This window comes from Paenibacillus aestuarii (assembly GCF_027789125.1).
GTDB classification, from domain to species: Bacteria; Bacillota; Bacilli; order Paenibacillales; family NBRC-103111; genus Paenibacillus_E; species Paenibacillus_E aestuarii.
In genome coordinates, this window is the sequence record NZ_JAQFVF010000033.1 from 115,343 (window position 1) to 230,685 (window position 115,343).

109 protein-coding genes, 4 tRNA genes and 2 other annotated features (2 of these 115 running past the window's edge) are annotated in these 115,343 nt (G+C 46.8%); of the genes, 86 read left to right on the forward strand and 27 right to left on the reverse strand.

All coding sequences use genetic code 11. The features are described 5' to 3' along the window. On the reverse strand, nt 1-263 hold the start of the coding sequence (locus O9139_RS15665) for a thymidine kinase (RefSeq protein WP_270880404.1). It extends 319 nt beyond the left edge of the window; 263 of the gene's 582 nt are visible here — the first part of the coding sequence; the start codon lies at nt 261-263; its stop codon lies off the left edge, out of view. A gap of 32 nt (nt 264-295) precedes the next feature. Further along, nucleotides 296-1,273, reverse strand: a complete 978-nt coding sequence (locus tag O9139_RS15670; protein ID WP_270880405.1) for an HD domain-containing protein — start codon at nt 1,271-1,273, stop codon at nt 296-298. A gap of 628 nt (nt 1,274-1,901) precedes the next feature. On the opposite strand from O9139_RS15670, the gene gltB reads away from it, so the two are divergent. The 3 genes from gltB to O9139_RS15685 all read left to right on the forward strand — a co-directional run bounded on the left by gltB (nt 1,902) and on the right by O9139_RS15685 (nt 8,675). Further along, the gene (gene gltB / locus O9139_RS15675; protein WP_270880406.1) at nt 1,902-6,494 is read left to right on the forward strand and encodes a glutamate synthase large subunit; all 4,593 of its coding nucleotides are present in this window, start codon (nt 1,902-1,904) and stop codon (nt 6,492-6,494) included. A 21-nt stretch (nt 6,495-6,515) separates the two neighbouring features. Further along, the gene (locus tag O9139_RS15680; RefSeq protein WP_270880407.1) at nt 6,516-8,000 is read left to right on the forward strand and encodes a glutamate synthase subunit beta; all 1,485 of its coding nucleotides are present in this window, start codon (nt 6,516-6,518) and stop codon (nt 7,998-8,000) included. A 279-nt stretch (nt 8,001-8,279) separates the two neighbouring features. Then, nucleotides 8,280-8,675 (forward strand): hypothetical protein, encoded by a 396-nt coding sequence (locus O9139_RS15685; protein ID WP_270880408.1) that lies wholly within the window; start codon nt 8,280-8,282, stop codon nt 8,673-8,675. Nucleotides 8,676-8,740: 65 nt separating this feature from the next. On the opposite strand, the gene O9139_RS15690 is transcribed toward O9139_RS15685, so the two are convergent. Together O9139_RS15690 and O9139_RS15695 are read right to left on the reverse strand one after the other, a co-directional pair. After that, nucleotides 8,741-9,445: a response regulator transcription factor gene (locus O9139_RS15690; RefSeq protein ID WP_270880409.1), complete on the reverse strand. Its 705-nt coding sequence runs from the start codon at nt 9,443-9,445 to the stop codon at nt 8,741-8,743. 70 nt (nt 9,446-9,515) lie between these two features. After that, nucleotides 9,516-10,718 carry a sensor histidine kinase gene (locus tag O9139_RS15695; RefSeq protein WP_270880410.1) on the reverse strand — a complete coding sequence of 401 codons (1,203 nt, stop codon included), beginning with the start codon at nt 10,716-10,718 and terminating at the stop codon, nt 9,516-9,518. Nucleotides 10,719-10,913: 195 nt separating this feature from the next. Here O9139_RS15695 and O9139_RS15700 point away from each other — a divergent pair, with 195 nt between their 5' ends. Together O9139_RS15700 and O9139_RS15705 are read left to right on the forward strand one after the other, a co-directional pair. Further along, a complete protein-coding gene (locus tag O9139_RS15700; RefSeq protein WP_270880594.1) occupies nt 10,914-11,831 on the forward strand; it encodes an ABC transporter ATP-binding protein in 918 nt (305 codons plus the stop codon). Further along, complete coding sequence (locus tag O9139_RS15705) at nt 11,815-12,759, forward strand: ABC transporter permease (protein ID WP_270880411.1); 945 nt, start codon at nt 11,815-11,817, stop codon at nt 12,757-12,759. Before O9139_RS15700 ends, O9139_RS15705 begins: the two co-directional genes overlap by 17 nt. A gap of 90 nt (nt 12,760-12,849) precedes the next feature. Here the strand turns inward: O9139_RS15705 and O9139_RS15710 are convergent, their stop codons facing one another. The 3 genes from O9139_RS15710 to O9139_RS15720 all read right to left on the reverse strand — a co-directional run bounded on the left by O9139_RS15710 (nt 12,850) and on the right by O9139_RS15720 (nt 15,174). Beyond that, nucleotides 12,850-13,590, reverse strand: a complete 741-nt coding sequence (locus O9139_RS15710) for an HAD family hydrolase (protein ID WP_270880412.1) — start codon at nt 13,588-13,590, stop codon at nt 12,850-12,852. 97 nt (nt 13,591-13,687) lie between these two features. Next, nucleotides 13,688-14,155, reverse strand: coding sequence for a bactofilin family protein (locus O9139_RS15715; protein WP_270880413.1), 468 nt, complete (start codon nt 14,153-14,155; stop codon nt 13,688-13,690). A gap of 2 nt (nt 14,156-14,157) precedes the next feature. Further along, nucleotides 14,158-15,174, reverse strand: coding sequence for a M23 family metallopeptidase (locus O9139_RS15720; protein ID WP_270880414.1), 1,017 nt, complete (start codon nt 15,172-15,174; stop codon nt 14,158-14,160). A gap of 202 nt (nt 15,175-15,376) precedes the next feature. Here O9139_RS15720 and O9139_RS15725 point away from each other — a divergent pair, with 202 nt between their 5' ends. Beyond that, complete coding sequence (locus tag O9139_RS15725) at nt 15,377-16,468, forward strand: ParM/StbA family protein (RefSeq protein WP_270880415.1); 1,092 nt, start codon at nt 15,377-15,379, stop codon at nt 16,466-16,468. Between the two features lie 48 nt (nt 16,469-16,516). Here the strand turns inward: O9139_RS15725 and O9139_RS15730 are convergent, their stop codons facing one another. From O9139_RS15730 to O9139_RS15745, 4 genes are all read right to left on the reverse strand, one after another. Then, nucleotides 16,517-17,899: a GerAB/ArcD/ProY family transporter gene (locus tag O9139_RS15730; protein WP_270880416.1), complete on the reverse strand. Its 1,383-nt coding sequence runs from the start codon at nt 17,897-17,899 to the stop codon at nt 16,517-16,519. Nucleotides 17,900-17,928: 29 nt separating this feature from the next. Next, nucleotides 17,929-18,093, reverse strand: coding sequence for a hypothetical protein (locus O9139_RS15735; RefSeq protein ID WP_270880417.1), 165 nt, complete (start codon nt 18,091-18,093; stop codon nt 17,929-17,931). Between the two features lie 68 nt (nt 18,094-18,161). Further along, a complete protein-coding gene (locus O9139_RS15740) occupies nt 18,162-19,334 on the reverse strand; it encodes a Ger(x)C family spore germination protein (protein ID WP_270880418.1) in 1,173 nt (390 codons plus the stop codon). Continuing rightward, the gene (locus tag O9139_RS15745; protein ID WP_270880595.1) at nt 19,321-20,937 is read right to left on the reverse strand and encodes a spore germination protein; all 1,617 of its coding nucleotides are present in this window, start codon (nt 20,935-20,937) and stop codon (nt 19,321-19,323) included. The genes O9139_RS15740 and O9139_RS15745 overlap by 14 nt, the downstream gene beginning before the upstream one ends. Nucleotides 20,938-21,213: 276 nt before the next feature. Between O9139_RS15745 and cls the strand changes: the two genes are divergently transcribed. Then, entirely contained in the window at nt 21,214-22,650 is a 1,437-nt protein-coding gene (gene cls / locus O9139_RS15750) for a cardiolipin synthase (RefSeq protein ID WP_270880419.1), read from the forward strand. An 8-nt stretch (nt 22,651-22,658) separates the two neighbouring features. On the opposite strand, the gene ligD is transcribed toward cls, so the two are convergent. After that, nucleotides 22,659-23,540 carry a non-homologous end-joining DNA ligase gene (ligD, locus tag O9139_RS15755; RefSeq protein ID WP_270880420.1) on the reverse strand — a complete coding sequence of 294 codons (882 nt, stop codon included), beginning with the start codon at nt 23,538-23,540 and terminating at the stop codon, nt 22,659-22,661. Nucleotides 23,541-23,756: 216 nt separating this feature from the next. Here ligD and O9139_RS15760 point away from each other — a divergent pair, with 216 nt between their 5' ends. The 3 genes from O9139_RS15760 (at nt 23,757) to mnmH (ending at nt 26,643) form a co-directional block, all read left to right on the forward strand. Beyond that, the gene (locus tag O9139_RS15760; RefSeq protein WP_270880421.1) at nt 23,757-24,356 is read left to right on the forward strand and encodes a nitroreductase family protein; all 600 of its coding nucleotides are present in this window, start codon (nt 23,757-23,759) and stop codon (nt 24,354-24,356) included. A 176-nt stretch (nt 24,357-24,532) separates the two neighbouring features. Then, on the forward strand, nt 24,533-25,582 hold the full coding sequence (gene selD / locus O9139_RS15765) for a selenide, water dikinase SelD (RefSeq protein WP_270880422.1): 1,050 nt from the start codon (nt 24,533-24,535) through the stop codon (nt 25,580-25,582). A gap of 17 nt (nt 25,583-25,599) precedes the next feature. Next, complete coding sequence (mnmH, locus tag O9139_RS15770) at nt 25,600-26,643, forward strand: tRNA 2-selenouridine(34) synthase MnmH (protein ID WP_270880423.1); 1,044 nt, start codon at nt 25,600-25,602, stop codon at nt 26,641-26,643. 82 nt (nt 26,644-26,725) lie between these two features. On the opposite strand, the gene O9139_RS15775 is transcribed toward mnmH, so the two are convergent. Then, entirely contained in the window at nt 26,726-27,235 is a 510-nt protein-coding gene (locus tag O9139_RS15775; RefSeq protein WP_270880424.1) for a C40 family peptidase, read from the reverse strand. 195 nt (nt 27,236-27,430) lie between these two features. Here O9139_RS15775 and O9139_RS15780 point away from each other — a divergent pair, with 195 nt between their 5' ends. After that, a complete protein-coding gene (locus O9139_RS15780; protein WP_270880425.1) occupies nt 27,431-28,381 on the forward strand; it encodes an ATP-dependent DNA ligase in 951 nt (316 codons plus the stop codon). A 66-nt stretch (nt 28,382-28,447) separates the two neighbouring features. Here O9139_RS15780 and ku read toward each other — a convergent pair whose 3' ends face one another. Next, complete coding sequence (gene ku / locus O9139_RS15785; RefSeq protein ID WP_270880426.1) at nt 28,448-29,371, reverse strand: non-homologous end joining protein Ku; 924 nt, start codon at nt 29,369-29,371, stop codon at nt 28,448-28,450. Nucleotides 29,372-29,535: 164 nt separating this feature from the next. Here ku and O9139_RS15790 point away from each other — a divergent pair, with 164 nt between their 5' ends. From O9139_RS15790 to tsaD, 6 genes are all read left to right on the forward strand, one after another. Then, a complete protein-coding gene (locus tag O9139_RS15790) occupies nt 29,536-29,721 on the forward strand; it encodes a hypothetical protein (protein WP_270880427.1) in 186 nt (61 codons plus the stop codon). Between the two features lie 27 nt (nt 29,722-29,748). Next, nucleotides 29,749-29,931, forward strand: coding sequence for an H-type small acid-soluble spore protein (locus tag O9139_RS15795; protein WP_270880428.1), 183 nt, complete (start codon nt 29,749-29,751; stop codon nt 29,929-29,931). Between the two features lie 115 nt (nt 29,932-30,046). Then, nucleotides 30,047-30,538 (forward strand): tRNA (adenosine(37)-N6)-threonylcarbamoyltransferase complex ATPase subunit type 1 TsaE, encoded by a 492-nt coding sequence (gene tsaE, locus O9139_RS15800; RefSeq protein WP_270880429.1) that lies wholly within the window; start codon nt 30,047-30,049, stop codon nt 30,536-30,538. Next, on the forward strand, nt 30,535-31,344 hold the full coding sequence (gene tsaB / locus O9139_RS15805; protein ID WP_270880430.1) for a tRNA (adenosine(37)-N6)-threonylcarbamoyltransferase complex dimerization subunit type 1 TsaB: 810 nt from the start codon (nt 30,535-30,537) through the stop codon (nt 31,342-31,344). Before tsaE ends, tsaB begins: the two co-directional genes overlap by 4 nt. A 2-nt stretch (nt 31,345-31,346) precedes the next feature. Further along, a complete protein-coding gene (gene rimI / locus O9139_RS15810) occupies nt 31,347-31,856 on the forward strand; it encodes a ribosomal protein S18-alanine N-acetyltransferase (RefSeq protein ID WP_270880431.1) in 510 nt (169 codons plus the stop codon). A gap of 84 nt (nt 31,857-31,940) precedes the next feature. Further along, nucleotides 31,941-32,936, forward strand: coding sequence for a tRNA (adenosine(37)-N6)-threonylcarbamoyltransferase complex transferase subunit TsaD (tsaD, locus tag O9139_RS15815; RefSeq protein WP_270880596.1), 996 nt, complete (start codon nt 31,941-31,943; stop codon nt 32,934-32,936). Nucleotides 32,937-33,029: 93 nt separating this feature from the next. On the opposite strand, the gene O9139_RS15820 is transcribed toward tsaD, so the two are convergent. The 3 genes from O9139_RS15820 to O9139_RS15830 form a co-directional block, all read right to left on the reverse strand. After that, nucleotides 33,030-33,275: a hypothetical protein gene (locus O9139_RS15820; protein ID WP_270880432.1), complete on the reverse strand. Its 246-nt coding sequence runs from the start codon at nt 33,273-33,275 to the stop codon at nt 33,030-33,032. A gap of 17 nt (nt 33,276-33,292) precedes the next feature. After that, nucleotides 33,293-33,589, reverse strand: a complete 297-nt coding sequence (locus O9139_RS15825) for a hypothetical protein (RefSeq protein ID WP_270880433.1) — start codon at nt 33,587-33,589, stop codon at nt 33,293-33,295. Between the two features lie 109 nt (nt 33,590-33,698). Further along, nucleotides 33,699-33,842 carry a hypothetical protein gene (locus O9139_RS15830; protein WP_270880434.1) on the reverse strand — a complete coding sequence of 48 codons (144 nt, stop codon included), beginning with the start codon at nt 33,840-33,842 and terminating at the stop codon, nt 33,699-33,701. 496 nt (nt 33,843-34,338) lie between these two features. Then, nucleotides 34,339-34,588: a binding site (T-box leader), on the forward strand. 60 nt (nt 34,589-34,648) lie between these two features. Then, nucleotides 34,649-34,918, forward strand: a binding site (T-box leader). A 100-nt stretch (nt 34,919-35,018) separates the two neighbouring features. Between O9139_RS15830 and O9139_RS15835 the strand changes: the two genes are divergently transcribed. Both O9139_RS15835 and O9139_RS15840 read left to right on the forward strand, forming a co-directional pair. Further along, entirely contained in the window at nt 35,019-36,584 is a 1,566-nt protein-coding gene (locus tag O9139_RS15835; RefSeq protein ID WP_270880435.1) for a 2-isopropylmalate synthase, read from the forward strand. A gap of 351 nt (nt 36,585-36,935) precedes the next feature. Then, on the forward strand, nt 36,936-39,422 hold the full coding sequence (locus O9139_RS15840; RefSeq protein ID WP_270880436.1) for a hypothetical protein: 2,487 nt from the start codon (nt 36,936-36,938) through the stop codon (nt 39,420-39,422). Here O9139_RS15840 and O9139_RS15845 read toward each other — a convergent pair. Next, nucleotides 39,419-41,374 carry an ABC-F family ATP-binding cassette domain-containing protein gene (locus tag O9139_RS15845; RefSeq protein ID WP_270880437.1) on the reverse strand — a complete coding sequence of 652 codons (1,956 nt, stop codon included), beginning with the start codon at nt 41,372-41,374 and terminating at the stop codon, nt 39,419-39,421. The genes O9139_RS15840 and O9139_RS15845 overlap by 4 nt on opposite strands. Before the next feature lie 115 nt (nt 41,375-41,489). Here O9139_RS15845 and O9139_RS15850 point away from each other — a divergent pair, with 115 nt between their 5' ends. From O9139_RS15850 to O9139_RS15920, 15 genes are all read left to right on the forward strand, one after another. Beyond that, nucleotides 41,490-42,317: an endonuclease/exonuclease/phosphatase family protein gene (locus tag O9139_RS15850; protein WP_270880438.1), complete on the forward strand. Its 828-nt coding sequence runs from the start codon at nt 41,490-41,492 to the stop codon at nt 42,315-42,317. Between the two features lie 64 nt (nt 42,318-42,381). Beyond that, nucleotides 42,382-42,993: a 5-formyltetrahydrofolate cyclo-ligase gene (locus O9139_RS15855; protein WP_270880597.1), complete on the forward strand. Its 612-nt coding sequence runs from the start codon at nt 42,382-42,384 to the stop codon at nt 42,991-42,993. A 19-nt stretch (nt 42,994-43,012) separates the two neighbouring features. Beyond that, a complete protein-coding gene (gene moaC / locus O9139_RS15860; protein ID WP_270880598.1) occupies nt 43,013-43,498 on the forward strand; it encodes a cyclic pyranopterin monophosphate synthase MoaC in 486 nt (161 codons plus the stop codon). Between the two features lie 44 nt (nt 43,499-43,542). Continuing rightward, nucleotides 43,543-44,034 (forward strand): molybdopterin adenylyltransferase, encoded by a 492-nt coding sequence (gene mog / locus O9139_RS15865; protein ID WP_270880439.1) that lies wholly within the window; start codon nt 43,543-43,545, stop codon nt 44,032-44,034. Then, nucleotides 44,034-45,044, forward strand: coding sequence for a molybdopterin-binding protein (locus O9139_RS15870; protein ID WP_270880599.1), 1,011 nt, complete (start codon nt 44,034-44,036; stop codon nt 45,042-45,044). The genes mog and O9139_RS15870 overlap by 1 nt, the downstream gene beginning before the upstream one ends. 287 nt (nt 45,045-45,331) lie before the next feature. Next, nucleotides 45,332-45,754 (forward strand): twin-arginine translocase TatA/TatE family subunit, encoded by a 423-nt coding sequence (locus O9139_RS15875; protein WP_270880440.1) that lies wholly within the window; start codon nt 45,332-45,334, stop codon nt 45,752-45,754. Nucleotides 45,755-45,815: 61 nt separating this feature from the next. Then, nucleotides 45,816-46,574 (forward strand): twin-arginine translocase subunit TatC, encoded by a 759-nt coding sequence (tatC, locus tag O9139_RS15880; RefSeq protein ID WP_270880441.1) that lies wholly within the window; start codon nt 45,816-45,818, stop codon nt 46,572-46,574. Between the two features lie 266 nt (nt 46,575-46,840). Further along, complete coding sequence (groES, locus tag O9139_RS15885) at nt 46,841-47,122, forward strand: co-chaperone GroES (protein ID WP_270880442.1); 282 nt, start codon at nt 46,841-46,843, stop codon at nt 47,120-47,122. 90 nt (nt 47,123-47,212) lie between these two features. Further along, nucleotides 47,213-48,841 (forward strand): chaperonin GroEL, encoded by a 1,629-nt coding sequence (gene groL / locus O9139_RS15890; RefSeq protein WP_270880443.1) that lies wholly within the window; start codon nt 47,213-47,215, stop codon nt 48,839-48,841. A 352-nt stretch (nt 48,842-49,193) separates the two neighbouring features. Further along, complete coding sequence (locus tag O9139_RS15895) at nt 49,194-50,525, forward strand: HAD hydrolase-like protein (protein WP_270880444.1); 1,332 nt, start codon at nt 49,194-49,196, stop codon at nt 50,523-50,525. Continuing rightward, on the forward strand, nt 50,501-51,175 hold the full coding sequence (locus O9139_RS15900; RefSeq protein ID WP_270880445.1) for an NTP transferase domain-containing protein: 675 nt from the start codon (nt 50,501-50,503) through the stop codon (nt 51,173-51,175). The genes O9139_RS15895 and O9139_RS15900 overlap by 25 nt, the downstream gene beginning before the upstream one ends. Before the next feature lie 9 nt (nt 51,176-51,184). Continuing rightward, nucleotides 51,185-52,783 carry a hypothetical protein gene (locus tag O9139_RS15905; RefSeq protein WP_270880446.1) on the forward strand — a complete coding sequence of 533 codons (1,599 nt, stop codon included), beginning with the start codon at nt 51,185-51,187 and terminating at the stop codon, nt 52,781-52,783. After that, on the forward strand, nt 52,776-53,567 hold the full coding sequence (locus O9139_RS15910; protein ID WP_270880447.1) for a glycosyltransferase family 2 protein: 792 nt from the start codon (nt 52,776-52,778) through the stop codon (nt 53,565-53,567). Before O9139_RS15905 ends, O9139_RS15910 begins: the two co-directional genes overlap by 8 nt. Before the next feature lie 65 nt (nt 53,568-53,632). Beyond that, on the forward strand, nt 53,633-54,046 hold the full coding sequence (locus O9139_RS15915; RefSeq protein ID WP_270880448.1) for a hypothetical protein: 414 nt from the start codon (nt 53,633-53,635) through the stop codon (nt 54,044-54,046). 251 nt (nt 54,047-54,297) lie between these two features. Next, a complete protein-coding gene (locus tag O9139_RS15920) occupies nt 54,298-54,540 on the forward strand; it encodes a hypothetical protein (protein ID WP_270880449.1) in 243 nt (80 codons plus the stop codon). 80 nt (nt 54,541-54,620) lie between these two features. Here the strand turns inward: O9139_RS15920 and O9139_RS15925 are convergent, their stop codons facing one another. Next, on the reverse strand, nt 54,621-57,143 hold the full coding sequence (locus O9139_RS15925) for an O-antigen ligase family protein (protein ID WP_270880450.1): 2,523 nt from the start codon (nt 57,141-57,143) through the stop codon (nt 54,621-54,623). A 120-nt stretch (nt 57,144-57,263) separates the two neighbouring features. Between O9139_RS15925 and O9139_RS15930 the strand changes: the two genes are divergently transcribed. From O9139_RS15930 to O9139_RS16005, 16 genes are all read left to right on the forward strand, one after another. Next, the gene (locus tag O9139_RS15930) at nt 57,264-58,073 is read left to right on the forward strand and encodes an ABC transporter permease (protein ID WP_270880451.1); all 810 of its coding nucleotides are present in this window, start codon (nt 57,264-57,266) and stop codon (nt 58,071-58,073) included. Between the two features lie 17 nt (nt 58,074-58,090). Beyond that, on the forward strand, nt 58,091-59,383 hold the full coding sequence (locus tag O9139_RS15935) for an ABC transporter ATP-binding protein (protein ID WP_270880452.1): 1,293 nt from the start codon (nt 58,091-58,093) through the stop codon (nt 59,381-59,383). Continuing rightward, on the forward strand, nt 59,384-60,295 hold the full coding sequence (locus O9139_RS15940; RefSeq protein WP_270880453.1) for a class I SAM-dependent methyltransferase: 912 nt from the start codon (nt 59,384-59,386) through the stop codon (nt 60,293-60,295). Between the two features lie 12 nt (nt 60,296-60,307). After that, a complete protein-coding gene (locus tag O9139_RS15945; RefSeq protein WP_270880454.1) occupies nt 60,308-61,774 on the forward strand; it encodes a hypothetical protein in 1,467 nt (488 codons plus the stop codon). Between the two features lie 6 nt (nt 61,775-61,780). After that, on the forward strand, nt 61,781-63,565 hold the full coding sequence (locus tag O9139_RS15950) for a glycosyltransferase family 2 protein (RefSeq protein WP_270880455.1): 1,785 nt from the start codon (nt 61,781-61,783) through the stop codon (nt 63,563-63,565). A 14-nt stretch (nt 63,566-63,579) separates the two neighbouring features. Next, nucleotides 63,580-65,424 carry a glycosyltransferase gene (locus O9139_RS15955; protein ID WP_270880456.1) on the forward strand — a complete coding sequence of 615 codons (1,845 nt, stop codon included), beginning with the start codon at nt 63,580-63,582 and terminating at the stop codon, nt 65,422-65,424. Nucleotides 65,425-65,437: 13 nt separating this feature from the next. After that, the gene (locus O9139_RS15960) at nt 65,438-66,181 is read left to right on the forward strand and encodes a sugar phosphate nucleotidyltransferase (RefSeq protein ID WP_270880457.1); all 744 of its coding nucleotides are present in this window, start codon (nt 65,438-65,440) and stop codon (nt 66,179-66,181) included. 13 nt (nt 66,182-66,194) lie between these two features. Next, entirely contained in the window at nt 66,195-66,740 is a 546-nt protein-coding gene (gene rfbC, locus O9139_RS15965; protein ID WP_270880458.1) for a dTDP-4-dehydrorhamnose 3,5-epimerase, read from the forward strand. Nucleotides 66,741-66,754: 14 nt separating this feature from the next. Then, nucleotides 66,755-67,774 carry a dTDP-glucose 4,6-dehydratase gene (rfbB, locus tag O9139_RS15970; RefSeq protein ID WP_270880459.1) on the forward strand — a complete coding sequence of 340 codons (1,020 nt, stop codon included), beginning with the start codon at nt 66,755-66,757 and terminating at the stop codon, nt 67,772-67,774. 2 nt (nt 67,775-67,776) lie between these two features. Beyond that, a complete protein-coding gene (gene rfbD / locus O9139_RS15975; protein ID WP_270880460.1) occupies nt 67,777-68,628 on the forward strand; it encodes a dTDP-4-dehydrorhamnose reductase in 852 nt (283 codons plus the stop codon). Next, a complete protein-coding gene (locus O9139_RS15980; protein ID WP_270880461.1) occupies nt 68,625-69,572 on the forward strand; it encodes a glycosyltransferase family 2 protein in 948 nt (315 codons plus the stop codon). The genes rfbD and O9139_RS15980 overlap by 4 nt, the downstream gene beginning before the upstream one ends. Nucleotides 69,573-69,677: 105 nt before the next feature. Beyond that, nucleotides 69,678-69,983, forward strand: a complete 306-nt coding sequence (locus O9139_RS15985) for a hypothetical protein (protein WP_270880462.1) — start codon at nt 69,678-69,680, stop codon at nt 69,981-69,983. 111 nt (nt 69,984-70,094) lie between these two features. After that, on the forward strand, nt 70,095-70,961 hold the full coding sequence (locus O9139_RS15990; protein ID WP_270880463.1) for a glycosyltransferase family 2 protein: 867 nt from the start codon (nt 70,095-70,097) through the stop codon (nt 70,959-70,961). Nucleotides 70,962-70,967: 6 nt separating this feature from the next. Beyond that, nucleotides 70,968-72,374, forward strand: a complete 1,407-nt coding sequence (locus tag O9139_RS15995) for an undecaprenyl-phosphate glucose phosphotransferase (RefSeq protein WP_270880464.1) — start codon at nt 70,968-70,970, stop codon at nt 72,372-72,374. A 17-nt stretch (nt 72,375-72,391) separates the two neighbouring features. Then, on the forward strand, nt 72,392-73,318 hold the full coding sequence (locus O9139_RS16000) for an NAD-dependent epimerase/dehydratase family protein (RefSeq protein WP_270880465.1): 927 nt from the start codon (nt 72,392-72,394) through the stop codon (nt 73,316-73,318). 77 nt (nt 73,319-73,395) lie between these two features. Then, on the forward strand, nt 73,396-73,524 hold the full coding sequence (locus O9139_RS16005; protein ID WP_270880466.1) for a hypothetical protein: 129 nt from the start codon (nt 73,396-73,398) through the stop codon (nt 73,522-73,524). 41 nt (nt 73,525-73,565) lie between these two features. On the opposite strand, the gene O9139_RS16010 is transcribed toward O9139_RS16005, so the two are convergent. After that, nucleotides 73,566-74,645, reverse strand: coding sequence for an acyltransferase family protein (locus tag O9139_RS16010; protein ID WP_270880467.1), 1,080 nt, complete (start codon nt 74,643-74,645; stop codon nt 73,566-73,568). Nucleotides 74,646-74,833: 188 nt separating this feature from the next. On the opposite strand from O9139_RS16010, the gene O9139_RS16015 reads away from it, so the two are divergent. The 5 genes from O9139_RS16015 (at nt 74,834) to O9139_RS16035 (ending at nt 80,580) form a co-directional block, all read left to right on the forward strand. Further along, the gene (locus O9139_RS16015; RefSeq protein WP_270880468.1) at nt 74,834-75,991 is read left to right on the forward strand and encodes a LolA family protein; all 1,158 of its coding nucleotides are present in this window, start codon (nt 74,834-74,836) and stop codon (nt 75,989-75,991) included. Between the two features lie 181 nt (nt 75,992-76,172). Continuing rightward, complete coding sequence (gene alr, locus O9139_RS16020) at nt 76,173-77,360, forward strand: alanine racemase (RefSeq protein WP_270880469.1); 1,188 nt, start codon at nt 76,173-76,175, stop codon at nt 77,358-77,360. 214 nt (nt 77,361-77,574) lie between these two features. Beyond that, nucleotides 77,575-77,856, forward strand: coding sequence for a CopG family ribbon-helix-helix protein (locus tag O9139_RS16025; RefSeq protein ID WP_270880470.1), 282 nt, complete (start codon nt 77,575-77,577; stop codon nt 77,854-77,856). A gap of 3 nt (nt 77,857-77,859) precedes the next feature. Next, nucleotides 77,860-78,210 (forward strand): type II toxin-antitoxin system PemK/MazF family toxin, encoded by a 351-nt coding sequence (locus O9139_RS16030; RefSeq protein WP_028553893.1) that lies wholly within the window; start codon nt 77,860-77,862, stop codon nt 78,208-78,210. 219 nt (nt 78,211-78,429) lie between these two features. Then, complete coding sequence (locus tag O9139_RS16035) at nt 78,430-80,580, forward strand: Tex family protein (RefSeq protein WP_270880600.1); 2,151 nt, start codon at nt 78,430-78,432, stop codon at nt 80,578-80,580. A 98-nt stretch (nt 80,581-80,678) separates the two neighbouring features. Here O9139_RS16035 and O9139_RS16040 read toward each other — a convergent pair whose 3' ends face one another. From O9139_RS16040 to O9139_RS16050, 3 genes are all read right to left on the reverse strand, one after another. Next, entirely contained in the window at nt 80,679-81,353 is a 675-nt protein-coding gene (locus O9139_RS16040; protein ID WP_270880471.1) for a hypothetical protein, read from the reverse strand. A gap of 159 nt (nt 81,354-81,512) precedes the next feature. Beyond that, on the reverse strand, nt 81,513-81,677 hold the full coding sequence (gene cmpA, locus O9139_RS16045; protein ID WP_270880472.1) for a cortex morphogenetic protein CmpA: 165 nt from the start codon (nt 81,675-81,677) through the stop codon (nt 81,513-81,515). 71 nt (nt 81,678-81,748) lie between these two features. Next, the gene (locus O9139_RS16050; RefSeq protein WP_270880473.1) at nt 81,749-82,102 is read right to left on the reverse strand and encodes a hydrolase/acyltransferase; all 354 of its coding nucleotides are present in this window, start codon (nt 82,100-82,102) and stop codon (nt 81,749-81,751) included. A 104-nt stretch (nt 82,103-82,206) separates the two neighbouring features. Here O9139_RS16050 and O9139_RS16055 point away from each other — a divergent pair, with 104 nt between their 5' ends. The 8 genes from O9139_RS16055 (at nt 82,207) to O9139_RS16090 (ending at nt 85,604) form a co-directional block, all read left to right on the forward strand. Beyond that, entirely contained in the window at nt 82,207-82,680 is a 474-nt protein-coding gene (locus tag O9139_RS16055; RefSeq protein ID WP_270880474.1) for a SprT family protein, read from the forward strand. 22 nt (nt 82,681-82,702) lie between these two features. After that, nucleotides 82,703-82,778 (forward strand) — tRNA-Asn (locus O9139_RS16060). Between the two features lie 7 nt (nt 82,779-82,785). Continuing rightward, nucleotides 82,786-82,874 (forward strand) — tRNA-Ser (locus O9139_RS16065). Nucleotides 82,875-83,038: 164 nt separating this feature from the next. Further along, nucleotides 83,039-83,113: transfer RNA gene (locus tag O9139_RS16070), tRNA-Glu, on the forward strand. A 38-nt stretch (nt 83,114-83,151) separates the two neighbouring features. Continuing rightward, a tRNA-Leu gene (locus tag O9139_RS16075) sits at nt 83,152-83,233 on the forward strand. A gap of 375 nt (nt 83,234-83,608) precedes the next feature. Continuing rightward, nucleotides 83,609-84,445 (forward strand): hypothetical protein, encoded by an 837-nt coding sequence (locus tag O9139_RS16080; protein WP_270880475.1) that lies wholly within the window; start codon nt 83,609-83,611, stop codon nt 84,443-84,445. Nucleotides 84,446-84,466: 21 nt separating this feature from the next. Further along, entirely contained in the window at nt 84,467-84,964 is a 498-nt protein-coding gene (locus tag O9139_RS16085; RefSeq protein ID WP_270880476.1) for a trypsin-like serine protease, read from the forward strand. A gap of 67 nt (nt 84,965-85,031) precedes the next feature. Next, nucleotides 85,032-85,604, forward strand: a complete 573-nt coding sequence (locus tag O9139_RS16090; RefSeq protein ID WP_270880477.1) for a hypothetical protein — start codon at nt 85,032-85,034, stop codon at nt 85,602-85,604. 202 nt (nt 85,605-85,806) lie between these two features. Here the strand turns inward: O9139_RS16090 and O9139_RS16095 are convergent, their stop codons facing one another. After that, on the reverse strand, nt 85,807-86,133 hold the full coding sequence (locus O9139_RS16095; RefSeq protein ID WP_270880478.1) for a DUF3221 domain-containing protein: 327 nt from the start codon (nt 86,131-86,133) through the stop codon (nt 85,807-85,809). Nucleotides 86,134-86,384: 251 nt separating this feature from the next. On the opposite strand from O9139_RS16095, the gene O9139_RS16100 reads away from it, so the two are divergent. The 4 genes from O9139_RS16100 (at nt 86,385) to O9139_RS16115 (ending at nt 92,389) form a co-directional block, all read left to right on the forward strand. Beyond that, nucleotides 86,385-87,359, forward strand: a complete 975-nt coding sequence (locus O9139_RS16100) for an HD-GYP domain-containing protein (protein WP_270880479.1) — start codon at nt 86,385-86,387, stop codon at nt 87,357-87,359. Between the two features lie 126 nt (nt 87,360-87,485). Further along, the gene (locus O9139_RS16105; RefSeq protein WP_270880480.1) at nt 87,486-89,063 is read left to right on the forward strand and encodes an AMP-binding protein; all 1,578 of its coding nucleotides are present in this window, start codon (nt 87,486-87,488) and stop codon (nt 89,061-89,063) included. 257 nt (nt 89,064-89,320) lie between these two features. Then, entirely contained in the window at nt 89,321-90,634 is a 1,314-nt protein-coding gene (locus O9139_RS16110) for a plastocyanin/azurin family copper-binding protein (protein ID WP_270880481.1), read from the forward strand. A gap of 18 nt (nt 90,635-90,652) precedes the next feature. Further along, the gene (locus tag O9139_RS16115) at nt 90,653-92,389 is read left to right on the forward strand and encodes a stalk domain-containing protein (protein ID WP_270880482.1); all 1,737 of its coding nucleotides are present in this window, start codon (nt 90,653-90,655) and stop codon (nt 92,387-92,389) included. Between the two features lie 144 nt (nt 92,390-92,533). Here the strand turns inward: O9139_RS16115 and O9139_RS16120 are convergent, their stop codons facing one another. Together O9139_RS16120 and O9139_RS16125 are read right to left on the reverse strand one after the other, a co-directional pair. Continuing rightward, a complete protein-coding gene (locus O9139_RS16120; protein WP_270880483.1) occupies nt 92,534-92,782 on the reverse strand; it encodes a hypothetical protein in 249 nt (82 codons plus the stop codon). Nucleotides 92,783-92,986: 204 nt separating this feature from the next. Next, nucleotides 92,987-93,616 carry a hypothetical protein gene (locus O9139_RS16125; protein ID WP_270880484.1) on the reverse strand — a complete coding sequence of 210 codons (630 nt, stop codon included), beginning with the start codon at nt 93,614-93,616 and terminating at the stop codon, nt 92,987-92,989. Nucleotides 93,617-93,956: 340 nt separating this feature from the next. On the opposite strand from O9139_RS16125, the gene O9139_RS16130 reads away from it, so the two are divergent. The 3 genes from O9139_RS16130 (at nt 93,957) to O9139_RS16140 (ending at nt 96,139) form a co-directional block, all read left to right on the forward strand. Continuing rightward, nucleotides 93,957-94,295 (forward strand): response regulator transcription factor, encoded by a 339-nt coding sequence (locus O9139_RS16130; RefSeq protein WP_270880485.1) that lies wholly within the window; start codon nt 93,957-93,959, stop codon nt 94,293-94,295. A gap of 267 nt (nt 94,296-94,562) precedes the next feature. Beyond that, nucleotides 94,563-95,588, forward strand: a complete 1,026-nt coding sequence (locus tag O9139_RS16135) for an LCP family protein (protein ID WP_270880486.1) — start codon at nt 94,563-94,565, stop codon at nt 95,586-95,588. Between the two features lie 26 nt (nt 95,589-95,614). Then, entirely contained in the window at nt 95,615-96,139 is a 525-nt protein-coding gene (locus O9139_RS16140) for a site-specific integrase (protein WP_270880487.1), read from the forward strand. Nucleotides 96,140-96,330: 191 nt separating this feature from the next. On the opposite strand, the gene O9139_RS16145 is transcribed toward O9139_RS16140, so the two are convergent. After that, nucleotides 96,331-96,702 (reverse strand): helix-turn-helix domain-containing protein, encoded by a 372-nt coding sequence (locus O9139_RS16145; RefSeq protein WP_270880488.1) that lies wholly within the window; start codon nt 96,700-96,702, stop codon nt 96,331-96,333. A gap of 763 nt (nt 96,703-97,465) precedes the next feature. Between O9139_RS16145 and O9139_RS16150 the strand changes: the two genes are divergently transcribed. The 16 genes from O9139_RS16150 to O9139_RS16225 all read left to right on the forward strand — a co-directional run. After that, entirely contained in the window at nt 97,466-98,089 is a 624-nt protein-coding gene (locus tag O9139_RS16150) for a YdcF family protein (RefSeq protein WP_270880489.1), read from the forward strand. 82 nt (nt 98,090-98,171) lie between these two features. After that, complete coding sequence (locus O9139_RS16155) at nt 98,172-99,881, forward strand: stalk domain-containing protein (protein ID WP_270880601.1); 1,710 nt, start codon at nt 98,172-98,174, stop codon at nt 99,879-99,881. 233 nt (nt 99,882-100,114) lie between these two features. Continuing rightward, nucleotides 100,115-101,443, forward strand: coding sequence for a right-handed parallel beta-helix repeat-containing protein (locus O9139_RS16160; RefSeq protein WP_270880490.1), 1,329 nt, complete (start codon nt 100,115-100,117; stop codon nt 101,441-101,443). A 470-nt stretch (nt 101,444-101,913) separates the two neighbouring features. Next, nucleotides 101,914-102,957: a UDP-glucose 4-epimerase GalE gene (gene galE / locus O9139_RS16165; RefSeq protein WP_270880491.1), complete on the forward strand. Its 1,044-nt coding sequence runs from the start codon at nt 101,914-101,916 to the stop codon at nt 102,955-102,957. 20 nt (nt 102,958-102,977) lie between these two features. Then, nucleotides 102,978-104,027: a polysaccharide deacetylase family protein gene (locus O9139_RS16170; RefSeq protein WP_270880492.1), complete on the forward strand. Its 1,050-nt coding sequence runs from the start codon at nt 102,978-102,980 to the stop codon at nt 104,025-104,027. Next, nucleotides 104,027-104,653 carry a YveK family protein gene (locus tag O9139_RS16175; protein ID WP_270880493.1) on the forward strand — a complete coding sequence of 209 codons (627 nt, stop codon included), beginning with the start codon at nt 104,027-104,029 and terminating at the stop codon, nt 104,651-104,653. The genes O9139_RS16170 and O9139_RS16175 overlap by 1 nt, the downstream gene beginning before the upstream one ends. A 46-nt stretch (nt 104,654-104,699) precedes the next feature. Further along, nucleotides 104,700-105,737, forward strand: a complete 1,038-nt coding sequence (locus O9139_RS16180; protein WP_270880494.1) for a Gfo/Idh/MocA family protein — start codon at nt 104,700-104,702, stop codon at nt 105,735-105,737. Then, a complete protein-coding gene (locus tag O9139_RS16185) occupies nt 105,734-107,068 on the forward strand; it encodes a nucleotide sugar dehydrogenase (protein WP_270880495.1) in 1,335 nt (444 codons plus the stop codon). The genes O9139_RS16180 and O9139_RS16185 overlap by 4 nt, the downstream gene beginning before the upstream one ends. A gap of 17 nt (nt 107,069-107,085) precedes the next feature. After that, on the forward strand, nt 107,086-107,673 hold the full coding sequence (locus O9139_RS16190) for an acyltransferase (protein WP_270880496.1): 588 nt from the start codon (nt 107,086-107,088) through the stop codon (nt 107,671-107,673). Beyond that, on the forward strand, nt 107,670-108,770 hold the full coding sequence (locus O9139_RS16195) for a DegT/DnrJ/EryC1/StrS family aminotransferase (RefSeq protein WP_270880497.1): 1,101 nt from the start codon (nt 107,670-107,672) through the stop codon (nt 108,768-108,770). The genes O9139_RS16190 and O9139_RS16195 overlap by 4 nt, the downstream gene beginning before the upstream one ends. 11 nt (nt 108,771-108,781) lie before the next feature. Next, the gene (locus O9139_RS16200) at nt 108,782-110,122 is read left to right on the forward strand and encodes a lipopolysaccharide biosynthesis protein (protein WP_270880498.1); all 1,341 of its coding nucleotides are present in this window, start codon (nt 108,782-108,784) and stop codon (nt 110,120-110,122) included. Between the two features lie 87 nt (nt 110,123-110,209). Next, nucleotides 110,210-111,601: a polysaccharide deacetylase family protein gene (locus tag O9139_RS16205; protein ID WP_270880499.1), complete on the forward strand. Its 1,392-nt coding sequence runs from the start codon at nt 110,210-110,212 to the stop codon at nt 111,599-111,601. A gap of 14 nt (nt 111,602-111,615) precedes the next feature. Beyond that, a complete protein-coding gene (locus O9139_RS16210) occupies nt 111,616-112,701 on the forward strand; it encodes a glycosyltransferase family protein (protein WP_270880500.1) in 1,086 nt (361 codons plus the stop codon). 182 nt (nt 112,702-112,883) lie between these two features. Beyond that, nucleotides 112,884-114,038, forward strand: coding sequence for an O-antigen ligase family protein (locus O9139_RS16215; RefSeq protein ID WP_270880501.1), 1,155 nt, complete (start codon nt 112,884-112,886; stop codon nt 114,036-114,038). Next, complete coding sequence (locus O9139_RS16220; protein WP_270880502.1) at nt 113,950-115,077, forward strand: glycosyltransferase; 1,128 nt, start codon at nt 113,950-113,952, stop codon at nt 115,075-115,077. The genes O9139_RS16215 and O9139_RS16220 overlap by 89 nt, the downstream gene beginning before the upstream one ends. Before the next feature lie 19 nt (nt 115,078-115,096). Continuing rightward, on the forward strand, nt 115,097-115,343 hold the 5' end (the start) of the coding sequence (locus O9139_RS16225; RefSeq protein WP_270880503.1) for a glycosyltransferase family 4 protein. It continues 932 nt past the right edge of the window; 247 of the gene's 1,179 nt are visible here — the first part of the coding sequence; it begins with the start codon at nt 115,097-115,099; the stop codon falls past the right edge of the window.

Below are 115,343 nucleotides of genomic sequence, written 5' to 3' on the forward strand. Positions count from 1 at the left end.
AGAAATTGCGCTTCATCGACCAGAATGCAGTTTGGCTTCTCGGTGCGGGCCATTTCAACCATATTCATCGCATCGTCAACGGCGATGGCATTTTTTTGCATCCCGATCCGGGAAGTCACTTTGCCCACGCCAAAACGGTCGTCTACCACGGAGGTCAAAAGCAGCACTTTTTTGCCTTGCTCTTCATAATTATGCGCTACGCGCAAGACTTCAATGGATTTACCGCTGTTCATCGTGCCATAGCGAAAGTATAGTTTTGCCAAACGAGACAGTCCTCTCTGGATGATTGAATGGTTTATATATGAAAAAAGTAAGTAGCGGCTAACGCATCGAGCTCTGCCAATTTGACGGCTGCCTCGAAACTGGCTTCAGCCGCAGGCTTCTTTCCAATTAGCGGCTGTTTTTTGTACAGTTTGCCGATTTGGACTTGAATGCTCCCCGATACTGGCTCGTCTGTAATCTGAATGCGGTGCGGCTCATACATCAGCAGGTGGATCAAGGCTCGAGCCGTCTCGCTGCTGCTGTTCTGAAGCTCCTGAATGAGCTCATGGTCTAGCAAGGACGGAATGCGCTCGGCGCTGCCGGGATGGGCATCGGTATGATGCTTGACCGCTTTGGCGAGCAGTGCATCCATCGCTAGAAATTCGGGCTGCAGCATCATCTTATGATCCTCAACCACCGCATCGATCAGAGCCAAGGCGATAGGTTCATCGGTTTCCAGGAAGCAGCCGTTAAAGCGGAGGCTTCGCACCAGTTCGGAAGGGTGCATCGCATAGCGCCCGGCGTGGTATGTATCCCTCAGGAAGCTGTCCAAATGGTCGAGTCCCATGAGCACGGTTTTGTTCGTTAATGGTGTGTCTTCTTGTAAAAGGGTTGTCACCTCTGCAGGCGAAATGTTGTACTTGTGCAAAATCTCGGTAATAACCCCGGTCGTGATCAACTTTTCCGTGGAGGCATGGTGGTTGTAACCGAGCGTCCGCTCGACGGCATGTGAAAAAGGCAAATGACCGATGTCATGGAGAATCGCCGCGATGCGAAGCAGGATGTCATCAGGAAAAAAATGTGCCGTCAGTGACCATACACCTGCCGTATGCTCGAACCGGGAATGTGTCATCGGCGAGAACAAGGCCGATGCGCCATAGTGATGCAAATACGTTAGACGGCGAACCGGCTGCGACCGGAGAAGCTCGACTTCAACCGGATGGGCAGCTGTATGCCATCTGTATAGCGGTTCCCATACCGCTCCGGTAGAACATGTATGCTGTATACTCAAAACAGAGCTCCTCCTAAGGTGTGGTTTCTGGCTGCAGGTTTCATGGCAACGGCATAAGCTATCATAGCATGAAACGTAAAGAGTTTGCTATCATGAGCCTATGAAAAAGCCACCCAAAACATGCCAATCGGGAGTTGCTGCACGAGGAGCGAGCGGCTGCAAAGCGGAAAAACCGCTTTAGCGCGCCGTCGCCCGCCGAGTGCCTGCTGCCGCTCGCGCTACAGGTCGTGCTTGCCCCCTCGGGGTCCGCTGGAGCCGGGCGAGCAAAGCGAGAAATCCGCTTTGCAGGTCGACTCGCCGCCCGGTGCGTGGCCGCCGAGTGCCCACCGCCACCCGCCGAGTACCGGCCGCCACACGCGCCGCAGATCGCGCCTGTCCCCTCAGGCCTCACGCCCAACCCCCTTTTCTATTAATAGAAAACCCTTACATTTTGTTAAATTTTTAAATTGATCATTAAGTTTTCTAGTGTTAATATAATATAAAAAATATTGCGACTATTTCATCAACTAGCAGCTTGGGGCTATCTCTTCTTGGGTGAAATAGTTTTTGTCATGTGTCGACATTTTAATGCTTTAAAGCGTACATTCGACAAAGTTCTGCCAAAAACCAGAAGAGAAAGGTGCACACGATGAAAAGAAACGGGTTACCTCCCAAGCAAGGATTGTACGATCCCCAGTTTGAACGCGATGCCTGCGGCATTGGCTTCGTCGCCAATATCAAAGGGGTCAAATCGCATGAGATTGTTCAGCAAGCGCTGCGTGTACTTTGCAATTTGGATCATCGCGGAGGGCAAGGTAGCGAGAAAAACACGGGCGACGGCGCAGGTATTTTGATGCAAATTCCGGACGCTTTTCTTCAGGCTGCCTGCCGGCAGGAGAACATCAAGCTTCCCGCTGCGGGCAGCTACGGTGTAGGAATGGTATATTTGCCGCAAGATTTGGAGGCGCGCCAAGCCTGCGAGAACGTAGTGGAGCGCATCGTAAGAGAGGAAGGGCAGCAGTTTCTCGGCTGGAGAACGGTGCCGACAGATAACAGCACACTAGGGGAATCCGCCAAATCCGTGGAGCCGTTTGTGCGCCAAGTTTTTATCGGGCAAGATCCGTCTGTAAAGAGCAACCTGGATTTTGAACGCAAATTGTATATGATTCGTAAAAGATCAGAGAACGAAATTCGCGAGGTTCATAGCGGCGTTCCATTCTATTATTCCAGCTTATCTAGCAGAACGATTGTGTATAAAGGCATGTTGACGCCTGAGCAAGTCGATGCTTATTATGTGGAGCTTCAAGATGAAAGCGTGACGACGGCGCTTGCGCTCGTTCACTCGCGGTTTAGCACGAATACATTCCCGAGCTGGGAACGGGCGCATCCGTACCGTTATCTCATTCATAACGGCGAAATCAATACGCTGCGCGGCAACGTGAACTGGATGCATGCCCGTCAGGCGATGTGTGAAACGGAATTGTTCGGAGACGATTTCAAACGCATTCTTCCTATTATTGATACCGATGGTTCCGACTCGCAAATGTTTGATAACACGCTGGAATTTCTGATGCTCGCCGGACGCTCGTTGCCGCATGCGGCCATGATGATGATTCCTGAGCCGTGGTCCAAGCATGAAACGATGGACGATGCCAAAAAAGCGTTCTATGAATACCACAGCACATTGATGGAGCCGTGGGATGGCCCTGCTGCCATCGCTTTTACCGACGGCAGCCTCATCGGAGCGGTGCTCGACCGGAACGGACTGCGCCCGTCGCGTTATTACGTCACCAACGACGACTTGATCGTCTTGGCTTCGGAAGTCGGCGTTCTGGATATCGCTCCAGAACGTATCGTGCACAAAGACCGTCTTCGTCCAGGCCGTATGCTCCTGGTGGATACACTGGAAGGACGCATCGTTTCCGACGACGAAATCAAAAGCCGGATTGCCGGCGAGCAGCCATACCGCGACTGGGTGAACCAGCACCTGATCAGTCTCGAGGATCTCGATGAGGCGGAGATCGTGCTGGGATCTGACCATGATACAGTGCTGCAGCGCCAGCAAGCTTTTGGCTACACATTTGAGCAGCTGCGCAAAATTGTCGAGCCTATGGCCAAAACAGGAGTAGATCCCATTGGCTCCATGGGGACGGACGCGCCCCTGGCCGTCCTGTCGGATCGGCCGCAACTGCTGTACAACTACTTCAAACAGCTGTTTGCGCAAGTAACGAATCCGCCGATTGACGCCAACTTCGAGGAAATCATTACGGCGCAGGGCACGACGATCGGACCGGAGCGCAATCTGATTCGGCCGGAACCGGAGAGCTGCCGGCAAATTCGCCTGAAGACGCCGTTCCTCACGAACGATGAGATGGCAAAACTGCGTCACATCAAGCGGAGCGGCTTCAAAACCGTTACCCTGCCGATCCTGTTCGAAGCGGATCAAGGCACGGCAGGCTTGGAGAACGCCATGCAAATGCTGTATGCGGCAGCTGATCAAGCGATTCACGGAGGCGCGACACTGCTGATTTTGTCCGACCGTGGTGTCGACGGCCGCAAGGCGCCGATTCCAGCCCTGCTGGCGACCTCCGGTTTGCATCATCACCTCATCCGCGAAGGCACGCGCACTAAGGTGAGCCTGATCGTGGAGTCCGGTGAACCGCGTGAGGTGCACCATTTTGCGCTGCTGCTGGGTTATGGCGCAGGGGCGATTAATCCTTATTTGGCGCTGGAGACGCTCGATGACATGATTCGCCGCAAGCAGCTTGTCGGCGTTGACCATGACAAAGCGACGTACAACTATATCAAAGCTGTCACGAAAGGCGTCGTCAAAGTTTTGGCCAAAATGGGGATCTCTACGATCCAGAGCTACCGGGGGGCGCAAATTTTTGAAGCGATTGGCTTGAGCCAGGAGCTGGTTGACAAATATTTTACATGGACGTTTACGCCTGTGGGCGGTATCGGTCTTAATGTGATCGCCAAGGAGGCCTTGCTTCGTCATCATCGTGCGTTTACCGAACAGGAAGGCCGCGATCCGGTGCTGGATACAGGCGGCGACCTGCAGTGGCGCAAGGACGGGGAAGAGCATCTGTACACGCCGGAAACGATCCACGCGCTGCAGACGGCTGTGCGCACGAACAACTATGCGATGTACAAAAGCTTCGTGAAATTCATCACCCGTGAGGATGAAAAATATATGGCCTTGCGCGGGCTGCTTCGCTTCCAAGCAGGCCGCCAACCGATTCCGATCGAAGAAGTGGAGCCGATCGAATCGATTTTTAAGCGCTTCAAAACCGGAGCCATGTCCTACGGCTCGATTAGCAAGGAAGCGCATGAGACTTTGGCGATTGCGATGAACCGCATCGGCGGCAAGAGCAACACCGGCGAAGGCGGCGAGCATCCGGAGCGCTTCACGCCGGATGCGAACGGCGATCTTCGCCGCAGCGCCATCAAGCAGGTGGCTTCCGGCCGCTTCGGCGTCACCAGTAATTATCTCGTCAATGCTGACGAGATTCAGATCAAGATGGCGCAAGGCGCCAAGCCCGGCGAGGGCGGCCAGCTGCCAGGAACGAAGGTGTACCCATGGGTCGCCGAGGTCCGCGGGGTGACGCCAGGCGTCGGTTTGATTTCGCCGCCGCCGCATCACGATATTTATTCGATCGAGGATCTCGCCGAGCTGATCCACGATCTCAAGAATGCCAACCCGCGCGCACGGATCAGCGTCAAGCTGGTGTCCGAAGTGGGCGTTGGCACGATTGCCGCCGGCGTCGCCAAAGGAAAAGCGGACGTGGTTCTCATTTCCGGCTACGACGGAGGAACAGGCGCATCGCCGCAGACGAGTATCCGCCACGCGGGACTGCCGTGGGAGCTGGGGCTTGCCGAGACGCATCAGACGCTCGTGCTGAACAAACTGCGCAGCCGGATCACCGTCGAGACGGACGGCAAGCTGATGACCGGTCGCGACGTTGTAATCGCAGCGCTGCTCGGTGCTGAGGAGTTCGGCTTCGCCACAACACCTTTGATTACGATTGGCTGCGTCATGATGCGCGTCTGCCATTTGGATACGTGCCCCGTCGGCGTCGCCACGCAAAATCCGGAGCTGCGCAAGAAATTTGCCGGCGATCCGCAGCATGTGGTGAACTTCATGACGTTTATCGCGCAGGATGTGCGTGAACGGATGGCGCAGCTGGGCTTCCGTACGATCGAAGAGATGGTGGGGCGCACGGATATTTTGGAAGCTAAACAAGCGATTGAGCATTGGAAAGCTAAAGGCATCGATCTTACGCCGCTGCTGCATCAGCCGGATGTGGGCGCGGAAGTCGGCCGCTTCTGTACAGAGCAGCAGGATCATGGGCTCGAACGCTCGCTTGATGTGACACAGCTGCTTAGCCTCTGTGAGCCGGCAATGGAACGCAAGGAGCATGTGCATGCGATTCTCCCGATTGCCAACACCAACCGCGTCGTCGGTACGATTGTCGGCAGCGAAGTGACGCGCCGTTATGGAGCGGAGGGCTTGCCGCACGATACGATTCGTCTGCATTTTCACGGCTCTGCCGGCCAAAGCTTTGGCGCCTTCGTACCGAAAGGCATCACGCTCTCGCTAGAGGGTGACGCCAACGACTACGTCGGCAAAGGGTTATCCGGCGGCAAGCTGGCCATTTTCCCGCCTGGCCAGGCGCCTTTTGTGCCGGAAGAAAATGTCATTATCGGCAACACGGCCTTCTACGGCGCTACGGATGGGGACGCTTATATCCGGGGTATCGCTGGCGAACGCTTCTGTGTCAGAAACAGCGGCGTCCGGGCGGTAGTGGAAGGCGTAGGCGACCACGGCTGTGAATATATGACTGGCGGACGCGTAGTTGTGCTTGGTACTACGGGTCGCAATTTTGCAGCTGGCATGTCCGGCGGGATCGCTTATGTGCTGGATGAGAAGGGCGATTTTGCCAGTAAGGTGAATAAAGAAATGATTTTGCTGGAACAGCTGGAAGAAGCCTACGAAATGAATGAAGTGAAAACAATGATCCAGCACCATGCAACGTTTACCGACAGCAGTGTGGCGCATCGCGTATTAAACCACTGGGATGAATACGTTTGGAAATTCGTGAAGGTCATTCCGAAAGACTACAAACGGATGTTTGACGCGATCGAGAAAGTAAAACGTTCCGGCCTTAGTCAGCAGGAAGCGATCATGGTCGCATTTGAAGCGAATACGAAGGACGTATCCCGCATCGGCGGAAACTAAAATCTCAGGAGGATTAGCGCAATGGGTAAACCCACTGGTTTTATGGAATATAAACGCGAAGTCGCGACGGAAACGACTCCTCTGCAGCGGATTGGCCACTGGAAGGAATTTGCAACGCCGCTGGCGGATGAGAAGCTGCAAACGCAAGGCGCCAGATGTATGGATTGCGGCATTCCCTTTTGCCATACCGGCAAGCTGATCAGCGGAATGGCGGCGGGCTGCCCGGTCAATAACCTGATCCCGGAATGGAACGATCTGGTCTATCGCGGGCTATGGCGGGAGGCGCTTGACCGTTTGCACAAGACGAACAACTTCCCGGAGTTTACGGGCCGTGTCTGCCCGGCTCCTTGCGAAGGCTCTTGTACGGTAGGTTTGAAGGATTCGCCGGTGGCGATTAAAAGCATCGAAAAAGCGATCATCGATAAAGGTTTCGCCGAAGGCTGGATTAAACCGCAACCGCCGGAAATCCGCACCGGCAAGAAGGTTGCCGTCGTGGGCTCCGGCCCGTCCGGACTCGCTGCCGCAGCGCAGTTGAACAAAGCGGGCCATTGGGTGACCGTATTCGAGCGCGCCGACCGTATCGGCGGTCTACTTATGTACGGCATCCCGAACATGAAGCTGGACAAAAAGTATGTGCAGCGCCGTGTCGATCTGCTTGAAGCTGAGGGCATCACGTTCATTACGAATGCGCACGTCGGTGTGAACTATCCGATTGAGAAGCTGCAAGAGGAGTTTGACGCCATCGTGCTTTGCGGCGGGGCAACGAAAGGCCGCGATCTGATGATCGAAGGCCGTGAGCTCAAAGGCATCCATTTGGCGATGGAATTTTTGGGTAAAAACACAAAAAGTTTGCTGGATTCCGAGCATGCCGACGGCGCGTATATTTCGGCCGAAGGCAAGGATGTTATCGTTATCGGCGGCGGTGATACGGGAACGGACTGTGTGGGCACCTCTTTGCGCCATAAAGCCAAAAGTGTTACGCAGTTCGAGATTATGCCCAAAGCGCCGGATACCCGGCAGGCGAACAATCCTTGGCCGGAGTGGCCGAAAGTGCATAAAGTGGATTATGGTCAACAAGAAGCGGCAGCGCTGCAAGGGGCAGATCCTCGTCAATATTTGATCAATACGAAAAAATTCGTTGGCGATGAGAACGGCAACTTGAAAGAGCTGCACACGGTGCTGATCGAGTGGCAAAAGAACGAGAAGGGCCAGTTCGTGCCGGTGGAAGTGCCGGGCAGCGAGAAGGTGTATCCGGCGCAGCTCGTGCTGGTCGCCATGGGCTTCACAGGACCGGAGCATACGGTCCTAGATCAACTCGGCGTGGAGCGGGATGAGCGCTCCAACGCCAAGGCGGAATACGGCAGATTCGCGACGAATCAGCCGGGGGTTTTCGCAGCCGGCGACATGCGTCGCGGACAGAGCCTGGTCGTTTGGGCGATCAACGAAGGCCGAGCTGCGGCTCGCGAGGTTGATCGGTATTTGATGGGAGCTTCGAATCTCCCATAAATAAGGTGGCTGGCTCCAGGCAGAGGTACTGCTTGGAGCTGTTTTTTTGTTTCGGGACCGGCGGCTTTACGCTGTTTAATGACGTTAACTAGCGAGCAAAAGCCTGGCAGTCATGCTTAACGTCGAGCAAGAAGCTTAACTCGGAGTACCGATCCTCCTTCAACTGTCAATCCTTGTAAGCAAAAAGATGAACATTTTGAGCACATCATGTACAATGGAAATAGCAGGCAGGCTGGCTTCTGCCCAGCCGCCAAAACAGAACGGAGCAGGAGGACGCGCATGAACAAGGAGGAGCTCTTAACACGTAGGGAATTAAATGCACTGCTGGCTGCCCATGGTGAAGGCTTGCGGGATCTCGCTTCGGACGAGCCTATTGGGGCGGAGCACCTGATGGCGCTGCAGAGGGCGGTGTTGCTGCTTGCCGGCAAAGTTCATGACCTCCAAGCGGAGCTTCATGAGCAGATGGAGAGTCAGCGCAAGCAGCAGGAAGAACTGCTGCGGTTGTTTAAACAGCAGTATCCTGACACTGAGCCGGGAGAGGAGACCCCTCTAAGCGAGAATTTCGCAGATACGGAACTCCTGGAAGAGTCTCCACCTCCAACCTATTCGCGCGTCAAGAGTTACCGAAAAATCCGCAAACGTAGAAAAACGTTTTTGGAGAAGCTTTTCGATTAATTTGCGCGTCCTCCGACCTCAAAAAGCCGCAGCTTCCTGACAGCAGGAAGTGCGGCTTTGGTGTTTTACAGAAGTCCTTCCATATGGGCCTTCTTCGAGGCTTGAATTCGGTCGCGGACGTCCATTTTGGAGTAGACGCTAGAGATATAGTTTTTCACTGTGCCTTCGGACAAGTACAGTTTATCGGCGATCTCCTTGTTGCTGAGCCCGTCCGCAATGCAGTGCAGCACTTGCATTTCGCGCTCGCTCAGCCCGTACACATCGACTCGCGCGGTTTCCTCTGCCGCTTTGGACGGCGCAGCCCCCGACGAAGCAGGCTCGCGCTCTTGCGGTTCTTGCGCTCCGCGCGCTTGCTCGACGAGCATTTTGGCGATATCCTGCGGAATCAGCGTCCCGCCTTGGTGCACCCATTTGATGCCGGCGGCCAAGTCTTTCGGGTGAATCGCTTTAAGCAGGTAGCCTTCGGCACCCGCACCGAGCGCATCGACGACGTAGTTGATCTCCTGAAAGGTAGTCAAGATGATGACGCGGATGCCCGGCCATTGCGTCTTGATCTGGCGGGTCGCCTCGACGCCGTCCATGACGGGCATATGGATGTCCATCAGCACGACGTCCGGCTGCTGAGCTTCGCATTGCTCAATAGCCACGCGGCCATTTTCGGCGAGTCCGACGACTTGGATATCAGGATCCATGTCCAGCACGATGTGCAGGCTTTCTCGAATCAAATCCTGGTCATCGACCAGGAGCAGCTTTAACGGTTGCGAGCTCATGGGTAAGTCCTCCTAAGAGCTTGATATTTATGTTCATTGTAGCATGGCCGGAACACGTTCGAAAATGCAGTTACAACGACGGATAGCGCTTCGCCGGAACCTGACAGGAGACGATGGTCCCTTGACCGGGCGTTGAGCTGACTTGCAGCGTGCCTTGCAGAGCCGAAATCCGCTCATGCATGGCGTTGATGCCGAAGCCGGCTTTGAGCTGCTTGGCGCCGATTCCGTCATCCTCAATGCGCAGGCCAACCTCATCGTCGCCATAGGCAAGTACGATCTCAATGGAAGTCGCGCGCCCGTGCCGCTTGGCGTTCGTCAGCGACTCCTGTAGACAGCGGATCAAGGTGAGCTTGGTCTGCTTGGGAATGTCGAATTCCTCGCCAGTGGTCGAGAAATCGATCTTGGTGCCCGTGTGCAAAGCAAACTCGTTGGCCAAGCGGGTCAATTGCTGCGCCAGCAGCATGTCCGCTCCGCCCGGGACCATCTGATGAATGCTGCGGCGCACTTCTTCAAGGCCGTTCCGGGTAACGCCCCGGAGTACGTCGAGCTTTTCCTTGGCTTTGTACGGTGATGCTTCAATAAGGTACGAGACGGCGTCCATTCCCATGATAACGGAAGTAAAAGTATGCCCAACCGTGTCATGCAGCTCCCGTGCCATCCGATTGCGTTCTTCCAGGAGGGTGAGCTGTTCAATTTGATTGGCATACTGTTCCAGGGCATTATTCTGCTCATGGATCAGCTGATATTGACGCTGGTTCTCCGCCAGCAGTTTCTTCGTTTCCTCGTTGGAGGTGACGACGCGCTGCAAGCTCAGTCCGATGGCATAGAAAAGGAAGGCATTCAAGATTTGGCTGAACAAATCGCCGAGCCCCATCCCTGCATGGAGAATGAAATAGTAGGATACCGGCATCGCAACAAGGAAAAAAGGAGCGATCCACCAAGCATTTTTTCGATCGGTGAGGAATCCAATGACCATTAATGGGCAATTAATAATAGAGTAGGCTTCCTGCTGCATCCAAGATAGATAGATTTGTAGAGGCGCGTCTGTCACGAGCACAACAATCGGGTAGAAAGTTGCGTTAATATAATGAGGGCGCCAGAACAAGAGCGGCAATGCGTAGGAAAGGAGAAGCGCGATGACGGTGAAGATGACGGAAATCTGCTCGAATTCTTGCATGTGCAGCAGCACATATAACAAACTGAGCAGCGTGGAACCGGTCAGCACAATAAATAGCGACCATTCGACACTATGCCACTCTCGTCTTTGGACCATAGTTTAACCCCTCTGCCGATAAGCTTATAAGCTCATTGTACCTAAAAATGGTGCAAATCCATAGTGAGTTCAGTCATGAACACGTATGACTTTCGCTATGACCGCATTATGACCCCGTCACTGGGAACAGTTGCGGGCGTGCGGTACAATTAATACAAACTGCAAAGGAGAGGATTCCTGTTGACTCATACGGATATGCATAAACCTATTGTCGAGATCCAAAATGTAACGAAACGAATCGGATCCAAAACGATTATTGATAACTTAAGCTTTGATGTCCCACGAGGCGAGGTGTTCGGATTTCTCGGGCCTAACGGCGCAGGCAAAACGACGACGATTCGCATGATGGTCGGATTAATGGCGATTACCGGAGGAGATATCCGCATCGGCGGGTACTCGATTCGTACGCATTTTGAGCAAGCCATTCGGCATGTCGGCGCGATCGTGGAGAACCCTGAGATGTATAAGTTTCTTAGCGGATACCATAATCTCGTGCATTACGCCAGAATGATTCCCGGCATTTCGCCGGATCGCATTCAAGAGGTCATTACGTTGGTCGGTTTGGAGAACCGCATCCACGATAAAGTCAAAACGTATTCGCTCGGTATGCGTCAGCGGCTCGGTATTGCCCAGGCGCTGCTGCATAAGCCGTCCGTGCTTATCCTAGACGAGCCGACCAACGGGCTCGATCCGGCCGGGATTCGTGAGCTGCGCGACCATTTGCGGCGGCTCACCCGCGAAGACGGGATCTCCGTGATCGTCTCGAGCCATCTGCTGGCCGAGATGGAACTGATGTGCGACCGCGTCGCCATCATTCAGAACGGCAAGCTGGTGGACGTCCGTCAGATTGGGGATTACGTGCAGGCGGAGGAGCGCCAGCGGGTTGCTTTTGATCTGGAGCCGCTGGATCAGGCGAGGCGGATGCTGGAGGAGGCGAATGTCGAGGCTGCGAGCGATGGCCGAGAGCTGGTCGTGAATTTCGACAAGCCGCAGATTGCCGATTGGAACAAGCGGTTCGTCGAAGCGGGCATCCGCGTCTATGGCATTCGCAGCACAGCGAAGTCCTTGGAAGAGCAATTCTTGGAAATGACGGGAAGTGATCAGATTGCTTAATCTCATTCAAAATGAAAATATGAAAATTTACCGTCGGCTGCGGACGTGGATCATGGGCTTGCTGTTACTCGCCATCGTCGTGACTTTTGCGACATTCTCGCACGCGGGCGCGAATCCTGACCACGACTGGCGGGCAGCGGCGAAGGCGACAATCGAGCATAACCAACAGGAGATCAACAATCCTGATCTCCCAGCTAAATTCAAGATTGGCTTGAGGGACGAGATGGCGCTGCAGCAATATGCGCTCGACCATAATCAGCCGCCGATGGAGACGACCCTGTGGGGCGGCGTGGAGCGTGCGGCAGGCCTCATTCAGATCGTCACATTATTTACAGTCATCATCGCTGGGGATATGGTTGCAGGCGAGTTCACGTGGGGAACGATCAAGCTGCTGCTGATCCGTCCCGCAACCCGCGCGAAAATTTTAGCGTCGAAATATGCTGCCACCTTGTTGTTTGCCGCTGCGCTGCTGGTCACCTTGTTTGTCTCAGCGTTGATCGTGAACGGTATCCTGTACGGCTTCCAGAACATTGGCCTGCCGCATTTGACTGTTCAGGCCGACGGTTCCGTGCGGGAAGGCAGCATGCTGCTGTTCGTGCTGGCGACATACGGGCTCAAACTGATCCAGCTAGTCATGATTGTCACACTTGCCTTTATGATCTCAACCGTATTCCGCAGCTCGTCGCTGGCGATCGGTCTCAGCATATTCATCATGTTCATGGGACAAGTGATCACTTTTTTCTTGATGCGGTACAGCTGGGGCAAGTACTTCTTATTCGCCAACACCGATTTGACGCCTTATTTGGAAGGCAAACCGCTGGAAGAAGGCATGACAATGGGCTTCTCCATCACTGTACTGATCTTTTATTTCCTGTTGTTTAACATCCTTTCTTGGGAAATATTCCGCAGACGCGATATCGCAGCATAACGGATCGGACACGTGCAGCCAGGCACGAATGAAAAAAGCCGTCCTTGCCTTTACTAGGCAGGGAACGGCTATTTACGATGCTCGCCAAAGTTATAATGATTTTCGCACATAAGTCTCAATCGCTTCAGGGACATCCTGCAGGGAATCCAGCTTCAAGAATGCGCCTGTCGGCTCAATATCGATCACCGCATTGTTAAAGGCCCAGTCCTGCTCAACAGGAATGTGAATCGAGTGGATGCCTGCATGTAGGGCAGGAAGCACGTCCGTTTTTAACGAGTTGCCAATCATCCATGTCAGCTTGCGGTTGAAGCCTTGTTCGTGCAAGAGCGTGTTCATGAACTCTTTGGTTTTATGGATGGTGACGAAGACGCGGTCATCAAAATAGTTGTGCAAACCGCTATCGTTCACTTTTTTCATTTGAATGGAGGCGTCCCCGCCTGTATAAAGATATAGCTTATGTCCGGCGCGTTGAAGGGTCTCCAGCGTTTCGTTCATCAGCGGATAAGGTTCGACCGTGTATTCATAAACCGTGTGGCCTAATTGCAGCAGCCAGTCTTCTTCTTTCGGACTGATCAGCCGATTGTATTGGCGCGAAAACCAATGATAGGTTTCAACGAACGATTTGGGAAACCGATCCAGCTTAAAGCCATGAATATGAACGCCTTCGAGATCAATCTCCAGTTGCTTCTGCTTGATATCCTGCGTCTTCAATTGGTGGCCGGAAAACCATGTCAGCATTAGATCGGCGAACTGGTCGATCACGAAATCGAAATATTTGTTGCAGTGAACCAGTGTATCGTCGAGATCGAAAAGAATCGTTTGTTCTTTCATAGTAATGGTCTCCTGCGTCAGCCAGAAATAAGGTTCACTCCCCATTATAGCATGATCGCAGCTCCTGAGACTATCCTGGGCAGTCTTTGTGTTACCGTTACAAGGCGATAGGTTGACCGCCAAATGCACCGCTCGAAGCTGGAGGTACGGCTGCAGCTGCCGGTTTATTGTCAGGTTCAGGCTCCTTCTTCTCAGGTAGATCGGGAACGGTCTTCGCATCCGCCATTTTGCTGTTGCCCTGGAAGAGGCCGCCCTCTTCGATAATAAAGGAGGCTGCCTGGATATTGCCGAGCAAGGACCCTGTCGATGTGACGGTGAGCTTGCCCTTGGCCGTCACATTGCCTTGGACACTGCCGGCCAGGATCACATCTCTGGCGCTAATGTTGGATTTCACACTGCCATGCTCACCAACGATGACATCTCCGGCGCATTCGACATCGCCCGTAATCGTGCCTTCGATCCGGATGCTGGCTTCTGACTTGACCCGGCCTTCAAACGTCGTGCCTTCACCAATCAGCGTATCTGTCGTATTGGGATTGAAGGCGTATTTCTTGCTTTTAAACATGGTTAGTCATCCTTTCGCATCGCTTTCAAATAAGGTATGGGGTCTGTACTTTCCCCGTTTTTGAGCACTTCGTAATGGAGATGAGGTCCTGTACTGCGTCCTGTTGATCCGACAAGACCGATGACGTCTCCCTTAGCAACGGTATCTCCGCGTTTGACTAAAATTTTATTGAGATGCATGTACCAAGTGCGCAAGCCCTTGGAATGCTCGATGACAATGTTATTGCCGTGAAAAGCGTCTGTCCCGGTGCTGACCACTTGGCCGTCAGCGGTCGTAAAGACGGAGTCGTTCTCTCTGGCTCCGAAATCGATCCCCGAATGAAAGCTGGGATGGTGGGTGATCGGGTCGGTTCGATAACCGAACGGCGAGGTAACCAGCTTCGTATTCGTAGGCCATATGGTCGGCGTAATCCGCAGCTGCTGCTGCTTGACCGCAACCTTTTGCTTCGTTTCGGTGAAGCTGGTTTGCAGCTCTTTCACGTCGGAATCCATCGCCGTGAGAGAGGCAAGCGTCTGCTCACCGAGCTTCATGATCTCCTCTTGGGTGGCGGGATTCGGACTTCCGCCCATCCCTAAGGGAAGCGAGGCGACGGCATCATTGGATGCTGCTGTATCGGATAAAGATGGGTCTTTAGTAGGAGATGAGCTGGAATCCAATTGGGCAATCGATTTCAGATCGCTCTCCAATTTTTTCATTTCTTCGACTTTGACCTTCATGAGCTCGGCCTTTTGGGACAATTGGATAACTTCGTTTTGGAGCTGTTCAATGGTTTCGTTCTTGCTTGACAGTTCTGCGCTCCATAGTTGATTGGCCCCGTTCAACTTGATCCGAAGCTCGCTGGCCGTGTGGGCGGTATGCGCGTGTAATCCGTATACGACCAAGGCAATGAGCAGTGGCACGGAGAAACACGCAGCAGCTATATAAGCAAACAGATGGTGAATGCGAAACCTGACAACAGATTGATTGGCATCGGGAATGATGACCAATGTCAGCTTTTTGGGTTTCCACTTGAGCTTCATAACGGCTAAATATTCTCCTGTTCGTGGTTGAATTTGGTAATGGATTTTGTACTTCACAATTCGGCACATTTCGATGAAAACCCTCCCGCTTCCCCTTCGGACCATCCAAAATGAGACTTAAGTAGGAAGGATTCCTGTCGCAATAGATCGAATTTACTTATGCAAATAAACAGGCAAACGCAGGTCTTGAATGGAGGAGCTTATGAATAAGCTTGCAGGAATCGACATAGGTAACGATAGTATCAAGCTGGTGCTGGATGGTTCTAAAGAACCGCTCGTGATCCCGAATATTATCGCGCCCGGCTATGAAAGGCATATTTTGCAGGAGGAGGATTCCCCCTGGAAAGCGCTGGATGTGACGATCTACAGCCCATCGCTGACGCAAAGGAACCAGCGCTATTTCGTCGGTCAGCTGGCCCTGGAGCACGAGGACAATATGGAACTGGAGGACAGCGATAATAAAGCGGTCTCCGATCAATCCCTCATCGTGGCTTTGACCGCGCTTGCCTACCAAGGTCTGATGAGCTATGCCTCCGGAGCGGCGCACGGAAATACCGATGAAGTGGAATATGTGCTGGGCACGGGCTTGCCTGTCCGTACGTATGCGAAATTCCATCATCAGTTCGAGCAAAGGCTCGTCGGCGAGCACGAAGTGACGTTCCACTCCACGCCTCAGCTGCGCAACCGCAAAATTAAAGTGACGATCCGCAAGGTCGCTGTCTCTATCGAAGGTGCAGCCGCCATCTTCCATCTGGCGACTCATGACAGCCTGCTCGTGCGGGATGAAGAGATCTACAACGGCTGCATCGGCGTTTGTGAGATCGGCGCGTTAACGACGGACTTCCCGGTGATCCAACGCATGGCCATCGACAATCATTTCAGTCATGGCGAGCAGATCGGCATTGCCACCTATTTGGACGCGATCATTCGCGACATCGAGGACGCTTACGGCTATGTCTTTCAGAGCCGGGCGAAGCTGGTGCAGCGTATCAAGAATCGGCAATTTACGATTCAGCTCATCGGCGAAGGCCAGGTGGACATTCGCGCTGTTGTCGATCAGCACTTCCGCAGAGCTGCTGCACGCATGATTGAAATGATCCGGAAGCGCTGGCGCAAGTACCCGGATATTCAATGCTTCTATGTGATTGGCGGAGGAGCTTCCGCGCTCAAGCCCTATATTCAGGATGCCGCAGGCGCACTGAGACTGCGCTTTGCCGAGGAGAGCGAATTCCTCAATATGTACGGCTATCTTAAAGTAGCCAAAAGTCGTATGAGCCAAACAGCGAATGTTTAAAACATACAAGCGTACCTGCCCGAGCGGCAGGTGCGTTTTTTTGTGCCGTTATTTCCCGGCTTCGGCTTGCTGCAACTTACTCACCTCCATATAGGTTGTCATCGCGGTTAACACCAAGCAGGTGCCGAACGTGATGCCGCATACAATGCCGACTCTCGGCATGTATCTCGAGAAGGTACAGCCGATCAAAATGCATAGAACAGAGAGCAGCATGAGGGCATTGCCGCCCCATCGCCAGTGCCAATTAGACAAGCGTACGCTGACCTTAGCCATCGGCTGCGTCGGCGAGCCGGCTGCTTGTGAAGGCTGCGATTGTGACTCGTCGGGTGATGGCTGCTGTGACGCATGCTTCCGCTTATGAACCATCGTCGCGACAAGGAGGATACACATATACAAAGGCTGATAGGCCAAAACGATCACCGGCATGCTGAAGTTCGCAAAAGAAAGCAGTTCCGTCGTGCTGTGAAACGAAAGAAACGTGGTTAACGTCAGAAACAGCGCGACTTGCTTGTTGAACACAGGATAGTTCGAATGCCTCAACATCGAGCTGATGCCGATCAGCATAGCGACATAGACGGTTATGGTTTTGAGGGCGAGCGTCGGCAACCAGATGGTCAGCAGCGCAATGTCCAGGCGGTCCAGAAAGTCCGTCACATGGATCATCTGAATCAGGTTATAAGCCGGATAAATGAAGTTAGCCGGCATGCGCGGTCCTAAGACGGTAAGTACCATAAATATGTAAACGGTAAACAGCAATACCCCGAACAGAGCGCCGTGCCGGATCGCAGAACGAATGTGATTGGCATTGTACAGCATGTGCAGAAAGGCGCCGAAAGCGAAAATATCACCGGCGCTTCCGAGTGCCAGCATATTGGTGGAAGCCAAATGATGCAGCGGCATCGTGAGCACTGGCGTGATCAGCTTCAGATCGAATTCATTTGACAGCAGGAGCGGCATCGATAAGGTAGCAATGGCAAATAGCGGATAAAACAGATCGTTGACCCGGGCCACGATTTCCAAGCTGCTCTTGCCGAAGTAAATCAGCAATAAGCACGGCATCAAAATCAGGATTTCAAGCGGTGTGCTGTGCAGCAGCAGCGTAGAGCTGAATTTGGACATCGATGAGAGGTCTTGCTTAACGACCTGCCAGAAATGGAAGAGAACCAGCAGGTTGAGTATGGAGCCTGCCCAGCGCCCTAGAACCATCGTCGCAATATCAAAAATATTTTTACGAGGAAAGACTTTGGCTAAATAGCCGAAAAAGGCTGCGGTGGCAAATATATAAAAAATCGAGATGACGTAACTGAACCAAGCGTCCATCTGGCTGATCCGCACCAGCACGTTCTGCTGCGTAAAGATACCGCCGCTAGTTATCATGGAAGCGGCTAGCCATGACAGCTGCCTTTGATTAATCACTTGCTTGCTATCCATGGATCATCACCGCCTTTTCCTAATTGAAACTAAATGCCGATTAACTTGCAGACCCATGGAGATACCGTGTGAATGAAAAAGCGCGATGGCATCGGGATGTTCCTGTGCATCCAATCGGCTGCAAACAATACAAGCGTAAACAAAGCAATAGCGAAGTATAGGACTTTGACGCTGGATTTCTCCTGTTTAAGCATGTTTCGGTCCACCAGGAAACTCGAGAAAGTGAGGATAAGAAATGTGATCTTAAAAATTAAATCCATCGTTACTTTTTCTCCTCGACCACATTTTGATTGATAAGACCGGTCTCCGTAATGGTGGCTGTAACGTTAATGCGGAATTCGGCATCTTTAAATGCGTTCTGCCAGTTAGCCTGGAGCTTGTTGTTCCATATGTTCGGATAGCGCCGCCAGATCAACAGGCCGAGTTGGGCTGAATCGGTGCCTTCTTTTTGCATTTGCTTCACAGCGGCTTGGACATTCTTCTTTACCTGATCGGCAAGCTTACGTTCGACCTTGTGCAGATTTTCCGGCTTTCCGAGATCGATCTTCGCCAAATCCTCCCGCACCTGTCCGAAGGCTTCGAGTTTAAGGTCGAAGATGACATGATCATCCTGCAGGATTGGCGTGATATCGGCATGTCCTTTGGTCACCATGATGGTGATGTCTTTGCCGGATTCGATCGGAAACGTGAGTCCGTGTTCCTTGACATTGTTTTCCAGCCACATCAAGCCATGCGCTTCGTCATCTTTAAAAATGCCGACCATGCGGTCGCCTTTGAATTGTGCGTACCCGGTCACTTCGATTTCTTCATGGGGATCGTTGCTGGCCTGGCTTTTCACTTCTTTCATATAGCTGACGATCGGATCGCTGCCAAAGCTGAGCGATATGCCAATATCCTTGGTTGAAGTCGGTATGGATTGGCGAGACTTGGTTAATTCGCGGATGGCTTCGGCAGGGAACCGTTCGAACTTGGGCGTCGTGTTGAACAGTTCATAAGCCTTGCCTTTGGTGACGATAAGAAAACACGTCAGCCGGGTTTCCGGTGAACGAGGGACTACATCGAATAGGGGCCCGATTCCTCGTTTGGCCAGCTTCTCGCCAATGATAACGATTCTGCGGTGAGATAAAAATATTTTGCGCGACATTCGGCTCTGCAGCTTGCCGACCGCCTCCCGCATTGTGGTACCGACTTCGGAATCCACATAGTAGCTCTTCCCGCCAGATGTACCGCCGCCACCGCCGCTTGCACCGCCCATGGAGCCGGGAAGCGGCAGAATATAAGCAACGCGATATTTCCCATCATCTTCCAAGTCGACAGAGGAGGCAAGAACAAAGGCGACATCGTTCGTCTCGACGCGATCCCAGCAGCCGGTAAGGACGGGCAGCATCAAAATCGGGATGGCAGTGATAGAGCAGAGACGTCTAAGAATCCGCATTTTGTCTGCCCTCCTTGCTCGCTTTATGCACATGCTGAATGTTGCTGCCATCCACACCGCCGTCCTGTTTGATATGGTCGGGCAGCTTGCTGTCCATTCGCGACGTATCTTGAATCGCCATAAATTCCGGTCGTTTCTTCAAGGCCCACCAAGGAGCGCGGAAGAGCGCATCCTTGAAGTCGCCTGCCGACATCGGACCAAACGGCGATAAATAGGGAACGCCAAATGAGCGCAAGTTCGCCAGATGTCCCAGCAGAATCATGAGGCTGAAGAAGATCCCGTAGAAGCCGAATACAGCGCCGGCGATGAGGATGGGGAAGCGCAGCATGCGAATGGCGATGGCGCCATTGTAGCGTGGGATCGTGAAAGAGGCGATCCCCGTGATGGAGACGACGATTACGATCGGTGCTGACACAATTCCGGCCTGGACGGCGGCTTGTCCGACGACCAAGGCGCCTAGAATCGAGACGGCGGAGCCGACCGCCTTGGGCAGCCGGATGCCGGCTTCACGCAGCGCTTCAAAAGTAATCTCCATAATGAACGCTTCGACCACGGCAGGAAAAGGAATGGCTTCCCTGGAGGCGGCGATGCTAAGCATAAGCGTCGTTGGCAGCAGGTCCTGATGGTAGGTCGTAATCGCCACATATAAGGCCGGTGTGGTCAAAGATAAAAAAAGAAACGTGTATCGCAGCAGCCGAAGCAGCGTTCCGATTTGGAAGCGTTCATAGTAGTCTTCGCTGGCTTGCATAATTTGCATGAAGACGAAGGGGACGACCAGCGCGAACGGTGTGCCGTCGATGATGATCGCGACCCGTCCTTGCAGCAGCGCGGAGGCGATGACGTCCGGCCTTTCCGTATATTGCATCTGCGGGAACGGCGAATACGCATTGTCCTGGATGAGCTCCTCAATCATGCCGGATTCGAGAATTGCATCGATGTGAATGAGCTCCAGCCGCTTCGTCACTTCCTCGACCAAGGAAGGCATCGCCAAATCGTCGAGGTAGCATACGACGATGTTGGTGTTGCTTTCTTTGCCGATGGTCATGGACTTCATCTTCAACCGCGGCGTTTTCAGCTTGCGGCGGACCATCGACGTGTTCGTGCGCAAGCTTTCCACGAACCCCTCTTTCGGACCGCGGACGACGGTCTCGGTCTCCGGCTCGCCGACGGACCGCTTCTCCGTGCCGCGGATGCCGAGCAGCACCGTTTTCGCGTTCCCTTCGACGAGCAGCGCCGTGTCGCCGCTCAGCACGGAGATCAGCAAATCTCCATAATTGTCGGCGACCTGGGTCTGCGAGACGGGGAGAATCTTCCCGGTGATGCGTTCAATGGCGGTCTCGCCGCCGCCGAGCAGCATGAGCGACTTCATCGTCTCATTCAGCAGCTCGGTATTGACGAGCCCGTCCACAAACAGGATCAGCGCTGGAATGTTCGGCTCGATTTCGAATTCACGGACGACGACATCGGAGCAGTCGGTGAACATTTTTTTAATGAAATTGTGGTTCTCCTCGAGCAAAAGCGAAAGCTTGGTCTCCTTGAGCTCTTCAATGAAGTGATAATCCAGGGAGTCGGCTAATGATTCGTTGCCCCCGGATGCATTCATGGAAGGGGACGAGCTCTTGCGAAGCATGCGCTGCATAAGCCGTTTGGACGCATGATTCATGATGGAATGCACCTCCCGCTCGTCATGTTTATATTAATCTCTGCTGAAAATCAGGATTTTATTACCATCTGAGAAAAATTTAAGTGAACAGGTCGACAGATCGGCATAACCGGACCGCAGCAAACGTGCAAACGGGCGGCACGGACGGTAGTGTCGTATACTCGCTTCCACCTTAGCCAAAACTATGGGAATCCATCTAGCTGAGGGGGGAAGCCGTTGATTTGGGTCTTGATCGTCCTAGTGCTGTTCGTTTTTCAGACAGCGACCATCCTCATTGGCGAATATCGAAGGCCGGCGAAGACGGTGGCGTGGCTGCTCGTCATGTTTATTTTTCCAGTTATCGGATTTATCATGTACTATTTTTTGGCAAAAGAGTATTCGCAGCGCAAAATCGTACGCCGCAAAGGTCACGGCAAGCCGAAAGGCAAGCGCCATCCCGCGTCGGACGCCATTCCCGTTCTTGAGGAAGATGAGCCGCTGGAGTCCGGCAAGTACGATCTATATGAGGATGCCAGGTTGTGCGGATTCCTTTGCAATATCCCGGGCTCGCCCTTAACGGAGCGTAATCAGGTTGAGGTGCTGACGAATGCTGAGCCGACCTATGCGTCTATGTTGGCTGCGATTGATGAAGCGAAAGATCATATTCATTTTGAGTTTTACACGATTCGGCATGATGCCACGGGGAGGCTGTTTCAAGAAGCACTGATCCGTAAAGCGCAGGAGGGCGTAAAGATTCGTGTGATTTATGACGGAATAGGGAGCTATCAGCTGTCTAACGCCTACATCAACAAGCTGAAGCAAGCGGGGATCGAGGTGCAGAGCTTCTTGCCGCCGCTGATCGCTTTTTTTGACAAACGTCTCAATTACCGCAATCATCGCAAAATTGTCATCGTTGACGGAAAAGTCGGGTTTCTCGGCGGAATCAATATCGGGAATGAGTATGTAGGCAAGGATCCGAAGCTGGGATTTTGGCGGGATACGCATCTGAAGCTTAGCGGGGACGCGGTCTATTATTTGCAGCAAACGTTTCTGACGGATTGGCTGTTCGTCAGCGGCCAGCGGGTTTCGGGTGAGTCGTTATTTCCCGAGCATCACCAGCCTGAGGACTCGTTAGTCCAGGTGATCGCGAGCGGTCCTGATGCGCAGTGGGACGCGATTCAGGAGATGTTTTTTGCCGGTATCGTCGCCGCCAGGAAGCGTGTGTATCTCACGACGCCTTATTTTATCCCGGACCCGAGCATTACGATGGCGCTCAAAACCGCCGTGATTAGCGGCGCGGACGTACGCATGATTTTACCTTATAAAGCGGATTCGCGGATCGTGCAATATGCGACGAGATCGTATTTACTGGAGCTGATGCAGGCGGGGGTACGCATTTATTTATACCGCAAAGGCTTCATGCATGCCAAGGTGATGCTGATTGATCACACGATGGCGACGGTCGGGACGGCCAACATGGATATGCGCAGCTTTTTCAGCAATTTCGAGCTTAATGCAGTTCTGTTTAACCATGACGTGATCGCCAGGCTGGAGGCTGACTTTTTGCAGGATTTGAAAGATTGCGAGGAACTGAAGCTGGCTGAATTCGAGAAGCGCTCGCGCTGGGAAAAAGGGAAAGAGGTACTCGCCCGGATGCTGTCCCCTCTTTTCTAAAGCCACGGTTACAGCCGGGCAAGAACTGTATCCAAGTTTTGCGGAGGCACGGTTTCGATTAGGTCGCCCATACGCCGGAGACGCTCAATGACGGTATGCAAATTGAATTCTTTCGGACTTGGATGCAGCTCGACTTCCTTCCATAGCAGCGGAGTGGACACAGAGGCGTCTTTCCTTGCGCGAGGGGTGTAGGGAGCGGACAGCGTTTTCCCGTACCAGTGCTGCAGGTAGTCTACATAAATTTTGTCGCCGCGATTTTTCTTGAACCTTTCGATAGTAAACAAATTCGGGTATTTCTTGACGACGAAGGCTCCGACGAAATGTCCGATGCGGCGCAGCTGCTCGAAGGTGTAGCCCTCACGGATCGGAATATAGATTTGCACGCCTGTCGCTCCGGACGTTTTGGCTACCGATTGGATATGCAGGGCATCCAGCACTTCGCCGATAATATGGGCGGCTTCCATAATCCGCGGCTCTTCCTCCAGGGTCGGATCGATATCAATCACCCATTCGGCAGGTACGGTCTGACCAATTTTATGGAACGAAGGATGAAATTCCAGGCAAGCGAGGTTGCCGAGCCAGATCAGCGTGGACAGTGAGTCCAGGTTGACATAGTTGATACCGTCCAGCGGAGCGGTTTTGACGAAAGGAGGCAGAGGCTCGGGGGCATTCTTTTGATAAAACGATTTGTCGTTATAGCCATGCGGAAAGCGAATCGTCGTGAGATGTCGGTCGCGGCAGTAGCGCAGCAAATAAGGGGATATCTCGGTTAATTTGGCGAGATAATCCGCCTTGGTGATCCCGGCTTCCGGCCACAGCAGCTTGCCGGGGTTCGTGATCGTCAACTCGTTTCCTTCCACAATGAGAGTGCCTTTGGTCGTTACGGCCATGATGATGCTCCTTTCTTTTTATCCTCGTATTCCCCGATTATTCCCTGCATGACCCACTCTCAAACCAGCCGCCAACAACCTCTTGACAAATAAAGCGGGGGCGGTCATAATAATAAAAGTAAATAACAAAAAGTAAGTTATATATAAAAATAAAGTTTATTCTTATTCGTAAATTGATGCGAGTGGGGATAAGCCAAAAAAATGGAGGAATTGAACATGACACAATCCGTTCTTGAAGCAGTGAAAGTAAGACGCACCTATTACGGCTTGAGCAAGGAGACAGTAACTTCCAATGAGCGTATCCAGGAGATCGTTCGCGATGCTGTGAAATATACGCCATCTGCGTTTAACTCGCAAAGCGCGCGCGCTGTTGTTCTGTTCGGTGCACAATCCGATAAGCTCTGGGACATTACAACAGAGGAGCTTCGCAAAATTGTACCGGCTGACAGCTTCGGCCCTACCGCGGACAGAATGAAAGGATTCAGCGCTGGTTCCGGCACGATCTTGTTCTTCGAAGATCAGAAGGTCGTCGAGACGCTGCAGGAGCAGTTCCCTGCCTATGCGGCAAACTTCCCGATCTGGTCCAACCAATCGAGCGGCATGCTGCAGCTCGTGATCTGGACGGCGCTGGAGCAAGAAGGACTGGGCGCTTCCTTGCAGCACTACAATCCATTGATCGACGATGAAGTGAAAAAGACTTGGAATCTGCCGAGCGAGTGGAAGCTGATCGCACAAATGCCATTCGGTAAACCGACGTTCCAGCCGAATCCGAAAGAATTCCAAATGCACGAACAAGACGTAAGAGTGTTCTCTTAATATATAAGGCTGTCCATGCGCTTACTCAGACGCGGGGCAGCCTTTTTGCTTTTCGAGGCAACTCTTCTCAATTGGGCATTAGATTTTTACTGCGTCCATGAGTTATCATTAGATTATCATGAATAGAACCCCGATTCTGTACAAAAGACTTCAGTAGAAAAGAGGAATAGATACATATGTCAACGTCAGAACGAATCAAACTGACTTCTTATTCCACCAAAGGCGGCTGCGGCTGCAAAATCGGACCCGGCGAGCTTTCGCAAGTGATCCGAAGCTTGCCTGCAGCCGTGCCAGATCCGAACCTGCTGGTCGGCATTGACACGAGTGATGATGCCGGTGTGTACAAGTTAAGCGATGAGCTGGCGCTTGTGCAAACGGTCGATTTTTTCACGCCGATTGTCGATGATCCTTACTCGTTCGGGCAAGTCGCAGCGGCGAATGCCATCAGTGATATATACGCCATGGGCGGCAAACCGTTAACGGCCTTAAATATTGTTGCTTTTCCAATCCGTACGCTGGACAAGCAAGTGCTGGCGGACATTTTGCGCGGAGCTGGCGATAAAATGAAAGAAGCGGGCGTCACACTGGTCGGCGGCCATTCAATTGACGATAACGAGCCTAAATTCGGCCTCGCCGTGACAGGATTGGTGCATCCAGGCAAGGTGCGGACGAATGCCGGATCTGTACCGGGCGATAAGCTGATTTTAACCAAACCGATCGGAGTCGGCATTTTAACGACTTCCATTAAGAAAGATCGTCTATCCGACGAGGAGATTAGCCGCGTCACCCAAGTGATGGCTACGCTGAATAAAACAGCCGCTGAAAAGATGGAGCCTTTTGATGTGCATGCTTGTACGGATGTAACGGGGTTCGGCTTGATGGGCCACAGTTTGGAGATGGCCAAAGGAAGCGGCGTCGGCATCCGCATTATCGCCGATCAAGTGCCTGTTTTGCCTAGGGTGCGAGAACTGGCGGAAGAAGGTCTCGTGCCTGGCGGCACGAAGAACAATTATGCGCATGTGCAGGATTCGATTACTTTTGCCGATACGTTGGATCAAGTCGGTCAGTGGATTTTATGCGATGCCGTGACATCGGGCGGATTACTGATCTCAGTTGCCGGCGGGCAAGCTGAGGAGCTGCTGGAGCAGCTGAAGTCTGCCGGCGTTGAGGCGGCGATTATCGGAGAAACGACGGACGAGCACCCAGGCCGGATTGTGGTCATTTAACTAAAGGAGCGGTTACTTTGTTCCAGGATATCACCTTAGAAGAGCTATTGGCCTTACAGCAAAATAAAGATCATGTCATGATTGATGTCCGCTCCCCTTCCGAATTTCGGGACAGCACGATTCCGGGGAGCCTGAATATTCCGCTGTTTAACGATGCGGAGCGTGCAGAAATCGGTACGATTTACAAGCAAGTCAGCATCCAAGCAGCCAAGGATAGAGGGCTGGAAATCGTTTCGGCCAAGCTGCCGGCTTTTGTCAAAGCTTTTGAGCAGCTAAAAGGGCAGAAGGTCGTCTATTGTTGGCGCGGCGGGATGCGCAGCAGAACATCGGCAACCGTTCTTTCCTTAATGGGCATCCGGGCGTACCGCTTAACCGGGGGTATTCGCACTTACCGCAAATGGGTTGTGGAAACATTGGAGCAGATGGAGCTTAAGCCGCCGTCCATCATTCTGCTAGGCCATACGGGAATCGGTAAAACTGCGATCCTCAGGCAGCTTCAAGCCGAGGGCCGCCCTGTGCTGGATCTGGAATATATGGCTGGGCATCGCGGCTCTATTTTCGGGCAGGTCGGGCTGCGTGCGAATAACCAAAAAACGTTCGAATCTCTTCTCCTTCAAGAAGTGCTGCAAATCCAGGATGCGCCTTATGTATTAATGGAAGGGGAAAGCAAGCGGATCGGTAAGGCCGTACTGCCGGACTTTATCATCCGTAAAAAAGAAGCAGGCACACAGCTGTTTATTGAGATGCCTATCGAGGAAAGAGTGCGTCATATTCTTGCCGACTACCAGCCGAATGACAATAAGGCTGAGCTGCTGCAAGCCTACATGCATATCAAAGACCGCATTCATACGCCTATCGCTAAAGAAATCGAGACTAGTTTGCGGGACGAACAATATGCCCATGCGGTGCGGCTGTTGCTGGAACATTACTACGACCCGCGTTACGAGCATGCTATGCGGCAATATGAACAGGAACGAGTTGTCATTCAAGCGGAGTCGATTGCTGATGCCGTGCAGGCGGTCAGAGATTATTTGGCACAATTGAAACCGGTAACCGTGTAGAAATCTGTTTTATTCTGGCTATACTAAAAAGAACCGTTCATCGCTTGCGATGAACAGTTCTTTTTTTCATTTGGCCTGCCAATTACAGTACGCGGCGAGCTGTGATATAGTGCGAGTTCCAATACGAGTTCAGTTTCGTAATTTTTACGCCACCTGCTCCGTATGTGTTCAGCATCTGGTTGTTTCCGATATAGACGCCAACATGTCCTACACCCGGACGGCCCGGTACGGAGAAGAAGAGTAGATCTCCCTTCTGCCAGTTGCTCTTGGATACGTAGCGGCCAACTTTGGACTGCTGGGCAGCTGTACGCGGCAAAGAGATTCCGTATTTGCCATAGATGTATTTCGTTAATGTCGAGCAATCGAAATTGCGCGTCTGACCGACTTTGGCACCGAATTTATATGGTGTACCTAAATATCTTTTTCCTAAAGCAATAATCGAATTGGCTTTAGATGAAGTCGAAGTTGCAGAAGCGGATATCGTATCAGCCTTAGTAAGCTGAGGGCTACTGATAACACCACCTGAGATGGCGATGGTTGTTCCTAAAGCTAAGATAGCCAAGCGCTTGCTCCATACTTGATGTAATTTCATAGTTGTTCCCCTCCTTAAGTTGTGTACGGCTCATCCGTATCTGGAACCTAGTGTAGCACAGCTAGGATCTCCTATTATTTGCTAGAGGTGTCGGAAACCGTGAGCTGGAGGGGAAGGCGGCTTATTTATTAGAAAACGATGAGAATGTACTGAAGAAATTATTCTTGACAAATGGGAAAATGGGGGATGTTGCAGATGTTGCAACCAATTGAGCCTTTTGAGCCGGTTGTCGTGAGCGGAACGTTCCCGCAGGGCGAGCAGTGGGTCGCTCAGATTAAATGGGACGGCGTCCGCATGCTCAGCTATTATGACGGGGCGCAGGTGAATTTAGTGAATCGCAAGCTGAATCCGCGTACGCTGCAATATCCGGAATTTTTGCAGGCGAGCAGGTATTGCCGCGCCTCTTCATTTATTCTGGACGGCGAGATCATCGCCATGAGCGGGGGCCGGCCTTCCTTTCATGAAGTGATGAAGCGGGATAGTCTGCGAAGCGCCATGAGTATTGAGCGAGGCGTCAAACAGACGCCGGTTTCTTTTATGATTTTTGACGTATTATTTTGCAATGGAAGCTGGGTGGTGGATCAAAGCTTGCAGGCGCGCCAACAATTGCTTGAGCAAATCATTATCCCCCAACAGGATGTTCAGCTTGTACAGAATTATCCGGATGCACCGGCGCTGTATTCATTAATGGAGCAATACCAGATGGAAGGGATCATTTATAAAGATTTGCAAAGCTCCTATGTAGTCGGAGGCAAAGATAAGCGCTGGCAGAAACGCAAAATTGTCCACGATCTCTATGCGGCCGTGGGTGGCGTGACGTACAGGGGGAAGAGAGTGAATGCCCTGCTGCTCGGTCTGTATGATGAGGCGGCCCGGTTTATTTATATCGGACATGCCGGAGGCGGGAAGCTGAGCAATCAGGACTGGATGGACCTGACGGAGCGAATTCAGCCAGACATTACGGGCGTCAGGCCGTTCGTCAATGAACCGGAGCGAAGCAAAGAGGCCGTCTGGCTGCACCCACGCCTCGTGGTGAAGGTGCAGTTCCTGGAATGGACGCCGGGAGGGACGATGCGGCAGCCGATTATTCAAGCAGTCGTCGAGCTTCCTGCAGCCGGGTGTACGATTTCGCAAGCGAACCTATAAAAGAAGCGCTGAGTCCCTGTAGACAACGGGATTCAGCGCAGCGGACGGCAGCATAGATCAAGTTTATCAAGTGACAGGTTCCTTCACTTTCTCTTCCTTCACTTTCTCTACTTTTACTTTAGGCTCTTTCTCTTTCTTCGCTCTCGTCTTCGGCTTCTTGACTTCAGTTACCGTTGCATCAGGCTCAAGATGTACCTTCTCGGTGCTCACCTCAGCTCCACCTGCTTTTGTGGCATCGAGGCTCGCCTGCAGCGCGGCCATCAGATCGATCACGCTCGTCTTCTGCACATCCGGTGCGGCCTGCACTTCTTCTCCGGCGATTTTATGCTCGATAGCTTCCATCAACCTGCCGCGATATTCATCTCTATACTTCTCCGGTTCAAAAGGCGTTGAAAGCTGACTGATCAGCATTTTCGCCATTTCCAATTCCCGCTCATTCACTTGGCTCTGTTCCGGAAGATTCGGCACTTGGCTGATCGGACGGATCTCATCCGGATAGAAAATCGTCTCCATCGCCAAACAATTATCGATCACACGAATCGCAGCCAGTGAGCTCTTGGAGCGGATCGAGACTTTGGAAATGCCGATTTTCCCGGTCTGCTTCATCGATTCGAGCAGCAAGGAATAAGCACCTGAACCTGTTTCGCCGGGGGCGAGATAGTACGTTTTTTGAAAGTAAACAGGGTCGATATCTTCCAGATTCACGAAGTCCAAAATCTTGATCTCTTTATTCGCTTCTCCGGAGATGGTCTCCAGCTCGTCCTTCTCAAAGAGCACATACCGCCCAGGCTCGTATTCATAGCCGCGCGATATTTCCTCCCATTCTACTTCCTTCTCGCAAGTATTGCACTTGCGCACATAAGCTAGAGGGGTGATACAAACTTTATGAATATAGCGCATCGAGATATCCTTATCTTCCGTTGCCGAGAACATTTTTACAGGCACGTGGACAAGCCCGAAGCTGATAGCGCCTTTCCAGACAGTATGCACGAGCGATCCTCCCCATTAGTCAATTTGACGGTCTTCTCACTAGTATTCTCTTGAACGGATTCCTTTATACGGCGAAGGACTAAGAGAATGCTGACAGCCGGCAGTGGGTATCTTAAGCATGCACGATTAGGTTAACATCCATTTCAGTAAGGAGGGATTCTCGGATGGCAGAAGCTCCGAAAGCAGCCCAAGATAAAGACCATCAAGGGCAAGAAGATTATTTTATGGACATTGACCGTATGATCAATGAGGGTTTAGGAGGCGGAAACGTCACCATGCACAATGGATTGATTGAGTGTTCAACGACGGATACGATGGATCATCCGGAATCTGTTTTGGATGAGCCGTAGGCGGCGAAGCGAAAGGGGAGTTCACGCATGAACATTCATCGCGCCCAAGAAATTATTGCCGCGGATGAGAAGATCGAGGTCGAGCTGAACGGTCTGCCGGTCTGGATTGACAGCGTCGATCCCAGCCGAGCCGTAGCCAAAGTGCACGCGGAACAGAATCCGGCGGATTCTCGGGTCGTATCCGTTCAAGAGCTGGAAGAGGTCCGCTAACTGAGAAAAGTCTGCTTCCGAAAGCAATCGGATGCAGGCTTTTTTATTCGCGCAGTTGCTGATGAGCGTCTGCGAGGACTATAATAGGAGCAGCATGCGCATTTGAAGGAAAGGGATGAGTAAATTGACTCCATCCACATTTATATACACATCCAACCATGAAGAGGATACGGATAAACTGGGCAGGCTGCTCAGCGCTTATTTAATGCCGGGAGCCATCATTACGCTCGACGGGGATTTGGGAGCAGGGAAGACGAGGTTCTCCCAAGGCTTCGCCAGAGCCATGGGCATCACCGAAGTCGTAAACTCACCGACGTTTACAATTGTAAAAGAGTACGAGGGACAATCGCTCCCTTTTTACCATATGGACATGTATCGCATAAACCAAGTGGAAGCCGACGATCTCGGGCTCGACGAATACTTCTACGGATCAGGCGTGACTTTGATCGAATGGTCCAGTCTGATCGAAGATCTGCTGCCGCCGGAGAGGCTTTCGATTACAATCGCCTATCAGGGCGAGCAATCAAGATTATTTCAGCTGACTCCGCATGGAGAGCCGTATCATAGCTGGTGCGTACAAATGAAGGAGAACGGACATTTACAATGACAGCAACTACACATCATCAACAAGGCCTTTTGCTTGCCATCGATACCTCGACAGCATCGATGACAGTGGCCGTATTAAATAACGGACAAATGATCGGAGAACTCAGTTCCCACGCTGAACGAAACCATTCCATCGGGCTTCTGCCGAACATCCAGAAGCTTCTTGGCGATCTTGGGCTAAAGCCTAAAGATCTGCAAGCTGTCGCCGTCGGACAAGGCCCCGGCTCTTACACCGGTGTGCGCATTGGCGTCTCCGTAGCCAAGACGTTCGCCTGGTCGCTGGGCCTGGATCTGATCGGTGTCTCCAGCTTGGAGGCGATGGCGCTAGGCGCCAGTGCGAAGACAGAAACCAAGAGCAATCAGACGACGGTCGTGAAATGGTTCGTGCCTTTAATGGATGCCAGACGTTCGCAGGCGTTTACAGCTGTGTATGAGGAGCGTGTGGCAGGCGTGGAGAAGTCCTGGCACAGCATAATGCCGGATGGCATTCGGGTTATGGCGCCCTGGACCGAGCAGCTGTTGGCTTTAGCTGCAGAAGCCGGGCAGGAGGGGCCGCAGGAAATCATTTTCCTGGGTGAAACCGAAGGGTTTGCCGCCCCAATCGATCAGTTTGCCAGCCAGTGGAGCGGGAACGTCCAGGTGCTGCCTTACAGCATGGAAGCACAGTATGTAGGACTGCTGGCTTATCCGAAGCTTGCTGCAGGCGAGCATGCAGAGGTTCACACCTTCGTGCCGAACTATACGCAGCTGCCGGAAGCGGAAGTGAACTTGCAGGCGAAGCTGAAGCAGCAGAAAGGGGAGGTGTAACCATGGAGCAGCGGCAGCAGGAGATTCCGGAATCTTCGTTAGTGTTCCGGTCCATGCGTCAGGAGGATATTCCCTTTATCTGTGAGATTGAAAAAGAAGCTTTCACGACGCCTTGGACAGAAGGCGCATTTTATAATGAATTGACGAACAATCAATTTGCTCACTATATGATTATGGATATTGACGGTGAAGTTGCCGGCTATGGCGGCATGTGGCTTATCATGGAAGAAGCCCACGTCACCAATGTCGCTGTCCGCGACAAATACCGCGGGCGTAAGCTCGGCGAGCGCCTGATGCGTGAGCTGATGCATACAGCGGCTTTTTTGCGAGCGATCCGCATGACGCTGGAAGTTCGTGCATCGAATTATGTGGCACAAAATTTGTATGAGAAACTCGGCTTTCGCTCTGTAGGCGTCCGTAGAGGCTACTACACGGACAATAGAGAGGATGCCATCATTATGTGGGCGGATTTGCCCAAGTCCAAGAGCAGAAGGGATAGTCTCGAAGACTGAGACCAGGTGAAGAAGTTGACAGAGCAACCAAACAACCATTTAACAAACGATCCATCCAACGATTCGGCGAAGCCCGTATATATTATGGCCATTGAAACAAGCTGTGACGAGACGTCTGTCGCCATTGTCGAAAATGGCCTAGTGATCCGCTCGAACGTCGTTTCGAGCCAGATTGAAACGCACCAGCGCTATGGCGGCGTGGTGCCGGAAGTCGCTTCCCGAAAGCATGTGGAGTCGATCACATGGATGCTGCAGGAAGCGGTGGAGGAGGCGGGCGTCGCGCTTAGCGAGCTGTCCGCCATTGCCGTTACGCAGGGGCCCGGCCTTGTCGGCTCCCTGCTCGTCGGCGTCGTCGCCGGCAAAGCGTTAGCCTGCGCGCTGGAACTGCCGCTGATCGGTGTGCATCACATCGCCGGTCATATTTATGCCAACCAGCTCGTGCATGAGCTGGAGTATCCGTTGATCGCTTTGGTGGTGTCCGGCGGACACACGGAGCTGATCCATATGGAAGGCCCGGGCCAATTCCGCATCATTGGCCGGACCCGCGACGATGCCGCAGGCGAAGCCTACGACAAAGTCGCCAGAGCGATGGGCCTGCCGTACCCCGGCGGCCCGCATGTCGATCGGCTTGCACAGGAAGCCGATCAGGAGATTCCGATGCCGCGGGCTTGGCTCGAGGCAGACTCCTACGACTTCAGCTTCAGCGGCTTGAAATCCGCGGTGCTGAACGTCGTGAATCAGTCCAAGATGCGCGGCGAAGCACTCCAAACCACGCAAATCGCCAAAGGCTTCCAAGAATCCGTCATCGACGTTCTTGTGGAGAAAGCGTCCCGCGCCGTCAAGGAGTTCGGCGCGAAGCAATTGCTGCTCGCGGGTGGTGTGGCCGCGAATAAGGGTCTGCGCAGCCGTCTGAGTGAGCGCTGCGAAGAGCTGGGCGTCCCGCTGCTGGTGCCGCCGCTGAGCCTTTGCACAGACAACGCGGCGATGATTGCTGCCGCCGCGTTCCTGAAGTGGGACCAGCAGTCGTTCAGCGAGCTGGATCTGAAGGCAGAACCGTTATTGAAGCTGGAAGAGTGGTAAACTTATAAAGAGGGTGACTCCTCAGCCAATAGTCTTGGCTGAGGGGTCACCCTCTTTTTTCGATCCTGCAAAACAGCCGCCAACTCCCGCTATTCATTTTCTCCTACGAATATTTTTCCATCCCCCTACTGCTGCTACTATTTGGAGAAGAAGTGAAACTAATGCCCATTGATTTCTACTTTGTATGACCACCCACGCGGTTACAAGCAAAGAACATAAAATAATTCCAAGATAAAAATATTTTGTTGATTTCTGAGCTTTTTTTGCTTTCAAATCATAGAAATACAAAATTAAAAAAATGATGAGAAATACTATAATCGAAACCGCATAAACAGTCATTAAGATCTCCTAACTAGTTAATTTGCAGTTGACTCGAAATAGGTAACTGGTAACCAATGCAAATTAAGAGTTATACCACGGCCTTTATTGTTATTTGACATTGATATCGCTAGTAAGTTTGCACCCGCAGCTACAATAAGGGATGTTGCCGATGCTACCTGTCCTCCCGGTATTAAACCAGCAACTGCGGCAACAAGTCCAGCAACAGCTTCTGTTTGTTGCAATGCCTGGATGTGAGCAAGTGTTTCGGCTTGAGTAAAGTTATCGCCACTCCCCACCAATAAGTACTCCAAGTCCAAAAGTAGCGTAAACATCACTATCAACCATATTCCTTGCAGTAGGATCGATGTACAGAAAATTATCAGATCCGAAGGAGATATATGTGTTCATTGTTGGAACCGACTCTAATACTTTTGAAGAGGCTTAGCTTTCCCCTATTGAAAATACTCGTTCTGTAGAGGCTGAATCCACTTGATTATTTAGTTCTGGAGCCGAAGCCGATGCAGAACCTGCAACTGCAGATAAAGATATGATACCGCTTGCAATCATTAACAAACCATTTTTCATACTTAAACATCTCCTTTTTTGAAGCAGTGATCCTAATCTTTACAAAGGGGAAATTCCCCACAAAATTAAGATATTCCTTCAAAAAATACATATTAATCCAATTTTTGAAACATCTCCGATCTTGCATCCCTGCCACAAAATCCTACCGAAATTGCAATAAGCATCGGCCTTTTTCCCTTACCCGATCGTTTTCACCATCGTCACGGACATGGTTGCATGTTTATGGTCGTACGTTAACTTGTCAAATACTTCATACATAATCATAATGCCTCGGCCAGAGCCCATGTCAAAACCAGATTCCCAGTCCTCAGTTTCCGCTTTGAACTTCCATTCCGACGGATCAAATGCGACGTATTTAATTTATAAATACTTTGTAAACGATTACGACTCAAAGGATGAACGGCGAGCTGCTGCTATTCTCGTATGGAAAATTAAATTTTCTGACAATGCATATTGACTTCGTAAAATTGCCATATTATAATCACAATCAATACTTCAAAACGCAAAGAACGGGAATAGTAAGGAAGATCAGTTTCGCTCAGAGAGCTGCGCGGTTGGTGAAAGCGCGGACGAAACATCGCCTGAACTCGCCCGGGAGCGGCAAGTCTGATGAGGATGCCAAGGATCCAGCAGCCCCGTAGGTCTTGACGGTTGACCCCCGTGATTGGGTACATGAGTGGTTTCGAGCCTATGCTCGGATCAATTAGAGTGGTACCGCGGAAGGTGATAAGCCTGTCGTCTCTTATACAGAGATGGCAGGCTTTTTTGATGTCATGAAATATGAATGAGTGAACATACGCATAGAGCACAACGCAATGAACAAGAGTAGTAAGGGTTCCAATAGCCGGTACAGAAAGCTGCGGGAAGATGCGACGCAGTCCGAGTAAACCCTGAACTCGCTTGGAAGCGGCCGTTCTGAGCGGTCTCATCACGAGACCGTTAGGAGCGGACGGTTAACCTCCGTGATCGGGTGACATAGAGCGGAAAGCCGCTGTATGTCTGAGGTGGATTTCCCGCGAACGCGGAGAAGTCAACAAGAGTGGTACCGCGCTGGGTGAAGACCTGTCGTCTCTTTGATGGAGATGGCAGGTCTTTTTGTCGCTATTTAACATGAACCGGGAAGCTGCCAAATCGTATGGACAGCACAATCCCTATAATCTGAGGAGGAATTTAACTATGGAAAACATTCAAAACCGACGCATTCGCATTTTTGACACGACGCTGAGAGATGGAGAGCAGGCGCCAGGAGCATCGCTGTATCCGGAAGAAAAAATTCGCATCGCCAGACAATTGGCGAAGATGGGCGTAGACACTATCGAACCGGGATTCCCGATCTCTAGTCCGGGGGATTTCCAAGCGGTCCAGCAGATCTCACGCGAGCTGCATAACGTGGAAATCTGCGGCTTCGCCCGCGCCATGAAGGCGGATATCGACGCAGCAGTGCGCGCGACACAGGATGCGGCGCAGCGGCGCATTCACATGTTCCTGTCGTCTTCGGATATCCATCTGGACTTCCAGCTGCGCAAGTCCCGCCAGCAAGTCGTCGAGATGGCGCGCAGCATGGTCGCCTATGCGAAGCAGTTCGTGGACCGGATCGAATTCTCGCCGATGGATGCGACCCGCACAGGGGACGAATTCTTGTTCGAAGTGCTCGAAGCGGTCATCGCCGAAGGCGCGACGATCCTGAACATTCCGGATACTGTCGGCTACGCGCTTCCGGAGGAATACGGCAATATGTTCCGCCGTGTGCGCCAAAGCGTCAGAGGCGGCGACACCGTCGAATACAGTGCGCACTGTCACAACGACCTGGGCCTTGCTGTCGCCAACAGTCTTGCCGCTATTGCAGCCGGTGTTACGCACGTCGAAGTGACTGTGAACGGCGTCGGTGAACGCGCGGGCAACTGCTCGCTGGAAGAGCTGGTCATGGCGATTGAAACGCGCAAGATGACGATGGGCGTGGAAACCGGCATCATCACGAGCGAAGTGTTCAATACGTCCAAAATGGTCAGCCGCATCATGGGCTTCCCAATTGCGTATAATAAGCCGATTGTCGGACGCAATGCGTTCCAGCACGAAGCAGGCATTCACCAGGATGGCTTGCTGAAAAACCGCAGCACCTACGAAATCATGGATCCCGAGAAGCTGGGCATTCCGCGCTCAATGATCATTCTTGGCAAACACTCGGGCCGCCATGCGCTGAAGCATCGGGTCGGACAGTTCGGGGTCGAGCTGACGGCAGAAGAATTGGACGCTCTGTACACTCGGTTCAAAGAAAAAGCGGATGAGCAAAAAATCGTCACGGACGATCAATTGATGGAGCTGGTAGGCGCTACGGTAGAAGGTCACATGGAAGCTTTCACACTTACACATGTGCATGTGGTCAGCAGCAGCGACCGTGAACGGATCGCATCCGTCTCGGTGCGAAACAATGAAACAGGTGAAGAGCAAGCGTTCTCCGGGAGCGGTGAAGGTCCGATTGAAGCGATTGTCCAAAGTTTGAGCCAGGCCATGCCGATGAACGTTGTGTTCTCCGATCTGGAGCTGCACTCCTTATCTACAGGGGAGAAAGCGACAGGGGAGGCTGAGGTGACCATCTCGGTGAACGGGGAAACGTTCAAAAATACGGGGATCGATCAAGATATTTTGGTCGCAATCGCAAAAGCCTATGTCTCTGCCTGCAACCAGGCGGCACGTGTTCAACGCCAATCAGAGGCTGGGGCTACAGCATCGTCAGCATCCTAAAGTATTAATTGTGAGAAAACTTAGATATATACACAACTTGTGAGCAAAGTTATTCACAGGTCCTGTGTATAATGTGAATAACTTCTGTAAAGTCAATGCTACCAAGCTTTTCAGGAGTCCACAAAATCGAATAACTTTTTCGCGTTTTTTTGTGGATAATGTGGATAAAATTGTGGAAAACGGAAAAAAGGCTGAAAGAGAGGGACATTGTCCCTCTCTTTTTATGTGGATAACGATCTGAATAAGTGAATAAGTGAAAATACGGCCCGCGTAAATTTTCGGAACAATCTTGCAGTGGATAGGTTTCCAGCTGGATGAAAATGCTAATAGCAAAATATCCGGAGGATTGCCATGCAATGGAAAAACCTTTTGAAAGTTGTGGGTATTAGTTTAAGTCTGCTGCAGTTGTCCACAAGTGCGGCAGCCGCGACAAATTTGTTTTCGTCTACTTCGACTCCCGAGCCGTTTCTGTCCACCTCGCCTGCTTCCTATCCACAGGGTAAACAAGTTTATGTTGTCTCAATCCCAGGCTTATCGTTTTTGGAACTTGAGCGTTCTCTTCTAACGAGGCTGCCCAATTTGCAGCGTCTGACAGAGCAAGGCGCTGTCGGGGCCATGAATATTCGCACGTCGACCCGGTCCATGCGCGACGTGTATGCCACGATCGGCGCAGGTGTATCGGCTGTTGGTGGAAAGGATGTGCAAGGTTACGCTAGTTATGAATGGCTGGATCATTCGCAAGCTGTGGATAGGCGAAACAGATTGCTCGGCGGATTGACGCAAGGCGCGCCTGAGTTGATTGTGCCTGACATGGCGATGCTGGAGCGTGCCAACCAGAGCATGCATATCGATTCCATGCCCGGAGCTTTGGGGGAAGCCTTCAAAAAGCATGGAGTCCAGCGTGTCGTATGGGGCAGTAGCGACCTAGGGCTTTTAATGGCAAAAGGCACTCCGCTGCGAAGGTACAGCCCACTCATGCTTATGGATGCTGAAGGGACTGTGGATAAAGGGGATCTTGGTAGAGCAGCTCATGTACAAGCTGTGGATAGACCATACGGTGTCAGGACGAATTATGCACAGCTTCAGGCGTGGCTGGATCAAGCGAATGACCGAGCAACCGCAGAAGGCCGGATCACGCTGATAGAACTTGGGGATTTGTACAGGCTGTACACAGAGAAAAAATACTACCGCGAAGCGCGCTTCCTAGAGCTGCATGAGCAAATCCTGCAGGAACAGGATCAGTGGCTCGGTGCGCTGATGGCACGGATGAAAGCGGAAGACAGCCTGTGGGTCTTTTCGCCGGAGGTGAACAGTAAAGCGGCCAGCGCCAAAGCCTGGCTATCTCCGGTCATCAGCTATAAGTCAGGCGGCGGGCGCAGCGTGGGACTCTTGACCTCGGAATCGACGCGGCGGAGCGGCGTTGTGACGGCGCAGGATTTTACGGCAGCATTGCTTGCGGAATTCAACATTCAGCTGCCCGAGGGGATGGCGGGGCAAGTCGCCACTGCTGAAATCCGACAATCTGGAGCCTGGCCAACCCTACTGGAAGAGATGAAGCGCATGCAGACGATCTACCGGCTTCGGCCGGAGCTGCTGTATCCGTTTGTCACGTTTGAAATGATCGTACTGCTAGGTGGTCTGCTCACTTTGTTCATCATTAAAAAAGGGACTTGGCTCAACCGTTATGTGGGCAGTACCGGCAGGTCGGGGAGGGGGCTGCTGGGGCAGCGGATTGTCCGCAGCGCGCTCTATTCGCTGTTAACAGCACCGCTCCTGATGCTGCTGCTTGGGCTGCTCGTTGCTCCTATAACGCAGCAGCTGAATATCCAAAGCGCAATCGCCGTGCTGGAGGCGATCTTTGTTATCGGGACGGCGCTGCTTTCGCTAGCGCTGCATAGACTTCCGCTAGCCGCTGTGATGGCGTGGCTAGGTACCGGGACAGCGCTGATGATTACGCTGGACGGCAGCACAGGAGCCCATGCGATGAAATATTCACCGCTGAGCTATGACCCGATGATCGGTGCCCGTTACTACGGCATCGGCAATGAATATATGGGCGTGATGATCGGCGCCCTCATCCTCGGCGTGACGGCGGCCCTGCAGCGCCGTCACGATCGCGAGCCCGCCCTGCATGGCGGCGGGCAAGGCGAATCAGCTCCGCGCACACTGGCGGAGCTGGAAACAGCCGCGGCGGCGGAAGCCCCGCCCGCGGCAGCCAAGCCCGCGCGCACCGTCTGGATGGCGGCCTGCGCGGCGTTCCTTCTCGTGACGGTGTGCCTGGCGGCACCGTCACTCGGCGCGAACGCGGGCGGCGCACTTAGCGCTGCCGTCGCGTTCGGCGTCGCCGGCGTGCTCATCACCGCCGGCAGCCGTTGGCGCGAGCGCCGCCTAAGCAGGGGCATAGCCCTGCTGGCGGCACTGCTCGCGCTCGGTTTTGTCGCGCTGTGGCTGCTCAACAGCGCTGATTCTCCCGTGGCCGCAGCACGGGAGAGCCATGTCGGGCGCGCATTTCACGCGCTGCGCGACGGGCGCTTCGATCAGATCGGACACCTGATCGAGCGCAAGCTGCGGATGAATGTGCACCTCTTGCGCGCATCCGCCTGGAGCAAAGTGCTCATCACCAGCTTGCTGGTGATGGCCGTGCTCGTGTTGCGCCCGCGCGGGCGGCTGCAGCTGTGGCAGCACAAATACCCGTACTGGATGTACGGGTTCTCGGCCAATATGTGCGGAGCCATAGCAGCACTGCTGCTGAATGACTCCGGTATCGTTGCGGCGGCGACGCTGATTATCTTCGTCGCGGTGCCGATGCTGCTGCTGCGGCTGGAGGAAGAAGCTTAAGCCATCAGCGCTTCCCATTCTTCGTAGCAGGCCGTTAGCTCGCTCTTCTTCTGATCGACGGCGGCCGTTTTTTCTTGCACGAGTACATAATTGTTGTACACGTCAGGATCGGCCAGCGCGGCCTCGAGTGCAGCCACTTCATCTTCCAGACGAGCAATGTCCTGTTCCAATTGCTCGATTTTACGCTGGCGGCTGCGCTCTTCGCGCTTCGCCAGCTTATCGGCTTCATAGCTGCCGGTGCCTCCGGCCGCTGCTTTCACATCTATGCCGCCAGCTGGATGGCTGGCGGCTTTCTTTTCCGCTTCCTTGGCCTGGCGCGCCGCTTCCATCTCGGCCAACTCCGCTTTTTTCTCCATATAATCGTCGTAATTGCCCAAGAAGCTGATGACCCCGTTCGGATGCAGCTCCAGCATGCTTTCCGCCATTTTGTTCAAGAAATAACGGTCGTGTGAAATAAACAGCAGGGTGCCTTCATAATCCATCAAAGCGGACTCCAGCACTTCTTTACTATATAAATCAAGATGGTTGGTAGGCTCGTCCAAAATGAGGACGTTCGCCTTCTGCAGCATTAGCTTGGCCAGCGCGACCCGGGCCTTTTCGCCGCCGCTTAAGGATGCGACCTTTTTAAATACATCTTCGCCGCTGAACAAAAAGTTGCCAAGCACAGTGCGGATGCGTGCCTCTTCCAGGTGCGGATACAAGCCCCATACTTCTTCAAGCACCGTATTGGCAGGATTCAAACCGGTCTGCTCTTGATCGTAATATCCAATTGTCACATTGGTTCCCCATTTGAACGTACCGGCGTCTTGCGTATGCTGGCTGATCAAAGTCTTCAGCAGGGTCGATTTGCCGACACCGTTAGGCCCGATCAAGGCGGCTGTTTCGGAGCGACGAAGCTGGAAGGAGACATCTTCCAGCAGGCGCTTTTTGCCGTCGTAAGAAATCGCCAGCCTGTCGACCTGCAGCACTTCTTTCCCGGAAGTTTGCTCAATCTCAAAGGAGAACGAGGCACGCTTCAGATCGCCCATCGGCTTGTCCAGCCGGTCCATTTTTTCCAACTGTTTGCGGCGGCTTTGCGCCCGTTTCGTCGTCGAGGCGCGCACGATGTTGCGTTGAACGAAATCTTCCAGCTTGGCGATCTCTTCCTGCTGTTTCTCATACTGCTTCATTTCAATGTCATAGTTGGCTTCTTTAAGTTCAATAAAACGTGTGTAATTGCCCGTATACCGTTTAGAGGCATTGCGTTCAATTTCATAAATGGACGTGACCAGCGCATCAAGGAAAAAGCGGTCGTGGGACACGACGAGAATCGCGCCCGGGTAACCGCGCAAATAGCCCTCCAGCCAGGTGAGCGTCGGAATGTCCAAATGGTTAGTCGGCTCGTCCAGCATGAGCAGGTCGGGCTCTTCCAGCAGCATTTTGGCCAGCGCGAGCCTTGTCTTTTGCCCCCCGCTGAGTGTTGCTACGAGCGTATCCGGTGGAAATTGGCCAAAGCCCATACCGTGAAGAATACCACGGATCTTGGCCTCGATTTCGTAGCCGCCTTGCTCCCGGAACCATTCGGAACGCTGCGCATAGCGGTTCATGGTGGCTTCGTATTTTTTCTCGTCTGCGGCCAAGTTCGGATCCGCCATTTGCGCTTCCAGCTCGCGAATCTCTTTCTCGACTTCGAGAAGCGAAGTAAAGACGCTCAGCAGCTCGTTCCAGATTGACTTATCTGTCTGCAAGCCGCTGTTTTGGCGCAGATAACCAATTTTTGTTTCTTTGGCTTTGAAAATATCGCCGCTGTCGTAAGACATCTCGCCTGCGATAATTTGCAGCAGGGTCGATTTCCCCGCGCCGTTCACACCGACAAGGCCGATGCGCTCCCTGTTTTCAATTTGCAGCGTTATATTGGAGAGAATGGAGCGGACTCCATAGCTTTTAGAAAGATTCGAAACTTGCAATAGCATGTGACCTGCTACCTCCTGCTTTATCAAAAATCCCATCAATTCACTAGTATACACCATGCGAGCAAGCATCGTATGCTTAATTTTATTGGATGAAATGGACGGAGGCGCAGAAACTATGAAGCGAACTCAGCGAGTGCATTTAACGATATTGGCCGGTTTGCTGCTTTTGCTGATCCTGCAACCTTCCGCCTCTTATATAGGAAGCGCTATTTCTAATAACCATTCGCTTCCGGCCAATGTACCGGCTACACCTGCATCCTTCACGATAATGACATTTAATATTCATCATGGAGAAGGTTTAGATGGTAAAGTAAATTTGTACCGGATTGCCGATCTGCTGAAGCAGCAGCATGCCGATGTCATCGCCCTTCAGGAAGTGGACCGTTACCGGCTCCGCAGCGGCTTTGTCGATCAGGCTGGGGAACTTGCTGCGCTGCTGGGCATGCATGTTGTTTTTTCACCTAGTTTAACCTATTCGATCGGAGAATACGGCAATGCGATTCTTAGCCGTTACCCTATTGAACTCACCAGCCGCACTCCCTTGCCTGGGGATCAGGAGCCTCGAAGCTTGCTTACGGCAACTATTCGAATCGGAAATGCTGACATTCAGATAGCCAATACGCATCTGGGTCTGTCGGCCCATGATCGCAGCGTTCAGCTTACAGCTTGTGCACAGACGCTCACGGGCATACAAGGGCCGCTCGTCATTGTAGGGGATTTTAATACGCCATCCGCCCCGCAGCAGCTGGCAGCTCGGCTTCATGCTGTCCAACCGCTGGCGCTGGGAAGCGGAATGGGTTCAACTTTTGACGGCGGTGGGGCGATCGATTCCATTATATCCAGCTTGCCTGCGCTGCAGCCTGCATGGACGGTGCGAAGCGAGGCGTCCGATCATTATCCAGTTGTGGCGCGCCTTCAGCTGGGGTCCGTCTTGCGAGTATAGTTTTTTTCCTTGTTTATGTTAAAATGGGGGAAACCACTTCTCGTTAAGGAAGGGCTGAGCCGTGATGAACATCCGAGAGCGGAAAATTGAGTTGCGCAAGGAGATGGAAGCGAAGCGTTCCTCCTTAGCGACTGACGAACGGAAAGCTAAAGAACAACAGATTCATGATAGATTGGTGAAGCTAAGTCAAGACCAATGGCTCGGAGAAGCCGGAGCGACATTACTGACATATATGCCGATCCGTTCGGAGCCGAATGTTGCTCCTTTTATGGAATGGTGTTGGCAGCAGGGGATTCGCGTGCTTTTGCCGAAAGTTATAACAGCGACGAAAACGATGGATTTGCATATTGTAGAGAGTTATGAGGATTTGGAGGACGGAGCTTATGGCATCCGTGAACCGCGGACCGATGCGCCGGCATTGACAGATTTGTCGGAAATCTCGATGATTCTCATACCGGGCCTTGCCTTTGATACGGACTTCGGAAGATTGGGGTACGGCGGCGGGTTTTATGACCGATTCATGCAATTGTTCGCGGCGCGTGGGTTGAAGCGACCTTTGGCCATTGCCGCTGCTTTCGACTTGCAATTGATCCCACAAGTGCCTTCATCCTGGCATGATTTCCGGGTGGACGGTCTGGTTACAGAAAGCAAATTGATGATGAAAAGCGAATCCTGACAGAAAAGAGGCGAGTAGGCTGAACGATGCCCGAGAGCTGACTCATTTCAATGAACAAGGACGAGCCCGGATGGTGGACATTTCGGACAAAACGGAAACGAAACGTTCCGCTACCGCTCGTTCCGCATTGATCATGAATGAAGCGACACTAACATTAATCAAAGAAGGCAAAATGAAAAAAGGCGACGTGCTGGCCGTAGCTCAAGTAGCTGGCATCATGGCCGCCAAGAAAACCGCCGACTGGATTCCGATGTGCCATCCGATTCCGCTGACGGGCATCGATATTCAGTTTAGCGACAATGGCAGCAATGAACTTTACATAGAAGCAACTGTACGTACGACAGGATTGACCGGTGTTGAGATGGAGGCGCTGACGGCCGTTTCTGCGGCAGCTCTAACCGTCTATGACATGTGCAAAGCGGTGGAGAAGGATATGGTGATTAGCTCTACGATGCTTATGACCAAAACCGGAGGCAAGAACGGAGATTTTCACAGAAACGCATAAAGTAGTGGGGCTATCTCATTCAGTTCAAGGGAGAGGTGACAAGGATGCGCTGGAAAGTTGCGATTTTGACAGCCAGTGACCGTGGTTACCGGGGTGAGAGAGAGGACACAAGCGCTCAGGTAATCCGCGAGCTGGTCGAGGAAGAGATTCAAGGCGAAATTATCGAGTACCGGGTCGTTCCGGATGAGATGGACGAAATTATGGCTTCATTAATTGAGATGACGGATTACTACCAAGCAGATTTGATCTTGACGACCGGTGGTACCGGACTCGCGCCGCGCGACGTGACGCCAGAGGCGACGCTGAACGTGATTGACCGCGTCGCTCCAGGTTTCGCGGAGGCCATGCGCATGATTTCGATGCAAAAAACGCCGAGAGCCATGCTGTCGCGCGCAGTATCCGGGATTCGCGGACGCACGCTGATCATTAACCTGCCGGGCAGTCCCAAAGGCGTGCAGGAGAATTTGATGGCGATCATCGACCAGCTGCCGCATGCGCTGGCGATCTTAACGGGCAAAGAAGGCGATCACGGATGATGAAACCGGAGTCGATGCTGCGCGAAGTAAAAGTTGAAGATGCGGTAGGCATGATCCTGCCGCATGATCTTACGCAAATCTTGCCGGGAACGTTCAAAGGACGGTTGTTCCGCAAAGGTCATCAAGTGACCGAGGCAGACATTCCGGCGCTGCTGAGTATCGGCAAAGAGCATATTTATGCGATGGAGCTGCAGGAAGGCTATTTGCATGAAGACGAGGCTGCTATACGTATGGCGCGCGCTATTGCAGGCGAACATGTAGTTCTGACCGAGCCTCATGAGGGCAAGGTGAATGTGAAATCAGCGATTGATGGCCTTGTGAAAATCAATCGGGCCTTTGTCGATCACGTGAATGCGATCGATCAAATCGTCATGTCGACCGTGCGTTCCAATACGGTTGTGAAACAAGGCGCTTCCCTCGTCGGCACGCGGGTCATTCCGCTGATTGTCGAGGAAGCGAAGATTGTCGAAATTGAGCGGCTGGCTGCCGACATGCGTGCTGAAGGCGCTGTGTTGGTCGAAGTGAAGCCGTTCAGGAAGCTGCGCGTCGGAGTGATTACGACGGGCAGCGAGGTGTTTAAGGGGCGAATTCAAGATAAATTCGGCCCGATTGTCCGGGAGAAGGTCGCGCAGCTCGGCTCTGAGGTTGTTGTGGGGCGCCTCGTGACGGATGACAGCGAGGCGATTGTTCGGGAAATCCACGCGGTGCAGGCGCTGGGTGTGGATTTGATCTTGGTCACCGGCGGCATGTCGGTGGACCCGGACGACCGTACTCCAGGCGCGATTAAGCAGGCCGGCGCGCGTGTGGTCAGCTACGGCACGCCGATGCTGCCGGGGTCGATGCTGATGATCGCCTATCTGGGCGATGTGCCGGTAATGGGGCTGCCGGGTTGTGTGATGCATGACCCGTACACGTCTTTTGATGTGCTGCTCCCACGCATCTGCGCGGGCGAAGAGATTACACGCAGCGACATTACTGAGATGGGATATGGCGGTTTTTATCAGTGTTAGCGCGGACTTAGCCGCGTAATTAGGCTGCGCTGACAAAGTTCGGCAGTTTTTCCCGGGAAATAATGTCCGAAAAACGGGGAACATGCTAAAGTTGTAGTTCGATATTTTTGCCTCGCTGGCGGGTGGCGGCGCTCCTAAAGCGTCAAAAATGCTTTAGAACAACTCGCGTATGCCCGGAGGTGCTGTAGAGCGTCGAATCCGCTTTAGAGCAGCTGCGGGCGTGTCGAAAAGGTGTTGTAAAGCGGTAAGCCTCTTTACAGCTGTTGGGCTGCGCACGCGTAAAGAGCATGGTTCTGACAACGGAGACGCACTTGTACGGGTTTATATTTTTCTGCAACGTTTACTTTCGCTTTTCGTTTGGAGATGACAACTTTATGTTTCAAAATATCGGCTTCACTGAAATTTTGTTGATTGCGGTCGTGGCCCTGATCCTATTCGGGCCGCAAAAATTGCCTGAACTCGGGCGCACGCTGGGGCGTGCGATCTTCGAGTTCAAGAAGAGCACGCGCGACCTGCTGAGCGACGCGCCTGCTTCACCGCCGGCGACCGCCACGCCGCCGGCTCCAGCTGCGCCGCAGCCAAGCGTAGCGGCGCCTGCTGAGGTGCCCGCCGCCACGACGGAAGCGGCGGGTTCGACTGAGGCTGCAGCAGCGCAGCCTGCAGCCCCTGCGGCGAAGGCGCCGAGCAATCCGCGGCGCCTGCCAGACTAGGCGTCCGGACGGAGGTCCGGCCGCGCCGTTTTTTTCATTTCCCTATTTAGGCTGGTGAACCATGACTACGAACGAAGAAATGTCGCTGGTGGAGCATCTGGGTGAGCTTCGTAAGCGATTGATGTCGATATTGATCGTATTGGTGATCGGCATGGTCGGCGGTCTGATTGCGGCCAAACCGATCATCCGTTATTTGAAAAACATTCCGCCAGCAAGCGGAATCGGTTGGAACGTATTTTCGCCATGGGACGCGCTGCGTCTTTATATGAACTTTGGACTGGCCGTGGGGGCTTTGATTACGCTTCCCGTTGCGCTCTATCATATCTGGGCGTTCGTCAAACCAGGCTTGCATGAAACCGAGCAAAAAGCATCGGTTATATATATTCCGGCAGCTTTTGTGCTATTTTTGCTGGGCATTGCATTCGGATATTTTGTTGTGTTCCCGATGGCCTTTTACTTTACGTCTTCGATCAGTAAGAGTCTGGACATTACCGAGATGTACGGCGCCGCGCAATATTTCTCATTTATGTTCAACATCATTCTTCCGCTGGCCCTTGTTTTCGAGATGCCGATTGTCGTCATGTTTTTGACGAAGATCCGTCTGTTGAACCCAAAGCGGCTGCACAAATTACGGAGATATGCCTATATGTTGATGGTTGTTTTGGCGACGATCATCACACCGCCTGATGCCATTTCGGCCATTCTTGTATCAATTCCACTTATTATTTTGTATGAATTCAGTGTGTTCTTGTCGGGGATTATCTATCGGAAGCAGCTGGTTCAGGATGCGGAGTGGGAGCGCGAGTATGGTGCGAAATAAGCGCCGAGGCTCACACCAGCCAGACAGTCTGCTAGTCGAAAGCAGGCTGTTTTTTGTTTATTTAAACCTTCTGTAAAGGAGAGAATATTTATTTGCTGTTTGGGTAGAATGAGGTGGGTGCTCGAAAGATTGAAAAATGTGTAAAAGGACTTGCAAAAACTGTTTGATTTGATTATCATAAGAATTGTTGTTAGCACTAAAGAGGTTCGAGTGCTAAAGTAGCAACCAATACACCTATTACCCATTCCTGAAGGAGGCTATTTTCCATGATCAGACCGTTAGGTGATCGCGTAGTCATTGAAGCCATTGCGAAAGAGGAGACAACTGCGAGCGGCATCGTGCTGCCAGATTCAGCTAAGGAAAAACCGCAAGAAGGTAAAGTACTTGCTGTAGGCGCAGGCGCTATTAAAGATGGAGTTCGCGTTTCGCTGGAAGTTAAAGAAGGCGACCGCATCATTTTCTCCAAATACGCTGGAACTGAAGTGAAATACGAAGGCCGCGAACTGTTGATCTTGCGCGAAAGCGATATTCTCGCTGTACTAGCCTAATTTAGCAGGCCTATAGATCGAAGTATACTTAGTTTTTTCGTAAAGCAACTTACTTATGTACATTAATTATTCCGAGGAGGTTTCCTAATCATGGCAAAAGATATTAAGTTCAGTGAAGACGCACGCCGCGCGATGCTTCGCGGGGTTGATGCATTGGCAAATGCCGTTAAAGTAACCTTGGGTCCTAAAGGCCGCAACGTAGTTTTGGAGAAAAAATTCGGCAGCCCGCTGATCACTAACGACGGTGTAACAATCGCGAAAGAGATCGAGCTTGAAGATGCATTCGAGAACATGGGTGCTCAACTGGTTAAAGAAGTAGCTACAAAAACAAACGATGTTGCCGGTGACGGTACAACAACTGCAACAGTTCTGGCTCAAGCGATGATTCGCGAAGGTCTGAAAAACGTTACTGCAGGCGCAAACCCAATGGTTATCCGCAAAGGTATCGACAAAGCGGTTAGAGCTGCTGTTGATGAATTGAAAGTGATCGCGAAGCCGATCGAAGGCAAGCAATCCATCGCGCAAGTAGCTTCCATCTCCGCTGCTGACGAAGAAGTGGGCGAACTGATCGCTGAAGCTATGGACAAAGTAGGCAACGATGGCGTAATCACAGTTGAAGAATCCAAAGGATTCGCAACTGAGCTTGAAGTTGTAGAAGGTATGCAATTCGACCGCGGTTACGTTTCTCCATACATGGTTACTGACACTGACAAATTGGAAGCAGTTCTGGATAACCCATACATTCTCGTTACTGACAAAAAGATCTCCAACATCCAAGAGATCCTGCCAGTTCTGGAGAAAGTGGTTCAATCCGGCAAACAACTTCTGATCATCGCTGAAGACGTAGAAGGAGAAGCGCAAGCGACCCTGATCGTCAACAAATTGCGTGGAACTTTCACATGCGTAGCAGTTAAAGCTCCTGGCTTCGGCGACCGCCGCAAAGCTATGCTGGGCGACATCGCTGCTCTGACTGGCGCGCAAGTGATCACTGAAGAGCTTGGCTTGGATCTGAAATCCACGAAGCCTGAGCAACTGGGTAGCGCTCGTCAAATTCGCGTGACGAAAGAAAACACAATCATCGTGGATGGCGCTGGCGACAAGAAAGACATCGGCGCACGCGTAACTCAAATCCGCGCACAACTGGAAGAAACAACTTCCGATTTCGATAAAGAAAAACTGCAAGAGCGTCTGGCTAAACTTGCTGGCGGCGTAGCTGTTATCAAAGTTGGCGCAGCGACTGAAACTGAGCTGAAAGAGCGCAAACTGCGCATCGAAGATGCTCTGAACGCAACTCGCGCAGCGGTTGAAGAAGGTATCGTTTCTGGCGGTGGTACTGCCCTCGTGAACGTGTACAACGCTGTAGCTAAGGTAGTTGCTTCCGGCGACGAGCAAACAGGCGTAAACATCATCCTGCGCGCTTTGGAAGAGCCTGTTCGCACTATCGCAGCTAACGCTGGTCAAGAAGGCTCCGTTATCGTTGAGCGCTTGAAAAACGAAAAAGTCGGCGTTGGTTACAATGCTGCTTCCGGCGAGTGGGTAAACATGTTCGAAGCAGGTATCGTTGACCCTGCGAAAGTGACACGCACGGCTCTGCAAAACGCAGCTTCCGTAGCGGCTATGTTCTTGACAACTGAGGCTGTCATCGCTGACAAGCCTGAAAAAGATAAGCCAGGCATGCCTGATATGGGCGGCATGGGCGGTATGGGCGGCATGATGTAAAAAAGGCCATTAGCCCATCAGGTATATAATCATCAAGACCTCTCAGGAAAACTGAGAGGTTTTTTATTATGTTCCGATTTTTTTAACACTATTGATGCTTTATGGTGCACTGATTCTTATAGAGTTCCGCTTTTATAAATTTAATAGGTCATAAGTAACGGAATGAATGCTTATCTACTAATGCTTAAGGTATAAAGCTTTTAAAATGGCGGCTTTGCTACAAAGAAAGCGATTCATCGCAAATGTGTCAATATTTGTATATATATGTCATTTACCTTTACTGCTTAATACTGTATCCTAGAACATAGATTAAAAAATTAAAAATGGTTATGGGGTTGTGGGGTAGAAAAATATGCATATAAACTTATTAGATTTTGATCAAGTGCTTTTTTATACCAGGGATGCATTAACACGAGTTTATCAGGAAGCTTTTCGATTACATGGATTTTCTATTACTGAAGAGCAGTTAATGGAAATTGAGGGGCAATCCATCGTTGATCTATTCGATAAACTAAATATTCAAGATGACAGTATACGTACCAACATACGCAGATACAAAAAAGATAACTACAAATCTTATTTTAAGTATATTATTCCTAATTTAGACTTGATTAATATGCCAGATAAAGTGATCGTTTCCAATGCTAGTAGTGAAGATATTGCTGAAATACTCACTTACTATAATATCACGGATGTCATGGGGATTATTGGTAGAGACTTGGTAGAAAGAATGAAGCCTCACCCGGATCCTTATGTAAAAGCTATTCATACGTTTCCTGCAGAGAGCTATACTATTTATGAAGACAGTGATACAGGGCTTGCTGCCGCCGAAGCTGCAATAAAAGCTGTTGGTTCTAGATATAAGATTAATATTATAAAAGTAGAATTAGAAGTATCCGAACTCAAAGGAGGCAGCGGTCAACTAATACGTAAACTGAATAATAAAATAGATAAGATCACAGAAACTAATTCTGCATTAATGACTTTAATGAGAAACAGCATTCCTGTTCCTGAAATATATTTCTCAAACAATGATAAGATTATTATGGACTATGTGGATGGGGACTTGTTATGTAACCAATATTCTAATGAAAAACATTTTAAAAAGTTAATGGCCTTACAAGATAATATAAAGAAGATCAATTACATTAACGGTTGTTCTACAGATACATATGTTAGAAGGCTAGAAAGCCATAGTAAGTATTTTTCAGCTGACTCTGAGTTAACTTATACGTTTAATTATTGCTCTAGATATTTACTTGAACATCAGGAGATTTTTAATCGTGAGAGGTCTTTTTGTCATGGGGATTTCACTCTCTCTAATATAATCGTTAAAGATAATGACCTTATTGTTATTGATCCCAATATTAATGAGAATACCATGAGTAGTTGGCTGTTAGATATTTCTAAACTTCTGCAATCAACGAGGGGATATGAGTACGTTTTTGGTATTTCGAATAAAGCGAATGATCTGGAGTTAACTGGTCTTCGGAAGAATATCATGAATTCTCTTTCTCCCGAACTTGTTCCCCTCGTGGAAATACTTGAATTAAGCCATTGGCTAAGAATGTTAAAGTATAAAAAAGAAATAGGGCACAATGATTTTCTTAAAGCTCGAGATATGACAATAACTATTTTAAAGGAGTTAAAATCCAATTCATGGCAAACTCAGCTGTTATACTAGCAGGCGGATTAAGTACTCGATATGGCAAAAATAAAATTCTTGAAGAGTTTAAAGGAAAGACATTAATTGATTATAGTTTAGAGTTTTGCGATGAAAATAATATCAATAAAAAAGTTGTGGTTTACTACGACGAATCCATTGCCTATTACTTGAAAGAGAAATATCGCGATCTCATTGAAAAAGGCCAACTTGTAATAGTCAAACGCCCCAATTCGCCCGAAGGGACAGGAATGTCCCTTAGAACTGGGGCCGAAATGGCTAACGATCGATTCATCGTTTTATTTGGTGATAACTACTATAAAGGAAAAATAAATGATATTAGCGATCAAAATATAGCCACATACTTGAATAAAAATGAAGATGAAAAAAATCTTCGTTTTGCGGCGATCGTTGGAAACAATATCATTGAAAAACCTCATAATTACAAAAGTGGCCCATTCTTCACCGGATATATGATTCTCAATAAAAATGACGTACTAAACCAGCCTGTTGTCTTATCGAAAAGAGGAGAAGTGGAAATTACGGATATTTTTAACAATTGTAAGAATAAAAAGGTCATAGAGTTAGACATTTCATGGGAGGAAATCACGTACATTGAAGATTACAGTAAAATGGAATCATATATTCTACAAAATAACAAAAAACAATAAGGTGCGATTATGAAGCTTTTGAAATACGTAATACCTACGGTAATTGCAATTTTGGCACTTTCACTTTCTTTTTATACTGAAAAATTCTTTAGGGTAGGACAGCCAACACAAATCTTCACTTACTATTCTTCAAAGTTAATCTATTTTCTTTTTATCTTTTTCGGCTCTAAATTTCTTTATCACTTCGGGTCTTTTTTAATAAAAAAGGACCTATTTTATTTGAAATGGGGACGTAATTTTATTTTTCATTTGGTCCCTTTGATAGTGGCATTAATTTTTGCATGGCCTGGTATCTTCGTATGGGATGAATTTGGAACTTATGATTATGCTAGTAGATTCATTCTTGATAATTGGCAGTCCTATCTAACTGTTTACTACTATATTATTAATCTTTATATCTTCCCTTCTGTTGGGACAATTGTATTGGTGAACATTGTAATTTTTTCTTTAGTTAGCTCTTGGATTATTACACACTTAACAATTTCGTTGTCCAATATTAAATTGAGATGGTTACTATTCCTTTTTACTGGAATAGGATTTCTATCACCGGCTATATTGTTTAGTTTATTAATGACCTACAGAAGTTCTATGATAGCCTCGTTTGAATTGTTGCTATGTGGGTTGTTATATTTATTAGCTCGAAAGAAAATACAAATCAATCTACCTAAATTGATACTAATTTGTCTACTTACCGTAATACTTTCTGTTTGGCGAAAAGAAGGAATTTATCATTTAATTTTGGTTCCATTATTTTTATTAGTTTTTTTCCGTCACTACTTAAATAGGAAGACCTTAGTATGCTTTTTCATTGCTGTTTTAGGGGGATATTTTATTTTAGATGTTGCATACTCTCACTTCACAAACCAGCAGAATACTACAATGGATACAATGAGGTATGAATTAACAGCCTATATGAACCCCCTTTCTAATATTCTAGCGGATAAAAATGCTTCTATTGATGCCACAGCTATCGTTACTTTTAATAAAGTTATTGATGTTGAGAAAACTAAGCAGCTTTCTTATCATTATGAATCTCCTAGTTTTTGGGATGGTGGCGTTCGAGAGAAATTTACTAGCAGCGACCTCCGCGCTTTCAAGAGGGCATATTGGAAGACTGTATGGGCCAATAAAGATATATTTGTTTCAGCTCGATTAAGAACGATGCTTGGCGCTTCAGGATTTTCAATTAAAGGGTATTACCCCAGCAGTAGTATATATAATTATTTGTCTGGTATAAAGAGTAGAGAGGGAGATTTTAGTAGAGACACTGTTCTTACACAAAAATTGAATTATCCAATTAATCTATGGCTGGATTCAAAAATCGTCAGTTATCTTGAATTTTCAAAGAAGCATTTGATTGTTTTTTGGAATTTCACCCCCCTACTTTTGATACTGCTGGTAATATTTATTAGAACATTTAGTTTTAAAAATCCCCTTGTATGGATTAATACAATTGTATTGGCGAGAATTCCAGTATTATTTGTTCTGGAGCCAGGAAGTTATTTTATGTATTATTATCCAATGTATTTAAGCGGAGTATATATAATCTTCATTTATTTAATAGAAAAAGCAAGTTACAATGTTTCCAGAGGTGTCTCGCATGGATAAGATTTTGCTGTTTATTCCTATGTATAATTGCCAATCACAAATTTATAGGGTTTTGGAAAAAGTAAGTAAGTCTTCGGTTTATGATCTAGTCACCGAAATCATAGTAATAGATAATCATTCTAAAGATGATTCACTACAAATCGCACAGCAAGCAATCAATAAATTCCAGATGACTAAGTGCTTGTTAACTCAAAATATACAAAACGTAGGTTTAGGTGGATCCCATAAATCAGCTTTTAAGTATGCTGAATTGCACGGTTTTGATTACCTTATTGTATTACATGGGGATGATCAAGGTAATATTAACGATTTTGCTCAGATAATAGTAAATAAGTTGTATCAAAAATATGATGCGATCCTTGGTTCAAGATTCTCCAAAGGTTCTCGGACAGTGGGATACTCTAAGTTCCGGATATTTGGGAATCATGTTTTCAATACATTGATTTCAATTATTTGTTTCAAAACAATAAATGATCTGGGCTCCGGATTGAATATGTATAAAGTCTCAAGTTTAAAATATTCCATAACCTTTCCAGATAATCTTATTTTTAATGTCTTTATGTTAATGGCACATGTTTCATATGGACAAAGGATTGTTTTTTTGCCAATCACATGGACAGAAGAAGATCAAGTTTCAAATGTTAAGATGTTCAGTCAGACTCTCGAAATGTCTAAATATTTACTAAAGTATTTTGTATACCGCAAATCTTTTTTAAATAAGGAACACAGAATCAATTCCAATTCTGAGTATGAGTTTAATATTATCTATCGGTTAGAATCATGAAAAAGCATATTAGCAACTTATGGTCATTTCAGTTTTTTCGCTTTCTGATCGTAGGTGGTTATAACGTGGTTTTTGGTTATGTGCTTACGATTATCTTATTAAAATTACTAGAGTTCTGGGGATTACATCAAAACTTTGTTTGCTTTGGGTTAGTTATTAATATTCCCATTCTCACGAGTACATTAGTTGGTATACCAATGGCTTATACGACTCAAACACTAATTGCTTTTCGGGAAAAATGGAAGCTCACCAAAATGCTTTTTTACCCAATAACCATAATTCCGAATCTAGGTATTCAACAAGTAACCTATTTTTACTTGAATCTTCTATTAAATGAAATAAAGCCATCCTATTTTAACCCTTACATCTCATATGCGTTTGCAACCATAGCTCCAATACCAATCATGTTTATTATGGTTAAATTTATTGTAACTAATAAAAAAAGGAATACACCTGCAAATGTTTCAAGCGATTATTAAATCGTATCAGTATTAAAACATGGGAAAGCGTGTAATCATCGCCCCATAAGTGAAAAGGCACCTCTGATGAGGTGCCTTTTGCTTTTGCTATGCCATGCAGTCAAGGGCCTGGCAATTCGCAGCCTGCTTGGACACCCGACCTAAGTAGGCTTGCTGCTTTGCCCAATTACTTACAGATAGGCCATCGTACACTCCTTGGACTAGGGGCAAACGTATACTAACACAAACCCAAATGAGGAGTGACTTATTCCATGGCTTATCAAGGTAATCAACCATATCAAGGTAAATTTCAATGTCCGCCCGCTGACCCGATTATGATGGATCCGCAACGGGTCGTTAGAGACTTCTATCACCCGCAGAAAGTGCAAGTTATTCACCCGATTCAAATCATCAACAGACATCACTGTGTGCCTGTATACGAGCATGTATACACATGCTCCGAGAAAGATGAATTCTGCGGCGGCCACCCGCATGAAGGTTTTCTTCGCAGATAAATAAGGAGCTGGGCATGGGCCCAGCTTCTTTTTTACATAGTAAAGAGGCCATATTGCTATGGCCCCCTTGCAATCCAACACTATTTTAATTGAAAGTTCGTATTCACAATGGAATCGATCATTTGTTTTTCATTTGGATCTTTGGCAATCAACTGACCTTGAAGGGCTTGATCTGGTGTTCCCAATTTCTGCTCAGCAGCCAAATACCATCTGATCAATAACTTGTTCGTTTGGTCATCCAGCTTATCCGTAATGAAAGGCTTGATTGTACTCGCTGCAGTTGTGTAATCCCCGTGCATGAAGCTGACTTGTCCAACATTTAGGGCAATGCTAGGTGTTACGGCGAATTCACGTCCTTGCAGTTGGCCCTTCGGCAGATTCTTCAACGATTCGATCCGATCCTGAACCTGTTTATAAATGGCCATGACGTTATCCAGCTTCTGATTGTAATCCTTAGCATCGTTCTTTTCCTTGGCTTTACCTGCAAGCTCGACATTTAAGGACATGCTCTTCTCGTAAAGGTCGATATACCATGGGTAGTTCGGGAGCTGGGCGTTAGACCAATCCAAGGCCTCCTGCTGCTTTCCTTGAATGAGAAGCATATTCAACTGCTGCAGCGTGACCATACGGTTATGAGGTTCTTTGGCTAACAATTGATTCAGCAAGTCCTGCGCCTGGTTCAAAAATTCAGCGCTGCGCTTCGGATCCTGATCCTTCGTTTGATTGTACACTTGCAGGAGGATGCCGATACGGCTGATTTGTCCTGTCAAAATATAATCGGGATGAGCTGGATGCAGCGAGATTGCTTTGTCCAGCGGTGCCACGATGGTGTTATAATCCTGGCTCTTCTTTACAACATTAAGTGCTTGCTTATAGGAGCTGTTCGCGGAAAGCGCCTGAGCGGAAAGATAGAACATCACGATCGAGATCACAGCAAGCAACGCAGGGAAGCTTTTGTGCAGGGCTAGAGACTCGGATTTCATCCGCAGCGCGGCGGTAGAACTGCCGGCAAGCATCGCGCCGAGTGCAAGGAACAGAACGGCCCCCATGTACACGTAACTTAAGTCGAAGTCGATCATACTGTGCACGAGCAGTGAGACGGTTACAATGAAAAAGAGGAAATACATGTCCCGTTTCTCTGCAGAGCTTTTGATATAGCTGCGTATATAGAAGACCATGACGGCGATGACGAATCCGACGAAAGCCAGGAATCCAAGAGCGCCGGCTTCAACTAAATATTGAAGCGCGAAGTTATGCGCTTGTCGGCTCGTATACGGGTTGTTCTGATATTTCTCATACAGAGCGGCCCAAGCGCCGCCACCAGCCCCGATAATCGGATAGTCCGCCCAAAGCTTTACTGCATCTTTATAGAACGTTCCGCGCTCCAATACGGAGTGCTGTTGGAAGTTAATGTTTTCGAGACGCGTTTTTACGTTCTCTGGAAGTACATTTTTAAGTCCTGTATCGCTTAACAGCAGGACAGCAGCTAGAAGACCGACTACGATCGCTGCGATAGGCAGTATAAACGTAGCGAACTTTTTGCCTGCGAAACGTGCGGTTACACGATCTAGCCAAGGGCTCGCGAACTGCTGCAGCAGGATGGCGATAACAGCGAATACAACAGAAGCCAGAAGCAGAATCGACCAGCCGTTCCAGGAACCCGCTGCGGTCGGCTGCTTTTGTAATTCTGTGCCGATCGCTGTGAGCTTAGAGAGGATCGCTAGCGAAGCAGCGAAGGCAAGTGCTAACTGAACCAAAGCCAAGATTTGACGGCTAATGGATAAGAAGAACAGCATGATTAAAAAGATGACTGGAATCACAACAATAGCACCGCGGGAGAGCGTCAACCAGAACGAAACAATCATCGGCACCATCATCAATGCGTGTGGGAGCACACTGTACCATTTGCGTGCTTTTATAATGAAGAACAATGATCCAAGAAATAACATAATTAGATATGCCGCATATGTGTTAGCATATTGAAAGACAGAAGTAAGACGAAGTCCGTTGGCATCTGTCATGACCGCATCGCGGTACAGGAAATTGTTGGAGTTGTCCATCGTAGCAAACCAACTAACCAAATGCCCGGCAAAGCTGCCGTTACCCAGCCAGTAGAGTAAACCGAATATTACAATCACGTAACCGGAAATCATCAATAAACCAGCAGTAATCGACACGCCGCGCTTGTTTTTTGTCAAGAATACGCCTAAAATGAAGAAGGCTGCATACAGCATTTGGATGTAGATCATATTTGTTGCCAAATAATGTGAGGCTGCGTTGGATAAGGAAATTACATAGGTAAGCGGCATCAACAACACTAGGATGATCATAACATCTTTGCGCTCTTGAAGCTTATAACCAAAGAAAGCAAAGATTGCAATAATCAGCAAAATGATGGAAGACCATACCGAGGCCGAGTAAATGGATCTTTCGAAATCGAAGGTACCTCCATTGAACAACGCCCGCTGAAATGGGGCCCAGAACAGGAACAGACCAGCAATGATAGCTAAGATCCAAAAGATGATTGAGCCTTTCTCCATTGTTGACGTTCCGTTCGCTTTTGCGCGCGCAGAGGCGTACGTATTTTTACTTGCAGCATTCATGCAGATTTGTCTCCTTCTTTCGCTAAAGTTCGAGTATTATTTTAGCATAGGCAATATTTATTTTCCAATTAAGTATTATTAAGTTAGAAACGAAATGAAACGGAAGGCGGCTATAATGTAATGCAGAACATAGTAAATATGGTTCATATTTTCATGAAAAATCGAGATTTAATTTCACAATTTGTAAAGAGGGAAATAATAGCCCGTTATAAGGGGTCATATCTAGGAATTATCTGGTCTTTTTTAAACCCTTTATTAATGCTATCGGTTTATACGTTTGTTTTTAGTGAAATTTTCAAAGCCAAATGGAGCAGCGGTGTTGATGAGAGCAAAATTGAATTTGCACTAGTGCTTTTCTGTGGGTTAATTACGTTCAATATCTTCTCTGAAACCGTAAGTCGAGCACCATCTTTAATCATTTCTAACCCAAATTATGTTAAGAAAGTTGTATTTCCGGTTGAAATTTTACCGATAATCAGTATGGGTTCGTCCTTATTTCAATTCTTAATTAATTTAATCATTTTGTTTCTTGGTGTATTTTTGTTTCTTGGTGCGGTACACTGGACGATTGTATTCTTGCCTTTAGTGTTGTTACCCATTGTATTGCTATCTATGGGAATTAGTTGGTTCTTAGCCTCTCTAGGGGTATATCTTAGGGATATCGCTCAAATCATTTCAATTGCTGTACAGGCAATTATGTTAATTAGTCCAATTTTTTATTCGGTGTCATCCATTCCTCAAAAGTTTAGAATTATATATGATTTAAACCCTATCAGTTACGTAGTTGAAGATATGCGCCGTATCATTATATGGGGGCAATTGCCACAGTGGGGGTGGCTAGTTAGTGGTACGATTCTAAGCTTATTTATTTTTTTTATTGGATATTTTTGGTTTCGAAAAACAAGGCAAGGCTTTGCCGATGTACTCTAATAACAGAGGGTGTTTAAATGGACTCGACTACTATTAATGTAAAAAACGTAAGTAAAGTATATAAAATATATAACAAACCTCAAGATAGATTGAAACAAACTCTTTTTAGAGGCAGAAAACAGTATTACCATGAATTTTCAGCCCTGAAAGATATCTCATTTACTATTCATCGGGGGGAATTTGTAGGTATTATTGGGCAAAATGGATCTGGAAAAAGTACTTTATTACAGCTTATTGCTGGTACACTAACCCCCTCAGAAGGTGAAATTAAAGTTAATGGCCGTATATCTGCATTGTTGGAACTAGGAAGCGGATTTAACCCGGAATTTACTGGAAGAGAAAATGTGTTTTTAAATGGAGCAATTTTAGGAATCAGCAGAAGTGAGATGGAGAAGCGTTATGAGGATATTGTTAATTTTGCTGATATTGGAGATTATATAGATCAACCAGTTAAAACTTACTCAAGTGGTATGTATGTTAGACTTGCATTTGCAGTGGCCATCAGTGTTGATCCGGATATTCTTATCGTAGACGAGGCACTTGCTGTTGGCGATGGCAGATTTCAGTTGAAATGCTTTGAACGGATTAAAGCTATGAAAGAAGCTGGGACTACAATTTTGTTAGTATCTCATGACTTACAGTCGATTAGGCAGTTTTGTGATGTATGTTATTTATTCGACAAAGGAAAGCTTTTGGAATTTGGAAATCCTAATGAGGTTGTTAACCATTATACAAAGGTTTTATTTAGTAAAGAGGATAAGCCACTTGTTGAAGTCAAAAGTCAAGAAGCACCATCCGAGTCATTTAAGGGTGCAAACAATAACAAATTAGAAAAAGCTGTTCAAGAGTATCGATATGGCAGCCAAGAAGGAATTATTGAGAACATTGAAATTTTAAATGACAATGGTGAACCCGTTACAAGTATAGATACTTGCGATCAAGTTATAATTAAAATGAAAGTTAAGGCGAAGAAAAATATTTCTAAACCAATTTATGCTTTAACAATTAAATCAATTAAAGGTCTTGAAGTCTATGGTACGAATAGTTACTTTCAGAATTATCCATTCGAGCCTCTCAAAGAGGGAGAAGTTCTGGAGGTTCAATTTATTCAAAGAGTATCATTGATGCCAGGAAATTACTTTTTGTCATTTGGATTTGTAGAGCTTGTCGATGGTGAAATTGTACCTTTAGATAGGCGATATGACTTTTTTGAACTGAAGGTTCTTTCAAAAGAAAAAGATCGAAGCTTCGGAATTGCAAATTTGGAAACAAACATACTCATTAAGAGTCCTGTTACGGAGGTTAAGTGAGTGTACATCGGTAATGTTAAAATTAATCTTAACTATTACACAGGTCAAGATTTCTATAGTGATGGGTCTATTGAGTCAGAAATATTAGACTTGGTTAAAGATGAGAATAATGATATTACAAAAATATTAGCAGAAGACAATAGATGGCCAATATTATATCATCTTTCCCCAATAAGGCGTAATTTGCTTGAAGGTTTTGAAAGTAATTTTGGCTCATCTGTTTTAGAAATAGGCGCAGGTTGTGGAGCCTTGACAGGTTTGCTTTGTGAAAATGCAAGTAAGGTTGTTGCTATTGAGCTCTCGAAGCGAAGAGCTGAAATTATTGCTCACAGACACAAAACATTTAGTAATCTTGAAATTATAATTGGAAATTTAAATGCTATTGAGATTGAAGAAAATTCTTTTGATTGTATCACTCTAATAGGTGTGTTAGAATATGCCACACAATTTACAGGTGGAGAAACGCCAGAAGAGACTTTTCTAAATAATATTAAAAGCAAATTGAAAATTGGTGGCAAACTAATTATAGCAATAGAAAATAAATTTGGTCTTAAATATTGGAATGGTTCGCGAGAGGATCATACAGGAAGATTATTCGATGGACTTGAAAATTACCCTGGTACTAATGCAAAAGCTAGAACATTCTCGAAAAATGAATTAACTCAAATATTGACTAGTTTAAAGTTTTCGAAAATTGATTACTATTACCCGTTGCCGGACTATAAGATGCCAACTCAAGTTTTTTCGGAGGGTTATTTACCTCGAAAAGGAAATCTTAATATAACTACTCCTAATTACGATATGGACAAAATTCTTTTGTTTAATGAGAAGCTGGTTTATGAAAACTTGGTCGAAAGTGGGTATTTCGATATTTTTGCAAACTCTTTTTTGGTTATCTGCGAAAAAGTATAAAGGAGATCTTACATGAAGGTCTTATATTCAAAGTGTAATCGTGAAAGAAAAACAGAATTTCAAATTCAAACTATTATTTTCGAGAATAATGGTATAAAACAAGTCAAAAAAAAACCTTTAACTAAAGAGGCAGTAGGACATATACAAGCTATAAGAAATAATTGTGATCTGCTGCAACAATCTTATTCAAATATTCGTATTTTAAATGGTCATTTGGAGAATGGTGAATTAATCTATCCATACGTAAGAGGAAAGAGCCTAGATGGAATTTTGTTGGATTTGATTCAAAGAAACCAAAAAGAAGAGTTTTTATTCCGAATTAAACAATTTAATGATTTGTTAAATCATCTCCAATATGGTAGAAAAGAAAATTTTATTGCCAATGAATCATTTCTTGAAGTTTTTGGCGTAGAGTTACAACTCGATGATGTAATTTGTCTTAATCCAGCAAATATTGATTTAATTTTTGATAATTTATTTGAAGATGCAGAAGGCAACAAAATTATTTTAGATTGTGAATGGGTGTTTCCATTTAGAATACCTGTAAAGTATATATTGTTTAGAAGTATTTACGCTTTTTGGGTAAAACACCAGCATTATATAGCTCAATTATTTAGTTTTAACGAATTGTGTATAGAGTCTGGAATTAGTGAATCCTTGATCCAACCGTTCACAGAAATGGAAGAAAATTATTTCCAGAAATATGTTCATGGTGAGTACAATGGGTTAAGAGCATATCAAAAAGATATATATTCACTTGATGACATGAAAAAGAATTATCACAATCAGGAAGCTCTACAAAGGTTCAATATTCGAACTTATAGTGAAAATCAAAATGAGTCTATTCCTACTTATTGTTCCATTCATGAGATGGAATATAGTTTGGATATTTCCCATGTAACAAGCGTTATTACCATTAAACCAGTTGATATAGATGCTGTCGTAGAAATTAAATATATTAGTTTAGATAATGAAAAAGTCAAATTAGATTCGACTTCAACACAATCACAAATTCGCTTTGAAAATCTAATAATACTTAATCAAACTGAGACAACTTTAAGTTTTGTTGCTGACCAGGAAACAAAAATAGAAATTAATAAATTAAATGATATTAATCAGCTGAATTTTGTTATGAAAGTAACTCCAATAAATGCAGAATTTTTTGAGAGTTATAAGATAACTAAAACAAAAAATAAAGAGTTTGAAGAACAATACAACGAACTTCAGAAATTAAGAGCAGAAACTCTTCTTGAATTAAACAATGTTCAAAACAAATTAACTGAAGCTGTGGAAGCATTGTCATATCATTCGAATGAAGTTAAACTTTTAACCGATTTAAATGATGAAAAGCTAAAATTATTAGAAGAAAACGAGATATCAATACAAAGTCTTGAAAATTCGTTGAAAGAAATTTATTCTTCAAAGTCATGGAAGCTAACGAAGCCGTTAAGATCTTTAATGAAGATTATAAGAAGGTGAGCCTTTTTGGATAATATAGATATAGTTATAGTAATTTATAACTCCGAAAAATGGATCACTGACTGTTTGATAAGTATATCGAAGCTTAACTATTCAAAGAATAAATTAAATTTAATATTTGTAGACAATAATTCTAAAGATAACAGTGCTAAAATAGTGAATGAATATTCCGGTAAAGATGAATTCGGAAGTTTTAAATACATTGGTTTAAAAGAGAACCTAGGCTTCGGTACTGCAAACAATATTGGAGTTCAGCAAGGAAATTCCCCATTCGTATTTTTACTTAATATAGATACTAAAATTACAGAAGATTGCCTTAGTAAATTGCAAGCAGTTATAGCTAAAAGTGACTGGAATACAGCGGCTTGGGAATTAAGACAGTTCCCATACGAACATCCCAAAGCATATGACCCCATTACATTAGAAACTTCTTGGTGTAGTGCTGCTGCTCTAGTAGTAAGACGAGAACTATTCATTGAAGTGGGCATGTTTGATTCGAATATTTTTATGTATTGCGAAGATGTTGATTTAAGTTGGAAGTTAAGAGCAAATGGTTATAAATTGCTTTATGTACCGCAATGTGTTGTGTATCATTTTTCTTATTCACTACCAGATGAAGTTAAACCAAATCAATTATATAATGCTACGTTCAACAATTTGATGCTTCGGTATAAATATGGGGGTATTGGGGATGTTTTGAGGGGCTACTTCCTCTTTTTTACTCTTTTTCTTCGTAAAAGTATTAATACTAGGAATCACTATAGAAGATTAATTTGCAATCTAATTCTAAGCTTGCCAAAGGGTTATAAGTTTAGGAAATCGCGATATAAAAGTTTAACTAAGTTAAACTTTCATCCTAAATTCGAGATATGGGATTTCGAAAAGACTAGAAAAGGAAGTTTTTATAAAAATGAAATCATTGATAAAAATCCACTTGTATCAATTTTGGTAAGAACTGTAGGACGGCCTAACGTTTTAAGAAATACTCTTTGTAGTATCAGAAACCAAACTTATTCAAACATTGAGGTAATTATCGTAGAAGATGGAATGCCTATTTCGGAGCAGATGATTATTGACGAGTTTAAGGACTTACAAATAAAATATTTAGCTACTAGAGAGAAAAAAGGAAGGTGTGTAACTGCTAACCTTGCTTTAGAAATGGCTTCAGGTGAATTTTTAAATTTTCTTGATGACGATGATTTTTTCTTTGCTGATCATATAGAAGTACTAGTTCAGGGAATAGTAAATAATCCAATTTATCATGCAGCATACTCGATTGCTTTTGAAGCTCCTACGAAAATTTTATCTGGAGAAAGGCATTTCTCTTCAGAAGACTATTATATTAATTTCAATACGCCATTTAATTATTTAAAACTAGTAGAAAATAACTTTCTACCCATTCAAACCGTCCTCTTTTCAAGAACGTTGTATCAAAAATACGGAGGAATGGATACTAGCTTAGTTGTATTAGAGGATTGGGATTTATGGCTCAGGTATTCCTCTGAGAAAGAATTTTACTATGTTGAAAAGGTTACATCTATTTATACAGTGCCATACAATTCGTATGACTACATCAATCGGACCAAGTTGTTAGAAGATGCCAGGCAAAATCTATTAGAAAAACATAAAAATACAAGAGTAAGTGTACCAATTCAAAGTATTTTAGAAAAAAGCAAGCGTTTCAAATTTAACTTTTTGGAAATTATAAAAAATGAAATAAAAGAAAATAAATTCATTAAAATTAAGTATAGAATCAAGCAAAAAATGTTAGTAGTGTTTGCTAAAAAATAGGAGGTATAAAACAAATGATTGATCACGATGAGTATAAAAAGAAAATTGCTGAGCTAGAAGAAGAAAATTTAAAACTAAAATCAACATTAAATCATTATAAGTTTATTTCAGATGATTTACAAAATCATCTCAATAATATTTATAATTCAAATGGATGGAAGTTTCTTTCGAAATATTATAGAATTCGTGATAAATTTTTACTTACTAGAAAATTTGCGAAGAAACCGAATATGGTAGTTCCTCTAGCAACCGAAAATACACTGGATAAAGTTTCCGTTATTATACCAGTCTACAATAACTCTAAATATTTGAAGAAGTGTTTAGAATCCGCATTGAATCAAACCTATTCCAATGTTGAAGTAATCGCAATCGATGATAACTCTACAGAAAGCGAAGTTACCTCAATATTAGAATCATTAAAGGATAACACTAAGTTTCGTTTTTACCGCAATGATTTTAATGTCGGTATTAGCGAAACTATGAATAGGGCAATTAGTAAAAGTGAAGGGAATTGGATTGCTTTTCTAGATTGCGATGATTGGTTAGAGCATGATGCTATAGAGAAACTTATGAATAACATCTCGCAGAAAAATGCGGTTTATGGTTATACAGATCGAATTAATGAATATGAGATAGACGGGTCTTCAAAAGTAGAAACCTTTAGAAATCGTCCTACTGAGAATTATTTAAAAGAACTTTACGTAGGCATGTATGTTTCTCATCTCAAAATTATTAGAAAAGATGTTTTCTTAAAAACGGGATTGCATGAATCAAGGTTTGACGGTGCTCAAGATTATGATATGGCATTAAAAGTAGCTTTTCATTTTGGAGATTCATTTGCTTATTTATCTGAAGCAGTTTATCACCATCGGATACATGAAAAACAAACAACCATTGAAGCGGCGAAGAAAATTGAAAATATTGTCCAAACTATTAGAAAAGAAACAAAGTTAAGAATGGATATTAAAGAAGGTATATTCGATTCCGTTGTTTCATTTGTAATTTTGTCATTTGAGAAAAAAGAGATGACACTTAAATGTGTAGAGTCAATTAAAAATACAGTCAAAATTCCTTATGAAATCATTATTTTTGATAATGCTTCCTCAGATGATACAAGGCAATATCTTAAGAATTATATTGAGCATCAAGAACATATAACTATGTTCTATTCTGATGTGAATTTGGGTTGTCCAGGAGGTCGCCGAGCGGCTACTAAAATGGCTAAAGGAGATTATATTGTAAATCTTGATAATGATATTATAGTGACGGAAAATTGGATTGAGGAACTCATTGTTAGAGTGGAACATGAACCTAAAATTGGCGCTGTTTGCTGTAAAACAGTCTTCCCAAATGGGGAAATTCAATTTAACGGTGGATCATATTTAATTAATGATGAATTTATTACTTTCTTGTTAACTGATAACAGCAAAAATGAAAACGATGTAGCAACTGCCCAATGGCATGAATGCTCGTGGGTTCCCGGTGGTGCTACACTTTTCAAAAGAAGTGTTGTTAACCAGCTGGATTACTCAATTGATTATATTAATGCATTTGAAGATAATGATATAGCTTTACAAATTACCAAGCTTGGATATAAGATGTATAACTGCCCTTCGGCTAAAGTTTATCATTATCATATTATGTTTAATGATAATCAAGTAAATAAAGAAAAAGATTATATGCGAGTCAGATATAATAACGAAGGATTTATCAAGTCATTAGTAAACTTTTATCGCCGTAATCAATTAATTATTAATGATCCTTTTGTGCATAGATTAATGGGCGTTGAAGGCGAATCCGTGGTTATTATTAAAGATAAAGTAGAATCCTATCTGGAACCGCAAATATTTATGAATTAATGGAGGTTTAAATATGAAGGGCATCGTACTAGCCGGAGGGACAGGCTCTCGTCTCTATCCTTTAACAAAAGTTACCAACAAACATTTACTTCCAGTTGGTAAATACCCAATGATCTTCCATTCAGTCGCAAAATTAAAAGAAGCAGACATTACAGATATCCTTGTTGTTACAGGTAAAGACCATATGGGCGATGTTGTAAACTTACTCGGTAGCGGCCGGGAAATGGGTGTTACGTTTACTTATAAAGTACAAGATGAGGCAGGGGGTATTGCCCAAGCACTCGATCTCGCAGAGCATTTTGTAGGCGATGATCAAATGGTCGTCATTTTGGGTGATAATGTGTTTGAAGATAGCATTCTTCCGTTTGTGAAAAATTTCCGTTCTCAACAAAAAGGGGCTAAAATCCTAATTCAGGAAGTGCAAGATCCTCAAAGATACGGTGTTCCAGAGCTGCAAGGTGATAAAATTATTTCCATCGAGGAAAAGCCTAAACAGCCAAAGAGCAGTTATGCTGTCACCGGCATTTATATGTACGATAGCACAGTGTTTGGCATTGTAAAGACACTACAACCATCTGGAAGAGGCGAATTAGAAATTACGGACGTGAATAACGCCTATATTGCCAGAAATGAGCTGACCTACGATGTGCTTCAAGGTTGGTGGACGGATGCCGGTACCCACGCTTCATTAGCTAAGGCTAATGAGTTAGCTAAGAACCTGGTTTTTGGCGAGGAATTTGGGAAACTTAAATTATAAGAGGTGTGAAGCGATGAAAGTTGTATCTACTAAGCTCCATGGACTATATATCGTTGAGCCCGATGTATTTGGAGACAACCGTGGCTTTTTTATGGAAAGCTATAGCAGCCGAAAATTTGCTGAACATGGCATTGACTTCCCATTTGTACAGGATAATCATTCGTTGTCGGTGGAAACCGGTGTTATTCGCGGCTTGCATTATCAATTAAATCCGAAAGCGCAAACCAAGTTAGTCCGTGTTGTTACAGGGGCTATTTATGATGTAGCCGTAGATATACGTAAGGACTCATCCACTTTTGGTCAATGGGTCGGGGTCATTCTTAGCGAAGCTAATAAACGTCAATTGCTTGTTCCACAAGGCTTTGCTCATGGATTTTGTACAATTGTACCTAACACGCAAGTGGTTTATAAAGTGGACGAATATTACTCGCCTGAACATGATAGAGGCATTCTTTGGAACGATCCAGCACTGGGCATTGATTGGCCGACGAACAAGCCGATTCTTTCTGATAAAGATCAAAAGTATCCGTTTTTAAAAGATGCGGATATTAACTTTTAAGATAGGAGCGCAATATGAAAAAACTACTTATCACAGGCGGAGCCGGCTTTATTGGTAGCAACTTTGTTCACTATATGCTTAACCGTTACCCCAGCTATGAATTGATTAATCTGGATGCACTTACATACGCCGGCAATTTAGAGAATTTAACAGCCATTGAAAATAACAGCAATTATACATTTGTTAAAGGTGATATTGCCAATAAAGAGCTAGTGACTGGCTTATTTGAACAAAGGGTCGATGCTGTTGTTCATTTTGCCGCGGAATCACACGTAGATAGAAGTATCCTGGAACCTGATGTTTTCGTTAAAACGAATGTGCTGGGTACGCAAGTGCTGCTTGAAGCTGCAAAGCAATTTGGCGTGCAGAAGTTTGTTCATGTATCCACTGACGAGGTTTACGGATCATTAGGAGAAACGGGTTTTTTCACAGAAGGAACGCCGTTGGCGCCTAATAGCCCTTATTCGGCAAGCAAAGCGGGATCGGATCTTTTGGTTCGAGCTTATCATGAAACTTTCGGCTTGCCTGTAAACATCACCCGCTGTTCCAATAATTATGGACCCTACCAGTTCCCAGAAAAGTTAATTCCACTCATTATCGCGAATGCGCTTGCGGACAAGCCTCTACCTGTTTACGGCGATGGGTTGAATATTCGTGATTGGTTGTATGTTGAAGACCACTGCAGCGCAATCGATTTGGTACTCCATAAAGGTGTAAACGGGGAAGTTTATAATATTGGTGGAAATAATGAACGAACGAACATCCATATTGTCAAAACGATTTTGAATGAGCTGGGGAAACCTGAGTCGCTGATACAGTATGTGAAGGACCGTCCAGGACATGACCGTCGCTATGGCATTGATGCAACTAAAATTACAACGGAGCTAGGATGGCAACCTGTTCATAACTTTGAGACCGGCATCAACGAAACGATTCGTTGGTATTTGGATCATCAAGCCTGGTGGAAACGAATTCAGTCCGGTGAGTATCAGGAATATTTTGCACAGCAGTACGGCTCACGCCTAGGAGTGTAACGATGAAGATTCTGGTGACGGGCGCTAACGGACAACTTGGTCAGGATCTTGTTAAACAACTGGCGAAAGAGCATGAAATTTACGGTCTCGGCCGGGGTCAACTAGACATTACCAATGAAGACCAATGCCTAGAGATTATTTCGGAATTAAAACCAGAGGTCATTATTCATAGCGCTGCCTACACCGCGGTGGATTTGGCTGAAACAGAAGAAGACTTGGCCTATAAAATTAATGCGTTCGGAACGAGAAACGTTGCGGTTGCTGCTGAGAAAATTGGCGCTAAACTATGCTATATCAGTACGGATTATGTGTTTGATGGCGCGGGATCCAAACCTTACAGAGAGTATGATAATACCGACCCACAGAGCGTATATGGAAAGTCCAAAAGAGCGGGAGAACAGTTAGTGCAAACTCTGTCTTCCCGATACTTTATTGTCAGAACTTCATGGGTATATGGTTTGTTTGGAGCTAATTTCGTAAAAACGATGCTTAAACTCGCCGAGGATAGAGACATGCTTAAGGTGGTTAGTGATCAGAAAGGATCACCTACGTATACCGTTGATCTGGCTCGATTTTTAGAGCAGCTTGTACAAACCGAGCGATATGGGACTTATCATGCTTCAAACACAGGGGTTTGCTCCTGGTATGATTTTGCCTGTGCAATCTTTGAAGAAAGTGGGATAATCACAAAGGTCGAACCTTGTACTACTGAAGAGTTTCCTCGTCCTGCCCCTAGACCCCGAAACTCAGCAATGGAACATATGGCCATCCGGGCGAATGGGTTCGACGATTTGCGTCATTGGCGCGAGGGTTTAATTGATTTTCTTAAAGAGTTGAAAGCGAACTCAAAATGAGTACGGTCAGCATACATATCGTTACATACAATAGTGCTGCATATATCGATCAGTGCTTAGAAGCAGTCTTTTTACAAAATCATTCAATTGCTCAAGTTATTATTGTCGATAACGCCTCCAAAGATGGAACACTTGGAAAGCTGGAAAGATGGGCAGACAAATGTACGATTGTCCGGAATGCGAAGAACAATGGGTTTGCGGGCGGCCATAATCAAGCCATCCGATTAACCGAGTCAGACTATTGCCTTGTTTTGAATCCGGATGTTGCTCTGGAGCCCGATTATGTTCATCACTTGGTCAGTCTCCTGAGCCAGCACAGAGAACTGGGAAGCGCAACAGGCAAACTGCTGTTTCAGGCTAATCCGCATCTCGTGGATAGCGCCGGACTTGTCATCAACAAAGCCCGCAGAGCGTTCGACCGCGGCGCGAACAAACCTAGCGAAGCTTATCAAGAGGCTGAAGAAGTATTTGGCGTGTCCGGTGCAGCCGCGATGTACGCTAGAAGAATGATTGATGATATCAGCGTAAACGACGAATTTTTCGATGAGGACTTTTTTGCTTATAAAGAAGATGTGGACGTCGCTTGGAGAGCTCAGCTTGGGGGCTGGAAAGCTTACTTCGAGCCCGCGGCTATTGGCTATCATGAGCGTGGATGGAAGGAAGGCGGACGGAGCAGCAAGCCGCTTTTTGTGCGGAGATGGTCGTATATTAACCGCTATAAAATGATTTTTAAAAATGATCGCTTCCTTTATGCCATTAAACATATCTTGCCACTCTTGTTCTACGAGGTGCTAAGCTTGGCTTATGCAGTTTTGCGCGAACCAAAGCTGCTCGGGGCCTGGGCCAGTTTTTTAGGCAATCTAGCAAGCCTTAAAGCTAAACGCCGGACGATCCAAAGTAAAAGAAGAGCGAATTTATATGATGTTTATAAATGGTTTCAATAAAAGACATGGTTTACCTTTCATCCACCATTTCTTAATCGGCTAACATACCGTATAATAAAGGTAGTTAATTGTACGGTTTGGAAGTCTGGAGTGGAGGTTGATCAGATGGCAGAAATGACGGATCGCGAATTTCTCAGCGCCATTCTTGGGAGAATGAATGAGATCGGCGCTGATATGAAGGCCATCAAAGATCGGGTCGAAACAATAGATCTTAGACTTGATTCGATTGAAGGCCGGCTTGCGAATGTCGAAAATCGACTAACAGGTGTTGAAGATCGGCTGACGAACGTTGAGAATCATTTGCAAGAAGTCAAAGACGTGCAGCTGCGGCAGCATGAGCAAATTGCTGGCATCGCTGTGACAATGATGGAGCATACGGCGAGCATTAGCACACTGAAGCTAATTAAATAACTTTGTTTTATCAATTATCAGTAAGACTCTCATAGTCTTACTTTTTTTATGAATTTTTAATGTTAGCCATGGTATAATTATCAGTGAAATCTAAACAAGACGAGGTTCATCATGGATGTAAGTATCATTATCGTAAATTATAATACCCGTGAACTAACTTTGCAGTGCCTGCAATCGGTATTCACGTCAACTACATCTTACAGCTATGAAGTTATTCTAATAGACAATGCGTCCCGTGATCATACGCTGCAGGCGGTTGCGGAGCAATATCCTCAAGTGACGCGAATTGCCAATGAACACAACGTAGGCTTCTCCAGAGCGAATAATCAAGGCATGCGAATAGCCAATGGACGGTATGTCCTATTACTGAACTCTGATACCGTCGTCCAGATCGATACGCTGGAGAAGATGCTCAAGTTCATGGACGAACATCCCGCAGTTGGTGCCAGCGGTTGCAAGATCGAGCTTCCGGACGGTTCGCTGGACAAAGCTTGCAAGCGGGGTTTTCCGACGCCTTCTGCTTCGTTCTACTATGCATTCGGCTTCTCGAAGCTATTTCCCGACACGCCAAGATTCAATCAGTACCAGCTCGGCCATCTTGATCCGGATCAACAATATCCCATCGATTGCTTGGTCGGAGCTTTCATGCTCGTGCGCCGCGAAGCGATTGAACAAGTCGGCATGCTCGATGAGGAATTTTTTATGTATGGAGAAGACATCGATTGGTGTTATAGAATAAAGCAGGCGGGCTGGGTCAATTACTACTATCCCTTGACGAAGATTATTCATTACAAGGGCGCCAGCAGCCGTAGAAAACCGTTCAAGATCATTTACGAGTTTCATCGTGCCATGATTTTGTTCCATAACAAACATTACCGGCAAAAATACACATGGCCTATAAATCTGATAGTCTACGCAGGCGTTGGCCTGAAATTTGTAATTTCGCTTTTATCCAATAAACTGCGACCAGCGAGGTGAGAATACTTGATACGACAAAGTCAAAGATTTTTAACTCAATTATATGCCCTAGCTGATTTTGTTTGTATTCAGCTAGTCTTCCTCTTGTCGTGGTGGCTTAAGTTTCAAAGTGGTTGGATCGCTTTCAGCTCTCCGCTTCCGTTTAAGCACTATATGATGTGGAGCGTTGCATATGGGTTAATCGCGATCGGAATCAGTTATTTCGTAAACTTCTATACGCCGAAGCGGAGGAAGCGGTTTTCATTCGAAGTCTTGAAGATCATTCAAGTACACATTTTCAGTTTACTCTTGCTATTAAGCGTCTTGTTTATTCTGAAGGAAGTGGACGTCTCCCGGTCATACCTTTTCCTATTTTTGGTAAACAATATTTTATCCATTAGCTTGTACCGTTATTTGGTGAAGAAGACGCTGAAACGTATTCGACAGAAGGGGTACAATAGGCAATTTGTTTTGATTTTAGGAGCGGGAACATTAGGACGGAGCTTTTACACCAAATTAAAGCAGCATCCTGAGCTTGGATACGAAGTCGTCGGATTCCTCGATGATTATCAGGAAAAACACGAAACCAAATATAAGCACTACAAGCCGATTATCGGGAAGATTGATGATTTGGAATCCGTTTTAAACGACTTGATCGTGGATGAAGTCATCATTGCATTGCCGCTAGATGCGCACCGCAAGTTTGGCAGCATCATTAATGTATGTGAAAAGGTCGGCGTTAAAACGCATATTATCCCTGACTTTTTCGACTTCTTACCGTCGAAACCTTATTTCGATAATTTCGCCGGGATGCCGTTGATTAACGTTCGCGATATTCCGCTGGATGAATTCCAGAATCGTGTTATGAAAAGGCTGTTTGACATTGTTTTTGCCACAGCAGCAATTATCATAACTTTCCCGGTAATGCTTGCTTCCTTTATAGCCATTAAGCTCACATCGCCAGGGCCGGTCATCTTCAAGCAGGAACGCGTAGGGCTTAATCGCAGACGATTCATGATGTATAAGTTCCGTACGATGCGGATTATCCCGGAAGAGGCTTCCAATACGCAGTGGACTGTTGAAAATGATCCGCGGCGGACGAAAGTGGGCACGTTCCTTCGTAAAACTAGTTTGGATGAGCTGCCGCAGTTTTTCAACGTGCTTTTTGGCCATATGAGTGTAGTCGGGCCGCGTCCGGAACGTCCCTTCTTCGTGGAACAGTTCAAGGAAGAAGTACCGAAGTATATGGTGAAGCATCATATCCGTCCGGGTATTACAGGATGGGCGCAGAGCAATGGGCTGCGGGGAGACACCTCGATCGAAGAACGTATTAATCATGATATTTTTTATATTGAAAATTGGACTTTTTTATTTGATATTAAAATCATTTGGCGCACGATTATCAACGGCTTTATAAATAAAAATGCGTACTAAAGGTTTCGGAGGGAAGTATGAAAGTATTAGTTACAGGTGGAGCAGGCTTTATTGGTTCTCATATTGTTGATTTATTAATCGATCAAGGACACCAAGTTGCCATTATTGATAATTTTTCAACGGGAAATGAGACAAATGTAAATATTAAAGCCGATCTGTATAGAATGGACATCTTAGATGATGCTATAATTTCACTTTTTGAGACATTTAAGCCCGAAGTTGTCATTCATCATGCAGCTCAAATTGATATCCAATCTTCGATAAAAAAACCTGCTTTTGACGCTTCGATAAATATAGTAGGTACGGTAAAAATGTTAGATGCTTGCAGAGCCGTAGGTGTGCGAAAGTTTATCTATGCATCATCGGCTGCTGTTTACGGAAATCCTCAGTATTTACCTGTTGATGAAGGTCATCCGGTTCGTCCACTGTCTTATTATGGTATCTCCAAGCACACGCCAGAGCATTATTTAGAAGTATTTGCGCACCAAAACGATCTCGACTTTACAATTCTTAGATATGCAAATGTATATGGTATTAGACAGGATCCCAAAGGTGAAGGTGGAGTAATTTCAATTTTTATTGACAAATTGTTAAGTAATGTGGAACCGAAAATTTACGGTGATGGTGAACAAACGAGAGACTTTATTTATGTTAAAGATATTGCTCGAGCGAATATAGCTGCCTTGGATCATGGAAGCAAAGGTATTTACAATATTAGTAATAACAAGCAAACAACAATTAATGAATTGTACAATTTGATTTCAGATTTTACTAATAACAATGCCCGTCCGCACTACACAAATGAAAGGTCAGGAGATATTTTACACAGTGTTCTTGATAATTCAGCTGCATTGAGAGATCTGAGATGGGAACCGCAGTATACGCTAAGAGACGGACTTAGAGAGACATGTGGTTATTATTTAAAACATTATTTTAACAAGTGATTTTTTTCTCGACGGCATATTTCGTCAGCATCCTCTCCATACTATGCATATACTATTGTATACGGGGAGGTTTTTTTATGATCGATCATGAAGACGCTTACCAAGAAGATAACTTGTCTGTTGGCAAAGGTTTGATTGTAGGTGTCGTATTCGGCTCCCTAATTTGGGCTGCGATTATCGCTGCGATTGTGTACATATTGTATTAAAGGCTGCTTAGGCTGTGATCGCCTAGAGCAGCCTTTTTCTTTTACGAGGATGGTTTTGGGGAAGCTGAGGGTTTAAGTGTGATCTTGCTTTGACAGAAAGCCACCAAGGGCTTCTCCGCCCATACATAAGCCAAACGGCATAATGGAATGGTTAAGGCTACAATAAGGATGTCCGTTGGCAGGTAACCGAGGTTCTCTGCCAAGTGGCTTGATCTGGCCAGTTTCATCATAATGGAGATGAATAATAAATGAGTCAAGAGTATCGAATAGGAGGCATCTCCAATTTTACTAAGCGCTTTTACCCACACACCCAGGTGCATGTTTCCCTTAATAGATGCAGCGCCAAGCAGGACAAGTATGGATGGAATCACATATAGCAAGTAATCGTGATAAGGAAGCATGTTGTATTTATTGTTCAACCAAATGAGCGCAAAACCCGCAGCACCAAGCCCCATCAGCAGTTGATAGTGACGGAATTTAAACTGCTCCGACCATTTGGCAAGTAGACAGCCTATTGCAAATTCCAGGTTAGCTTCGTTGAACAGGAAGTTCAAATAGACGTTATGATCCATATCCGCGGCAATGATGGGTACGTGCAGCACATGGCAAAACGTAAGCGCGAGCCACAAGGAAGCAAAGACATAGGCAGGTCTCTTGCCGATAGCTAACATCAGGCCGAACAACAAATAAAAGAAAACAAAATAACTTAACGACCAAGCGACAGGCAAAATAGGCCCGTGCTCTTGCGGCAGCAGGAGCAAAGAATGCACGATGGTTGAATGATTCGTCTCGTAACCATAGCCGAAGCTGGGAACGAGAAAGTAAACCGGGAGCACAATCAATGTGATCAGCCAATAAAACGGATAGATGCGAATCAGCCGCTTCGTCAAATAGGGCGTAATGGATATCCGCGTTCCTATCCTCTTCCCATAAGCGTGATAGAGCAGAAATCCGGTCAGCATAAAGAAGAAGTCGACGCCACCGGACCTCCCGATGGAGCTAATGCCCAGAAAGTCGTATTGATAATACTTAAAGGACATAGCGGATGAATGGAACAGCAGCACCAAGCAGGCCGCTATTCCTCGCGACGCCTGGATCGCAATTCGTTGATTCATATTCATGGTATTGACAATCCCCCATTAAATATATATGTATTCCACAACTAGTTTAATAGAGAATTGTGATTAAAGTATGTCTCGTCGTTAAAAACTTACTTAAGCCAAGCCCCAACTCGTCTGCATAATCGGCCAAGTCCCCTCATATGCATGTACTAATCTTGTTTCAAATATGCGAGTGAGGGGATGATTCGATGCGCCGGGTCACATGGATGATGGTAACAATCATGTTAGGCTTAGCCGTAGTTCTCGCGGGATGCGGGATCGGGAAAAAGGATGCAGGATCCATAGTAAAGGATTTGGATCATGTGATCAGCAAGCCGGGCAGTTATCTAGCTTCAGGGAGCATGATTCTGCATACGGGACAGCAGCCGCAGGAATATGCGGTGGAGGTGGCGTTCTCGCCTGATCATTTTTACCGGATTCAGTTAACGAATGCCCAGAAGGATGTCACGCAAATCGTGCTGCGCAATGAAGAAGGTGTGTTCGTGCTAACACCTCATCTGAAGAAGAGCTTCCGCTTCCAAAGCGATTGGCCGGAAAATCAAGGCCAAGTTTATTTATTCCAATCTTTAGCGAAAAGCATTGTAGCGGATAAAGACCGCCAGTTCACAACTGAGAATGACGCGTATGTATTCGATGTCGCAGCTAATTATCAGAATGAAATGCTGTCCCGCCAAAAAATTTGGTTAAACAAGAAAACGTTGGCACCGCAGCAAGTTCAAGTATCGGATGCCAATCAGAACGTGATGGTACAGGTGAACTTCACAAAATTTGAATTCGATGCGAAATTCGATAAGGATTATTTCCAAATGGAGCGCAACATGACAAGCTACAATATGGAGCAGCAGACGATGCCGACCACAGCTGGAACGAGCGTGACGGATAAAAACTTGTCTGCCACAGGCGGACAATCCGACCAAGCCAATGCTCAAGCCGCTCAAGGCGGAAAAGGAGCAACCAGCACGAAACCGGCAGCTGACAGCAAGTCCAATGCCGCGGCAAGCAAACCGCAAAATATTGGAATTATCGAGCCGTCCTATTTGCCTAAAGAAGTGGTGAAGCAGGACATCTCCGATATGAAGCTTGGTGAAGATCCTGCGGTGCTGCTGCGATACAAAGGCAAGTTTAATTTCAGCATCGTTGAAGTGAAGCCGCAAGCAAGAACGGTGTCCCTGCAAGACGGTCAAATCATAGATCTGGGCTTCACGTTAGGGGTACTGTCCGGGGACGATAAACGAACGCTGACCTGGACGGATAACGGCGTAGAGTTCCGCCTCTCGACAGGTGACCTGCCGCTGGTAGAAATGATCAATGTCGCGATGGCGACACAAGGCCAATCCGGAAAGTAAGGTTGACGGGGTGCCCGATTGCGCTTAACATAGTAAATATGGTTCCGAACGGATTTCGGAAAATGGAGAGGGGAGTCCTGCTCGCTTGGGCGAGCAGGTCTTCCCTTGTCCTTTGCATTTGGCTGCAAGTTGTGCGGCCGACAAGAACAGGAAGGGCAACAAGAAAAAGAGGTGGACGGCAATGGATGCTTTTTATCGGCCTACGTGGGTTGAAATATCATTAGATGCGCTGCGCAGCAACATAGAGGGATTTCAGAAGGTGCTTCCGGAAGGTATGAAGCTCATGGCAGTCGTGAAAGCCGATGCATATGGCCATGGGGCTGTAGGCATTTCGAAGGAGGCAATTGCCGCCGGTGTGGACTATTTGGGTGTAGCGTTCATGGACGAAGCCCTGGAGCTGCGTAATGCAGGAATCACTGCGCCAATCCTGGTATTGGGCTATACGCCACCTGAAGGCTTGGAAAGAGCGCGTCAGAAGGATATCACCGTGACCGTGTACAGCCATGAGGTTCTTCAAGCACTGAAGGAACAGGCGATGGAAGAGCGCTCGGCTATGAAGAAGCTGAAAATTCATGTGAAGCTGGACACTGGCATGGGGCGGCTCGGGCTGCAGGCCGAACAGGATGCGATTCCTTTCATTGAAGAGCTGATGACGCTGCCCGGTGTAGAGGTCGAAGGCTTGTTTACGCATTATGCGAATGCCGATGAAATCGATAAAACGTATACGTATGAGCAATACCGCCGGTTTGAGCGGGTTGTGGAGCATTTTAAACAGCAAGATGTTGAATTTCCATATATACATGCAGGCAATAGTGCTGCAGCAATCGATCTGCCTAATTTGACATACTCGATGGTACGACTGGGAATCAGCATGTACGGTCTATATCCGTCGACTGAGGTGAATAAGCACAAGATCGAACTGAAGCCGGTGCTCAGTTTGAAAACGGGTATCGTTCATCTCAAAACGCTGCCTCCGAACTCAGGAATCAGCTATGGAACGATTTATTTCACGAAATCGGAAGAGCGCATTGCGACGCTGCCGATCGGCTATGCAGACGGCTTCTCGCGCATGCTTTCGATGAAAGCGGAGGCGTTGATCCGCGGGCGCAGAGTGCCGATTGTCGGCAGAATCTGCATGGATCAGTGCATGGCGAATGTATCGGAGGTTCCTGGCGTTCAGACGAGTGATGAAGTTGTGCTGATTGGCGAACAAGGCGGCGAGCGGATTACAGTTGAAGATGTGGCTAACCAGTTAGGCACGATAAACTATGAAATCACCTGTATGATATCACATCGTGTAGCAAGGGTGTATGTCCGCAATGGTGTGCGAGAGGACGCGATTAATCCGTTAATGCGGCATCGGTACTAGTTCAAATGAGGGCTTCATAAAATTACCATGTAAATAATGTAGCACATGGAGAGGATTTTCAGTACATGTTATCGAATACTACGTATTGAGAAATCTGATATCCAGTTGTGTAACATAATTGATATACCCAAGGCATATATCTGTAGTATAATTTGGTTTTCATTAAGGCATACTGGTAATATTGTCTTTGTATCGTTTCTGGGGGTGCGAGAATGTGAGTAATGCGCATAATACGAAAAGGATCATGATTAGCTTACCTGACAATCTGCTGCAAGAGGTGGATGGAATTGTGGAAAAGGAAAACTCCAATCGCAGCGAATTCATTCGCCAGGCGATGAAGCTTTACTTGATTGAACGCAAAAAGCGCAGTTTGCGCGAATCCATGCAGCGAGGCTATATGGAGATGGCTAAGATCAATCTCAGCATGGCATCTGAAGCATTTCAAGCGGAGGAAGAAGCCGACAGTACGCTTGAGCGCTTAGTAAGCGGGGTGTAGAAGGTGATTGTCAAACGTGGCGATGTGTTTTTCGCAGATCTTTCTCCGGTGGTTGGATCAGAGCAGGGAGGCGTTCGTCCTGTTCTAGTCATCCAAAATGATATCGGGAATCGCTTTAGCCCGACTGTGATTGTTGCGGCCATTACGGCACAGATCCAGAAGGCTAAGCTGCCCACGCATGTGGAGATTGACGCAGAAACGCACGGATTCGATCGGGATTCGGTGATTCTGCTGGAACAAATCCGGACGATTGATAAGCAGCGGCTTACGGACAAAATTACGCATTTGGACGAAGAGACGATGCGAAAGGTCGACGACGCTTTGCAAATTAGCGTGGGACTGATAGAATTTTGAATAGGATCTGGAACAGACGAGGGCGAGTAAAACCCTCGTTTTTTGGTTTGCTGAAACCAATACATATAGAATTGGGGAATGACAGTGACATTGTTGGACAGGCTCTTGAACAAAAGATTTCACGCCAATGAGGAAACTTCTGCGGGATCAGCGGCAGCAAGCGTCAAAGACGATGAACCGCGTGAGAAGGTACAGCTCTCTGAGGAAAGGAAGGCGGAAATCCAGGAACGCATCTTGAAGCAAATCTCCGGCGAGCTGCAGCTGCCTGCCGGCAAAGTGAAGACGACCGTGGGGCTGCTCGACGAAGGCAACACGATCCCTTTTATCGCGCGCTACCGCAAAGAGATGACCGGCGAGTTGGATGAGAACCAGCTGCGTGACATCGAGGAGCGCCTGCAGTATCTGCGCAATCTGGAAGATCGCAAGCTGGAAGTAGTCAGGCTGATTGACGAACAGGGCAAGCTGTCGGACGAGCTCCGCAAAGCGATCGAATCTGCGGCCAAGCTGCAGGAGGTCGAGGATTTGTACCGGCCTTATCGTCAGAAGCGGAAGACGAGAGCAAGCGTAGCCAAAGAGCGCGGCTTGGAACCGCTCGCCGAATGGATCGGCAAGCAGCCGCGCCAGGGCTCGCTGGAGCAGGAGGCTGCGCGATATATTAACGCGGACAAGCAAGTGAACAGCGCCCAGGATGCGATTCAAGGGGCGATGGATATTATGGCCGAGAATATCGCAGACGATGCCAAAATTCGCGCATGGGTGCGGCGTTATACACATGACCAGGGCATCCTGCGGACCGAGGCTAAAGATGCGCAGCAGGAGTCCGTCTATGAGATGTATTACGCCTACCAAGAGCCCGTGAAGAAGCTGCCTCCGCACCGCATTCTGGCGATTAACCGCGGGGAGCGCGAGGAAGTGCTGAAAGTCAGCCTGGATGCGCCTGTTGATAAAATACACGAGTATATTGTGCGGCAAATCATCAAAGGACCTTCTGTTGTTCAAGACGTACTGCGCGCGACGATCGAGGACGCGTATAAGCGTTTGATCGCGCCATCGATTGAGCGCGAAGTGCGTGGGGAGATGACCGAGCTGGGCGAGGAGCAGGCGATTAAGATTTTCGCAGAAAATCTGCGCAATCTGCTGCTCCAGGCGCCAGTCAAAGGTCATGTTGTGCTAGGTGTCGATCCGGCCTACCGGACAGGCTGCAAGCTGGCCGTGATCGACGACACTGGTAAAATGCTGGAAATCGCCGTGACGTACCCGACCCCGCCTAACAATAAGGTCGCGGAAGCCAAGGCGAAGTTCAAGCAGTTAATCAGCAAGTATAGCGTCGAGCTGATTGTCATTGGCAACGGGACGGCTTCCCGTGAAACGGAGCAGTTTGTTGCGGAGCTGATTGCCGAGATCAAGGATCGCGAGCTCAAGTATTTGATCGTCAGCGAGGCGGGGGCGAGCGTCTACTCCGCGTCGAAGCTGGCGCAGTCGGAGTTCCCGGACCTCGACGTGGCCGAGCGCAGCGCCATCTCGATCGCACGCAGGCTGCAGGATCCGCTCGCGGAGCTGGTGAAGATCGAGCCGAAAGCGATCGGCGTCGGGCAGTACCAGCACGACGTCTCGCAGAAGCGGCTCGACGAGAATTTGAAGGCCGTCGTGGAGTCGGCCGTGAACCATGTCGGCGTGGACCTGAACACCGCGTCTCCGTCGCTCTTGTCCTACGTGTCGGGCGTTAATGCGACGCTGGCCAAGAACATCGTTAAATACCGCGAAGAAAACGGCAAATTCAGCAGCCGACAGGAGCTGTCGAAGGTTCCGCGCCTCGGCGCCAAATCCTTCGAGCAATGCGTCGGCTTCATGCGGATACCGGGTGGCCGCAATCCGCTCGACAACACCCCGATCCACCCGGAGTCCTACGAGGTCGTGGATCGGCTGTTTAAGGCGCTGCGCCTGGAGCTGGCGCAGCTGGGTTCGCAGCAGCTGCTGCAGCAGCTGCAAGTCGTGGAGCCGGAGGAACTGGCTCCGAAGCTGGGGGTAGGTGTCCCGACGCTGAGGGACATCCTGGACAGCCTGCAGCGGCCTGGGCGGGATCCGCGGGACGAAGTGCCCGCGCCGATCTTCCGTACCGATGTGCTGCAGCTGGAGGACCTGGCGCCGGGGATGGAGCTGACCGGCACGGTCCGTAATGTGATCGATTTCGGCGCCTTCGTCGATATCGGCATTAAAAATGACGGACTGGTGCATATCTCGCAATTGAAGAATGGCTACGTTAAGCATCCCATGGATGTAGTCTCCGTCGGGGATATTGTGAAAGTATGGGTGCTCAGCGTGGATACGAAGAAAGGTCGGGTCAGCCTGACGATGAAGAAACCGCAATAAGAGAAGAAGCCCAGTGATGCGATCACTGGGCTTCTTGCTGCTTGTCAGCCCCACCCTCTTTCTGGAAGTGTGGTTTATAAGCGGAATAGTTAGCTGCATCACCCTCTTTGCAATGAGTTGATATCGTAGATATTGTCGCGCATCCCTCCTTTATCAGAGTCTGACTCCTCCGGAGCATCCTGCCAGCCCCACTTGTTCAGAATCATCATCTGTGTCGGCTTGGGACCGCATATGTAAGGGAGTCGTTCTTCTTTGGCAATCAGCATCAGCGAGTCAGCAGCGGAGCGGATGCTAAGATTAAACTCGGCAGCGACTTCCTGGGCCCGAATGATACCGCTCCGGCACATGATGAATTCGCTAATCTGCTGTTTCCTGGCTTCCTGAGGAGCTTCAGGATAGCCACCATGCGTATTCACCTGCGGACCCGGCTCTTGGACAAGATCGAGCGCCTGCCGCAGCATCTTTTGACAAGTTGCGGGTTCGTGTTGAACATGCCATTCGCTGAACCGCAACACCCGCCACCCGGTTATGGTGAGCTCGTTGTACAGTTGGTTGTACGACGATTGTTCCTTGTCATCAAGCGGATTGTTGTGCTCGATAAGTTCTATGAACAGCTTTGCCCCAGACGGATTGAATATGAAACACATGAGCGGCCGTATATTCAGCGCGTGGTAAACTGAGGTTCGCGGCTTCCACAACCGCTCGCCATGCAGAGCGATGGGCGCCCAAATCTTTTGAAGAAAGAGAACTTCGAGTCTAGTCAGATCTTCCATAGATAGAACCTCCTGTTTGGGGATGCTGGAACGAAAAAAAACACACCGCCAATGCAGATGAATCTGCAACTGGGGTGTGCTTCACTCCGGAAATTTTATACATTTGTTTACATTATAGGACAACTATGGATGAGTTGCAATGATTTTTTAAATGTTTGTTTAAAATTTTCTCTTGCCCGGCCCTTCCGTCGATGGGGTATCGGGCCATTCCTCTTGCGAACGGCGTGTGCGGTAAAAGAACCAACTGTCATTTAACAATCGAATTTGTCTACGGTTTTTGTTCTGGAAGGCCCGCATTAATTGATTACAAAGCCACTGCGGCATATGCCCATCCCCTTCCTTGCTATGTAGTAATAGCATATGAAGCAAAAGGGGGCGGGGTGCAGGTCCGTTATCTAAACCTCGTATTCCTCTTCATACCATTGCTCAAGCTGCGCCTGCAGCGCGCGAATTTCGGTCAGCAGGGAGATGAGCGGGTAGCTCTTCTCTTGAATCGAGGCAAATGCTTGCTCCAGACCGTTCAAATACGTTAATCCGTGAGTGAGCGCATGCGCGGAGCCGATCAGCTCCAAATTATCGCATTCTGCGATGACACGCGGAAGATGGGGCACGTGCTCAGCCGTGAGCTTTTCAATTTCTTTGTGCAGACGTTGATTTAGCGCGGTAAGCTGATACATATGGGAGGAAGGCATCTCAACAAATTCAAGCTGTTCAGCGTGTTGTAGAATGGCATATCTCATTTGTGGCATAATAATTGTAATTTCCCCTCTCCGGTACTTCTTTTCTACTTGACAGTATAGCCGTACATACGGTACAAATTCAAGTGAGAACTTGGCAAAGGAGCATATAACAGATGGATGATCGGGAGCTGCAGGAATGGGTAGAGCAGATCTCATTAACGTCATTTGGCAGACCGTTTGCCCATCAGGCGCGGTTTAATCGCAGGTTGAGATCAACGGGCGGTCGCTATTTTACCAAATCCCATGATATCGAAATCAGTTGGATTCAGTGGGAGACGTTCGGCCATGACGAGATCGAGAAAATTATCAAGCATGAGTTGTGCCATTATCACTTACATATTCTCAAACGCGGATATCAGCATAGGGATCACGATTTCAAAAATTTGCTAATGCAAGTTGGAGGGACTCGTTTCTGCTCATCGCTGCCGCAGGCTCCTAAGCCGCAAGTCTACAAATACAGACTGGAATGCGTCAATTGCAAAACAGAATATTACCGCAAGCGAAAAATGGATTTGCGCAAATTTGCCTGCGGAAAATGCAGGGGGAAATTGAAATCGTATACACTTGACTTACAAGCCCCTTCATAATAAAATAAAAATACTTCAATATTCCCTGATAGCTCAGTTGGTAGAGCACTCGACTGTTAATCGAGTTGTCACAGGTTCGAGTCCTGTTCGGGGAGCCATATCTTTGGAGAGATACCCAAGTGGCTATAAGGGGACCCTCTGCTAAGGGGTTAGACTGCGTAAGTGGTGCGAGGGTTCGAATCCCTCTCTCTCCGTACAATAACAAGTCCGACGGCAGGTGCCGACGGGCTTGTTTTATGAAGTGGAACAGGTTGAAGCAGGAAATATAAAGTTTAAATTAATGCTTGTCAACCTGCGAAACTTCAGTTATAATAACACTTGTCGTCAAAACGGGCTGCAAATGTTCGAAGGCGTTCATGGCCCGTTGGTCAAGGGGTTAAGACACCTCCCTTTCACGGAGGTAACAGGGGTTCGAATCCCCTACGGGTCACCATTTTAATTGAATAGGAAGATTAAACTTCCCTTATATGCGCGGTCGTGGTGGAACGGCAGACACACCATCTTGAGGGGGTGGCGCTCACAAGGCGTGAGGGTTCAAATCCCTCCGACCGCATCCCGGTTACTGAAAGAGCTAAGCAGCTTATTGCTTAGCTCTTTTTGCTTTTTGGCAGGGGATCATAACGATTTTTATTCCCGAGAGTGCCCGAAAGTGCAATAAGGAAGATTTCCGTTATTACAGGCCATTGTGGCAATGGGACTTTGTATGATTACTCCGATCAAACTGATTACTATCGGCTCCATGAATAATCCAGCATTAGTCATAAAACTGGATATTTAATTATTCCCCAATATTGCTAGTGTTATCTATTTATATTATTATTTATTTTAATAGCCATTATTTAGAAAAAAATGAGGAATGAGGTGTGAGCTCTAATTTAAATGTGCTTCTTCGATACATGGCTATAAAATTAGACTTGGGGTGAATGTAATGACAACAAATAGTTTCCGTGTAATAGCTGTTTCTATTTCTTTAGCTGCATTATTAATAGTTCCTACAGTCTCAAATGCGACACCGAATCCTGAGCAAGAGCAGTTGTCTACAAATCTTGATAAAATACAAGATAATAGATTCGATATTGAGAAGAATTCTAAATTTCGAGAGACATTTGGATTGGATACTGAACAGAATCATATGCGAAGCCTTATTAAGACCGAGCAAAGCCTATTTACAGGTAAAGGGAAAAAGTATGGTGTAGTGTTAACTCAGAATGAAGAGGAAGCGTTAGATAAAAGAATTGATATGCAGAAAAATGGTGTACCTAAAATTAAGGAATACATCAAAGCAAATATCAAGAATGGGAGCTTTGGAGGAATCTATATCGACCAAAAAAGTGGAGGTATAGTTAATATTGGCTTTAAAGGCTCCTTGGAAAAATTAAATAAAGAAGCAAATGATATAAAGGATTTATACGGCAATCCTCATTTAATAAAATTTTATGAGGCAAAATATACTGAGGATGAACTTAATGATTTACACCAACAAGTAGATGATTCACGATTTGAAATTGAAAAGGCAGGTATTAAACTAGTTTCAGTGAGAACATTGCTTCCTGAACAAAAGGTTCAAATTGGCGTTGAAAATTTGAACGCCGATACTTCGACAACGCTTAATAAAATGTTTGATAAAAATATGATCGTAGTCAAACAAGAAGCAACCTCATTCCAAATTACGAATTCTAAGACGAATTATGGTGGTGTAGCTGGTGGTTTGTCAATTGACAAAGGTGGTGATCCTAATTATTGCACAGCAGGGTTTTCCGCATAAGGCGGGAGCACTACTTATATTGTGACTGCAGGGCATTGTCTCGGTGCAATTGGTGAAACTTGGTATCAAGGTGGAAGAAGCATTGGAACTACCGCAGCTAAGAGTAGTAGTTCTTATGCTGATGCGGGCTTAATTTTGGTATCACCAGATAAACTTAGTCATTATATCTATTCAAATAACAATTCGACATATATGACTATGAAATCAACGCTACCACTGGGAGGAGAAACTGTAGGCGACACAGTATGCGTGTCTGGCGGTAAAACAGATAATTCTAATTGTGGTACAGTAATAAGCACAAATTTCTCAGGAAGTGTTGCTGGTGGTGGATATTACTCGGGACAAGTTGAGGCAAATTACTATGCACAGAGTGGTGATAGTGGAGGACCAACTTTCTCTGCTTATCAGCTAATGGGCATACATGTAGCTACTAATCTTAGTAACAACTATGATAATCTATACTCCAAAGTTTCTAGAGTATTAAGTAGCTTAGGTGTCACTGCTATAACAGGCTATTAGTTTCAAAGCCCACAAAAGAAGTATTTCTAATGTGGGCTTTATTTTATATCCGAGGAGGAAAAGACGCATGAAATTTATCCTAGCTACTTGGATGATAATTATGGTTGTTATAAGTGGATGCAGTAGCCTTAAATCACACAATATCATAGAAGTCCAAGGAATAACGGGATATATCATTTCATTTGACAACAAAGATAACAATGTATTGGTTGCAGAAGCTCATGCAAAAGATAAAATGGTGCAATCGCATTTAATAAACATACAGAATTATACCCTAATAACAGATGCGGACAATAATAAAATTCATTTTAGTGATTTACAGATTGGACAAAAAGTTAAAACGGCTTACTATATTGATAAAGATAATCAATTTGCAGTTGGAACAAAGTTAAAATCCCAACTCTTGCGGGGGAGTAAAATAGCAGTACAGCCCGAAGATTTCCCCGATATACTCCCTATTGATGAAACTAAAGCGATAGCGACTGCTTTACAAAGCGAAAAGAGTGTCCAATTGTTTGTACGAAACGTCGATTTCAATAAGGAAGATAAGACATGGAGGATACTCGTTGATGATATTATTACAATGGAAAATAAAAGGTTAGTTAAAATAGATTCGAAAAATGGACAATATATTGATTGAGATAAATGGGGTATGAATTATATATTTTAATGAGAGTTTTGAGAAAGTCGTTTCGTGGTGGAATTTCGTGAATAGCTAAAAATTGAGGATGGTTTTATTTTAAAGGGTGGCGCTCACAAGGCGTGAGGGTTCAAATCCCTCCGACCGCATCCCGGTTACTGAAAGAGCTAAGCAGCTTAATGCTTAGCTCTTTTTGCTATTTTTATTTCCGTACTTCCAAGGTTCCTGCCGCTTGTCCTGGATAGGATTGTTCGATGATCCCATCCGTGATGGCCATCGTTACTTTGTCACCAATGTTAACAGCTTTGGAGTTGTCTTTTGTTACGGTCAGCCAGATCGCATCAGATTCGTTTGCTAAAATTTCGCTTAAAGGAGCGTTAATATTGGCAACCTTGTTACGAACGACTAGCACTTTATCATTCTCTTTCGCTACCACGTAACCCTCGCCATAATTCCACGACTCTTTCTTTTGTTGTGTGCAACCGCATAGCGACAGCATGAATACAAGTACCGCAAAAATACCCTTCATTGCATTCGCTCCTCTACATGAAGTCTCTCTGAAATCGTTAGAAGTCTGCTGACTCATTTATTTGAAGTGACCGATATTTGCCCTCTTAGTTTATTAACAAAACATTTATTTCCGTTAAGGTAAATGTAAATCTGATATTAAAAAAAATCATACCTACGAAGCGATTACCTTAATTCGTTTTAAAACATTCCAGTTATAATTGGAAAATCCAGGTTCGGTTACCTCAGTCGGTGTATAAGGAGAGTATAAGAATGAGAATGATCGATATCAATGCGTATGATGAACGAACGATGGTACTAGCCAAGCCTGTGTACGATACACGTGGCAGAATATTAATAGGATCAGGAAGAGTCTTGCATGCCAGACTGGTAGAAAGGCTGCTTGAGATGGGCATAACCTGTCTTATGATTGAAGATGAACAATCGACAGGGATCACCCTGGACGATATGCTGGATATGCCTAGCTGGCTGGAGCAGATTCAATTGATGCAGTTGTGTTATCAAACAGCGAAGGATAAGAAGGTGCTTATGCATCGGGAAGTGTTCGCGTGTGCCGGAAAGCTTTTGAACGAAGTCAAGACGCGGAAGATGCTTCTCCCCATGCCAGCGTCCATGATTCCGAAAGAGCTGCAGTTGTATGCGCATGTCGTGAATGTCACAATCTGGGCGCTGTTGACTGGCGTTCGCCTAGGGTATAACGAACTTCAGCTGCGTGACCTGGCTGTCGGTTGTCTGCTGCATGACATCGGCAAGGTGTTGGACGCGGACCCTGCCAATCACCCCGAGGCTGGGTTCAATTTCATCAAGACGTGCCGTGAGGTTAGTTTGATAGCGGCTCATCTTGCGTTCCAGCATCACGAACGCTTAGATGGAACGGGTCATCCGCGAGCCATCGAAGGAACGGCATTCCATCCGTTTGCCCAAGTTTGCGGTATGGCGAACCTGTTCGAAGCGAAAATCAGTGACGGCAGCCTGGCCCCTCACGAAGCGATTGAGTACTTGATGTCGCTCTCGGGCAAGCGTTTCACCGTGGAGCATGTGCGGGCATTTGTTTCTGCAGTACCTGCTTATTTGCCAGGGATGAATGTCAGGATGAATAATGGGAGAGAGGCTCTCGTTTTTGCCATTACCAGTCATCTCCAACGCCCCGTTATTCGCTATCAAGATACGAATGAAGTAGTGAATCTGGCTGAGAACCTTAGTGTTCTGGTCACACAAATCATCTGACATAAAAAGGGCTCTTCCACCAGCGGCGGTCTGCATGGGAGCGGCTCTTTTCTATTTTTAAGGAATCTTGATCATGTTAATATGATATTATAAAAGTATGACTAACAGAGGGAGAGACTTTGCTGCATGAAAGTTGTGGGGCCGCAAGACGTAGACAAAAGCGAAAAGACGATAGAGGCAAAATTTATCCAGTCCATGCAATCTAAGAAGAATGTCAATCTGTTCAATGAGCTTCTGGAGATTGCTAGACGAGTTGGACCGAATGCGAAGATTGTCGAGGATATTCGTGCAGCCATTTCCTACAAAAAATTAATTTTATCCATTTATGTGTTAAGCTTGAAACTAAAAGCTCATCTTGCTAAAGAAGAGCGCATCGGCGTGCTGCTGCCGAACGCCATCGGGAATATCGTGACCATTTTTTCACTATTTCGTATGGGCAAAACGCCTGCAATGCTTAATTTTTCAATGGGGGCTGAATCGCTGAAAGACTGTTGTGAAACCGCTTCCGTAAGGACGATATTAACATCCCGGGTGTTTATTGAGAAGGGAAATTTGCAGGCCATCGTCGACTTTCTGGCACAGGGATGCCGCATTTTGTATCTGGAAGATTTGCAGAAAACAATTACTTTAGGGGATAAAATAAAAGGGCTGTTGCTTTATTTGGCAGGTAAAAGATCCAGCGCAGAAGTGAACGAAATGATTCAGTTTACTTCAGGCACGGAGAGCAAGCCAAAAGGTGTCGTGCTGAGCCATGACAACTTGTTTGCCAATGCCAAGCAGGCTCTGGCCGTACTGGATATCGACAACGAGGACAAGGTTTTCAACTCGCTGCCGATGTTCCACTGCTTTGGGCTGATGCTGGTCATATTGCCGATTCTGAATGGAATTCCGCTGTACTTGTACCCAAGTCCGCTCCACTACAAGGAAATCCCCCAGCTGGTGCGCAAAACGAAATCGACGATCATGTGCGGCACCTCCACCTTTCTGGAGGGGTATGCCGCATACGCGGATGATCAGGATTTTGCTAGCATGCGCTATGTGATTGCAGGCGGGGAGAAGCTCAAAGCGGAGGTGGCGCAGCTGTGGCACCAACGCTTTGCCATTACGATTCTCGAAGGGTATGGCGTGACCGAGACGGCGCCGATTCTCTCTTTGAATACGCCAGCGGCGCTCCGCAAAGGAACGGTCGGACGCTTCGTGCCTGGCGTCGAGTATAAGATTGTGCCGGTTGAAGGCATTGCCAAGGGCGGCAATCTGCATGTGAAGGGGCCAAATGTTATGAAGGGCTACCTGATCCATGGGAAAGGCTATGTGCCGCTTCAAGGCTGGCACGATTGCGGCGATATTGCAACGGTGGATGAGGACGGATTTATCAGCATTCACTCCAGGCTGAAGCGATTTGCCAAAATTGGCGGCGAGATGGTCTCACTGAATTTGGTGGAGAAGCTGGCGATGGAGTGTTTCGGCCATACGGGCTTTTACGCGGTCAGCGTGCCTGCCGAGAAGAAAGGAGAGCAGGTCGTTCTGTATACGACCAAAGAGGATGCGGACGAGAAGGTGCTGCGCAGATATATCATGCAGCAAAAGCTGTCCGCGCTGTTGATCCCGTCAAAAATGACGTATACGAATGTGGTTCCGCTGCTCGGCAGCGGGAAGACGGACTATGTCACGTTTACGGAAAAAGCGAAACAATTAACGATGTAAGCGAAGCGAATAGAGAACCCGAAAGATGACGCAGTTTGGCAAGGCTGCCGATTTTTCGGGTTTTTTGTTGTGTTCGATTAATCAAAATTTAATGAGGAAAATGCCCCTTTTTTCCAATTAGTTATATTGATTAATCTGCTTGAACCTTGATACAATCTGTATCGACGACGCAGGTGTAAACGTTGTCATGAGGAAGAGGATTGTATGTTTTCCTCTTGGGGAAGACATAAAAATGATCTAGTGAGGAGAAATGAAAGATGCGTAAAAAAGTATTGGCATTCTTATTGTCCTCGGCTTTGATGCTTCCCTATGCGGGGATGGCACTTGCGGCGGACGCAGTTGCAGCAGCACCGCAATCCTGGAATGTTTCCGTCGGCAAGGAGCAGGATCAAACCTCGCTAGATTCAATGTTTCCGAAAGTCATTTACATCCATGCAGGCGACACCGTAAAATTTACGGACGGCGCGATGTTTACGCCGCATACGGTGACGTTCCTGGCCGGCAATACCCCGATAGGACCGGATGATCCCAAAGCCGGGGCTCCTTCTGCGCCAAGCGGAAGCAAGTGGGATGGGAAGAGCCTGATGAACTCGGGCATCTTGATGCCTGGGCAAGATTATTCGATTACTTTTACAGCAGTTGGCGCATACAATTATGCCTGTATTCTTCATCCGCTTATGACAGGGACGGTCGTCGTTCTTCCAGCTGGGGCCCCTATTCCAAGTGTTATTGAACAGGCGGCGGGTGTGAAGGCGGATACGGATGATCTCCTGGCGCAAGTGGATGCTTTAAAGCACATGAGTACGGATTTGAACTACATGAAAAACGCGGATGGCAGTACGATGTATATGATCGATGCAGGTATGGGCCATCGTGGATTCACGCTGAACGCGATGATGCCGGAAACGCTTTATATCAACGAAGGGGATTCCGTAGAATGGCTGAATAACAATATGTATGAACCTCATTTCGTTACGTTCAATAAGCCGGATAATATGAGCTTTTTCACCCCGGAAGGTGCAATGAATCCTGCTTTTATGGCGCCAGCGGGAGGCGATCACTTTGACGGGACCGGCTTTACGAACTCGGGCATCATTATGGCACAGAAAACATATAGCTTGACCTTTACAACGGCCGGCACATACACCTATGAGTGTTATATGCACTCTGGCAGCAAAATGACAGGCACGATTGTCGTAGCTCCTAAAGGCGCTGTGAAGCTGACAGTGAACGGCAAGCCGGCTACGACGGCGGAGGCGTTGTTGGTTCGCGGTCATGTATATGCGGGAATCGTGCCTATGGTGGAGGCTTTGGGCGGCACTGTGGAGTGGAACAACGAGCTGCACGCCGTCGTGGTCAATGTCGGTGGCAAGCATGATTTGCCGGCGCAGCTGGCCCCAACATCAGGTGTAGCGTTGGTGATTAACGGCAAGCAGTTCTTCTCCGATTTGGCTCCGCAGATCATCGATGGACATAGCTATGCGGCAGTCGAAGATATGGTCAATCTGCTGGGTGGCACGTACAGCTGGAATGAAGCGCTGCAATTATGTGCCGTTACCTTGAATCCATAAGGGAACCGGAGACCGGTCATGATGATGAGAAGCTGGAACGTTCGGCTGCTGCAGCGCGGGTTTGCCTTCGTCGCAGCCATGTTGGTGACGCTGGCCGGCTGGCTTGGCCTGTCTGCGCCATCAGCTGCTGCGGAGGTCAAGTCGTTTCATTTGTATGCGACAGACGGTTATTTGGCCTTGCCGGACAACACGCAGGTGTACCTGTGGGGATACAGTTTGCGCAATGAGCCGGGGAGCGCCGTCTTTCCGGCACCGACCTTGGTCGTGAACGAAGGCGATCAGGTGGAAGTCACTTTAACGAATATCGGTCCTCAGAAGACAGGGATCATACGGCCGGCGCATACGATCCATTTTCACGGATTGGATACGGATCAAGCCAACGATGGCGTGCCGCATACATCGGGGGATATTCTAGTCGGCGAAAGCTTCACGTACCGTTTCACGGCGACGCATGCGGGCACTTATTTTTACCATTGTCATGTGGATACGGTGGAGCATTTGCAAATGGGCATGCATGGCGCATTTATTGTGAAAGCGAAGGACGGGGCGAATCAGGCCTGGACCGGCGGGCCTAACTATGACAAAGATTACACCTTCGTCTTGAATGAGATTGATCCCGTGTGGCACAAGGCAGTTGAAACGGGCGCACCTTATGATCGGACCGAGTTTCATCCGCGTTATTGGACGATTAACGGCAAGGCCTATCCGGATACGGAAGGTGATCCGACAACTTTGATTACCGGGAAGGTCGGCGAGACCGTGCTGGTACGTATTATCAACTCGGGCTATCAGTCGCACGCGATGCACCTGCATGGGCATCATTTTCAAGTGATAGCCTCTGATGGCCGGCCGCTGCCGGCACCGCTTGAGAAAGACACGGTCGAGGTTGGTCCCGGCGAACGCTATGACTTGCTGATTACCTTCACGCAGAGCGGCGACTTCCCTTTTCATAGCCATAATATTGTCGATAACACGAATAATGGCACCTATCCCGGCGGGCTGCACACGATGGTCAGCATTGCTTCAGCTGCGAGCCAAGCGATTGTTCTGCATGCGGGGGAGACGAAAGTGATGGTGAATGGTCAGCCCTACCAGCTTGAGGTTGCGCCGCAACTTATCGAGGACACCACTTATGTCCCGCTGAGGTTCATCGGCACTCAGTTGGGAGCGGGTATTGAGTGGAACGATGCTGATCAGTCGGTCATCTATAAGACCAAGGGGATGGACATTCAGCTATGGTTGGGGCGCAATCGTGTTCTTATCAATGGGAAAGAGCTCGCGCTGGATAAACCGCCTGTTAATCTGAACGGTACCAGCATGGTGCCGCTGCGGTTCGTTTCGGAAAACTTGGGCGCTAAGGTTCAGTATGACCCAACGACAGGAAATGTTGTGGTGAACTATGATCCGGCCCCGCATCAGATGTCTATGCACGAAGGCATGGATATGGGAATGCCGATACCCGCGGGCGGTAACGCACCGCCGGCTGCAGCTGCAGGAGAGCAAGGCGGGGAGGCGAGTGTTTCGATCGACCAGGCATCCTTCTCTGTCAAAGAGCTGAAGGTGAAAGCGGGTACGAAAGTCACTTGGATGAACAAGGATACGCAGATTCACACTGTAACGGATCTCGGACTCCAGTTCGATAGCCGAAACATCGCGCCGGGCGACAAATGGAGCTATACGTTTACCAAACCGGGCGTATATACCTACTATTGTTCGACGCACCCCACGATGCAAGCGTCGGTGATCGTGGAATAACCGAATAACCAGCTTAGGGCCTTATCCATTAGTCATCTGGTATGACTTGTGGAGAGGCCCTTTTGTCCTATGATGAGATTGTGCTTTCTTGCTTTTGTGCCTTAGTACCTTGGTGCTTTGCGTCTTTTTGCCTTTGTGCTGTGGTTACCCCACTAATTCTTTATTAAGCCTGTGGTAGTCCGCATCTTCCGCCTGCCCCGCAGCAGCCTCCTGATCGGCCTGCTCTTCCCGAGCAGCATCCCGCCAAGCCCAGGCACATGTCACGATAAGCACCGCAAACAGAAGCGCTCCCAATGCGTCCCACAACCAGCTCTCTCTAACGCTGGGCAGTAAGCCGGCAACGATAATAAATAAAGGAAAAAACCAGATTAACCGCCTTATTTTCCCTTTCACGACGCGTCCCCTTACCTTAAATTTCTATAAATATGAAATTATATAAATAATTTATCTACTATTAATCTGTATATTGTTCGTGGCGATGTGTCGGTTTGTGGAGGTCGGTGTCAACTTTTATTTATTCCAAATTATGTTAATAATAAATGACTTAAAAAAGCCGAACGGGCCGCAGTGAGGCGGCAGCCCGTTCGGGTTTGGCGATTAGCAGGTAAAGGCTTCAATGAAGCGCAGATCAACGCCAAAGTACATCCAGGAGAATCCAGTCCAACGGAAGCCGGTGACGGAGTTACGTCCGACGAATACGGGGAAGAACCAAAAGCTTTGGCCGTTCGACATCCAGACGTAAGTGAAGCGGAACATGCAACGGCGGATACCGCCTGGATCAACCGCAAATGCGGCGCCGCCAGTTGCGGACACAGGCTTTTGCGGGATAAAGGATGGCGGCGGTGAGCTTGGCGCTTGCATGCCGGCAGGGGCGCCTGAAGCTCCGGGACCACCAGGTCCGCCCGGGAATGGACTTGAGCCTGGGCCTGGGAACGGCGATGGCTGGCCGCCAGGAAAGCTCGGTGTACCCGGCATACCAGGGAAACCTGGCGCGCCACCCATGCCTGGGAATGGAAAGCCTGGCATGCCGCCGCCAGGGAATCCTCCGAAGCTGCGTGGATCGTAGACAGGCACCCATGCATAACCGTATGGCGCGTAGCCAGCGGAATAAGGGTATGCAGGAGCGTTGGGGTCTGCGTAAGGCGCAGACGTTCCTTGGACAGCGTCAAAAGTTTGCGGGAGCTCGTTATCGATATCGCGAACTTCTTGCGTTTTTTTCGGTGACATCAGGTGTACCTCCTTGGGTAGAAGCGGATTCTTTTCGATACTTACTATATGCAGGGGCGTAGACGGATGTCACGGGATCTGCAGAATTACCAGCTGACACTTAAACGGTACTTCGATTGCGGGATGAGGGCGATTTCGGGGTGATCAGAAGAATGTCATGGTTAAACTGGTACTAGATTAGGCTAGCGAAATAGTATTTTTTTCCCATGTTTACTGAATAAATTCAGGATTTAGCACCCATGGATGTGATGAAAATTGTCGTATATAATTGAAAATGGTTATATTTTCAAATGGCTACAATTCAGTTGACATAGCATATTCAGATAAAGGATGTTATCACATGAATAATAGTTTAATGAAGCAAGCCGATCAGGAACACCAGCCGGAGCACATGCAAGATTCCAGTCCAGCGCTGCATCAACTATTTGCAAATTATGGTCTTACCCAGCGTGAAACAGAGATTCTGGCGCTCATTGCAACCCACGGATTTACGAATCGAGAGCTTGCGGAATACTGTTTCATTAGTGAGAAGACTGTGAAAATTCATTTGGCTAACATTATGAGCAAGATTGGAATCAGCTCCATGCGCCGATTACTGGCTTTGCTGCTGCAACAGGCGCTGCTGGTTTCGGGGATGAACGAAGGTAAACGCGTTTCTTCCATAGGCATTCGTTCTTAAGATGAAGGAAGACTTCCGAGAGGAGGTCTTTTTTTATATTTTGCGGATTTATTTGAGGAACATCTAAACATCCTCTTGACAAAATACATATTGTATCATAGATTATAATTTAGATACATTATGTATCTAGCTCTGTGTAAGGGATAATTCTGTATATTCGTCTGTAATTGATAGTGCAATTACAACTAGCGGGGCGGAAATACAGCAATTATTTGCAACATTTATGATACGAATTGTATCACTGAAAAGACGTGAGGATGTGGCAACATGAAACGTTGGACCCTTTACACTGCGGCTTCCATTCTTGTTGGCTTATTTGGCACAGGTAGCTATTTGTATTATAAATACGAGCCGAATCATTACTTCAAGCGTTTGGAGGTACCTGTGTTAAGCACGCCGAGCGTCGCTATTCAACCATCACCTCTGCCTATGAGTCCAGGTACGCAGGATACTAACATACAAGTCACTCCTGATGCAACACCCAAGGAGACTTCAACTCAAGATAAGGATATCAAAGCGTTTAATGTGCTTATACTTGGCCTTGACGCCAGGAAGGAGGAGAGTTCCAGATCAGACGTTATTATGGTCATGCATGTCATACCTTCAGCGCATAAAGTTAACCTTATTTCAATACCAAGAGATACTCGAGTCAACATTGAAGGTGTGGGTTATACCAAAATAAACCACGCTCACATACTCGGGGAATTAAAGGGGGGAAATGAGGAAGGGACCAAGGAGGCTATTCAAGCGGTTAGCAATTTTTTGCAAGTGCCTATGAATTATTATGTAAAAACAAACTTTGCAGGATTCGAGAATATTATCGATGCGGTTGGTGGCGTTGATGTTGAGCTTGAACATAATATCACTTTGCCGGATATCGATACAACCCTGTCTCAAGGCAAACAGCATATTAATGGGAAGATCGCACTTAGTCTAGCTAGAGAGCGATATTCGATGCCAAATGGAGATTTTGACCGCCAAGCCGAACAATCCCAAATATTAAAAAACGTTGCGCTCAAGTTGCTTCAGCCGGAGCACATTGGAGAGATCGCCGCTCTCCTTCCTAAGGTGAAGAAGGATATACAGGATACCAATTTTCAAGATAACGATCTGATTAGTTTGGCATGGCTATTTAAAGGAATGACGGAAGACGACTTTACTTACCGGCAAATCCCAGGTGCAAGCGGTTATGAATTGGATCCATTGATGCAAATGCGCCTGTACTATTGGTTGCCGGATATGACCGCAGTCAAGGAACTAAGAGAAAATTTTTTGGAGGAAAAATCAAGCTAGATATGTGAAAAAGGAGCGTTGTCCGCATGCAGGTTGTTCAGCCTATTCGTGATCATGAAAAAATAAAAGAGATTCAAGAGATTTTAATTAGACAATCGCATCGGGACTGGCTGTTGTTTACGATTGGTATCAACTCAGGATTGCATTTAAGTGATTTGCTAACCCTGAAGGTGAAGGATCTGCGTGGGAAAAGCGATGTGAGAATTAAGGAGGAGCGAACGGGGAAAGAAAAAACATTTACGCTTCATCCCCAGCTAGAAGAATCTATTGAAGAGTATTTGAGATACATGGATGATGATGCTTACGTATTTCCTTCCCAACGAACGGGCAAACCGATCAAACGGATTCGCGTCTATCGAATTCTCAATGAAGCTGCAAAACAGGCCGGCCTGAACGACATCGGTACACACACACTAAGAAAAACATATGGCTATCACTATTATCAAAAGACGAAGAATGTATCAGTCCTGCGTGACTTGTTTAACCATTCTGCACCGTCGGTGACATTGAGATACATCGGTGTGGCTTCTGAGCACGTGCCTCTAGCTTAATTCAAAGATCGACATACCATTCCAAATAAAAATGATCATGCTAATGAGTCACATGACCAGAAGAGAGGATGCAGTTATGGAGAAGCATTCACTAGTTACGCTTGATATTAACGTAATGTTAAAGCAATTAGGTATGGATCCTAACCAATTCAAAGTATGGAATGAGTCCAGGGTGCAACAGATTACAACGACTAGCCCAGTGATCGTTCCGCCCTCACAAAGGCAATAAACCGGCGTGCCTCGTCAGGAGATAACTTTTTCCCATCAATGGTTAAGTCAAACTTTTCTAAGATCTTCTCATCGGATAGTTCAAGTTGGTCAACGAAATCTCTAACCTCTTGATCAAGAACGTTGTCGGGTTGACTCGTTCGCCCGAGCAAATAGTCGATGGATACATGGAAGAAAGAAGCTATTTTATTTATAGTATCGTAGTCCGGCTCTCTACGAGAAGTCTCATAGTGCGATAGCGCGGCTCTCGAAATGCCCAACTTATTGGCTAAATCTTCTTGGGTGAGTGCTTGCTTCTCACGAAGAAGGGCAATTCTATCCCCGTATTTAGTCATTTAAAATTCCTCGCAGTTCAATAAGAATATTAACATTATAACCAATAACCAGTTTGTTAGACCTATTATAACAGTGTTCTGCCTAATATGAAAACGAAAATGTCGGAAAGACTGTAATTTTGTTGCTACACAATGTATCGGCCCTCAGTTGTTATGATCCTAATAAAAGGAAGCTGAATATATGGAGAAAACCGCTAGAGTTAGACAAAAGCTGGATTGTAAGCCTCCGACATATTGCTTCATTAAGGTTGTTCAGATCCATAATAAATCCATAGATTCCAAACAAGCGAAGGTCCGATTATTGGAAATTAATGAAACTGGAGTTAGGTTTCAAACATCACTTCGGCTGCCGATCGATGAACGGGTGATCTGGAGATTAAAAGTGACGGTTGGAGGAATAACCTTCTCCTTGGAGGGGTATCTCAGCAGCAGGTACCCGCATAACGAAGAATACGACTATGACGTTGCATGGAAAGACGGAGTAGAGTTAGGCAGGTTCTTTCTGTCCTTTTTCATCCATCCATATCCAACGACTATTCAGGTTAACCAAAGTACTGCATATTTGAATGAGCCTATTCCTAGGCACCGATACATTAATTTATTGTGTTGAGACTTCAGCTAGGGCCTGTTCAATTAGCTTAATGCAAATTCATTAAAACTATATGAGCATTTAGAACAGGCTCTAACGGGCTAATCCGATCGAAATTCGGACAGCTTCTTATTGAGCCTGTTGTTTTCTTATTTCTAGAATGGAGAGGACTCAATGCCAAGGTATAAACGAATGATTCGAACTATGTTTGGAATTATTATCCTATGTTTAATTATAACGTTAATTCTATACATGACAAGGTATAGTTGGCTTCATGTATTAGGGAATAAGCTAGTCGTAGCCGATGTTGCAAACAAAAGCGATGTCATCATTGTACTTGGTGGAGAGGGTGGCTTTGCCGAGCGTTCCAAGAAAGCCGCCGAATTATATGCAAATGGATATGCGCCGACCGTTCTCTTGACGGATGGAACTTTCAATTATGAGCATGAGAAGGAAATAAACAAAATGATGTCTCGACTACATGCTTTAGGCGTTCCTGAAAGTGCGATGATGCTTGAAGATCGGGCACAGAGCACTTTCGATAATGCCAAATATACAAAGCAAATTTTGCTGGAAAGGGGGATGAAGCGGGCACTCGTTATTACCTCGGATTGGCATACCATGCGAGCAAAATTGACATTTGACAAAGTTTATCAGAGGTCTGGTATTCAGTTGAGTTATATAGCTGGAAAGTCTCAATACCCACTGGATGATTGGTGGCATTATCATGATACGAGAGAGAACGTACCGTTGGAGTGGGTAAAAATTGTAGGCTATAAACTTTTAAATCGCGCATAATCTGTCTAACTATTGGGGAATACTGTCTGGTTAAAAGTTTGCGAAATAAAAATGCGTAAGGAGAGATAAAGTTTTGAAGCGAATGAAGTACTATTTAATGGTGTTAATTGTTGCTGTTTCCATGCTAATTTCTTTGTCGGCTATGGCTGAGAATAAAGTGCAGGTCATTTTTGATGGAACAGCGGTTTCCTTTGAAACTGATCCGATTATTGAAAACGGAACTACCCTCGTTCCATTCCGCACTATTTTTGAACGCATGGGATTTGAGGTTTCCTGGGATGATGAAGAGCGTACAGCGATTGGCAGCAAAGACGATCTTGTCATTAAACTTCCAATGGATAAAGAGGTTGCTTATGTTAACGACGAGTCTAAGAACTTAGAGGTATCCGCCAAGATCGTGAACAATACGGCTGTAGTCCCCATCCGGTTCGTTAGTGAAGTAAGCGGCTATATCGTGACTTGGGAAGATAAGGCTCATACCATTAATATTCAATCCCCTGAACATATTCAGCCGGATCGTTCTAATTCACTAGGAATTGAGGCGTATAATGTAAGGAACTTTGGGGTCAAAGGGGACGGCAAAAGCAATGATACCAAGATGATCCAAATTGCATTGAACGTTGTCTCGAAGGCGAAGGGTACGCTCTATTTCCCCTCAGGTACTTATTTAATTGACGCAGCCCAGAAGCTAACCGTGAATTCAGACATCACCGTGATAGGGGAAGGCATGTCGACGAAAATACAAGCAAATCATGAAGCTGAGTTTGGTAATAGTTTATTTATGCTCAAAGGGGATAATATTCGGATCAGCCGGTTGCGTTTGGATGGGAATTATTCAGTACTCAACATTGTAATCGTTCAATCCGGAAGCACCAACATCCAAATTGACAACAGCTCGCTTCTTAACGCTTCCCAGAGTGATAACCCTTCCCGCGACGATTACAGAGAGATTGTTACCGGAATATCGGTGTACGGTAACACCGATCAAATTAGTATTGAACATAATGATATTCAAAATATAAAGGCCGTACATCTTAACCAGGGTAGCTTAGTAGCCAGGGGGATCTACCTGACTGAGAATAAGGCAGGATGGCACGAGAAGGCTGCTAAACATGTATCTATTGCCAATAACTACATTCATGATATTGGACCGGCTGATGACGGCGACGGCATTTATTATGAGGATCCAAGCTTGGAGCGTAATGCGGCCGAGGATACCTACAGTAAGATTCAAAATAATCGCTTTGAGAACTGTGCTAAACGAGCCATTAAAATTAATGCACAAGGCATAGAAGTGACAGGCAATGAAATCATCAACAATTATCTGAACAACAATTATTACTTTGGTAACAATAAAGGTGAACTCGCCCCAGACATGTATGCCGGGATCAGTATCTATGCAGACAATAATAAGGTGACCGATAATGTGTTACAAGGTAAAGGGAGCTTTTATGCAGCAATTGAAGTTACCGCCGAGAGAACCGTAAACAACGTTTTGATTAAAAACAATACGGTAAAAATGGGCGCCAATAGTAATTTGGGAGGAAAAACAGCAATCCGAATAGGGCGGGTGAATGACTTTACTGTCTCATCGAATGTCATAGAGAATGGGGAAATAGGAATTTGGATGTGGCAGAGTGCATCTAATGGTGTTATTAGTGGTAATAAAATTAGCATGCCTAGCGGTGGCGGCATTAATCTGGATAGTTATTTGCCAAACAGTGAGAAGGAGAATGTTAAAGTAAGCGATAATAGCATTCAAGCCAAGCAGTATGATGTGTATCACCAATAAGTTTTAGCTGAATAAATGATTAAAAAGCCCACCATTGTGTGGGCTTTTTTCTATGAATCTCATAAATAAAAGAAAGATTAGGCTTATAAAAGCAATAGATCAATAGCAAAATTTGTTCTGCTGAATAAAGTGAACTATGGCGAATTGAGTAGTTAGAACTTGCCTAACCAATTTATGGGAGGAATGAATGTGAGTAACTTTTTATTTAATCATGTAAAGGAGTTGGATGACTAATGGCGGATAGTGCAATGCAGAAGGCTATTGACGACGCATACGCCAATGGAAAGCCAGTCTACGTAATTGTACCAGATGACGGTGCCTACATTTTTGATGGAACAAAAACGACAAAAGTCCCAACCCCTCCATCTACCTCGACACCGACAACACCAACAACCCCAACAGGGAAAGTCTTTAGGGTTATCGACTATAACTCCATTTATGATGCACTAACAGCAGCAGCTGCTAGCGGCGGTACGGTTGTGTTTCCGGCCAATGGACAATTTACCATTGATCTGAACAAGCCTCTGTCCGTTGCGAAGAATGTATCCATTCAAGGGAACGGAACAACGATCAAGCTGGTCGGTAGCGGCTTTGCGGCTGAGATGCTTGGAATCAGAGGCAGTAATGTTAACATTGATAAGTTGATTCTTGATGGAAACAATCTGAGTAAATGCGGGGTCAACATATACGAGAACTTATCCAATATTAACATTACGAATAGTACGATTATGAACTATACCCAAGGCGGCAGCTATGCGACGGATCTTGTATCTGGTGTCATGATTAAAACGGGTGTCGTTAATGTGGTGCTTAGTGGCAATACGGTGAAAAATGTGAGAGCTAAGAACGCCCCGGCTGTATCGCGGGGGATTATGATGTCTAGTTATAACGGTAACATAGCCCAAAATGTTACAATTAGCAATAACACGATTACAGATATATATCCGAAAGACGATGGCGATGGTATTTACTTTGATTCGGGGACGGTTCTGACCAATTCCGTTGTTACGGGCAATACGTTTGAACGCTGTGCGAAGCGGGGGATTAAGATTGCATCTCCTGGTGTAACTGTTTCTAATAACCATATCATTAACTCTTTCTTGAATAACAATCAGTACGTAGCAAGTGACCCCGCGCCAAACATTGATATGTTTGCTGGTATTTCTGTGTATGCTAACGACGTAACAGTGACTGGGAATACGATTGATGGCGTAGGCAGCTTCTATGGCGGCATTGAACTCTCAGCAGAAACTACGGTGCAACGGGTTAAAATATTAAATAACAGTGTAACAATGGGGGCAAGTGCGAACCTGAGCGGAACAACAGGCATACGGGTTGGCGATATTTCCGACTTTGAGATTAGAGCAAACAAAATTGTGCATGCAAGTATCGGAATTTGGACATGGCAGGGTGCTGTGAACGGTGTCATTGCTGACAATGATATCAGTGATGTGGACTATGGCATACAGCTTTCTACGTATGTGACAGGTAAGCCGTTCTCCAATGTGACTTTGAGCAATAATAAAATTCAAGCAAGAAAGACAGCAATCGTAAATCGATAAAAAAAGTAGAGACGGCACACAAGTGTCGTCTCACTTTGTTACATATTGTATCTAGCGAAGGGGGTGTGTCATGATACATTCTGTTTCTTGGTGACGGGATGTTTGGATTACACATTTTTTAATAAACTGGTAAATAAATGTTTAATCGCCAGTTGCTGAAAGGAGGTGTTTTTCGTAGTTTTTCAAGGGAATTTACGTGTGTTTAATCGGGATTTGACCTTAATTTAATCTGTGAATGAGGCATTTTGTCGAAATACATAATGAATCGTAGATCGGTGTTTTATCGATGAAAGTGGGTCAATAAGCGCTTGACTAGATACATATTGTATCGTATAGTTAATCTGTAAAATGATACAAAATGTTTCAAAGCGATAAAAACTCTTCTTTTTGTATCTACCGAGGAATAGAAAAACAAGGAATTTCTGAGGCTGAGATTGCGGATCAAGTATGTTGAGGGAGTGGAATAGGCAATGGCTATTTTGGTCACTGGCGGCAGTGGATTTGTAGGAGTACATACAAGTGTTGAATTGTTGAATGCAGGCTATGACATTGTCATGTTTGACAATTTCAGTAATAGCAAACCTGAAGCTCTAAAGCGAGTCTACGAGATCACTAATAAAAACTTCCGGTTTTATGAAATGGATATGCGGGATAAGGAAAAACTCGAAGTCGTATTTTCTGAGAATACCATCGATGCCGTCATCCATCTAGCAGGATTGAAGGCGGTTGGAGAATCCGTACATATGCCTCTCAAGTATTACGATAACAACATACACGGAACGATAACCCTAATCGAAATGATGAAGAAGTACAACGTGAAGAAGCTGGTTTTTAGCTCGTCAGCAACGGTGTATGGTCTACAATCCATAGTGCCGATTTCAGAAAACTTTAGCCTGGAGGCAACGAACCCTTACGGTCGATCTAAGTTGATGATTGAAGAGATCTTAAGAGATCTTTATATATCTGATGACGAATGGGGTATTATTCCGCTGCGTTATTTTAACCCGATAGGCGCGCATGAAAGCGGCTTGATCGGTGAGAGTCCGAATGGCGTCCCAAATAATTTAATGCCATACATTACGCAGGTGGCCTCAGGGAAGCTGAAAGAAATGCTAGTTTTCGGCAATAATTATCCAACTCCGGATGGAACAGGTGTCAGAGATTATATCCACGTCACGGACTTGGCTTTAGGTCATGTAAAAGCAATTGAGAGGCTGATGGCCGGAGTGACAGGTGTGAATGCTTACAATCTGGGTACGGGTAGAGGTTACAGCGTCCTTGAGCTCATTGAAACTTTCGAGGAAGTAAGTGGTAGGAAAATCCCTTATACCATTGTAGACCGGAGACCCGGTGACGTCGCGATATGCTACGCAGACCCGACCAAGGCTAAGGATGAGTTGGGATGGGCAGCTCAAAGAGGGATTGAGGAGATGTGCATAGATGCTTGGCGTTGGCAAATAAATAATCCCAACGGATACGAGAGTGTGCTTGAGCTAGAACGAAGTTGGGTGTAAAGGGTTGGAATGGGATTAATATGAAAAATAAACAAGGTCAGTTTGTCATATCACTTGATTTCGAGATGTACTGGGGAGTAAGAGATATTTACTCTATGCGCTATTATGAAGAGCAAATGGCCGGCGAAAGAGCTTTAATCCCCAGGCTGCTGGAGCTTTTTGAACAGCATCATATTCATGCGACGTGGGCGATCGTGGGACTTCTCTTTTTCGAAAATCTAGAAGAAATGAAGGAGAACCTGCCCCGCCTTACTCCAACTTATTCTGTTCAAGACTTGTCCCCATATCCCTATATCCAGAAAGGGAATGTGGGTCCCGATGAATCCTTGGATCCTCATCATTATGCACTCTCGCTAATTAATGTGATTCGGGCTACGAAGCACCAGCAGATCTCTACACATACGTTCTCGCACTATTATTGTTTAGAAGAAGGGCAATCCTTTGAACATTTCATTGCGGATTTAAAAGCGGCAATCCAAACGGCTGAGAATAAAGGATTGAAGATAGAGAGTATCATTTTTCCAAGAAATCAAGTCAATGAGTCGTATGTACCTGTTCTTAGCCAATACGGTATTCGCTCCTATAGAGGAAATCCGTCTCATTGGATTTACCGCAAAGGGTATTCCCGGAACGATTCCATGCTGAAAAGGCTTATGCGTTTATTGGATGCCTATATGAATGTAACCGGGCACAATTGTTATTCCATTGAAGAACTGCCCCATAGTACACCTGTTAACTTGCCGGCCAGTCATTTTCTCCGGCCTTACTCGAAGAGATCAAGGATCTTAGAGGGGTGGCGTATTAAGCGCATTCTGTCGAGTATGACCTATGCGGCTAAGCATGGACTCGTCTACCATCTTTGGTGGCACCCCTATAATTTCGCGATTGACGAAGAAAAGAATTTAGCCTCCTTCCAAATCATTATTGATCACTTTAAGAAGCTACAGCTTCAATATGGCATGGTGAGTACGAGTATGGAGGAGCTGTGCAACAGGATTCTTGGAATGAGCAGTGTGCAAAAGCAAAGCTTTAATCGATTATCACAAGTATATGTGAGAGAGGTGAAGTAATGGGAAATCAGCTTGTAAAGGCCATTCGCAGGCATTTCATTATATTCCCAATCATTGTGCTGTGTTTTGTGGCCATTGGCGTCGGACTGAATATGGTTCTACAACCGGAATATCAAGCCAAAGCGACCATCATAGCGAACCTGGATAAGTCCAGCAATGATGTATCTAACAAATATAATGAGTTGCTGGCTAACCAGATGTTAACGAAGACTTACGAAGAGGCCATTCAAAGCTTATTTATAGCTAACATCGTCAAGCTTAAACTTTCCAGTACACTAACTCCGGTCAATTTATTAAAGAAGGTACAAGTCAAAACAGATCCAGGCGCCTTGATTCTTTCTGTCTATGCGAATGATAATGATGCAAACCAAGCTGTGGCGATCGCCAATGCATTTGCAGAATCATTCGTCAACAACTCGACGTTAATTCTGAATCAAGCCAATGTGAGCATTCTCGATCTAGCCGTATATGAGAACTCATCAATTCCGGTAAAACCCAAAAAGCTATTTAACCTGGCGATATGTTTGTTTATTGGTCTGATCTGCGGGTCAAGTGTCTCTCTATATTTGGATAAGAAAAATCTTCGCAAGGTAAAAAAAAAGAATTATTACCCCATTTCCGCGTAGCGGAATCAAATGAAAGTGAAGGTTATTCCCAATTGGAGGGCTCAAATTGATACATTTTGCGATTATCGGCTGCGGCCACATTGCCAATAAGCATATTGAAGCGATAAAACGCTTGGAGCAGGCACAGCTCGTTGCGCTGTGCGATGCCAATCAAACGAGATTGCAGCAATTGCAAGAAGAGTTGAAGGTGGACGGCTACACGGATGCAGCGGATATGCTGGATCATAAGCCGGAAATTGATGTGGTGTGCATATGTACGCCGAGCGGCTTGCATGTTCAGCATGCCATTGCGGCAGCCCGGGCAGGCAAACACTTAATCATTGAAAAGCCTGTAGCCCTCACCTTAGAGGATATTGATGCCATCAGGGATGCAGCAGCCGCAAGTCAGGTTAAGGTGACGGTCGTGCATCCGAATCGGTTCCGTCCGGCTGTGCAGAGATTGAAGTGGGCACTTGATCGAAATTGGTTTGGCAAGCTAAGTCATGTCAATGTGACATTGCGATGGAATCGCGATCAGGCCTATTATGATCAATCACCGTGGCGGGGAACTAGAGCTATGGATGGCGGGGTGCTAATGAATCAGGCGATTCATAGTCTGGACTTGATTCAATGGCTCATCGGGCCTGTTGCAGATGTGAAGGCCATGATTGATACACGCATTCGTCAGATTGAATCGGAGGATGTGGCGGTTGCCACTTTGAGGTTTACCAGTGGCGTCTTGGGCGTAGTTGAAGCTTCGACCACGATATACGATAAGAATCTCGAAGAATCGATAAGTGTTTTTGGCGAGCATGGGTATGCGGTAATCGGGGGGCCAACAGCAAATTGGATCAAGCATTTGAACTGTGCCGGCCTTACCCGTGAAGAAGCGAATGAATGGATTCTAGAAGTAGAACAGAATCCGTTCGGCATCCCGGGCCACCAACACATTATTGAAGATATGATTGCGGCTATTGAGGAAGGCCGGGAACCGATCGTAACCATCGAGGACGGAAGAAATGCTGTGAAATTGGTACTAGATATCTGTAATGACGGACTCCAGCAGGTCACTTATCAAGATTTGGGAGGAGTAGTACGGACATGAGAGCAGATCAATTGGTTTCTAACTACAGCACGGAGTTAATTGAAAAGTTTACTAATAAGACAGCCGTAATTGGAGTTATCGGTTTAGGGTATGTTGGGCTGCCCTTGGCGGTTGAAAAGGCGAAAGCCGGTTATAAGGTTATAGGCTTTGACGTGCAGGATTCTAAGGTTGAGATGGTGAATGCGGGGGTCAATTACATCGGTGACGTCATTGACGAGGATCTCCGAGACCTCATCCAAGAAGGGCGCTTGCAAGCGACGACTAACTTTACATTTCTAGATGATGTCGATGCGGTAGCGATCTGCGTGCCAACTCCGCTTGATACCTACCAGCAGCCGGATACAAGCTACGTTGTAAATTCCACGAAAGAAATCGCAAAATTCCTTCATAAGGGAATGCTCATCGTGCTTGAGAGCACGACCTATCCTGGAACGACGGAAGAGCTGGTGAAGCCAATTCTGGAGCAGACAGGTCTACAGTGTGGCATCGACTTCTTCCTGGCCTATTCTCCTGAACGGGTCGACCCGGGGAATAAATTTTTCAGTACGAAAAATACGCCCAAAGTAGTAGGCGGCGTCACCGAAGCGTGCCTCCAGACGGCAGTTGCCTTGTATCAGGAGGTGCTCGAAGGAGAGGTGCATACCGTATCCAGTCCTTCTGTAGCGGAGATGGAAAAAATTTATGAGAATACATTCCGTCACATCAATATTGCATTAGCTAATGAAATGGCCATTCTGTGCGATCGCATGGGGATTAACGTATGGGAAGTCATTGATGCCGCTAAATCTAAACCGTATGGATTTATGGCTTTCTACCCAGGACCGGGACTTGGCGGGCATTGTATTCCTATCGATCCCTTCTATTTGACATGGAAAGCCAGGGAATTTAATTATCACACCCGGTTAATTGAATTAGCAGGAGAGATCAATAATTCAATGCCTGAGTTTGTCGTACAAAAAATTGGTGAAGCGCTTAACGAGCAGCGCAAGTCCATCAACGGCTCCGCCGTTTATCTGTTAGGCGTTGCTTATAAGAAAGATATCGACGATTATCGGGAGTCGCCTGTATTGAAAATCATTGAGCTTTTGGAAGAAAGAGGAGCCACTGTCGTTGTCAGCGACACCCATATTCGCTCTTTCCGGCATAAGAACAAGCATTACGAATGTGTCACGGTAACTTCGGAGCAGCTTGCTACAGCTGACATTACGGTTCTTACCACCGATCATTCGGGCTTTGACTATGAGTTGATTTCTCAATATGCAACATGTCTGTTCGATACGCGAAATGCGATGAGACATCACGATAAACCGGGTAAGTATCACCTACTTTAAGCGAGGGAGCAATTCGAATGTCGTATTTCAAGCATGATACAGCCATTGTTGACGAAGGCGCTTATATTGGTGAAGGGACGAAGGTATGGCACTTTTCCCATGTATGTGGCAGAGCAGAAATCGGAAAGAATTGCAGTTTAGGGCAAAATGTCTTTATTGCGAATCATGTCTCCATAGGAGATGGCGTTAAGATTCAAAATAACGTTTCGATCTATGAAGGGGTCACTTTGGAAGACTATGTTTTCTGCGGTCCAAGTATGGTTTTTACGAATGTCAGAACACCGCGCTCTGCCTTTCCACGCAATACAAGCGATGACTATCATAGAACGATCGTCAAGAAGGGAGCCTCCATTGGGGCGAATGCAACAGTTGTCTGTGGGGTGACTGTAGGAGAATGGGCTTTTATCGCAGCTGGAGCGGTTGTTACACGTGATGTAACCCCTTATGCGCTGTATGCGGGAGTACCGGCGAGAAGAATCGGTTGGGTCTGCGAATGCGGGCAGACACTTAAAGTGCAAGAAGATGAAGCCGAATGTTCAGCGTGCAAGCGCGAGTATCGGCTCCACATAGACAAATTAACGAAGGTTGCGGGGGAAGAAGCATGAAGCATGTACCTGTTCTGGATTTAAGCTATGAGATCAACGAGTTAAAGCCTCAGCTCATGGAGGCATTTGCACAGGTATTGGATTCCGGAGCTTTCATTATGGGACCGAATGTAAAAACGTTCGAGAAAGAAGTTGCGAAATATCTCAATACCAAACATGCAATAGCATTGAATTCCGGCACAGATGCTCTGCTTATCGGCTTGCTTGCGGCGAATATAGGACCTGGTGATGAGGTAATTACAACACCGTTTACCTTCTTTGCAACAGCAGAGGCGATCAGCCAAGTGGGCGCGACACCGGTGTTCGTGGATGTAGATGAAAGAACGTATAATATGGATCTCACGCAATTAGAAGCAGCCATTACACCAAGGACGAAAGCCATTATACCTGTCCATTTGTTTGGTCACTCTGTGGATATGGGTTTTCTCATGGAGCTCGCGCAAAAGCACCAAATTCATGTCATCGAAGATACAGCTCAAGGGTTCGGAGCTGAATATCAAGGGCAGAAGGCTGGAACCATTGGTGATATTGGCTGCTTCTCTTTTTTTCCAACAAAAAATCTAGGAGCCTACGGAGACGGGGGACTATTAGTCACTAATCATGATGAAATCGCACTGAAGGCCTCCATGCTGCGCGTACACGGATCGAAAAAGAAATATTATAACGAAATGATCGGCTATAACTCCAGATTAGACGAAATACAAGCTGCTGTATTGCGCATTAAACTCCCTTATATCGATAAGTGGAATGATGGAAGGGTAGCAGCTTCTCATGTTTACAAGGAGCTTCTGGACGGAATTGACGGCCTTATCCTCCCTGCTGAAGAGAATTATGCCAAGCATGTCTTTCACCAATACACCGTTCGCATTACAAATGGGAAACGAGATGAACTGCAGGCAAAGCTGGAAGAAGCGGGGATTAGTACCATGGTCTATTATCCAACCCCAGTCCATCAGCTGCCAGTCTACCGATCCATGGGGATCTCCATGCCTAAAGCAGAACAGTTGGCAGCGGAAGTGCTCTCCTTACCCATCTGGCCACAAATCACACGGGAGATTCAGGAATATGTGAGCAGCAAGCTTATTGAATTCATGTGAATGGAGCCTATATGAAATATTTTAAGGGACTTTCCTTGAGTCAATTTATGCGGAACGTGTTTATTTTAGCAAGAGGAACCGTCTTCAGTCAGATTATTATTCTGGCTACGCTGCCTGTTCTGACTCGCCTGTATAGTCCCTCTGACTTCGGGATCTATTCCGTGTATGTCTCGATGATTGGAATCGTATTAGTCGTTGTCTCGTTATCTTATGAGATGGCGATACCGCTTCCTTCAAGTGATCGGACAGCCTCGAGTATTGTGAGCCTATCCTTATGCTTATGTGTCATCATTAGCCTTCTAGGAGGGATTGGCTTCTATGTCCTGCATCACCAGCTCTCCACTTGGATGGACGAACCCGACATGCAGAGTTACTCCATCCTTTTTACCTTGAGCTTACTCGGAGCCGGGGGACATCAGATTCTGAACTTATGGTCCATAAGAAAGGAATATTTTGGTCCGCTATCCCGCACCAAGTACATACAGAGCATAAGCCAAGTTTCTTCGCAGTTGTTATTAAGCCTCACATCGATGGGACCGCTAGGGCTTATTATCGGCGAGTTGCTCGGAAGAGTAACTGGCGTATGGTCCCAATGGAGATTGTGGCGCAGGGACGTGAAACGTGAGCATATGTACACTTCATGGACAGATATGAAGGAAAGTGCACATCGCTATCGCAAGTTCCCGCTCTTATCCAGCTGGTCCAATGTTCTAAATAGTATCGGACTCTTCCTTCCGAATATTATTCTTGCAGCGATGTATGGCCCTTATGTGGCAGGTCTCTATACGATGAGTCAACGATTTTTGGGAGCTCCGATTATATTGATTTCACTCTCTGTAAATCAAGTGTACTTATCCGAATTCGCCATTCACCTCAACCAAGATACTTCGAAAATTTATCCTTTATTTAAAAGTACGGTTAAAAAAACATTTTTCATTGGCATTCTTGTGATTGGGGGCATCGTTGTCTTCGCGCCCATACTCTTCCACTTCTTGTTTGGCAACACATGGGAAAAGACAGGGGACTTCATAAGGATACTTTCCATTATGTATTTAAGCCAATTTATCGCAAATTCAGTAGGTTCAACACTCGGTGTGGCAGAACGGCAAGATCTGCATCTATACCGTGAAGTTTTCCGTATTCTTATCATTCTAGGTTCCTTGTTGCTAGCCCGCTATACAAAACAAAGCGCAGAAATGGCTGTCGTATTCTTAAGCGCAGCCTCCACATTGGGGTACGTGTTGCATCTGGTTTTATCGTGGGTAGCGGTTTTGAGAATGAAGAGGAATAAGAAAGGAGAGTATGAAACAGGTGCAAGCACCAAAGCAGGAAGTGTAATTAAAATGGGGTGAAGGTAGTAAGGGAAATCCAGCAAAGGGGAGGGAAAATACTCCCCTATTGCACGGCAAGAACACAAGAAACGACATGGAGGAATACAAGTGTTAATCATAAGATCTCCATTCATGCGTCAGCCTGAACGTGAGTATATTTTTAAGGTTATTTTTGAGGAGTTCTTGGGGATTCCGTATAAAGTGGAGTTTGAGAACAGGGTAGACATTGAAGTCGTCAACGAGCAAAGCAGCGGTACAAAGTTAATCATCTCGGATATATTCTTACGAACGAATGAGCTGCAATGGTTGCAAAAGTCATCACTGCCGAAATCCCCATTGAGTACGTTCGCACACCGGCTCTTTGGCATGGTGCCGGTCATTTTCGGGGAGAAAAACAGTGGTGGGACTTATTTTGAAAAAGAACCACAAGCTATTTATTGTGGATTAGATATATTTGGAAGTGCATTTTTTATGCTTACTCGCTATGAAGAATGCGTTATTACAGAAAGAGATCAGCGCAATCGTTTCCTTGCGAGATATTCAATTGCCTATCAAGAGAACTTTCTGGATCGCCCAATTGTTAATGAATACATCGAGATCCTTTGGGAATTGCTCATGGATTTATGGCCCAAAGAACTTCATAGACGACCAAGGGAATTCCGGTTTTTACTGAGCCATGACGTCGACTGGCCCTTCTATGTGGTTGGTAAAACAACGTTACAGATGCTGAAGGAAATAACAGCTGATGTTATCAAAAGGGGCAGTTACCACTCGGCTTATAAGAAGCTAAAAACGCTATGGAAAACAAGAGGCGGCAATTTATCTGAAGACATCTTCAATACGTTCCACTGGATTATGGAGCAAAGCGAGAAGGCCGGGATTCGCAGCGCATTTTACTTCATCACACAAGAGACGGCTCCGGGTTTAGATGGTAATTACTCCATGAAGGATACGGAAATCAAACGATTGCTGAATGAAATCCACAATCGAGGTCACGAGATTGGATTGCATCCGAGTTATCATACCTACAAGGAACCGGACCGAATCAAACAGCAATTTGATATTCTACTCGATACGGCCAGGGCTAATCAGATCAAACAGAGTATATGGGGGGGAAGGCAACATTACTTGCGATGGGACGCATCAGAGACATGGCAGTATTGGGAAGATGCGGGACTTGATTACGATAGCACGCTAAGCTATTCGGACTTGCCGGGATTTCGCTGCGGTGTATGTTATGAATACTCCGTTTTCAATTTGTTGACCCGGAAGCAGCTGAGGTTAAAAGAACGCCCTCTCATTGTCATGGAGCAGACAGTCATATTTGCCTCCGGTTTAGGACTTAAGGGTCGGGAGGCGTGTGAAGAAATTGAGCATTACTACAATCAGTGCAGAAGATTCAACGGGGACTTCACGCTGTTGTGGCACAACAGCCAGCTAGTTAAAGAGGAGGAAGTCAGCCTCTACCAGGATTGCATAGGGCTGCTTCAAACAAATTAGGAACAAAGGTGAAGATGATGAGAATTGCATACCTGATCCACTGGAACGAAGGGCCGGAGAGCGGCGTCTTTAAGAAGATATGTTCGCAAGGTAAGGAATGGATAAAGTTAGGCAACGAAGTCAAGCTGTTTATTTATACAAATCGGAAGAACGATGATTGGCAAGATCATTGTGGTCAAATGGAAGTTGCGATACAGCGGTATGACGGCTGGAAGACGCGGTTCTCTAAGTTTCACAATTTAATTCATCAAGTGGATCAATGGCAGCCGGATGTTATCTACCATCGTTATGATCTTTACTATCCCTACTTGGGCGGGTTGCTGCGGAAGTATCCTTCGATATTGGAGATCAATACGAATGATCTTGCTGAGATGCGGCTAAGTCCGGGCTTTAGGTACTGGTACCATCTTCTGACACGAGCCCGTGTCTTGAGGGTTAGCAAAGGGTATGTCTTTGTAAGCAAGGAGCTTTCGGAGGAAACGCATTACAGCCGTTATGTAAAGAGCAAAATCGTAATTGGCAATGGGATTGAAATGGATAAATTCAACATTACCGAAACCCCATCTAACGATCAGCTAAGGGCTGTATTTATCGGTTCACCAGGGCAAGCATGGCATGGGACCGATAAAATTGTAAAGCTAGCTGCACATCAGCCCAGTTGGACTTTCGATATGATCGGAATTGAACGATCACAGATGGAGGAAGCGGAGCTGCCATCGAATATGAAATTCTACGGACGTTTAACGAAAGAAGAGTATCAACCGATTATGCAGCAAGCGGATATTGCCATAGGTTCGTTAGCGATGCATCGGGCCATGATGAAAGAAGCGTCTCCGTTGAAAGTAAGAGAGTACTTAGCATACGGCATACCGGTCATTCTTGGCTATCGAGATACCGATTTTGCTGAACATAAAGCACCTTTCATTCTGGAACTGCCTAATGAAAACAATAATGTAGAGGCTAACTTGGATTTAATTCATGTCTTCTGTATGAATTGGTCCGGCAAACGGGTGAAGAGGGAGTGGGTACAGCACTTAGATACGAAAGAGAAAGAAGTCGTTCGAGTTGACTATATGAGAAGTATTGTTGGGGAACGGTGAGTACATTGAGTATTGAGCTCATTCTGATTGGCTGTCTTGGTGCCTGTCTCGTGATCTTTTTCATGCAATGCATAATGCAACTGGGTATGAAGATTGACGCGGGTTGGATTTTTGGATTCAGTTATTTTTTTGACCTAACAGGTTACCTGTTTAAAACATACGTTCATGGGAGCTCCTTATTTTTGTTGTTAGCCGTGCCGATGTTCCTGCTCGTCGTTGCATTCCTAGATAAACCGAAGCTGGGTGACGGGCTCTTTACGAATAAGGGCCTTAAACTATGGCTCATCTTCCTTCTGTATAGCGTAATTTCGGTCAACTGGGCTTACAATGACGACTTTGGCATCTTTAAATTACAGATTATATCGATTCACGGGATTATTCCAGGTATTTTTACGTTTATCATTTACAGAATGTATAAAACGTTTACTTGGACCCCTGTTGTGCTGTTTGGCTTAGGTTACTCTATCATCCATCACCTGTTTGGTGAGTTCCCCGCGGAGTATCCGGGAAGATTGACGTTACCGGGCGGTAATCCTATCTACGATGCGCGGATCCTGTTCGCTGCCGTGACGATTGCCATATGGGGTAAACGCATCCCGCTTGTGCTGCGATTGGCCACGATCACTTTCGGCATTATGTCCGGTATTGCTACACAGTCAAGAGGGCCGCTTATGGCTCTGCTAGTGGCAAATGCATGCGTGCTTCTGATGGTGCTGTTCATCAAGTATATGAATAAGAAATTGCATATTAATAATTGGGTTAAGTTCGGGGTGCTTGCTCTAGTGCTGGTTGGGGCGTTTGCAGCATGGCATTACAATGATCAGCTCCAGGAGGTCATTGGAACGAGTCGGTTCGCGGTTCTAGTCAGTCAGGATGAGCTTGTTGGCGATGCGAACTATGTGGGACGAAAATATTTGCAGAAAGAAGCATTAGATCAGTTTATAGCCCACCCCTTTTTTGGAACCGGTCTAGGCGGGAACGATATTATGGGAAATTACAATTATCCTCATAATATTGTGCTGGAGATTGCCAGTCAGCTTGGACTTGTGGGGATGGCACTTTGGCTTATTGCTCTTCTATACTCCTGCTTCATAGCTAGACACAGCGGCGTGCTGTTAGCCCTGTTTATCCAAAGTGTAATATCGGCAATGTTCAGTGGGGATTTCGGATACAACTACGAGTATATCCTAATTGCGATTACAGCCCTGGCCCTGGCGCCAAAACAGAATGTAAAGGATGTTGAGCAGAATGGAAAAGATCATCTTCATACTGACGGGATTAGACTACGCAGGAGCAGAGGCGCAGGTCGTTCAATTGGCAATGGGGCTTCAACTTAGAGGGTGGCTCGTACAAATTATCTCGATGATTCAGCCAATGGCTTATGCGGAAGAATTAAGCGCTTTGGGGATCGGACTTGTTTCGTTGAATATGAAGAAGGGCGTTCCGGATCCCAGAGCTATTTTTAAGCTTAAACGAATTGTTGAAAATTTCCAACCGGATATTATCCATAGTCATATGGTTCACGCTAATATTTTATCCCGAGTCACCCGTTTTTTTGTGAAAGTGCCGGTTCTAATCTCAACAGCACACAATACGAATGAAGGCGGCAAGGTTAGGATGCTCCTCTATCGAGCCACAGACCCTCTTTGTGAAATAACGACCAATGTCAGTCAAAATGCGGTGGACGCTTATATTCAAAAGAAGGCTTGTCCTAAAGATAAAATCATGTTCGTACCTAACGGAATCGACTTGAAAAAATTTAAAAGAAATGAGGAAGATTACGCAATTATTCGAAGTGAGCTAGGGCTTCAAGATGAATTTGTATGGCTGGCTGCAGGCCGCTTCGTTGAGGCCAAAGATTATCCTAATCTGATTCACGCTTTCGCTAAAATTGCCGACAAGGACAAACGGTGCAAATTGCTCATTGCCGGCGATGGTGTGCTGCGAGAGTCGATGGAGGGCCTCGCGCGCTCGATGCATTTGGAGAATCAGATCAAGTTTCTGGGTGTAAGAAAAGATATTCCCCGGCTGATGAACGCATCAGACGCCTATGTTATTTCATCTGCCTGGGAAGGCATGCCTATGGTATTGCTCGAGGCTTCAGCGAGCGAGCTGCCGATGGTAGCCACTGATGTTGGCGGCAATGGTGAGGTCGTGAAAGACGGGGTAACGGGTTATCTGTCCCGTCCAGCGAATCCCGAGGAGCTGGCGGAGAAAATGAACACAATGATGTCACTGTCGAGCCAGGAGCGGCAAGAAATGGGGCATAACGCACGTGAGTATGTGCTGGAGAAATATGATATAGATGCCATCATCTCAAGATGGGAATCGATATACAGCGAGTTCTACAACGGCAAAAAAGTGATAAACAGGTAAACAGGAGAGGGGGATATAAATGAAAGGAAAAAAAATAGCGTATGTGGCGACCGTGTATTCTCATTTATCTGTCTTTCATGTCCCCTTTATTAAAAAGCTGATCTCTGTCGGTAACGAAGTTCATACGTACGCAGCGCCGGATCATTGCCGGGCCGACTTGCTTCAAGAAGCGATAGAGTGCCGCGATATCTCATTTAGCAGGAACCCGTTCTCACCGAATAACTTGAAGGCGCTCCGATCGCTGACACAGTGGTTTAAGCGAGAGA

Excerpts from the sequence above, each read along its gene's own strand:
- gltB (WP_270880406.1), top strand. The coding sequence starts at position 1,902 with ATGAAAAGAAACGGGTTACCTCCCAAGCAAGGATTGTACGATCCCCAG.
- O9139_RS15680 (WP_270880407.1), top strand. The coding sequence starts at position 6,516 with ATGGGTAAACCCACTGGTTTTATGGAATATAAACGCGAAGTCGCGACG.
- O9139_RS15685 (WP_270880408.1), top strand. The coding sequence starts at position 8,280 with ATGAACAAGGAGGAGCTCTTAACACGTAGGGAATTAAATGCACTGCTG.
- O9139_RS15690 (WP_270880409.1), bottom strand. The coding sequence starts at position 9,445 with ATGAGCTCGCAACCGTTAAAGCTGCTCCTGGTCGATGACCAGGATTTG.
- O9139_RS15695 (WP_270880410.1), bottom strand. The coding sequence starts at position 10,718 with ATGGTCCAAAGACGAGAGTGGCATAGTGTCGAATGGTCGCTATTTATT.
- O9139_RS15700 (WP_270880594.1), top strand. The coding sequence starts at position 10,914 with ATGCATAAACCTATTGTCGAGATCCAAAATGTAACGAAACGAATCGGA.
- O9139_RS15710 (WP_270880412.1), bottom strand. The coding sequence starts at position 13,590 with ATGAAAGAACAAACGATTCTTTTCGATCTCGACGATACACTGGTTCAC.
- O9139_RS15715 (WP_270880413.1), bottom strand. The coding sequence starts at position 14,155 with ATGTTTAAAAGCAAGAAATACGCCTTCAATCCCAATACGACAGATACG.
- O9139_RS15720 (WP_270880414.1), bottom strand. The coding sequence starts at position 15,174 with ATGAAGCTCAAGTGGAAACCCAAAAAGCTGACATTGGTCATCATTCCC.
- O9139_RS15725 (WP_270880415.1), top strand. The coding sequence starts at position 15,377 with ATGAATAAGCTTGCAGGAATCGACATAGGTAACGATAGTATCAAGCTG.
- O9139_RS15730 (WP_270880416.1), bottom strand. The coding sequence starts at position 17,899 with ATGGATAGCAAGCAAGTGATTAATCAAAGGCAGCTGTCATGGCTAGCC.
- O9139_RS15735 (WP_270880417.1), bottom strand. The coding sequence starts at position 18,093 with ATGCTTAAACAGGAGAAATCCAGCGTCAAAGTCCTATACTTCGCTATT.
- O9139_RS15740 (WP_270880418.1), bottom strand. The coding sequence starts at position 19,334 with ATGCGGATTCTTAGACGTCTCTGCTCTATCACTGCCATCCCGATTTTG.
- O9139_RS15745 (WP_270880595.1), bottom strand. The coding sequence starts at position 20,937 with ATGAATGCATCCGGGGGCAACGAATCATTAGCCGACTCCCTGGATTAT.
- ligD (WP_270880420.1), bottom strand. The coding sequence starts at position 23,540 with ATGGCCGTAACGACCAAAGGCACTCTCATTGTGGAAGGAAACGAGTTG.
- O9139_RS15760 (WP_270880421.1), top strand. The coding sequence starts at position 23,757 with ATGACACAATCCGTTCTTGAAGCAGTGAAAGTAAGACGCACCTATTAC.
- selD (WP_270880422.1), top strand. The coding sequence starts at position 24,533 with ATGTCAACGTCAGAACGAATCAAACTGACTTCTTATTCCACCAAAGGC.
- O9139_RS15775 (WP_270880424.1), bottom strand. The coding sequence starts at position 27,235 with ATGAAATTACATCAAGTATGGAGCAAGCGCTTGGCTATCTTAGCTTTA.
- O9139_RS15780 (WP_270880425.1), top strand. The coding sequence starts at position 27,431 with ATGTTGCAACCAATTGAGCCTTTTGAGCCGGTTGTCGTGAGCGGAACG.
- O9139_RS15790 (WP_270880427.1), top strand. The coding sequence starts at position 29,536 with ATGGCAGAAGCTCCGAAAGCAGCCCAAGATAAAGACCATCAAGGGCAA.
- O9139_RS15795 (WP_270880428.1), top strand. The coding sequence starts at position 29,749 with ATGAACATTCATCGCGCCCAAGAAATTATTGCCGCGGATGAGAAGATC.
- tsaE (WP_270880429.1), top strand. The coding sequence starts at position 30,047 with ATGAGTAAATTGACTCCATCCACATTTATATACACATCCAACCATGAA.
- tsaB (WP_270880430.1), top strand. The coding sequence starts at position 30,535 with ATGACAGCAACTACACATCATCAACAAGGCCTTTTGCTTGCCATCGAT.
- rimI (WP_270880431.1), top strand. The coding sequence starts at position 31,347 with ATGGAGCAGCGGCAGCAGGAGATTCCGGAATCTTCGTTAGTGTTCCGG.
- tsaD (WP_270880596.1), top strand. The coding sequence starts at position 31,941 with ATGGCCATTGAAACAAGCTGTGACGAGACGTCTGTCGCCATTGTCGAA.
- O9139_RS15820 (WP_270880432.1), bottom strand. The coding sequence starts at position 33,275 with ATGACTGTTTATGCGGTTTCGATTATAGTATTTCTCATCATTTTTTTA.
- O9139_RS15825 (WP_270880433.1), bottom strand. The coding sequence starts at position 33,589 with ATGTTTACGCTACTTTTGGACTTGGAGTACTTATTGGTGGGGAGTGGC.
- O9139_RS15830 (WP_270880434.1), bottom strand. The coding sequence starts at position 33,842 with ATGAAAAATGGTTTGTTAATGATTGCAAGCGGTATCATATCTTTATCT.
- O9139_RS15835 (WP_270880435.1), top strand. The coding sequence starts at position 35,019 with ATGGAAAACATTCAAAACCGACGCATTCGCATTTTTGACACGACGCTG.
- O9139_RS15840 (WP_270880436.1), top strand. The coding sequence starts at position 36,936 with ATGCAATGGAAAAACCTTTTGAAAGTTGTGGGTATTAGTTTAAGTCTG.
- O9139_RS15845 (WP_270880437.1), bottom strand. The coding sequence starts at position 41,374 with ATGCTATTGCAAGTTTCGAATCTTTCTAAAAGCTATGGAGTCCGCTCC.
- O9139_RS15850 (WP_270880438.1), top strand. The coding sequence starts at position 41,490 with ATGAAGCGAACTCAGCGAGTGCATTTAACGATATTGGCCGGTTTGCTG.
- O9139_RS15855 (WP_270880597.1), top strand. The coding sequence starts at position 42,382 with ATGAACATCCGAGAGCGGAAAATTGAGTTGCGCAAGGAGATGGAAGCG.
- mog (WP_270880439.1), top strand. The coding sequence starts at position 43,543 with ATGCGCTGGAAAGTTGCGATTTTGACAGCCAGTGACCGTGGTTACCGG.
- O9139_RS15870 (WP_270880599.1), top strand. The coding sequence starts at position 44,034 with ATGAAACCGGAGTCGATGCTGCGCGAAGTAAAAGTTGAAGATGCGGTA.
- O9139_RS15875 (WP_270880440.1), top strand. The coding sequence starts at position 45,332 with ATGGTTCTGACAACGGAGACGCACTTGTACGGGTTTATATTTTTCTGC.
- tatC (WP_270880441.1), top strand. The coding sequence starts at position 45,816 with ATGACTACGAACGAAGAAATGTCGCTGGTGGAGCATCTGGGTGAGCTT.
- groES (WP_270880442.1), top strand. The coding sequence starts at position 46,841 with ATGATCAGACCGTTAGGTGATCGCGTAGTCATTGAAGCCATTGCGAAA.
- groL (WP_270880443.1), top strand. The coding sequence starts at position 47,213 with ATGGCAAAAGATATTAAGTTCAGTGAAGACGCACGCCGCGCGATGCTT.
- O9139_RS15895 (WP_270880444.1), top strand. The coding sequence starts at position 49,194 with ATGCATATAAACTTATTAGATTTTGATCAAGTGCTTTTTTATACCAGG.
- O9139_RS15900 (WP_270880445.1), top strand. The coding sequence starts at position 50,501 with ATGGCAAACTCAGCTGTTATACTAGCAGGCGGATTAAGTACTCGATAT.
- O9139_RS15905 (WP_270880446.1), top strand. The coding sequence starts at position 51,185 with ATGAAGCTTTTGAAATACGTAATACCTACGGTAATTGCAATTTTGGCA.
- O9139_RS15910 (WP_270880447.1), top strand. The coding sequence starts at position 52,776 with ATGGATAAGATTTTGCTGTTTATTCCTATGTATAATTGCCAATCACAA.
- O9139_RS15920 (WP_270880449.1), top strand. The coding sequence starts at position 54,298 with ATGGCTTATCAAGGTAATCAACCATATCAAGGTAAATTTCAATGTCCG.
- O9139_RS15925 (WP_270880450.1), bottom strand. The coding sequence starts at position 57,143 with ATGAATGCTGCAAGTAAAAATACGTACGCCTCTGCGCGCGCAAAAGCG.
- O9139_RS15930 (WP_270880451.1), top strand. The coding sequence starts at position 57,264 with ATGCAGAACATAGTAAATATGGTTCATATTTTCATGAAAAATCGAGAT.
- O9139_RS15935 (WP_270880452.1), top strand. The coding sequence starts at position 58,091 with ATGGACTCGACTACTATTAATGTAAAAAACGTAAGTAAAGTATATAAA.
- O9139_RS15945 (WP_270880454.1), top strand. The coding sequence starts at position 60,308 with ATGAAGGTCTTATATTCAAAGTGTAATCGTGAAAGAAAAACAGAATTT.
- O9139_RS15955 (WP_270880456.1), top strand. The coding sequence starts at position 63,580 with ATGATTGATCACGATGAGTATAAAAAGAAAATTGCTGAGCTAGAAGAA.
- O9139_RS15960 (WP_270880457.1), top strand. The coding sequence starts at position 65,438 with ATGAAGGGCATCGTACTAGCCGGAGGGACAGGCTCTCGTCTCTATCCT.
- rfbC (WP_270880458.1), top strand. The coding sequence starts at position 66,195 with ATGAAAGTTGTATCTACTAAGCTCCATGGACTATATATCGTTGAGCCC.
- rfbB (WP_270880459.1), top strand. The coding sequence starts at position 66,755 with ATGAAAAAACTACTTATCACAGGCGGAGCCGGCTTTATTGGTAGCAAC.
- rfbD (WP_270880460.1), top strand. The coding sequence starts at position 67,777 with ATGAAGATTCTGGTGACGGGCGCTAACGGACAACTTGGTCAGGATCTT.
- O9139_RS15980 (WP_270880461.1), top strand. The coding sequence starts at position 68,625 with ATGAGTACGGTCAGCATACATATCGTTACATACAATAGTGCTGCATAT.
- O9139_RS15985 (WP_270880462.1), top strand. The coding sequence starts at position 69,678 with ATGGCAGAAATGACGGATCGCGAATTTCTCAGCGCCATTCTTGGGAGA.
- O9139_RS15990 (WP_270880463.1), top strand. The coding sequence starts at position 70,095 with ATGGATGTAAGTATCATTATCGTAAATTATAATACCCGTGAACTAACT.
- O9139_RS16000 (WP_270880465.1), top strand. The coding sequence starts at position 72,392 with ATGAAAGTATTAGTTACAGGTGGAGCAGGCTTTATTGGTTCTCATATT.
- O9139_RS16005 (WP_270880466.1), top strand. The coding sequence starts at position 73,396 with ATGATCGATCATGAAGACGCTTACCAAGAAGATAACTTGTCTGTTGGC.
- O9139_RS16010 (WP_270880467.1), bottom strand. The coding sequence starts at position 74,645 with ATGAATATGAATCAACGAATTGCGATCCAGGCGTCGCGAGGAATAGCG.
- O9139_RS16015 (WP_270880468.1), top strand. The coding sequence starts at position 74,834 with ATGCGCCGGGTCACATGGATGATGGTAACAATCATGTTAGGCTTAGCC.
- alr (WP_270880469.1), top strand. The coding sequence starts at position 76,173 with ATGGATGCTTTTTATCGGCCTACGTGGGTTGAAATATCATTAGATGCG.
- O9139_RS16040 (WP_270880471.1), bottom strand. The coding sequence starts at position 81,353 with ATGGAAGATCTGACTAGACTCGAAGTTCTCTTTCTTCAAAAGATTTGG.
- cmpA (WP_270880472.1), bottom strand. The coding sequence starts at position 81,677 with ATGCCGCAGTGGCTTTGTAATCAATTAATGCGGGCCTTCCAGAACAAA.
- O9139_RS16050 (WP_270880473.1), bottom strand. The coding sequence starts at position 82,102 with ATGCCACAAATGAGATATGCCATTCTACAACACGCTGAACAGCTTGAA.
- O9139_RS16055 (WP_270880474.1), top strand. The coding sequence starts at position 82,207 with ATGGATGATCGGGAGCTGCAGGAATGGGTAGAGCAGATCTCATTAACG.
- O9139_RS16080 (WP_270880475.1), top strand. The coding sequence starts at position 83,609 with ATGACAACAAATAGTTTCCGTGTAATAGCTGTTTCTATTTCTTTAGCT.
- O9139_RS16090 (WP_270880477.1), top strand. The coding sequence starts at position 85,032 with ATGAAATTTATCCTAGCTACTTGGATGATAATTATGGTTGTTATAAGT.
- O9139_RS16095 (WP_270880478.1), bottom strand. The coding sequence starts at position 86,133 with ATGAAGGGTATTTTTGCGGTACTTGTATTCATGCTGTCGCTATGCGGT.
- O9139_RS16100 (WP_270880479.1), top strand. The coding sequence starts at position 86,385 with ATGAGAATGATCGATATCAATGCGTATGATGAACGAACGATGGTACTA.
- O9139_RS16105 (WP_270880480.1), top strand. The coding sequence starts at position 87,486 with ATGAAAGTTGTGGGGCCGCAAGACGTAGACAAAAGCGAAAAGACGATA.
- O9139_RS16110 (WP_270880481.1), top strand. The coding sequence starts at position 89,321 with ATGCGTAAAAAAGTATTGGCATTCTTATTGTCCTCGGCTTTGATGCTT.
- O9139_RS16115 (WP_270880482.1), top strand. The coding sequence starts at position 90,653 with ATGATGATGAGAAGCTGGAACGTTCGGCTGCTGCAGCGCGGGTTTGCC.
- O9139_RS16125 (WP_270880484.1), bottom strand. The coding sequence starts at position 93,616 with ATGTCACCGAAAAAAACGCAAGAAGTTCGCGATATCGATAACGAGCTC.
- O9139_RS16130 (WP_270880485.1), top strand. The coding sequence starts at position 93,957 with ATGAATAATAGTTTAATGAAGCAAGCCGATCAGGAACACCAGCCGGAG.
- O9139_RS16135 (WP_270880486.1), top strand. The coding sequence starts at position 94,563 with ATGAAACGTTGGACCCTTTACACTGCGGCTTCCATTCTTGTTGGCTTA.
- O9139_RS16140 (WP_270880487.1), top strand. The coding sequence starts at position 95,615 with ATGCAGGTTGTTCAGCCTATTCGTGATCATGAAAAAATAAAAGAGATT.
- O9139_RS16145 (WP_270880488.1), bottom strand. The coding sequence starts at position 96,702 with ATGACTAAATACGGGGATAGAATTGCCCTTCTTCGTGAGAAGCAAGCA.
- O9139_RS16150 (WP_270880489.1), top strand. The coding sequence starts at position 97,466 with ATGCCAAGGTATAAACGAATGATTCGAACTATGTTTGGAATTATTATC.
- O9139_RS16155 (WP_270880601.1), top strand. The coding sequence starts at position 98,172 with ATGAAGTACTATTTAATGGTGTTAATTGTTGCTGTTTCCATGCTAATT.
- O9139_RS16160 (WP_270880490.1), top strand. The coding sequence starts at position 100,115 with ATGGCGGATAGTGCAATGCAGAAGGCTATTGACGACGCATACGCCAAT.
- galE (WP_270880491.1), top strand. The coding sequence starts at position 101,914 with ATGGCTATTTTGGTCACTGGCGGCAGTGGATTTGTAGGAGTACATACA.
- O9139_RS16170 (WP_270880492.1), top strand. The coding sequence starts at position 102,978 with ATGAAAAATAAACAAGGTCAGTTTGTCATATCACTTGATTTCGAGATG.
- O9139_RS16175 (WP_270880493.1), top strand. The coding sequence starts at position 104,027 with ATGGGAAATCAGCTTGTAAAGGCCATTCGCAGGCATTTCATTATATTC.
- O9139_RS16185 (WP_270880495.1), top strand. The coding sequence starts at position 105,734 with ATGAGAGCAGATCAATTGGTTTCTAACTACAGCACGGAGTTAATTGAA.
- O9139_RS16190 (WP_270880496.1), top strand. The coding sequence starts at position 107,086 with ATGTCGTATTTCAAGCATGATACAGCCATTGTTGACGAAGGCGCTTAT.
- O9139_RS16195 (WP_270880497.1), top strand. The coding sequence starts at position 107,670 with ATGAAGCATGTACCTGTTCTGGATTTAAGCTATGAGATCAACGAGTTA.
- O9139_RS16200 (WP_270880498.1), top strand. The coding sequence starts at position 108,782 with ATGAAATATTTTAAGGGACTTTCCTTGAGTCAATTTATGCGGAACGTG.
- O9139_RS16210 (WP_270880500.1), top strand. The coding sequence starts at position 111,616 with ATGATGAGAATTGCATACCTGATCCACTGGAACGAAGGGCCGGAGAGC.
- O9139_RS16220 (WP_270880502.1), top strand. The coding sequence starts at position 113,950 with ATGGAAAAGATCATCTTCATACTGACGGGATTAGACTACGCAGGAGCA.